Genomic DNA, 109,133 nt, shown 5'->3' on the forward strand with positions numbered 1-109,133 from the left:
GCTTCCAGCTTCCTTCAGATTCCAAATCACTTCGGACACCCTTGCCTTTAGCTAACAGTTCCTACTGCAAAGCCTGTAGTGGACTTTCACCACCAAGTTATAGCCCATGCTGGGCGCACAAGACTAACAGCGCACTATCAAAAGATAGTACGCTGTTTTTTTTGCTTCTATTTAAATAAATAATCATTCTGTATCGTATGCTCTACTGCTATTCGATAGATAATTCCTATCCCAAGCATCATGGACATAACTGAGCTTCCCCCATAACTAATTAAGGGCAGTGGAATCCCTGTTACTGGCATAATTCCAATTGTCATTCCAATATTTTGGAAAGCATGAACGAATATTAAACTTAGGAACCCTAAACAAAAATAGGTTGCAAATGGCATGTATTGATAAATATTTAAAGCTAAAGTTACTAGCTTATAAAGTAATAAGAAAAATAATAGGATTACTAATGCTCCACCTACAAATCCAAACGTTTCTCCTATTACAGAGAAAATAAAGTCAGTTTGGGCTTCGGGATAGTAAACCTCAATCTCCCCTGTACCTTTACCAAATAACTGCCCGGACCCGAGTCCCATTAACGCACGTTCAAAATGCCAGTTTGCAGTCTCTGTCGATTGTGCTGGGTCGAACCAAGTTAAGATTCTATTTATCTGGTAAACCCTCGAGCTACCTACAATTTCTCTCGCTAAGCCCGGGAAGTTTATAATGAAGGCTAGAATCGAACCTAATACTGCCGCTACAACTGTAATAAGACTAAGGATGATTTTCCAGTTAATCCCCGAAAAGATAATCATCATGCCTAGTATAAATAAGTAAACAACAGCCGTCCCGAAGTCTGGTTGAAGCATAATTAGAAATACAGGTATCGCTGTGATCACTATTAATTTAGCCAATAACATGAGATCGCTTTTGAAATTAGCATTTTCAAACTTCTGTTTATGTCTACTTATAATTGCCGACAGATAAAGTATCGTTGTTATTTTCACAAATTCAGCCGGTTGAATGGATATCGGTGCTGGTATACCACCTATTCTGTTAAACCAACTTTTCGCACCATTCACGGGTGAAGCAATACTTGTCGGACTTAAATATAACAAGATAAGCATGAGGATACCTGCTAAATAAATATAAATACTCGCCTTATATAACTGTTCCATATCAATGAGTTGAATAGACGCAGCAAAAATAATACCGATTATAAAAAAGGCAATTTGTCTTATCACAAAGTTTTGACCTTCATATTGATCAAGCTGTTGTGCACTATAAATAGACACTAAGCTCGTAGCGAAAAATAACACCAACAATATAAGTAGGTCACTTTGTATATAATATGACTGTTTCTTTGACATAGCTGTATCACCAAGCTTCTTTTCTAAAATAAATATTAGTTTCTATAAATCTTATCCACATCTTGACTATCCACAGGCTCGAACAGTGAAAACAGCTATATTTATAGTTGCTAACAAAGTTACACACATTATCCACAGATTTTTACTTATACCTATACAAAATCTATCCACATAACTAGTATTGTTTTAACAATGTTTACTATATTTACCCACATATCTGTGAGTAACTTGTGGTTAAGTTAGATTTCAACTTACTACCTAATTATAATTCAAGAGATGGGTTGGCGTTTAAGTCAAGATTAGCAAATTTTTCTTGTTCAAAAGAAATAGTGCCTGCTGCAGCGATCATCGCAGCGTTATCTGTACAAAGATGTAACGGAGGAATAAGTAACGGAATATTCGCTTCTGAAAACTTCCTCTGCAACTCATTCCGCAATCCACGATTTGCAGCGACTCCCCCAGCTACTATTACTTGTTTCACATTATATTCTTGTGCAGCTCGTAACGTCTTTGTAGTTACAACATCTACAACACTTGCTTGAAAGCTTGCCGCAATATCTTCATCTTTTAATTCTTCATTTCGCTGTTTTGCATTATGAATTTTATTAATAACAGCAGATTTCAACCCACTAAAACTAAAATCATAGCTATCTTCTTCTAACCAAGCTCTTGGAAATTCAATCGTTTCCTCACCTTGCGCAGCTAATCGATCAATTTCAGGTCCACCTGGATAAGGTAAATTTAACATTCTCGCTACTTTATCGTAAGCTTCCCCTGCTGCATCGTCACGTGTTTCACCAATTAACTCAAAGTGACCATGTTCCTTCATTAAAATAAGCTCCGTATGTCCTCCTGAGACAATTAAAGCTAGTAATGGAAACTGGAATTCACTTTCAAAACGATTGGCATAAATATGACCAGCAATATGTTGAACACCAATTAATGGTTTGTTTTTAGCGAATGCTAATGCTTTTGCTGCATTAACACCAATTAATAAAGCACCAACTAAGCCTGGCCCTTCGGTTACAGCAATTCCATCAATATCTTCCCAGTCTGTATTCGCTTTTGCAAGTGCCTCTTCAAGCACTAACGTCATCTGCTCGACATGGTGACGGGACGCAATCTCTGGTACGACTCCACCAAAACGTTTATGACTCTCAATTTGAGAAGCGACAACGTTTGAAAGGATTTGATTGCCATTTTTTACAACAGCCGCCGCAGTCTCATCACAGCTCGTTTCAATTCCTAGTATAATTTTATCTTTATTCATCAAAATTCACCCACATCACGATGGCATCTTCCTGATTATCTGTGTAATAGTTTTTACGAATTCCACCAGGAACAAGCCCAAATTTAGCGTACATTTTCTGTGCAACTGTATTTGATTTCCGAACTTCTAAAGAAAGCTGCTTTGTACCATGTGCTATTGCAGTTGTAAGCATATGCTGGAATAACCTGTTGCCAAGTTTTTTCCCACGGTATTCAGGTAGAATCACAATATTTGTTATCTGTGTTTCGTCGATAACTATCCACATCCCTGCATAACCAACAACTTCACCTTCCCACTCGATTACATAATAGTAGGCATAGTGATTTTCGATTAACTCATGATAAAAAATATCAAAAGTCCACGGCGTTGCGAATGAAACCTTCTCGATTTCTACAACCCGTTCCACATCTGTTATTTGCATTTTGCGTATTGAAACATTATCCATTCTTTTCGGTTTCCTTTTGTTGTTTTAACCAGTTTGCTTCAGCTTCCGCCATTCTCAAATAACTCGGTATCAGATGATGTGTTTCATCTGCATCATAATTTAAGCTAGCAAGTCCAAGGTGGCTCGGCTGTGCAATATGAAAAGGTCCAGCAGGAATAATCGCCTTTTCTTCTAATTTATTTTTTATTTCTTCTTCAAATGATAGGATATCAGGACTCAAGAAGAGAATTTTTTTATTTTCCAAGCTAAGATTCTCCAAGAGTGTCTCCATCATCATATTTTTATCTTCCATAATAGAAACAAGCTGGTTATTTTCAAATTTATATAATCCTGAATAAACCAAACCTCTTCTCGCATCGAAAAATGGACAGATGTATCCATCAAAAAATCTGCCCTGATAAGCTAATACTTCCAAGCTTGAGACACCAACAATGGGAATATTTAATGCCCAAGCAAGTGTTTTAGCAGTCGTTAACCCTATACGCACGCCTGTATAAGATCCCGGACCTTTAGCGATTGCAATTTTCTCAAGATCTTCCGCTTTCACACCAACTTCACCCATTAATTTATGAATGGCTGGCATCAAACGAACGGAATGATTTTTATTTAAATTCGTAACTAATTCACCAATAATCTGGTCATCCTCCATAATAGCGATGCCCAGAACATTATTTGATGTATCGATTGCAAGCAGCTTCATAGAAACTAACTCCTAACTTTCAAGTTCATTTAATATTTTTTCATAATGTTCCCCAATTGCATTTAATTGGATCTTTCTTGAGTTCTCGTCTATATATTCAATAGTGATTTCTAGTCGTTCTTCAGGCAAATATATTTCTATAAATTGGGCCCATTCAATAACCGATACACCCTCACCATTAAAATACTCTGAAAAGCCAATATCTTCATCGGAGTTCTCTAAACGGTAGACATCCATATGATACAAAGGCATGTTTCCTTTGTATTCCTTTACAATCGTAAAAGTTGGACTGTTTACGTTTCTCTTTACACCTAAACCTTTAGCAAGACCTTTGGTAAAAGCTGTTTTCCCTGCACCTAGGTTTCCTTCAAGTGTAAGAACTGACCCAGGTTGAAGTAATTTCGCTAGATTTTCAGCAACTTCTTGTGTTTCTTCTACACTTGCTGTTGTAAATTTTTTCGTGAACAATATCTCACCTACTTTAAATGCGTGTAGCCAGCTTTTGCTAAAGCTTTTACACTTCCATCGTTCTCTATATATACAAAATGTTCCTTTTTATCTTTTACATATCCAACTTCAGTTACTTGGACATTCCATTTTTCTGCGACATCTTTTATAGAGGACCAATTTTCTTTTGCTGTTGTCCCCAACAGTTCAAAGTCTTCTCCACCAAATAACTTCCATTTGTCTTGTTGATCTCGTGAAAAATCTTCTAGACCTTTATGAATCGGAATTGCTTTATCTTCTAGAATTATCGATACTCCTGAAGCTTCAGCTATTTCATGTGCTTCACTCGCTATACCATCACTTATATCATTTAAAGAAACTCTCTCTAATTGCTGTAGTGCCCTAGCAAATTCGATACGTGGGGTTGGCATTTGGTGCCTTGATATAAAGTAATCTTGATCTGGATGTTCTACTTCATGTTGTAATAAATAAAGCCCAGCCCGAGAATCGCCTAGAGTACCTGTAACAAAAACAATGTCACCAACCCTAGCATCCCTTCGATACCTTGCTTTATTCGCTGGTACTTTTCCAATAATCGTAATGGATAGAACGAGTTGATCTCCCGAAACAGTGTCTCCACCTAATAAATCTACGTGATATTTATTAGCAAGTTTCTTCATACCTGCAAATATCTCTGTGAGCTCATTTTCACTCCAAGTTTTTGGCACTGTAATGGATACGAGATAGTACATTGGTGTTGCACCCATTGCAGCGATATCACTAAGATTCGCAGCTAAACCGCGGTACCCAACTTGAATGGGGCTCATTGTATCTTTGGTGAAATGTACACCTTCTACAAAGGTATCCACTGCTGTCACAAGATCATTTGCAGTCTCTCTAAAAACAGCAGCATCATCACCTATCCCCATTAAAAGCGAGGATTGTTTATAATTTGTTTGTTTAATTTTATTTATCAATGAAAATTCATCCATTATATTCACCTATTCATTGTATAGATACATGTCTATGATAGCAAAATCTATAATAAATTGAAATGAACAAAGGAAACTAATGCTTAATGACTTTATTAAAGCCCAATGTTGATTAGAGGAAAAACCCGCTTCGGAAATATACTACGCTTTTCGCGGATGGCTTCATATATTTCCGAAGCTCAATTTTTTTATTTCTTTATGGATGAAGCCTCAACATTAATTTATAAAATAGCTTATAAAATAAAAAAACAAGATTTCTTTAACGAAATCCTGTGATTGTACGTATATTTATAATGGCGGTCCGGACGGGACTCGAACCCGCGACCTCCTGCGTGACAGGCAGGCATTCTAACCAACTGAACTACCGGACCATAAAATAAATACTGGACTCCAGTATTATTTAAAGTAATTTAAATTTTGTTTTTCTAAGTACTAGTTACATCAACTGTCAATAAAATAAATTGGTTGCGGGGACAGGATTTGAACCTGCGACCTTTGGGTTATGAGCCCAACGAGCTACCGGACTGCTCCACCCCGCGATAATATGAATATGCACGTTAAGATCATGCATAATAGTTAAACAATGTTCGTTATATTTCGGAGGTTACTCTCCTTAAAACGAAGACAAGTTTTATTATATAGGAAGTTTCCTACAAATGCAATCTATTTCTTTTAAGAAAAAGATATGGGCCTGAGTGGACTCGAACCACCGACCTCACGCTTATCAGGCGTGCGCTCTAACCAGCTGAGCTACAGGCCCAAAAATAAATTTGGAGCGGGTGAAGGGAATCGAACCCTCATCATCAGCTTGGAAGGCTGAGGTTTTACCACTAAACTACACCCGCATATAAAATATAATGGTCGGGAAGACAGGATTCGAACCTGCGGCCCCTTGGTCCCAAACCAAGTGCTCTACCAAGCTGAGCTACTTCCCGGGGACTATTATCAAAGTTTAGACGTCATCGCTCAATCGCTTAGCTAAGAATGAGAAGTGCGGTCGAGAGGACTTGAACCTCCACGGGATTAACTCCCACTAGGCCCTCAACCTAGCGCGTCTGCCATTCCGCCACGACCGCATACTAGTCTGAAACAATCCAATATGAGGAATAAAAAAATACTATTTCTAATAAATAGTATAAACCAATTTCAATCTTTCTGTGTATACATTAAGATGTATGAAAGAAAAAATGGCTGGGCTACTAGGATTCGAACCTAGGGAATGACGGGACCAAAACCCGTTGCCTTACCGCTTGGCTATAGCCCAATTAGAATGGCGGTCCGGACGGGACTCGAACCCGCGACCTCCTGCGTGACAGGCAGGCATTCTAACCAACTGAACTACCGGACCTACAATTAAAGAAATTTTAAAGATAATGACCCGTACGGGATTCGAACCCGTGATACCGCCGTGAAAGGGCGGTGTCTTAACCGCTTGACCAACGGGCCATAAAAATATGGCGGAGAAGGAGGGATTTGAACCCTCGCGCCGGCAGAACCGACCTACACCCTTAGCAGGGGCGCCTCTTCAGCCACTTGAGTACTTCCCCATATAATGGCTCCACAGGTAGGATTCGAACCTACGACCGATCGGTTAACAGCCGATTGCTCTACCACTGAGCTACTGTGGAATAAAATTACATCAACGAGAAATATATTACCTTATTTTCATTTTATTGTCAACACCCTTATTTACAGCGAGAATGACAACTGAAAAAGATTTAGCTAATATAATTTAACATGGTTCCACATTTTCGTCAACGATAATTTACATTGAATCAACAATTTATGTGGGTCTTGTTAATAAAACCCGTAAATAATGACTTCTTCACAGATATCTTAATCACTCAGAACTCACGAAGTAACTGTTTCCTTCATTAACTTTAATTTCCCCTGACATTTTCCGCATCGGAATTTTTTAATATCCACTCGTCGTTTTCTCTTATATTTTTCTTTACAGTCTAAACATGCATAAAGATATTTATATGTCGTAGCCTGTGATGGGAGAGGTTTACAGAATCTTGGTGAATTCGTTGCTTTTAATAAATTCTTAAAATCCGCATCACCATGCTTATAGCCTCTTCCTTCTATATGAAGGTGATAATGACATAACTCATGTTTAATAATTCCTCGAAACTCTTCTATATCCGTTTCTAATAAGTATTTGGGGTTCAATTCTATTAATCTCTTTGCTGGAATATATCTGCCTCCAGTGGTTCGTAGTCTTGGATTAAATCGAACATCGTCGATAAAAGGTTTATGAAAATACTCCTTAGAAATTTCATCAACAATCTTTTGTAATTCTACTTGGCTCATAAGTTCCATCAACATCAAACACCCTTTTCTAGTTCTACACCTAGTTTAACATACATCTTATTTCTTTTTAATTCTCAATTAATTATTTCAAATGAGAATAACTAAAAATTTATTTTGTTAAAATTATGTAATTATAATAGGAACTCTTTATATGGGAGATACGAATTTAATCGCGCAGACAATGGATTTCACTTTTTTGTCAAACCTATTACTTTATTAAGCTATATCCTTAGTAATCTGCTAATGATTGTGTTATTATAATTATTGTATTTAAAACATTGGGAGGTAATTTTTAATATGGATAGCAAAAGCAAAAAAATGAAAATGACTACTGCTTTCGGTGCTCCAGTTCCTAACGACTTCGATTCAAAAACTGCAGGCCCACGTGGTCCTCTATTAATGGAAGACTTTTGGTTCTTAGAGAAGTTAGCACATTTTGATAGAGAAGTAATTCCTGAGCGTCGTATGCATGCTAAAGGTGCGGGAGCTTATGGTACTTTAACAGTTACAAATGACATTACGAAATATACAAAAGCAAAACTTTTCTCAGAAGTTGGTAAGAAAACAGATATGTTCGTCCGTTTCTCAACTGTAGCTGGTGAACGTGGTGCAGGAGATGCAGACCGTGATATCCGTGGAACAGCTATGAAATTCTACACAGAAGAAGGTAACTGGGATCTAGTTGGTAACAACACACCTGTATTCTTCTTCAGAGATCCTAAGCGTTTCCCTGACTTGAACCACGTAGTTAAGAAAGACCCTGTAACAAACATGCATAACCCACAAGCAAACTGGGATTTCTGGACAAGTATTCCTGAATCATTGCATCAAGTTACAATCGTCATGTCTGACCGGGGAATTCCAAAAACATTAAGACATATGAATATGTTCGGAAGCCACACTTACAGTATGTATAATGAAGCTAACGAGCGTCATTGGATTAAATTCCATTTCTACACAGAACAAGGAATTGAAAACCTAACGAAAGAAGAAGCTAAAGCTGTTCAAGCTGAAGACCTTGATTCACATACAAGAGACCTGCGTGCAGCAATTGACCGCGGTGAAAACCCTAAATGGAAAATGTATATCCAAGTAATGACAGACGAGCAAGCAAAAAATCATTCAGACAATCCATTTGATTTAACAAAAGTATGGTACAAAGATGAATACCCACTAATTGAAGTTGGTGAGGTAGAACTTAACCGTAATCCAGAAAACTACTTTGAAGAAGTTGAACAAGCGGCATTCGCTCCAACAAACATTGTACCTGGTATTGGATTCTCACCAGATAGAATGCTTCAAGGAAGATTATTCTCTTACGGTGATGCACAACGCTACCGTCTAGGAGTTAACCACTGGCAAATTCCAGTTAACTATCCGAAGAACGTTGAAAACTTCCACCCATACCACCGTGATGGTGCTATGCGTATTAAACCTTACCAAGGCGGACATGTTTCATACAATCCGAATAGCTATGGTGAGTGGGAAGATAGTCCAGAACATCAAGAGCCAGCATTAGAGCTTGGTGGGGACGCAAACTACTGGGATTTCGATGAGCAAGATACAAACTTCTTCGAGCAACCTGGTAAGTTATTCCGTCTTCAGTCTCCTGAAGCACAACAAAGATTATTTGAAAACACAGCTGCAGAAATGCAAGGTACTTCTAAAGAAGTTCAACTGCGCCACATCAACCATTGCTACAAAGCAGATCCAGCATATGGTGAAGGTGTTGCTAAAGCTCTAGGAATCTCTATGAGTGAAGTTGAAGCTGCAACTGAATTAAAATAATAATTCTAAAGCGGAAGCGTCCGTTTAGCAACGCACAAACTGGAGCACTTCGTAATGAGATAAAGGAAACACGATGAACGTAGTGAATCGATGTTGACTTATCGATTGAAGGAGTGCGAAGTTTGATAGTTGCTGGACGCTGTAGCTGGATGTGGCTAATTCTCTCATGTAATTAGCTATAAAGTTTAAACAATAGAAATTTCGACAATAAATAAACTGCCACTGTCATAAGACGGTGGCAGTTTTTTATTGAAAATTTTATTCTTGAACCATCGACAAAGCTATTCTTCCTTTTGCTTCATCAACACTTTCCACCCAAACAGTTACAACATCACCAACTGATGCAATATCCATTGGATGCTTTACAAATTTCTTGGCCATCTTAGAAATGTGGACAAGACCATCTTGCTTCACTCCGATATCTACAAAGACTCCGAAGTCTACAACGTTTCTTACAGTACCTTGCATTTCCATACCTGGTTTTAAGTCATCAAGAGATAAAACATTACTCTTTAATAATGGTTGTGGGAAATCATCTCTTGGATCTCGCTCAGGCCTACTTAATGCCTCGATAATATCGATTAGCGTTGGTTCACCAATTTCAAGTTCTTCAGCAATCTGTTTATGATTAATCGTTGCAAACTTTTCGCGAAGTTCTTCTGTACCAATTGCATCAAGATTACTATCAAGCAACGCTAAAAGTTGCTCAGTTTTCTTATAACTTTCAGGGTGGATTGGTGTACGATCAAGCGGATGTTTTCCATCTATAATTCTTAAGAATCCGATTGCTTGCTCGTATGTTTTCGCACCAAGTCTAGGGATTTTCTTTAATTGGCTACGATTTGAAAACTTACCTTCTTCATTTCGCTGCTTTACAATATTATTTGCTACGGTTTTACTTAACCCAGAGACATATTGTAATAGTGAAGTCGAAGCTGTATTCACATTAACTCCAACTTGGTTTACTGCAGTCTCAACTACAAATGATAAAGATTCTGTTAAAGATTTCTGACTAACATCATGTTGGTACTGCCCAACTCCAATTGATTTCGGATCGATTTTCACCAATTCTGCAAGCGGATCTTGCACGCGTCTAGCAATTGAAGCTGCACTTCTTTCCTCTACTTGTAGATCTGGGAATTCCTCACGAGCAAGTTCAGATGCGGAATATACACTTGCACCTGCTTCATTCACAATAATATATGGAATAGATAAATTGTTATTGCTTATTACATCAGAAATAAATTGTTCTGTCTCACGTGATGCAGTACCATTTCCAATAGCGATAAGCTCGACATTGTATTTATTGATAAATTCTAGTACCTTTTTTTCTGAACCTTTGATATCTAGCCTCGGAGCGGTTGGGTAAATCACAGAAACATCATGTACCTTTCCTGTCTCGTCAACCAACGCAAGTTTACAACCCGTACGAAATGCTGGATCGACACCTAAAATTGTTCTCCCTTTTAAAGGCGGTTGAAGTAAGAGATTCTTTAGGTTCACTGCGAAAACATCTATCGCTTGTGTTTCAGCCTTTTCGGTTAAATTATTTCTAATTTCCCTTTCAATAGACGGCTGAATTAATCGCTTATAACTATCTTCAATCGCAGCTTTTAAGAATTCTTTCGTGTTTCCTGTAGTAGAATTTTTAAGGTTTTTTCTTTCTAGATAGCTTATAAGTCTATCGATTGGCGGCTCAACCGTTACCTTTAAAATCTCTTCTTTTTCTCCACGGTTTAATGCAAGGATTCTATGAGATACAAGGGATCGAACCTGTTCGTTATAATCGTAATACATTTCATAGACATTTTTTTCGTCCAATTCTTTTGATTTCACTTCAGATATTACCTTGCCATGTTTGAACGTTTCTTCGCGGATGTATTCGCGATACTCCGGATTATCAGAGATCCATTCCGCGATAATATCATTGACACCTTCGAGTACTTCTTCAATTGACTGAAGTTCATGCTCCTCTGAAAGGTACTTCTCAGCTTCTGTATGTAAATCAAATGGCCCTTGATTCCAAATTAATTCCGCTAATGGTTCAAGTCCCTTTTCCTTCGCTTTTGTTGCTCTCGTTCTTCGTTTTTGTTTATAAGGTCGGTAAAGATCTTCCACACGTTGTAACTGTCCGGCAGATTTAATTTCTTTCTCGAGTTCTTCGGTTAATTTTCCTTGCTCTTCTATAATTCGTAGAACTTCTTCTTTTCTTTGGGATAGATTTAAAGCGTATCCCCATTTGTCCTGAATGAGCTTAATATCAACTTCATCTAAGCCACCAGTTAATTCTTTTCTGTATCTTGCAATAAATGGGACTGTATTCCCCTCATCAAATAAAGCAATGACTTTTTCAATTGTTGCTTCTTTCATATCTGTTTCTTTTGCTACAAGTTTTAATAATTCTTTATCTATTACATTCGTCGCCACAGTACGTCCTCCTTCGTTCACATACTCATTTTACCAAACTCTCGATTAAATGCATAATCGACAAGCGAAGAAAGCATTGCTTATCAAAATCTCAAACCGTTTTTATTTTAAATTAGATATAAAAAAGTCAGCACATCACGTTGTGCTGACTTCGATGTTGATTTATTCATAGCGCATAGCAATAAGCGTTGTGTCGTCTTCTCTAATTGCGCTAGTTGTTTGTTCATACGACTTTGTAATTTGTGTAACATCATCTTGCAGGAAATAGTATTGCGACAACTCTTTGTCCTCAACACCATCTGAAAACAAAATAAAGTTAGTCCCTTTTTCTAATTTCTGGTTTACAACTTTAATCTTTCGAATATATCCTGCTAGATATCCGGAGTTCGGGATATTACGAGATTTCTTCTTATCCTTTGTTATCTTTATCATGCCAATATTTCCTATCGAGGAAAAGGAATAAGCTTCTGCTTTGAAATCCAACTTGAGTATTCCTAAAACAACCCCACGCTTACCCGTTAAAGCCTCGTTTACTAGCTTAACAAGCTCTTCAACAGACGCGTAAATGTTTTCTGCTATGATATCGATAACAGCTTCAGACGACTCTGAAGCGAATTCACCACTACCCAAACCATCTGCTATTGCACAAACAAATAGTTCATCTGTTTCGGTGTAGAAGTAACTATCTCCGCAATATGCATTCCCTTTCTTTGGCTTTTGAAAAACTGAAACAAGTACCTTTTCTTGCTTCATATTAATCAAAAACCTCAGACTGATCCGACTGAATCGCTTCTCTTAGTTTTAATAAAGATTTACGTAACAATCTGGATACATGCATTTGGGAAATCCCTAATATTTCTCCAGTTTCTTTTTGGCTCTTTCCTTCGAAGTAAGTGTACTTCAAGATTAACTGTTCTCTTTCAGATAAAATCGGTAATATTTTTTCTAAAAGCATTTGTTGGTCAATATTTGTATATCCATCATCTTCATTACCAACTAAGTCTAGAATTGCCACTGTACTACCTTCTGAATCTGCTTCCACTTTACGATCAACAGAAAGTGCTTTGTAGCTTTTACCCATCTCCATCGTTTCTAGAACTTCTTCTTCACTTACCTCAAGATATTCTGCAATTTCTTGTACAGTTGGTGATACTTGGTTTGCTGTCGTTAATTCGTCAACAGCTTTTTTAATTCTCGGTCCAAGCTCTTTAATTCTTCTCGGCACATGGACACTCCATGTTTTGTCACGTAAAAATCGTTTTATTTCACCAATAATTGTGGGAACTGCAAAGGATTCGAAGGACTTACCGAATGAATCATCGTACCTTCTCACAGCAGCGAGTAAGCCGATCATACCTACTTGGACTAGATCTTCATAGATCATGCTATTACGAGAGTATTTCCTTGCAATAGATCCTACTAAATCCTTGTAACGAAGAACAATTTTTTCTTGTGTTTCTTCATCTGTAGGGTTGTCTTGTAGGATTTCAATCCACTGGTAAACCTCATCTCTTCCTTTATAATTTGGTTGAGACTTGGTCGTCATCTAGTCCCACCCCTGTTTCATTTTTATATTTTGTCATTACAATTATTACGCCACTCTTATCGTGAATCTCTACTTTATCCATTAGTGTATTGATGAGAAATAATCCAAATCCTCCCTCACGTGCAGTCTCAAGGGGCTCATCATGTTTATATGGTCCGATTTCTTGACGTACTTCTTCTAAATTAAAGCTCACGCCACGATCTGCAACCATCACTTCTAAACGATCTTCATAAATTCCAAAACCGAGTTTAATTTCTTCCTGCTCACCTGCTTCATATGCATGTGTTACTGCATTTGTAATTGCCTCAGAAACAGCTACTTTCAAATCCTCAATATCTTCATAAGAAAAAGCCATTCGGTTTGCAATTCCAGATAAGCTTAAACGAACAACTCCAATATATTCTGCTTTTGCGGGTATCGTCATCTCAATAAAATCAAATTTTTTCATACCTTATTTCCACCTTGAATAATTGCTTTTAAATTCATGATTTCTTCTAACCCTGTAATGTGGAATAGGCGATAGACTCGTTCTTGAATATTAATTAATTCTAAAGAGCTGCCTTTTTCTTTTGCAGATTTTAATACTCCAATAAACACACCTAACCCCGTACTGTCCATATAAGAAACTTTTTCTAAGTCTACAATTATTTCTTGATTTTCTTCCTCCAACATCGGTTGGAAAGCTTGCTTTAGTTTTGGCGCTGTATAAGCATCAATCTCACCAGACACAGTTAAGACAGTCTGGTTGTCAGTAGTTTTTGTATTTAAATCTAGATTCACTAGTGCTCCCCCTTATAATGACTGAAGAATATCCTTCTTTAAATCAGTCGATAATAATTAGTCGATATTTATTGGCTACCCTTTATTTATCTTGGCTAAACTGTTTTCTAAGAATTAATAAACTAAAATCATCCTTTAAATGAAAATCCTGTAGCTTTTCAAAATGTTTAAAGACTGCTTCAACTATTTCTTGTGCTGGTAGGTGAACATATTTCCTTATCACATCAAGCACTTCATCAATTTCAATAAATCGGTCACCATCTCTACATTCTGTAACACCATCTGTTAAGAAAATAACCAAATCATTTTTATTTATTGTTAATCTACGTTCTTCATACTCTACTTCTTCCATGACACCAAGTACTAAGCCTTTTGATGTAATTTCTGAGAACGTATCCTTGCTTGCATCATAATAAAAACCTGGCTCATGTCCTGCAGATGAAAACAGCAGTTCACAGGTTTCTGGATAGTAATGTGCATAAACCATTGTAATAAACATACTCGCATCTACGTTTTTTTCGACCACGCGATTAAGGTTTCGAAGAATTGCTCGAGGACTTAATGACTCTTCAAGCATACTATCCATCGAATATTTAATCATCGACATGCAAAGGGCTGCCGGGACGCCTTTCCCAATAACATCTGCCATCGCAAGTCCAAGAGACCCATCATTATTTTTGATGAAGTGGTGATAATCTCCATTTAATTGGTTTGCTGGCACACTTATAATACCGATATCTAATCCTTCGATATCTGGTTTTTGCGTTCTTAATATTGTTTCTTGCATTTCAGCGGCTAAAGCCATTTCTGATTTAAGTGCAATTTGTTCTTCTTTTAGATTTTGAATTTCTTGATGTGCGAGCCCATAGGAAATCATCGCTTCTAGGAGGAAATCCATAGAAACTTCAAATTCCTCAAATACATTCGGATGCAATTCTTTAAGTGCTCCAATATGAAGATTAACAATTTCTTCTGGTAAAATATTTTGTTTGATGAAGGCCTTACTCACTTGTTCTACTCCATAAAGTGATTCTTCATCTTGAGATTCTAAGTATCTAGCTAATAATCTTTTATATTCTTCAGCATTCCTTTTTATAAAGTTTTCCATCGTTCTCCCCCTAAGTTACATCAAAGCTTACTGTAACCCAAGCTTTCTCTACTTGGAAAATAAGACAAGTGATAGACACACTTGTCCTAATTCCTAAAATTATCTTAACCACTTTGTCGTAGTTATTGTTGTTCCTACATCTATTTTTGTTTCTAAATCAAAATCATCCATTAATCGTTTAACTCCAGGCAATCCAGCTCCGAGTCCCCCAGATGTTGTAAAGCCATCCTGCATAACCTGTCCGATATCAGGGATGCCAGGGCCTCTATCCTCAACAGTTAAACACAGTCCTGCTTTATTCTCTGGTGAATAAATAACTTTATAACTGATACTGCCTTCTTCAGCATATAAATATATATTTCTAGCAAGTTCAGATATTGCCGTTGCAATTCGCGCTTGATCAACCGTGCTGAAACCTAGCTCTTTTGCCATTTCTCTGCCAAGTTGTCTGGCAGCAACAATATCCCACTCTTTTTTAATTTTAAGACAGGACTGAGGCTCCATCATTATACCCCCAATTCCTTGTGGAGTTTAATTAGACCTTGTTCCAAATCTAATGCAGTTGGAACATCCTTCATATGGATCCCCAGGTCAATTAACGTCATTGCTACTGCTGGTTGAATACCTGTTAATACTACTCTCGCCCCCATTAGTCCCGACATGGTTACGACATCACCTAGTACCTTTGCAATAAATGAGTCGATAATTTCTACAGAAGTTAAATCTATAACGACACCTGACGAACCAGTTTGATATATTTGATCTAGTAAATCTTCTTGAAACTGAATTGCTGTGTTATCATCTATCTCCGTCTGAATAGAAACTAACAAATAGTTGTTAAGTTTTAATATAGGTATGCGCAACGGTCTCACTCCCCTCTAACAGAATTAATAATATTTTGAAGCTGATCTTCATTTGTTTGACCTTCAATAGGCACAACTTTACGATTAGTGTATGCGAGAGCGGAAGTAAACCCTTTTCGTAACGAACTTTTTGTCGAAAAGTCGCTTAAATCAATACCTAAATTCACAATCGTTTGAGCAATTTCTGGTCTAATTCCTACTAAAATACATTCAGCACCTATCAAGTGTACTGCTTCTACAGCTTGTATAATATGGTGAGCAACCATCGTATCTACAACAGGGACACCCGTAATATCAATAAGTACTACTTCGGAATTATGATTAATTGTTCCTTGTAATAAGTTCTCCATAATTAATTTAGCACGTTCCGTATCAATCGTTCCTATTAAAGGCATAATTGTAATGCCATCCATTACTGGAATTAAAGGTGCTGACAACTCTTGCAGTGCCATGCGTTGTAAGGAAACGATTTGTTCCCAACTACCTGTATATTCGTTGACTAATTGATGGATGATCGGCTCTACCCAATCATCTACACTTCTAAATAAAACTGATATATATTCGGTATCTATTTTATCTTCTGAACTTGATAAAATAAAGTCAATTGTCACACGTCTAAAGAGTTGAAGACCATCTGTAATATAACTTAATGGCCAACCTAAGCTTACAACTTTTTCCGAAAAAGCTTCAACTTCTTCTATAGACCCCTGATTTTCTATACTTTTGAAAATGACGTTTACAAACTCACGATTCGTAGTTTCATATATTTCATCAGCTATATTTATGGTCTTTTTTTCATTTTTCATTTCTACAAGTTTTTCTAACCACATTTCTACGATTTTATCACTGTTTTGAATAACAAGAGTTCGAAACCTATTATGCATTCTCCAATACCTCCACATGTTTTCTTTTCTAGTAAAACTATTTCATAAGTCAGCGATTCCTGCAAGTGTTAAGCTGATAAATATGTATATAAAACTGGTCTTTGTTTAAAAATATTTTTTTGCAATTTATTAATATTGTTTCTTTCTGAATTTTACCACAAATACAATAGGTTTAAAAGTTGAATTTCTTGGTTAAATAACAAATACCAACAAAAAATACCCCTCAAGATTTTCTTGAAAGGTATTTTTAATGATCATACATATCTTTAAGACCTAAGCTAATTTCAATTGCGTGATCGATTTTCTTCATCATTTCTTTATCTAGTTTCGTTATACGGTCCGTTAATCGCTGCTTATCCAATGTTCGAATCTGTTCTAATAAGATAACAGAATTTCGATCAAAGCCGTATTTCTTTGCGTCGATTTCAACATGGGTTGGCAGCTTAGCCTTTTGGATTTGTGCAGTAATAGCTGCAACAATCACCGTAGGACTAAATCGATTCCCGATATCATTCTGGATAATTAATACCGGTCGAACCCCTCCCTGTTCAGATCCAACTACAGGAGATAAGTCAGCGAAGTATACTTCGCCTCTTTGCACGATCAAATTATTACACCCCGATCACAGTGCGCTCTAAGGTGTTGTCAGCCTCCTCTTCAGCCTGAAAAGCTTCTGAAGCTATATTAAGATTGATGCGACCCATTTCTTCATATCCACGTTGCATTGTTTCTACAAATGTCTTTACATGCTCTTCTTTCTTATGCTGTAAATAATTTTTGGTAGCTTGACATATGAAATCACTTAAATCACTATTATCATATTTCATTAACCCATCCACCTCATTTAGTAGGTTTTTTGGTAATTTCACCATTACTTCCTGCAAACTCTCTGACAAAATGATGCACCCCCGCCAACTGATGTACAATATAAAATTATAATAACAACTTTATATTAACACTGAACACGCCCATTTGCAAAGAGGTTTTGGGTTTTTTTATAAATTAGCTATGATTTTGTCGTATTATAGGAAAATATCATAAAATGATAGTGATTTTTGATGATTTTATTCAATATTCGCTTATTTTACTCCTTGTCCTTGGACAGATTGAGCAACTTCAATTAACTCTTCTTTTGTGAGTGTGTCGCTCGCAAGTGTATATTCTACTCCATTTAAAACCCATTCTAGTGTCTGGTCTGATAATGCTCCTACTGCAAAGCCTAAATTCACAATCTCGCCTTCAACAGCTTGAGGGGTCTGCAATGCTGGAAGATCGATATGTTTTTCCTGAATAAGTGTAAAACTCTTTTCCCCGCCATACGTCAGGATTACCCGACTTCCATTTTCAATATCTATATCTTTTCTTCCCACAGGTTCTGCTCCAGCTGTGAATAATGGATGGTACACTGGGAATGAGTCATCTTGAAGCATATTAGCCGTTTCAATATCTTTCTGGCCTGTCTCCATGTTTTTCTCCATTGCAAAGTCATCGGCTTCAAATGTTGCATTAAAGTCAAATGCTGTAAACTGCACTTCAACCAATGCTTGATTATCTTTATCTAACACACGTACAGAGGATGGCATATATGTTTTCTTATCAAACACAATTTCTTGATATGGTAAATTACTATTTGCATGATAATTTGTTTTTGTCCTAAAAATATAATGGTCATCACTCATTGTGAAAGTAGCTTCTTCATCATTCAATACATCTCTTACTAAAGATTGATACAAATAAGGTTGGCTACTATTTTCTGGCCATTCTGTTTGGAAACGAAAACTCTTTTCAAGTGTTGGTGTAAGTACAAAAACGCCATCTTCATTCTTTAGGATAATTTGACTTTCCTTTTCGGCGTCCGAATGTCCTAGTTTTACTCTGTAAAAATCATCTTTTTGATGCCAAATATTTACTGAAAAACGTTGTTCCTCTTGCCCAGTATTCATCATCATTTCTGCTTCAGCTTTATAACCTTCAAGATTCTCCACTGTTTCTCTTAGCTCTGACACAACATCCTCTTGAGATTTGTCTCCACAAGCTGCAAGAATAAATAGGAAGCTACATAAGATGAGCACTAACTTAAGATTGTAATTCTTCATAAACATATCTCCCTTGTCTCAATTAACAAAGGGAACGAATGCCACTTACAGAAAAAAGTCATATCACTCGCTCGAACTACTTTTCGCGTATCCCTTACACTCTTTGGTCAGACCTCCTTATCATTTTTTGCCAAAAAAGCTATTGGCATTTATTTGTAAGGGCATAACACTACTTTTCATCCCGAGAAGAGTGATCTTTTTACCGCAGCAAAATAGTTCTTGTTCCCTCCTACCCGCATTTAAATTCTATGAGACAAGTCATGTGATTATGCAATTCTTTCATCTTTCTAAGCTATTGAATTAGCACCTGTGCTACGGCGTACTCCTTACTGTGACTAATGGAAAGCAGAAATGTATCTTTTTCATATCCTTGAACTTCAAGGATTGGTGCTCCTGATTCTAGATTTGATACCTGAATATGTTGAAAGCTTAAACGGCCTATCCCAGTACCCAATGCTTTTGCACATGCTTCCTTTGCTGCAAAACGGCCTGCAATGAATTCGATTCTTCTTCTTTGATTATTCAGTTCAAAAAAACGTTCTTTTTCTTTTTGTGTTAAGATACGGTTGATGAAACGTTCACCTTTCGATAAACTTTCTTCGATTCGGTAGAGTTCAACAATATCAATCCCAATACCTTTTACCATTTTATAAAACCTCACATCGTTTTTAGTGGTTATATTGCTATGAATTATTTATTATAGTTATTGTAACCGAAATAAATTGCAAACTAAACTTTTAGGGGGATCCCTCGTATGTTTATTCGTCACGAAAGAAGTATTAAAGAATTTATAAAATCATACCCAATTGTTTCGACAATTATTATTATCAATCTTTTTCTTTGGTTAATTATTGATTTTCTACAACTAGGGATTGGTCAAGAGATCAAATTCTTCGGCCTTGGCGTGAACTTTCTAGTTGCTGAAGGAGAATATTGGCGTCTCGTCACACCAATTTTTCTTCATGGAGGTTTGATGCATGCGTTGTTCAATTCTTTTGCACTCGTGTTATTTGGACCAGCGCTTGAACAGATGGTAGGAAAGCTTAAATTTATTCTTTTCTATCTAGGAGCAGGAATTATTGGAAATATCGGTACCTTTATAATAGAAGATTTAGGATATGTTCATCTAGGTGCTTCTGGTGCAGTGTATGGCCTGTTTGGGATATATATCTTTATGGGCTTGTTCCGAAAACATTTGATTGACCAAGATAGTTCGCAGATGATTATGGTTATCTTTGGTGTTGGTGTGCTGATGTCAATTATGGGACCAAATATCAACATTGTCGCTCACTTAGCAGGTTTTGCAGGAGGTTTCCTACTCGCACCACTCATTTTAATCAATGCTACTGCTTATAATCCATTCCGTTCGTTCGAAACAAGAAGTTATCCCGATAACAATGGTGAAATTGAATTTGACCCGAATCGGTGGAATAAAAAACGAAGAATTCCTAACAAAATAAGAGACAACTGGCTTTGGATTATAATTGGTATCCTTGCTGTACTTGGCTTAATCAGCAGATTTTAGAAATACCCCCAAGAAACTTAGATGCGTTTTCTTGGGGGTATTATTATTTCACACGATTCCAATCTGTCGTTAACGCTTTTTGTGATGTCGGTTTCTTAGAATAATAAAGATCATTGAGATCATCTATCTCTGCTTCATTCAGATCTCTTATTCGATAATGCTTTCCACCAATACTACTAATAATAGATATCCTCATCGTAGATAATTTATCTCTCCGCTGTAATCGATGTTGCGCTTGTTCAAATGCTTGAATCCGTTTTGGATAAAGCAAAACAGTGACCCTTTTCAACACTCGATAACGTAATAGCAATCTGTTTTCAGCAACATCGAAGCCCGCATCTTGATAACTCATCCATCCCCTATAGAGTGCAAGAGCAAAGATTAATAACCCAGCCCAGCTAAATGCAGGTAGAAAATAAAACAAAGCAATACTTAAAACGAGGAAAAGAAACCCTGAACGTAAGATATAAAATTTTAAAGCTTTTTTAGGTGGCTTCTTCCAATTACTCTCTTCTATATCCCAACTAAAACTTGGGACAAATTCGTTTAAAAATTCTTGGACTTTATTTTTTTCCATTATAGGAAAAAGAATGACAGAAGCGTCTGTCTGTTTGTCTGTTGACCCACCTGCAATTTCAGCAACAATAGATACATAGCTAAATGGTTGCCGCAAGATATTTTCTTCTATTCCAATTGCCTGTATGCGGTGCATCGGAATTGTCAGTTGTTTTCTCTCTAATAATCCTCTCGTTACTAATAGCTCGTCATCGACCCGGCTGATCGTAAAATTCCCATACCGAATCAGCGTCCATCCAACACTAAGCATCCAAACAAATACGAGAATAACTAGAATTAATAATAAAGCAGTTATGATGCTTGTTGAAAGGAACCATTCAAAGGTCACATCGTAAATAGATTCTGGAATGAATTCTTCTAATTCGGATAAACCTACAAGCAGAAAACTAAGAATTATTCCTACTCCACCAGAAGTGACTCCTGCTAAGAGTAAGTGATTGAAGGATATCTGCTTTTTTACTTCTTCATTTTCTTCCTCTGCTTCAGTTTCATCTTCTTCAACAGTTTTTCTATATTTTAACTGCTCTCTTAGTTCTATTCCTTTTGCATAAGTAACAGCTGCAAGCGCCGCTTCTGCTTTAAGCCCTGTACTCGCTGTTTCGATTTGAACTTTTGTGAGTTTAAATAGTCGGTGAATTATATTCTGCGTAAGGTCAATCGATTGGATACGGTTTTTAGAAATGGTTCGTTTTGTTCTTCTAAAAACTCCATATTCCATATGAAGAGCATCCTCATCCACCCAATAGCTATAACGGTACCAAGAGATTGCTCCAATGACTACCATTAATAATATGTATAGACTACCAACAATCACGAACGTTAATAGTTCAAATGTAACAAATGCAATAACTAGTAGAAAAAGAGAGTCTTTTAAAAAACGAAAGACATTTAAAATAATTGTAGCTGGGTGTAGGCGTTCTGCGTTATACATCGTCTTCATCCACCCTTGCTAACTCAGATATCCGATCCCTTAAATCAGAAGCATCTTCTTCTGATAACGCTGGGATAATATGCTTTGTCGCAGCAGTCGAAATAGATACACTCGCAACATTATAAATTCTCATTATTGGACCTTGTTCTGTATCTACATGTTGCACACGAATCATCGGAATAATCGTTCGCGTTTTAATTAGTATTCCATATTGAATATAGATTTCTTGCTCAAATACTTCGTAACGCCAACGTCTATAGCGTAGTTTTGGTAGGATAAAAATAAAAACAATAGTGAAAATCAAATTAATTCCTGCTGCAATGCCACTAATCCAGAAAGACCAATCTTGGAAGTGGGAAACTAATGTAAAAACAATAATTATTAACCATAAAACACCAACATTTATCATTGCACTAATCTTCCAGACCTGAAGTGCACGAGCATCAATTAAATGTTTTGGAGGTTGCCTCATTTTCCATCACCTTTCTAAAGTTCTCTTATCTAGTGTACGATATTACTTCTGGTAAGTTTCACTTTTTGGTGTTTTTTGGGTCGGATGTTGATTTAAGACGGTGAATCCCGATATGGACACAGAATAACCCGAAGTCGTCACAATTTATCCCGAAGTGGACACAATTTCCACCGAAGTCGCCACACAATATCCCGAAGTTCACAATTGAGTGGACGTAGCTCAGCTACAGAGTAATTTATGTTTTTTATTTTTGGTAAAAGTGTTAATTTGAGTTTAAATTCCGAAGAAGACACAACATCCGCCACCTGCCAGCACCCTAAACCAAACAAAAATCCCGATCAGCTACATGAGCGATCGGGATTTGAATTATTTATTGATCACGGCCACGACGTTTTTGGAAGTTGCCTTTACGACTACGGTTCCCGCCTTGTCCGCCACCAGCGCTTGCGCCGCCACGGCTTCCTTGGCTTCTTCCGCCATAAAATCGTTTGTTTTTCGAACGATTTCCACCGCCGCCACTACCACCTCTAGAGTGATGTGCTTTTTTCACGCTGATTGGTGCTGCTGAAGAAATACGAACTGGTGTATCTCTTCTTTCTTTCGTTAGCATGCTTAAAGCTGCAGCAATTACTGTTACAGAGTCATTGTCTTCTAAAAGTTCTTTTGCAGCCTCTTTGTATGCACTAAGATCTTTTTCATCAATGGTTTTCTGTAGTTTTTCCATTGTTACTTGCTGTTGTCCACGTCTTGCATCTTGATTTGTTGGTGGAGTCAAGCGTTTCATTTTACTCTTCGTTGTTCTCTCAATTAGATTCAGATGAGCCATTTCTCTTGGTGTTACAAAAGATATTGCTTCCCCTGTTCTTCCTGCACGGCCTGTACGACCAATACGGTGTACATAGCTTTCAGGATCTTGAGGAATATCAAAGTTATAAACATGAGTAACACCAGAAATATCAAGACCACGCGCTGCAACGTCTGTAGCTACAAGTACGTCAATACGGCCACTCTTAAACTTGCTAAGAACTGACATACGTTTACCTTGCGTTAAATCACCATGGATTCCTTCCGCACGGTAGCCTCTTGCTTGTAAGCCTTCTGTAACTTCGTCTACACGTTTTTTCGTTCTAGCAAAAACAATCGCTAATTCAGGTGAATGAATATCCATGTGATTGTTTAGTGTATCAAATTTGAATTTCTCTGGAATTTCAATAAAGAATTGATCAATATTTTCAACTGTCATTTCTTTTGCTTTTACTTTAACTTCTTTTGGATCTTTCATTAAAGTTGTTGCGATATTACGAATTTCTTTAGGCATTGTTGCAGAGAAAAGTAATGTTTGACGTTCCTCTGGCATTCCTTTAAGGATATCGCGAATATCATCGATAAAGCCCATGTTTAACATTTCGTCAGCTTCATCTAAAACTGCTACTCGAATGTCATCCATGCGAATCGTTTTTCTACGCATATGGTCGAGCAATCTACCTGGAGTTGCTACAACGATTTGCGGTCCATCTTTTAAAGCACGGATTTGGCGATCCATTGGAGAACCACCGTAAATTGCTAGAGCACGCATGCCTACAAATTTGGCAATACGATTTATCTCTTCTGCAACCTGAATTGCTAATTCTCTAGTCGGTGCAACAACTAACCCCTGCACCTTTCTTTGTTTCTTGTCGATTTTTTCAATCATTGGAATACCAAATGCTGCTGTTTTACCTGTACCTGTTTGTGCTTGACCAATTACATCGTTCCCAGCAAGTGCTAGAGGAATCGTTTCTGCTTGAATTGGTGTCGCTTCTTCAAACCCCATTTTTTCTACTGCTTTCATAATTGGATCTGAGATGTTTAATTCGTTAAATTTTGTCACCTAATAGTCTACTCCTTTATAAAATTTATTTAGCTTAAAAAGAGGCCAAAAGCTTCTATACTTTATTTAGAAAAATCATTTCTACCATTATTCTCAGTGAAACACATGGATGGTTCAACTTTTTAGAATAGGCTTTTTTTCGAGCGGATAGAATACATCGTAATATTTAAGGGTAATTGTAATTGAACTTACCTGTTCACATTTATCATTGTAAAGTATTAAAAGGCTTCCCTAATAAACAATGATGAGGGGCCTCTAACTATATGCTTGTCTTATAATAACACAAATGTGTTATAATTATCTACTTGTGTATCTTAATAATCGACTTATTTGGTGATTTTTTTCCTATTTCATGATAATATTGATAGATATTATTATCAGATAACATAGAAGTTGGACGTTGAATTTGAAGGAGTTTTTGTATGCGTCTTCCTGCATTTAATCCAAAAGCAGCTTTAGTTATTGGTGTCATTGGAATTTCAACCTCTGCAGTATTAGTTAGACTTGCTGAGGATGCACCAGCAGCAATTATCGCTTTCTACCGTTTATTTTTTGCCGTGCTTATTATGGCACCATTCGTTGTAGCAAAGTATCGAGATGAATTACGTAAAATAACTAAAAGAAACTGGATTATTTCTATTTTCTCCGGAATTTTTTTAGCCATGCACTTTATTCTTTGGTTTGAGTCCTTGAATTATACATCTGTAGCTAGTTCTGTCGTATTTGTATCTACTCAACCATTATTTGCCTTCATAGGTACCTATCTTCTGTTTCGAGAACGGTTTTCCTATGGTGCAATTATAAGTATGGTGATAACTATATTTGGTAGTTTTATCATCGGTTGGGGTGATTTCCAAATTGGCGGTTCAGCTCTCTTTGGTGATATGCTTGCAATACTCGGAGCAATTGCCATCACTGGTTATTTTCTCATTGGCCAATCGGTTAGAAAAAGTTTAACACTCATGAGTTATACGTTTATTGTATACGGTGTTGCTTCCATTACCTTATTAATTTACAATCTATTCCTGCAAAACTCATTTATAGGCTACAGCTCAACACAATGGTGGATTTTTCTATCACTAGCAATAATCCCTACCTTCTTTGGTCACTCACTATTTAATTGGAGTCTAAAGTGGTTAAGTACATCAACTGTAACGATGGCTGGATTATTTGAACCAATAGGGGCTGCGATTTTAGCTTATTTCTTCCTAAACGAAATGATTACTTGGTCGCAATTCTTAGGAGGAACGATTGTTATCTTTGGTTTATATTTATTTACTGTAAGTACTTCTAAAAAAAGAAGTGTTACCATATCTCAAAAAACAAATAACAGGTAGGTGTTGTAGATGCAAATTCAAATAATGGCAGATGGTGGAGCAGATATACCTCAAGAACTTGTTAAAGCTTATGATATTAAAGTCGTATCTCTGTATCTGCACTTTACGGATGGACAGTACAAAACAGGTGTTACAATTGATCTTCCACGATTTCACGATAAGGTAAAAGAACTGAATGAAGTACCTAAATCATCAGCTCCAAGCCCAAATGATTTCTACGAAGCATATAAAAGTGTGCCTGCTGACAAACCATTATTAATGCTCGCCATTTCTAAAGAGCTTAGTAGCACATATGAAAATGCGGTAATAGCGATGAACATGTTACTTGATGAAGAACCAGAACGTAAAATTGCCGTTATCAATACAAAATCTGCTTCTTGTGCAGTTGCGTTACTTGCTCATGAAATAAAAAATAAACTTGACTCTGGCATGAATTTCGAAGAGTTAGTAAAGCATGTTGAGGAATGTGTAGAGAAAACAATGACACTTTTCGTACTTAGTACACTTGATAATCTTGTTCGTGGTGGACGAGTATCAAAAGTTACTGGAAGAATTGCTAAGACGTTAAACATCAAGTTACTGATGCGTGCGAGCGCTGAGGGAGCAATTGAAGTTTCTGAAAAAGTTCGTGGTGAGAAGAAATCGCTTGCTAGGTTTATTAACCAAATCGGCGAATATACAAAGAACTTTGAAAATAAATCCATGTTCATGACACATTATAATGACGAGTCACGAGCAAAGAAAATATTACAGGATATTAAAACTAAGTATTCCTTTAAAGAAACTTTCCTTTCCGATGTTGGACCTATCATCGCTACTCATGGTGGAGAAGGTACAATTGTAATAGCCTTTTTCGGAGACTAATAAATTATAATATATAGAAGATAATAAAAGTCCGCGGTTTGAATAACTTCAAACCACGGACTTTTTAATTTTTATTATTCGCCGACAGCGGCGTTATCTAAAAAATCATATACCATTGTATTTACTGTGTCTTTATCGTCACCTAAACATAATAAATGTCTTGAGCGATCTAGTAGAACGATTTCTTTGTGCTCGGAATGGATTTCCTTGTCTAAATAATAAGCTGTTTTATAAGGCACAACTCCATCTTGTTGTCCGTGTGCGATCAGTACTGGCGCATCTATTTCTTTTAGATAAGGTCTTGTGAAGTTAACAAGCTTTAGAAATTCAAAGTTGGCTTTCAACGGTACTTGTCCAAGCTTCTTTTTATAATGATTATAAATCATATTATTTTCTAGTTCTCCACGTACACTATCTTTAATTACTTCGTGGATATCTAGACGTATCTGCTTGAAATCGAGATACTTTCCTGCAGTTGCTAGTAGAACAAGTTTTGTCACATTATATTTAGCTGCAAGATAAGCAGCAATCATCCCGCCCATTGAAAATCCTACAATATAAATTGTGTCGTATGTTTTCGTTAGCTTCTCTAAAGCATTTTCGGCAGCTTTAATCCAGTCTTCAAAGGAAACGTCTTTTAGATCTAATTCTTTTCCATGTCCAGGTAATGTTGGTACTTCGATTTGCCAATCTGTCTGTTCATCCAGATATTCTGCTAAAGGTCCAATTTCATAAGGACCACCTGTATATCCATGAATTAATAAACATCCAATCATAAAATCTCCTCTTTCGTCTATAAACAAATTTAAACCTATTATCTGTTCATCTCTATATATTATACAGTCTAAGGATGTTTCTCACTGCATTAATGTCTTTGTTTTGTAAGGCTTTAAGCGATAAGTTACAAAACAATGGCAATTATCTCATCAGTTTTATAAGTGATCCTAATTGTTTAACTATAGGGCTTACTTGATGGTAGGTACTTGCTAGCTGTCCAATTGATGCTAAAAGCTTGTCAAAATCTATTTGCTCCGTATTATCTGGCATTGAATTGGGAGCTCCGCCCGCCTGTTGATTAAGATTCTGCTGTGATGTTAATGTTTCAAAGTTAGACTGAAAAAAATCTATTGGTTGAATTGGTTTTGCAAAATATTCGTATGGGGTTACATGAGTAGATTGTGTTTGCATTGACTGGTAGGAAGAATATTGCATCGGATGAGTTTGATATTGATGCCAAACACGTTGATTGTACGGTTGTTGCTGAAAGTATCTTCCATTCACAGTAAAACACCTCTTTATGCAATGTATTAATATAGTTTATGCATGATTGTTGTGAATGGTTATCATAAGCTTTATAAATCACGTATTGCATCTAAGATTTTTTGTTTTTGAAAACCTAAAATCGTCTGTTTTTTACCTTTTATATAAATGGCTGGTGTGCCATAAATACCGTCTTGTTGTAATTCTCGCATATAATCACTATTGTCTGTCACATTTTTCACTTGATAAGAAACATTTTCATTTTCGAATAACTGGATAACCTTTTTGCAGTGTTGATTATCTTTGCTTATATAAACAACTACATGTTGCCTGTCTTGGTGTTCCATATACAATTCCTCCAATATTAATATTTCCAATAGATATAAACTTACATAGGTTCTCTATTCCCATATCTATGATTTATAAAACGCATATTTCGACATAATACGCTTTTAAGACTAAATAAAAAATTGGGTGCATTTATCTATATCCTTTTTCCTCTCTTAGGAAACATTTTCCCTTGATATATTATGAAACTATTAATTAGTTTAAGACACTATTAATTATTTAAAAAAGACTTGATTTTAATAGGGAAATGGTATTAAATTAATGCGTAAGTTATCTTTCAACTACATAGGGAGGTTTACCATGAAGAAGTTATACAGTCTTTTGCTAATCTTAGCTTTAATGCTTGTTTTAGCAGCATGTGGAAGTTCTGACGATGAGGGTGCAACAGAAACAGACACGGATACAGATACAACAAGTGGTGAGGAAAGTGAAGGAATGATTCCAGATACATTAGTTATCGGTTTTGTACCATCACAGGATTCAGATACAATTGCTGATACAATTGAACCACTTGCAGAACGTCTTGGTGAAGAACTAGGAATTGAAGTACAAGGTAATGTAATGACGAACTACAACGCACTTGTTGAAGCAATGGGTTCAAACCAAGTACATGTTGGATTCATTCCTGCATTTGGTTATGTTCTTGCTAACGAGCAATATGATGTAGAAGTTATTCTAAAGTCTATTCGTTACGGATCAGGAACTTATAAAGCACAGTATGTTGTACGTGCAGATTCTGGAATTGAGACGCTAGCTGACCTAGAAGGCAAAATCTGGGCTTATGGTGACCAAGGTTCAACATCTGGATACCTATTCCCAGCAAGTCAACTAATGGAAGAGTTCGGTTACGAAACTGCAGCTGAATTAGAAAGTGATTTCTTTAGTGGTACAACTCAAACTGGTGGACATGACAACTCAGCAATCGCTGTACTTGAAGGTGACGCTGATGTTGCAACAACTTTTGACGATGTTCGTACAGAGTTAGAAGAAGAGTATCCTACAGTTATGGATGATTTAAAAATCTTAGGATATACAGATGATATTCCTAACGATACAATTTCAGTAACAAAAGAACTTGATAAAGATTTCGTACAAAAAATCAAAGATACATTCCTATCATTTAACGAAGACGAAGAAATGATTCAAATTATGAATGATGTTTACAACTGGGATGAAATCGATGAAGCTACTGACGAAGAATATCAAGTTGTAAAAGATACTTACCAAAAATTCAAAGATAATATCGAGCTTTAATTCACATTTAATTAGAACTAGATAAAAAGGGGAGTATCTACTCCCCTTTTTTTACTAATTTATATAGAATCTCTACTAATGGAGGAACAAAATGATACAGTTTAAAGATATTGGTCTTGTGTATCCAAATGGAACAGTTGGACTTAAAAATGTAAATGTTACGATTAATGATGGGGAGTTTGTGGTTATTGTTGGGTTATCAGGAGCAGGAAAATCTACTTTTATTCGCAGTATCAATCGTTTAGTTACCCCAACTTCAGGATCGCTTCTAGTAGATGATGAAGATATTCTTAAATATCAAGGTCGCAATCTACGTAAACTACGTACAAAAACAGGTATGATTTTTCAAAGCTATAATCTAGTTAAGCGATCTAGCGTACTAAAAAACGTACTTGCAGGAAGATTAGGCCACACCGGTACCATTCGCTCCATTTTAAATACATATAAAAAAGCAGATGTTGGACTTGCTTATGAAAGTCTACAACGTGTAAATATCGCAGACAAAATTTATAACCGTGCGGATGAATTAAGTGGTGGACAGCAGCAACGTGTTAGTATTGCGAGAGTTCTTACGCAACAACCAAGGTATATTCTAGCAGATGAACCTGTTGCATCTCTTGACCCTCCAACTTCGCATCAGGTAATGACTTACTTAAAGAAAATCAATAAAGAAGATAATATCACGACGATTGTAAACTTACATTTCATTGATATGGCAATGGAGTATGCAGATCGTATTATTGGAATGCGTGCAGGTGAAGTTGTTTTCGACGGACCTGTTTCGGAAGTAACTGAAAGTACATTTGAAGAAATATATGGTCGTACGATACGTGAGGATGACTTGCGTGGGGGGGCAGATGAATCGTGACAAACGAACAAAAAAATGTAACTCCAAAAGAAGTCCCATCGATATATCCCGTTAAAACAAAGGTGCAGATTACAGTTATATTTGCCGTCGTCTTAGGGATTTATCTCACAAGTATGATTTGGACACAATCTCAAATGGCGGGCGGATTTTCTGGTGCATTTAGTAATATGTTCACAGTAATTTCAAAGTTCTTCCCTCCAAACACGGCTGTCATACCAGCAATTTGGGGACCAATGGTTGAGACCGTTCAAATGGCGATTATTGCTACTACAGTTGCTGCAATTTTAACTGTGCCATTAGCTTTACTAGCAGCTGAAAACGTTACAACCTTCAAGCCGTTATATTATGTAACTCGTACTTTTCTAAATATCTTGCGTACAATTCCTGACCTTGTATTAGCAGTAATTTTCGTTGGATTATTCGGTATTGGATTATTTCCTGGTATTTTAGCATTAATTATTTTTTCATTAGGTATTCTTGCCAAATTAATTAGTGAAACAATTGAATCTGTAGATATGAACCCTTTAGAAGCAATGCGAGCTTCAGGTGCAAATGTTTTCCAAATGATTTGGTACGCACTTATTCCACAAGTTTTACCACAATTCACATCACTCGTACTTTATGTATTCGAAATTAACATTCGCGCATCTGTCGTTCTAGGACTTGTGGGTGCTGGTGGAATTGGTTTGATCCTGAATCAGCAATTAGGTTTCTATAATTATCCGAATGCCATGATGATTATTGTACTTATTTTTGTTGTAGTAATCGTTATTGAATATATCAGTACGAAAATAAGGGAGGCGCTTATTTAATGGAAAATTTCACCTTACCTCCTAAACCAAAAGGCTCTAAAATTAAATTAGTACGCAATATTATTATTGCTATTGCTATCATTGCAATGTATGTTTGGACATTTACGAGTATCAATATTGACTGGGGCCGTGCGATTGAACGTGCAATCAATAACTTTGAACGTGTCATTCCACGACTATTTAGTCCAGATTGGTCAGCAATTGGAAAAGTTTCTGAAAGTATGCTTGAGACAGTATTTATTGCCTTTGCCGGTTCATTAATGGCAGCTATCCTTGCGGTTCCACTAGCATTCTTAGCAGCTAGAAATATGATGGGTGGAGTCATTCTTTCTACAATTGGAAAGTGGATTTTATCTGCAGTACGTGCTTTCCCAGATATTATCTTAGCGATTCTGTTTGTTGTAGCAGTTGGACCAAACGCATTCGCTGGGGTGCTTGCAATTGCCATTGGATCTACTGGAATGCTTGGAAAGATGTTCGCCGAAATCATTGAATCGATTGATATGAATGTCATTGAAGCAATGGAAGCCAGTGGGGCAAATAAAATTCAAATATTATTTTATGGGGTAATGCCTCAAATTACGCCAGAGTTTCTATCTTATGCAATCTATCGCTTTGAAGTAGATATCCGTGCCTCTTCCATTCTTGGTATTGTAGGTGCTGGTGGTATTGGTACAATGATTATCTTTGCTGCTAACAATCGTAACTGGAACGAAATGGGTATGATTTTACTAGCAATTATTATCGTTGTAACTGTAATTGACTTTGCTTCTGCGAGAATCAGACGTAAAATCGTCTAATATATGTTAATGATTTGTTATAATATCCTACAGGGAGTTTTAGTAACTTTCTGTAGGATTTTTCAATGAAAGGTTGTGTTTTTTTGAAAGAAGAATTAACGATTATTTATACTAGTGATATTCATGGACATGCCATGCCAATTAATTACGGAACAAACAATAATGAAGATATTGGGCTTGCAAAGTATGCTACTGCTGTAAAAGAAGCCCGGCGGACGAAAGAAAACCTACTACTCATAGATAATGGCGATTTAATTCAAGGGACTCCACTCATGACAAACTACGTGAAGAATCATACGGATCTGGATAATCCTATGGTGGCGATTATGAATCAATTAGAAATTGATGCTGGTGTGCTTGGAAACCATGAATTTAACTATGGGCATTTAATTTTAAACCAAGCAGTTCAACAAGCGAATTTCCCTGTTCTCTCTGCAAATATCCTAAATAAAAAAACGGGAAAACCTCAATATGGCGAAGCATATATTATGAAAACAATTGGTGATAATGTAAAAGTCGCTATTGTTGGTGTCACGACTCACTACATCCCTAATTGGGAGTCAGCTGAGCATATTGAAGGGCTAGAATTTGCTGATGCCTTTGAAACACTTAAAAAATGGGTGAAGTATATTAAAGAAAACGAACATCCTGATGTTATTATCGCTTCCTATCACGGTGGTTTTGAAGCAGACATACATACTGGGGCGCCTACTGAAGATTATACAGGCGAAAACCAAGGCTATAAGATTTGTCAGGAAATAGAAGGTATTGATGTTCTTCTAACAGGCCACCAACATCGAGAACTTACCGGAGTTATCAATGATGTATTAGTCATACAACCTGGTAAAAATGGTTTAAAATATGGTGAAGTTACGCTTGAACTTTCTAAAGACAATAATGGAATATGGAATGTTTCAGGTAAAACTGCGGAAATTCAGACCTTTGAGGACCTATCTGCTGATCAAGAAACACTTGAGTTCTTAAAACCGTATGAAGAATCTACACAGGAATGGCTCGGTCAACCAATCGGATTCATTAAAGGTGATATGACAATTGATGACCCTTTTCAAGTTCGTTTGAAAAAACATCCTTTTATTCAATTTATTCAAGATGTACAAATGGAACTTAGTGGTGCTACGATTTCTGTCACTTCACTTTTAAACAATGAATCTACAGGCTTCTCGTCTTCTGTAACAATGCGAGAAATTGTTTCTAATTATATGTATCCTAATACATTAATGGTACTCGAAATAACTGGCGCAGATATCAAAGCGGCATTGGAACAAACTGCAAAATATTTTACTTTAAATAATGAAAATGAGATCGAAGTTGAGCCTACTTTTGTAGAACCCAAGCCACAACATTACAACTATGATATGTGGGAAGGAATTGAGTATACATTAAACATCTCTAGACCTGTCGGTGAACGAGTTGAAGCTGTAACTTATAAAGGCAACCCAGTATCGCCTACAGCAACCTATCAAGTGGTAGTTAATAATTACAGGGCTGCTGGCGGAGGTAATTATGAAATGTTTAAAGGGAAAAAGGTAATCAGAGAAATTCAAAAAGATGCCGTTACAATGATCCAAGAGTATTTTGAAAAACATCCAACTGTTGAAGCTTATGTAAATGAAAACTTTAAAATAACGAAGCGATGAGCCTGTGCTCATTGCTTCGTTATTTTGGTAAACAATATTATCAATCTTCTTCTAAATCGATATCAACTACTAATACAGCTCCAGTATAAGCATCAATTTCAATTTCTGCTTCATCCCCACGGTCGTTCTCAATTTCGATTTCATAAATTAACCGGCCATCATCATCGTCTAATTCTACATCTTCTACTTTTCCAGAGAATTGTTTTAGAGCAATATTAACTGCCTGTTCTTGAGTAATAATGGATTTCTTTTCTTTCTTTGTTTCTTTTTTAGGTTCTTGTTTCTTTTCTGCAGGTTTTTTAGCTTGTTCTTTTTGTTGTGCTTTAGGTTTCTCTGTTTGTTTAGATTCGGTTTTAGCTTGTTTTTCTGTATTCTTAGGTGCTGTCACAGTTGCCTTTTTACTTTCTGAAGCTTCTTTATCGGCTTTAGCTTTCTCTTCTGCCTTTTCTTCAGTTTCTTTTTCTTTAATTTCTATTGCTTCTTTTTCTCTTTTTTCAGTTTCTACCTTATTTGGAGTAGCTTTCTCTGCTTCTGTTTTTACAACTAATTTCTCATCTAGTCTTAATACTTCACCAGTGTTGCCATCAATTACTAGCTCGTATTCTTTTCCTTCAATTTCTAGTTCAACTTCGTATACTGGAATTTTTCCTTCTGTATCTAAATCAATTTCTGTAATCTCACCTGGATACTGCGCTCTAACTTTTTCTTCTATATCCTCTCTTGTTAAATCTGGATCAGCTGATACTGAAATATTTTGAGAGAAAATAAGTCCGATTACAGCGGCAATGGATAACGCAGCAATAGTCATTATGATTTTCTTATTCATATGGTACACCTCTATTTATGTTTTTTAATCTACTTTTAGTTTATATCAACGAAATGAAAGCTTACTGTGAATTAGATTAGAATTTGATGAGAATCATCTTTCATTTTAATCTTCATGTTCGATTTCAAATTCGATAATTTCACCTGTCGTTGCATCAATTTCAAATTCTGCATCTTTGTTTCCGTCTTTAACCTTAATTTCATATTCCCATCTATTATCATCACGGTCTAATTCTATTTCTTTAATCATTCCAGAAAATTCATTGAGAGCAATAGCCTCTGCTTCTTCCATCGTAATTAAATCTGCTTCCATGATTGCCGAATACTTTCCATCCGATTTACGTTCTTCTTCGTACTTAATAATTTCGCCCGTTTCTACATCCATCTCAAACTCATGCTTAACATTTTCACCCTTGATTTCCATTTCGTAAAGCAATCTACCATCATCGTAATCAAGTTCAAATTCAGTTACGAAACCTGGATATTCGGCTAAAGCGATTTGACGAGCTTCCTCATTTGTTAGCTTTTCACTATTTTTATTGTCAGCTACTTCACTTGTTGTTTTTTCAACCACTGCTTCTGAAGCATTATTTTCCTGAACCTCTTTAAAAAGACTCTCGTTTGAATCTGCATTTGATGCGTATACACTTAATCCAATTACAGCTGATATTGCTAATACACCTGTAGTTGCTAATATTTTTTTCTTCATTTTTAATTTCCTCCTCCATTACTTTCTAATTACATCTTATCTAAGCAGAATGAAAAGAGGCTGAGAGCTAGATTAGAATTTGATTAGAAAGTAGTGAGGGATTGATAAATATGAATCATTACATAAATAATAAAAGCTGCCTACAATAGACAGCTTCTACTATTCTTCATTTTTATGCACTGGTAATGCAAGCGTAAATGTCGACCCTGTACCAATTTCACTCTCGAGCGTCAGCCTTCCTTCATGCTCTTCAACAATCGCTTTAGCAATCGCAAGTCCAAGTCCAGTTCCACCTGTCCCTCTGCTTCTTGCTTTATCTACACGGTAAAACCTTTCAAAGATGCGTTCTTGATCTTCGGCAGATATTCCATTGCCAAAATCTTTTACGCTAAAGATTACTTGTCCGTCGAAAGTGAATAGGCTAACAATTATTTTGTCGTCACTATATTTCAATGCGTTATCAATTAAAATGTAAATAATTTGCTCTAACTGGTCACTATTTCCCCAGACCGAAACCTCTTCTACATTTCTTATAAATTCAATTTCTCGGTCGTACGCTTGTTTGAATGTAGAAACAGATTGGTCTACCAACTGGATAAATTTCACTTCTTCATATGGTACATCATTCTTAGTTTTCGCCAATGCTAAAAGCTGTTCAACAAGTTTCTTCATGCGATCGGCTTCAGAGTCGATTGCTTCAATTGATTCTGCTATAAGCTCTGGGTTATCGGCGCCCCGCCTTTCCATTAATTGCGCATAGCTTTTGACAATTTGAATCGGGGTTTTCAATTCATGGGAAGCATTGGAAACAAAGTCCTCTTGTTTCTCATAATTATCTCGTAATTGATCAATCATATCATTGAAGGTTGCTTCCATTTTATACAATTCATCTTCTGAACGATTCGTGTGATCAATTTTATTCCATTTACCTTCTTGCATATTTTCTTGCATCGTCTTGGTAAGTTTGTTAATCGGATTTAGTAAGAATCGACTAAGTATGTCCCCACCAATTACCGTTGGCACAAGAATAATGATAGATACAATTAATAAAACATAAAAGAGTATCCTTAATGTGTCCGTCACTTCAATAAGATTATCAGAGAATTGCAGAGTAACGACACTACCATCATGCCAAATAATTGGTTTTGTTATAACGGCAATATTCACGCCTCTCTCTGGCCGTACAATGACTTGAGACTCCTCTGTTTGAAATCCCCCCTCAAGTGTTGTATAAGCTCCGTCACGATATTTAAACTCTAGCGAACGCTCTTCACTCGAAAAAACTTTCGCCATCCCATTTACTGGTAGATAAGCATTAATAATCTCACTATACTCCGCAGCCTCTGTAGCCGTCGCCAAACTTTCGATTAATACATCTGTTTGAGTAGCAAGCTGCTCCAACTGACTTTCTGTAGCATTATTATAAAAAAGAAAATACACGGTTGTATTGACAACAAGCATTAAAAGCAGAATCATTATACTTGAATAAAGTTGAATTTTTGTTTTCAGCTTCATTTTTCAATATCCTTTATCGTATAACCTACCCCACGTACGGTTTGAACATATGCTTCAGCAAAGTCATTATCTACTTTTTGTCTCAAGTAACGAATATAAACATCCACGACATTTGTATCTCCGTAATAATCAAAGCCCCATACCTGCTCAATCAATTGCTCTCGAGTCAGAACGATATTCTTATTTTTCAACAAACAAACGAGTAAATCGAATTCTCGTGGTGTTAAGTCAATTTGCTTATCTTCACGCTTTACCTCTCGAGCATTCAGATTTACAGTTAAATCGCCAACCGTGAGAATATCTTCACTTTGTTTGATTTTCTTTGGTTTACGTAAATGCACCCGAATTCTTGCGAGTAACTCTTCGATTTGGAATGGTTTTGTAATATAATCATCTGCTCCTAAATCGAGGCCACTCACTTTATCATAAACTTCATCTCTAGCAGTCAGTAAAATAATCGGCGTACTTTCATCAAAACGACGTACTTTACGCAATACCTCAAGCCCACTCATTTCTGGAATCATAATGTCTAATAAAATAAGATCCCAATTGCCTGCTTCTATGAGTCGAAGCGCATCTTTTCCATTATCAATTACTTCTGTCTCGTAATTTTCATACGTTAATTCCAATTCTAGTACTCTACTTATTTTTTGTTCGTCTTCAACAATTAATATTCTTGCCTGTGACAAAGCCTTCACCTGCTTATATAATCTATTTTCTTTTCATTATACTAATAAAAGTCTAAGATTGCGATAAGGATTAGGATTCAATTAAGGAGGAGATTGTATGTTGGAAATAGACCATATTGTCATTGCTTCAAAGAATCCCGAAGCTGATGCTGCTAAATTTGGTGAAATGTTTAGTCTCGATATCGTTCCTGGTGGGAGACATACCAATTGGGGAACGTATAACTATCTCGCTTTCTTTGAAAATAACAGCTATATCGAATGGATTGGAGTATTTGACGAAACATTAGCAAGAACGAGCGATAACCCACTTATTCAACAGCTTATAGAAAAAGTTGATCTTAACGAGTACGGCCCCTTCACTTTTGCACTTCGGACAAATAAAATGGATGCTTCCATGGATCACTTTGGTAAAAATAATTTTTCTTACGAAGGTCCTTTCCCAGGAAGTAGAAAAAGGGTAGATGGATCCACTCTAAGTTGGCGCATGCTTTTTCCGACTGAAAAGAAAATGATGCCGTTTCTTATAGAATGGGGAGAACAAATAAATCAACCGGAAGACAAAAGTAAAATAAATAATAAACAAATCGCATCAATAATTATTCCACACACACTGAATATAGACGAAGATGTTTATCAACTATCTCGACAAGGCGACATGAGCGTGCTTGGCAATGGAACACTAGAATTTACCGAAGAGGCAGCACTTGATTTTGTCATCTCCTCGAGTGAAGAAAAAAATACCTTCTCTGATGAAACCAAATAGAATATGGTTCGTCTAATTCGTTAACGAGGAGGATGAACATGAAAAAAATATTTATTTTATCAACGTTCTTCATTCTTTTGCTTGCCGCTTGCGGTACTAGCGAGAATGGAACGGGGCAGAACTTTGATCAGTCAACAGACCAAAAAGATATCCCAACATTAACAGAGGCAAATAACAAATTAGCATTCGATTTAATGGATAACGTAGAAGCTGATGAGTCAGGAAATATATTCCTTTCCCCTACAAGTCTTTACTTCGCCCTATCATTAGCATATAACGGTGCTGATGGTGAAACGAAACAAGAGATGGATGAACTACTAGGCTTTGGTGAAGCAAGTAAAGAAGTACTTAACGAATCGAATCACGCACTACTACAATTATTAACTGAGGAAAAAAGTGATATCGAACTTCATATTGCAAATTCTCTCTGGCTGGATGAAAATTATCAGTTTGAGGATGCATTTACAAAGAGTGTCGAAGATTATTATCAGGCAGAGATTGCGGAAATTGATATCCTAGATGATAAGAGTGTTGATACAATTAATCAATGGGTAGAAAATCAAACGAATAATCGAATAAAAGATATCGTTGAAGGTCCGCTTGATCCAAATCTTGTTTCATTATTGATTAACACAATCTACTTTGATGGGAATTGGAAATATCCTTTTGACCCTGAGTTAACAATGCAAGAACAGTTTTATCTTGAGAATGGTTCTACAAAAGAAGTAGATATGATGATGCTCTCAGATGAACTCGAGTATTTTGAAACAGAAAGCTTCCAAGCTGTTTCCCTACCTTATGGAGACGGAGAAATGAGTATGCAGCTCTTTTTACCAAACGAAGGGATAATTTTTAATGAAGAATTAACCTTAGAAAATTGGAGTGCATGGCAAGAAGCATTTCAAGAGCAAGATGGCATGGTAAAGCTACCATCCTTTGAACTTGAATATGATACGTCATTAGTTGAAGCTCTCCAGTCATTAGGAATGTCTCAAGCTTTTAGCGAACAAGACGCTGATTTCTCACAAATGGTATCAGATACAGATGACCTTTACATTAGTGATGTCATTCAAAAGACTTTCCTTCTTGTCGATGAAGAAGGAACGGAAGCAGCTGCGGCTACATCCGTAGAAATGCAGACAACTTCAGTTGGAATTGATGAACCATTCATGATTGAATTTAATCGTCCATTCTTCTTGTTTATTAAAGATAATGAATCGGATTTGATTTTATTTATAGGTAAGATTGCTACACCATATTCTGAGTAAAAATGAATAATCATGCTGGGACTCCATCCCTAATTTTTATATGAAAATTCTATGAAGTATAATTCTTTTTTACTTCCTCACCAATAGTGTTGTAACGTACCGAACGATCCTCTACTTTTGTTCTTATATAAACTAGTATTTTATATAATTCATAAATATAAGATAATAGATACTACTAATATGGTTGCAGGAGACCTGCATTTAGTTTGGCATTCTCAATAATTTCATCTTTAGTTAAAATTGAAGTAAACAAAGGTGATACTGTAAAGTTCAATTCGCGAATCTTTGAGTGTAATAAAATGATTTACACTCATAGATTAAAATTCATCAAATATATTTCTTATAACAAGAAAATCTATAATAAAAAACAGTGATTAAAGAGCATTTATTGCATCCAATTTCCCAAGTTAAAAATAAAGGAAATTATATTTATTTGTAGAATATAGAAAATTATAGAATTATAGAATCTAAAAGGAGGGTAAAATAAAAGTGTTAAATATAAATAATATTTCGGAGGTAAAATTGCAATGAAATTTTCAAATCGATTATTAACAGTATTAACATTTATCGTTGTGTCAATAACTACATTCGTGGTGTTTAATTCAGTCTCAGCGAATCCAATCGATTGTAGACCTTTCTTTGTTGAACCTACTTATTTAAATAACAACGATAATACAGGTTTAGATTCTAATTCAGATTATACAATACAATGTGCTGGTGGGCCGCAAATTTTTTGGGGGGGATACGCTCCTCTGCCAAATCCGTTCTAGCCAAGGGAAATATATATCAATTTGAAAAATCTGGAGGATCTGCTGCTGCTCGGAGAGATTTTCAAAAAATGCCTGGAAAAGAACAATCTGTTGGATCAGGAGCATATATTAAAACGGATGGTGGCAAGACTGTAACTTACTATAAAGCAACATCTGAAGGTTATGGTTGGACACTACGCTATCCATATTTAAGTAACTCTAAAGTAGACAAAATTAGATACTTAGGAAATTAAAATTGAAGCATCTAAATTTTATTCAATTAACAATTCTTACAAGTATTATTTTTAAATTACATTGACTTGATATAAAGCGATATTCAATTATACTCGATTTAACTCAATAATACTGAATTATCTGTCAGACGTATCTTCATTAAACAGATACGTCTTTTCTATATTAGGAAGAATAGCTTACAATCAAAATTAAATAATATTAGATAAGTATGCTATAAGTTTATTAACTGTATTTTCAAATATGGAAGTTGAGACCTTTATGTGAAAGTATACCTATATTTTATATAATTATATTCTTTTTATATAAGCTTCCGAATGAAGGTTACTTACAGTAATTTCAAAGTTATAGAATGTTCAGGTTTAAATAATTAGACTTACTAGAGTAATTGGTATAATTAAATAGATAATTTTAATTAGGTGTTGTAATTTTTACCTAACAACAGCTCAAATAATTTTAAAAAGACGACCATCTAGAGAAAACTATTTAAAGGAGATAAAAATTATGATAGACTTGAATTTTCTCAAATCAATTAAAGGAAAGATTTTTGGAGGCATTTACGGGAAAATACTTCATATCCACAATCATAAAGACGAACTAGTTATTCATTGTTCAAACCCACTTATTAGTTTTCATTCTTCTCAAGGAAGCATGGATGATAGATTTTGGTCGTTCGATTGGGATGAATCAAAAACAGGAGAAGATATGCTTCTAGTAAATGAACATAAAACGCCCGAACCACTGGACTATGAAGTTATTGAAAGTCCTAATCAGAAATATGTCATTTCTGCCTCAAGTTACTATCCAAGTAGGGAGAACTTAATACAAGAAGTATTGGGCTATGGCTTTTTAGAATCGGATGAAGAAATATTAACCACAGTTGTAATCAAATTAGAAGACTCATTTATTCTTCTAGTAGCATCTCCAGCTATTGAAATCAAAATAACTGATGAAAAACCTGTTATTGAAGAGAATTTAAGTCTAATCGTATCATCGTAAAAAGAATTAGTAAAATGAGAAATCCGAACAAGTTTGAGTTCTATTTAAAGAAGATCAAAATATTGTTCGGATTTTACTTTTATTAGGCTCTTTTGTTCGAGCCTCTTTATTTTAACCTAATTGCTGCTGCAAAAACGCCGTTACTTCTTCTGGTGATTTTGTATAAGCACTATGTTGATGTGCAAGTTTCTCTCCATTTTGGAAGATAAGTACACTCGGAATGCCCATTACATCGTACTTTTGTGCAATTCCCTCAACTTGGTCGGTATTCACTTCATACCATTTATAATTATTGTATTTTTCCATGATACTTCCAGAGAACATATCGAATACTTTACAATCTGGACACCACTCTGCAAAAAACTTCACTATAATTGGTTCCTTACTTTGAATAATTTCATCAAACTTTTCTTGTGTTTGGATTAATTCCATTTTAACCCCTCCTATTATCGTTTAGTTTAACTTGTTAAGCTTTACTTGTCTGCTAAATTGCTTTTATTTATATTCTAATCTGCCCAATAATAATGCTGAAACTAATCCTGTTAAGAACATTAGAATGCTTGCAATGAGTACACCTGTTGACGCTGGCCAACCTGGGAAGACAACAAACATTGATCCGAGTACTAAACCAGTTGTCGCAGCGAAAGTTAATGTGAAATGATTTTTTAAAAAGTACCCAACAACTCTGCTCATCGCAACAAACCCAATTGCAATTCCCGCTCCCGTTACAAGAATAACATCGAACTGAAAATTACTCACTGCGGCAATAACCGTTGGGAACACTCCTAGAATTAAAAGCATGAATGCACCACTAATACCTGGCAAAATCAGAGCACTACTTGCAATGATTCCAGACACAAATAATAATAAATAAGTAGAACCCGAAATGTTTGAAATTACTTTACCCTCATCTGGTGTAAAGAATCCCATCGTTGATACAAGTGCAACACCTATTATCAATAAAAAGATATGTTTCATTTTAAATTTATTTTTTGCATCCGCCTTATGTAATAAAAATGGTAAAACACCAATAATTAATCCCATAAAGAAAAATTGTGTTGGCATAGGATGACGTTCAAATAACCATTCAATTGCCCTTGCTAACACAAAAATCGATGCAACCATTCCAACTCCTAAAGGAATTAAAAATCCGAGATGTTTTTTCCAATCTCTACTGAAGAACCCATTAATTGCAGCAATCAATCTTTCATATATTCCTAACATAATCGCAATTGTTCCCCCACTGATTCCAGGGATTACTTCGATTGCTCCCATTAACAATCCACGATATAGATTTTTCCATTCCATTAGTAGTCTAGCTCCTTGCTCACCTTTGAATTTACTTCCAAAGTCCATCATACCAAAAATATCTTGCAATTAATATTATAAAATGTATAATTAAATTAGCTACTTTGCGATACAAGGTAGCGATTCTTAGCGACACTATATTGTTATACAAGGTAGGTGGGTGAATTGTCGCAACGTAGTCAATTATTAAAAGGCATTTTAGAAGGTTGTATTTTAGCAATTATTGACCAAGAACCTACGTATGGCTATGAACTGTCTGTTAAGCTGCAAGGATTTGGACTTGATGACGTAAGTGAAGGGTCGATCTATCCAATATTACTACGTCTGCAACGAGAGGAAAAAATTGTTGGTGAAATGCGGAAATCTGATTCAGGGCCGAGAAGAAAATATTATAAGTTAACAACAGAAGGCATCGCATCCTTAGAAGAATTTACAACACAATGGGAATCATTAAAAATACCAGTTGATCAAATGTTAAATAAAAGGAGGTAAAAGCATGCATGCGAAAGATTTAATAAAGGAAAATAATGAGAAACGAGAACTTTTAAATGAAGAGAACCAAGAAGATTACGAGGAAATGCTTGTTTATATTCGGATGCACAATAAATCTGAACAACAATCCGAAGAAATCCTTATGGAATTGCTCGATCATTTACTAGAAGCTCAAGCAAACGGTAAAACCGCGAAAGATATTTTTGGCGAAGATTTAAAAGCCTACAGTGAGGATTTAATTAATGAATTGCCAAGGGAAACGAAGAAGGACCAGTTAATTTTGCTTTTGTATCTCGGGTTAAATCTTTTAGGAATTGTTGCGATATTTACGGGCATTGCTAATTACCTCGCTTATAAAATTTTCGGCTTGGGCACGGCAACCTTTGACTTTTATTTAGGTACGGGAATTTCGATAGTGATAATTGATTTAATCTTACTTGCTGGATTTGTCTATATCGTAATTTTATGGATTAATGGTAGTGTCTTTAAAAAGAAGCCTACTAAAAAGTGGATGGAGTTCTTACAAGTATGGGTAATTGCAATGGTTTTTATCGGTTTGACCTTACTCGTATTTATGTTCATGCCTACATTTGGTAGCCTTATCAGCACTTCACATCTTCTCATTGTCGGTGTTGGGTTGATTTTATATCTCGCTTCTGTAGTAATGAATAAGCGACTTCGGATTACTAAATAGATTTTGTTTTTAGAGATAAAACTTATTACGGCAGATAAAAGTGTTTTCTTTGATTATCTGCCGTAATAAAGCTAAATTGGATTTCAATCGGTCGACAATTTTGTTAATGCTGAGTTTGGTGACCGATAGATTGCTTCTATCAGTCAACAATTTTGTTAATACGGATTTTGATGGCCGATAGATCACTTCTATCGGTCGACAATTTCGTTAATGCGGATTTTGATAGCCGATAGATTGCTTATATCGGTCAACAATTTCGCTAATACTGAGTTTGATGGCCGATAGATCGCTTCTATCGGTCGACAATTTTGCTAATGCTGATTTTGATGGCCGATAGAACACTTCTATCGGTCAACAATTTCGCTAATACTGAGTTTGATGGCCGATAGATCGCTTCTATCGGTCGACAATTTTGCTAATACTGAGTTTGATGGCCGATAGATCACTTCTATCGGTCAACAATTTCGCTAATACTGAGTTTGATGGCCGATAGATCGCTTTTATCGGTCAACAATTTCGCTAATACTGATTTTGATGGCCGATAGATCGCTTTTATCGGTCGACAATTTCGTAAATGTTGATTTTGATGGCCGATAGCAAGGCAGATAAAAGCTATTCTTCAAAAATATCTACCTAGATACCCCTCTTCACATCCCCCACGTCAAAAAAATTCAAACCATCCCATGCTATCAATCCTCAGGAAACAACAATTCAGGCATCCACTGCGACATATGTGCTTTGATTTCTGTATAATGTGCCGAAGCTCCCGCTAAATCACTATCCGCTAACTGATGCATTGGAACAATTTCATAGTTTGACCAACTAGGATCAAACTTTGCGTATGTCGGTAACAAACTTGGGGAATGCAAACGCACCGTCGTCTCATCTCGATAAGTTGTTTTTTCCACGGTGAAAGTGAATACCCCACCTATCCGTTGATAAAGCTCCTGCTGATTAGAAAGGAAATTTCCCAGACTATAAATAACAAGCGTTTCATTTCCTTCTTCTCCATTTAGCCATTCTACAGGTTGAAGAACGTGTGGGTGGTGACCAATCACAGCATGCACACCGAGATCAGCTGCAAACTGAGCAAGTTCCTTTTGTTCTGCTGTCGGGGTACGTTCATACTCATTTCCGAAATGTAGTTGCAAAACAATAGCGTCCGCCAAATCCTTGGCACGGTCTACTTCTTCAGCAATTTTTTCGCGATTAATTAAATTCACAAGATACTCTTTCCCTTGAGGAACTGGAACACCATTCGTTCCGTAAGTATAGGATAATAAAGCAACTGAAATATCTTCATCTGTTTCAATTATTCTAAGATCACTTTGATCCTCAAAATCGCTATATGCGCCAGCATAAATCATATTCAACGTTTTCCAATGCTGAAGGGCACTCTGTACAACAGCTTCTCCTCTGTCTAACGTATGATTATTTGCCAAAACAACTGCATCTACCCCAACTGCTTTCAATGCGTCACCAACTTCTTGTGGGCTATTGAAGGATGGATAGGAGGATAAACCATGTGCAATCCCACCTATCATCGATTCTTGATTAGCAATTGTAATTGTTGATTTTGATAAATATGGTTTCATTTTCTCCAACATTGGATAAAAGTCATATATAGCACCATTCCATGCGTCAAGAGCTACTGGTCGGTGAATCAAAACGTCACCAATAGAAGAAATAGTAATTTCATTCGTTATCTTTACTGGAAAGTAATCTTTTTCTATCGACTCATATTGCCTTTCACTTATTTCTTTATCAGAACCTATTACACTTATTTCAGCATTTCCACAACCAGTTATTAATAATAACAATAGAACCACTGGTAACAGATATGATTTTACTTTCATATGCCTACTCCATTCTTTCCATTTATATAATATATTGCTATTATTATTTTACTATACGTTAACAATTAAACCCTCTATACTTCATGTCGATTTTGTGTTATTTCTGGAGCAGGTGGTATGATTATAGTATAATAAATTGACAAAAATAAATTAACTTCTGTTCTTTAACAATGGTAAGAAACAATGGAGGAGTTATTGTGAAACGCTATTTAACTGCGATTTTCATTGGATTAAGCGCTATTGTTATCATACTTGGAATTAATCTCGATTTATATTGGAGTGGTATGGTGGCCTGGGGGACTGCAATAATACTATTGTTACTAGCAATTTACTGCATAAAGTTCATACCCAATGAAAGAAAAAAACAAAGCAAGTGATTTCACATCGTAGAGAAGAGGTCGTAAAATGAAAAATACAACAACATTATCCATTCAATGCCATACCGAATATGACAATTTGGAGCATGTTCTAGTAGCTCCGCCGACAAATATGGCAATTACTGAAATTATTAACGAAACACAAAGAAACTATGCAAATGAAAATATTGATATTGATATTGCGGTGGAACAACACGAAAACTTTGTCAATGTACTTAGAAAAGAAAATATCAATGTTCATGAATTAGATACTAAGAAAGAATTAAATGAACAAGTTTTCACACGTGATATTGGCTTTACTATCGGTGATAAACTATTTATTTCTCATATGGACCGAGATATTCGTAAAAAAGAAATACCTGTGCTAACAGATTGGTTAGATAACCACAAGTTGAACTTCACCCTATCAGAAACGCATTCAATTGAGGGTGGCGATGTTATCGTCCATCATAAAGATATTTGGATTGGTGTTAGTGGTCGAACAACTAATGCAGCTATTGACGAACTTGAAGCAGAACTTCCTGGCTATAATATACACCGACTAAAATTAAGAGAAGATATTTTACATCTTGACTGTGCGTTTAATATTATCGATGATCATACTGGTTTAGTATATGCAGACGCATTTAATGATACGGACCTACAAACTTTAAGAAAAAAATACACACTCATCGATGTTTCTTCAGACGAACAGTTTGCTATGGGGCCAAACGTCCTTGCAATTGGTGAAAGAAAAATCATTAGCCTTCCAGAAAATAAAAGAATTAATCAACTATTAGTAGAAGCAGATTTTAATGTTATTGAAGTTCCATTTTCTGAAATCATTAAATCTGGCGGTTCCTATCGCTGTTGTACATTACCATTACTGCGTAAATAAAAAAACTGAGAGAGCAAAAGCTTTCTCAGTTTTTTAAATTAATCTTTTGATTTTTTCGCTGCTTTTTCGCGTTCGTTCTTGTTAAGGATTTTCTTTCTAATACGAATGGACTCTGGAGTAACTTCACAGAATTCATCTTCATTTATATATTGTAATGCTTCTTCTAGAGACATCGTTCTTGTTTTTCGAATCGAAGACGTTTGGTCTTTGTTCGCTGAACGGACGTTCGTTAATTGTTTTTCTTTTGTAAGGTTAACCGTTAAATCATTCTCACGATTATGTTCCCCGACAATCATACCTTCATAAACTTCTAATCCAGGATGAGCAAAGATTGTTCCTCTGTCTTCAAGGTGCATAATTCCATAAGTTGTAGCTTTTCCTTTTTCTAAGGCTACAAGAACACCTTGACGACGTCCACCTACTTGACCTTTGACAACTGGCTCATAAGCTTCAAATGTATGGTTGATAATACCATAACCACTTGTTTGTGACATAAATTCTGTCGTATATCCTAGTAACCCACGAGAAGGTACTTTAAATTCGATACGAACTTGGCCGTTACCATAGTTAATCATATCGAGCATTTCGCCTTTACGTTCACCTAAAGATTCCATAACAGCTCCAGTGTATGCTTCTGGAACGTCGATTTGCACTCTTTCCATCGGCTCACATTTTACGCCATCAATTTCTTTAATAATTACTTCTGGTTTTGAAAGTTGTAGCTCAAAACCTTCGCGGCGCATGTTTTCAATAAGAATCGATAAGTGTAATTCTCCACGTCCTGAAACAACCCAGGCATCTGGAGAGCTTGTTGGTTCTACACGTAAACTCACATCTGTTTCTAGTTGTTTTAACAAACGCTCTTCAATCTTTCTAGACGTAATGAATTTCCCTTCTTTACCTGCAAATGGACTGTTGTTAACAAGGAATGTCATTTGTAGAGTCGGTTCGTCAATACGTAACCATGGTAGTGGATCTGGATGTTCCACTGGAGTAACTGTTTCACCAATATTTAGATCTTCTAGACCAGATACAGCTACAATTTCACCAGCGTTTGCTTCTTTAATCTCAATTCGTTGTAAACCAAGAAAACCAAATAATTTTGAAATTCGGAAGTTCTTTTTCGAACCATCTTTTTTAATAACAACAACCTGTTGTCCTACATGAATCTTACCTCTAGATACGCGGCCAACACCAATTCTTCCAACATAATCATTATAATCGAGCAATGTTACTTGGAATTGTAATGGCTCATCTCTGTTATCTACTGGGCTTGGAATATGGCTCATAATTGTTTCAAAAACTGGATCCATTGTTTCTTCTTGGTCTTCTGGACTCAATCCAGAAGTTCCATTTAATGCTGATGCATAAACAACTGGGAATTCTAATTGTTCATCACTTGCTCCAAGTTCAATAAATAAGTCAAGAACTTCATCGACTACTTCTTCAGGTCTTGCGTTTGGTCTGTCTACTTTATTCAGAACTACCATCGGGCGTAGTCCTTGTTCTAATGCTTTTTTCAATACAAAACGTGTTTGTGGCATTGTGCCTTCATATGCATCAACGACTAGTGCTACACCATCAACCATCTTCATGATACGTTCAACTTCTCCACCGAAGTCTGCGTGTCCTGGTGTATCTAAAATATTTATAGTTGCATCTTTATATTTAACGGCAGTGTTTTTTGCTAAAATAGTAATTCCGCGTTCGCGTTCGATATCTCCCGAATCCATCAAACGGTCTTCAACTTGTTCATTATCCCGAAATGTTCCTGAGTATTTTAGTAACTGATCAACTAAAGTTGTCTTTCCATGGTCAACGTGTGCAATTATTGCGATATTACGAATGTCTTCTCTTTGTAGCATTAATGTACGCTCCTCTATTTTTACCGGTCTTTTAAAACTAGGTAATTATACCATATATATTAAAAATCGTATATAACTTTTTAATTCTGCTTTTTATTTGGTGAACGTGGTAGGGTTATTATAAACCTCGCGCCACCTAAAGTATTTGATTTTTCCACACTTATTTTACCTTCTGTTTGTTCTATAATTGTTCTGGCAATGGCTAATCCTAATCCAGTCTCTCCCCCACTACCTTTAACGAAACGATGGAAAATATACGGAATCAAGTCCTCTTTAATCCCATCTCCATCATCTTCAATTGTAAAGATAATCTCCTTTTGTTCTTTATAAGCTGTAATAAACACTTTGCCTTTCGCATGCCTTATAGCATTAATAATTACATTAGAGAAAGCTCTTAGTAACTTTTCTTGATCAGCATAAAGATAAATATCTTTATCAACTTTCTTTTCTAATTTTACATCATGCTCATTAAGTAACGGAATCACACGGTCAATGACAGACTCGATAAAGACATCTCCTATTATATTTTCAGGTTTATATGTTTTTTCTGTATCCAGCTTTGCAAGTAAGATCATTTCATTAATGATAACCTTCAATCGTTTTACTTCCTCAACCATCATTTCTAAACCTTTTTCTTTATCTTCCCCTTGAAAAATTCCATCCTTTATTCCTTCTGCATATCCCTGAATCGTCATTAAGGGGGTTTTTAATTCATGGCTCGCATTTTGGAAAAATACTTGCTGTGATTTCATGTAGCGCTCCAATTCTGTTGCCATATCATAAATACTTTGCTCAACTTCTTTAATTTCTCCTGTAGCTACCACCCTATCAATATCATCAAATTGACGCTTTTCTATTTTCTTCAATTGTAGTTGCAGCATCGATAATGGTGTGATTAATTTATTTGTTAAAAAGTAGCTTAACCAAACAGCCAAAAATGCTCCAACTAAGAAAATAACAAATAAACGAGAAAAGAAGTTCTGTTGAATGGCATGCAAATCCGTCATCGGCGTTAATAAAATTAATTCTCTACCTATATCAGGTGAGATTAGAATCCGTGAATTTACAAAGTGATCGTTTCCTAATTGCCACATATGCTCGCCACGGTTAGCAAAATTATTCTCATATAAAAAGCCTGCAACGACAACGTTTGGCATCGTGGAGAACAAGACAGAATCCTCATTACGATCATATATAAATAGGTGCAGCTCTTGATCCTGTAGCAATTGATTAAATTGCTGGATATCATCTGCCGTTCCATATCTTTCGGACAAGATGCTTACAAGAAGTTCACCCGTTTCTTCCAATTGGCGCTTTTCATTCTGAACCAATATGTCCAAAATCAAGGAGTAGATAAGATAACCAGTAACTGCTAGTACAACAATTAATAAGCTTGTAAAAGCATATGTTAGCTGTGACCGTAATCTCATAAGTTACTCCTCATCTTTTCTAAGGCGATATCCAAAGCCCCAGACCGTTTCGAGTGGAACATCTGGCAGTTTTTTCCTGATGCGTTTTACTAAGTCGTCTACTGCGCGATCACTACCAAAATAATCATTCCCCCAGATTTTAATTAGTAATTCTTCCCTGGAAAATGCACGATTTGGGTTTTCTACAAATAATAAAAGCATCTCATATTCTTTTGTAGTCACTTCAAATTCATTACCTTCCCAGAAAATCCTCCGTTCATCAAGTGAGATATGAAGATCCCCTGCACGTAATTGATTATCGGCTTGCTTTGGTTCATCGATTGTCACAGAACTTCTTTTAAATAGTCGTTTTACGCGTGCTACAAGTTCTCTTGGGCTAAATGGTTTTGTTAAATAATCATCTCCACCTAGTTCTAAGCCTAATATTTTATCAATCTCATCATCTTTTGCTGAAATAATAATTATCGGAACTTCACTCTCTAAGCGAATTTTTTTACAAAATTCATAACCATCCATTCCCGGTAGCATAATATCGAGAACCCACATGTCTGGAGGAGTTTTTTCCCATACTTCCCACGCTTCTTCTGCTGATCCTGCAACTGTAACTTCATAGCCTTCCTTTTTTAGGTATGCAGAGACTATATTTTGAATGTTTTTATCATCTTCCACTATTCCAATATGGTTACGCATCATCTTTCACCTTTTTCTTCTATAAATGATGTACCCTTTGTCTTTTATTATTATACCTATTTTCCCATAGAATGAACGATAATTACACTAAAAGCTATTAAGATGAATGGTTTTGAACCGTTTTTGGGATAATATTTACCTAAAGAAGTAAAACTTCAGTAGATACCACATTTTTTCCACACTTATACCAAACCTATTCCTTTTTCATTGAATACAATGTAGTTAAGGAAGTTCAGTTGGGAATACCTCTCTTTTCCCAATTGATTAAAGCAAATTTTAACTCATCCCAAAAATTGCTAGTAACCAATTTTCTTCCTTGTTAACTTCCCCCCCTTACGGAAAATTTTCAGGGTAGAATTTGCAGCTGCGTTTTCTACTTAAAACCTGAATAGAAAAGCTGCTGTTAATTAACAGCAGCTTTTCTATTTTTAAAATTATAGTGAAGTATATTGTAAAAGCATCTTTATTTAAAAACAGGCAATATTAAAGTCAATTTTATTAAGTGGATAGACCCGCTTCGGAAATATACTTCATATACCTTAATGAGTCGATATTCAACAATAAACTTTAACAAATCTAAATAATTTACAGGAAAGGATGTTTGTAATATGGATGAATATAATAAAAATCCGAATACAGGTCAGGATAGAGAAATTGAACCTGAAGATACTTATGAACCAGAATCAACGGACTCTACAGAGGTTCAGGAAGAAAGCAAACCAATAACGAACAAAAGAGAAAATATAAGTAAGAAAAGTCGGATTGGAATTAGTGCACTCGCAGGTGGTTTAGTTGGTGGTATCGTATCTGCAATCATCGTTGCTTTACTATTCACTTCTAATATAATTCCTATAAATAATAATGCTGAGAATGATGCGATTGAAACAACTGCCTCGGCAAATTTCATTCAAAACTTATCCAATGAGGACGCCCATGTTTCAACTAATATTGAAGAGGTTGCAGAAGCTGTTGTTGGTGTAGTAAATATGCAACAACATAGCATTTGGACTGGCAACCAAGAAGCTGGTACAGGGTCAGGAATTATTTACAAAAAGGAAGATGGAAAAGCATATATTGTTACGAATCAGCACGTTGTAGAAAATGCTGAAAATGTGGAAATTGTTCTTAGTAATGATGAAAGAATTCCTGCGAGAGTACTTGGAGAAGATGCATTGACTGACCTAGCAGTTCTCGAAGTAGACGGCGATAAGATTAATACTGTGGCAAAAATCGGTAACTCAGAAGATATTGTAATCGGAGAAACGGTTTTAGCAATCGGTAATCCACTTGGTTTAGAATTTGCGAATACAGTTACAAAAGGTATTATTAGTGGTCTAAACCGCTCCATTGAAGTAGATACTAACCGTGATGGCCAAGCAGACTGGATTACAGAAGTTATTCAAACAGATGCTGCGATAAACCCAGGGAATAGTGGTGGTGCGTTGATTAATGCAGATGGTGAAGTAATCGGCATTAATTCAATGAAAATTGCTCAAAGCGCAGTTGAAGGAATTGGATTTGCCATTCCTGTTGATACAGCACTTCCGATTATGGAGCAGTTAGAAATTGAAGGCGAAATCACACGTCCATTAATTGGAATTAGTACTGCAGCATTATATCAAGTTCCACCACAATACAGATACGAAATAAATTTACCAGATGATGTTAAAGGCGGAATGGTTGTAGCAAATGTTGAACCAGGCTCACCTGCTGAAGAAGCTGGCTTACAACAATTTGACGTCATAACAAAAATAAATGATGAAGAAGTGACTTCTATTATAGAACTAAGAAAACATCTATATTCAGAAGCAAATGTTGGTGAAGCCATCAAAATTGAATTTATTCGGGATGGAAAAGTCGAAACAACTGATATTGTACTTGAACAAATAGAAGACGCTGCCTAATCTGCCTAAACAAAACTGCTCACTCTTAACATATTGAAAAGAGTGAGCAGTTTTTTATTCTTTATTTTTATTACGACTATAGTTTAAAGTATTCTCGTTATACTTTCCTTCTTCATCAGATGATACATAGTTTTCAATGTCCTCTGTTCCACTACTTTGATTGTCAGCATTTGGATACATTTCATTATATGTTTCAGGATCACCCATCAAATCTGAAGGTGAATCAGATGTTCCATAGCGGCTTACCTCTTGCCATGCATCCTCTTCATCGTAAGCATTTTGCTCTTCATCACCATCTCTACTATGGGTAATATTAGGATTTAATACCTCTTCTTCCACAGGTCGATCACGAGTATCACCATTTTTTTCTGTATGTTCCACGCATCGATCTGTAGTAGGTACGACTTCCAATCTTTCATATGGAATGTCCTTACCACACTCTGAACAAATTCCATAAGAACCTTCCTCAATAGCATGAAGCGCTTCATTGATGTCCTCTAATTCTTTTTCTGCATGTTCATTTAAAGCCAAGTCCTTACTTCGTTCAAATAATTCTGTTCCTAAATCACCCGGGTGATTATCATAATTCGAAAGCTCTCCACTGACTTCTTTGGAAAATTCATATTTCTGACCGAAATGATCTTTTAATTGGTTCATTAATTCCGTTTCTCTTTGTTTCAATTGCTTTTCAAGACTTGTTATTTCAGTTTTTGACAACATATTTCTATCCCTCACTTTTTGAATTCTCTTATTTATCAACCCTTTTGAAAATACTATCTGATATAATAATGATTGACCTTACTATGCGCAAAGCTATAGTTATTGATTCAGATTAAAACACTCCCAATTGATGGAAAAGGAGATAAGACGATGATAGTAGAGAAAAGTAAAATTGGATTTATTGGTACAGGAGTAATGGGAAAGAGCATGGTTAATAATTTATTAAAAGCAGGCTTTCCTGTTAGTATTTATACCCGTACAAAATCGAAAGCAAACGAACTTCTTTTGAACGGGGCAATATGGAAAGACACTGTAGCAGAATTAGCAGCGGAAGTTGATATTTTAATTACGATGGTTGGTTATCCAGCAGATGTTGAAGGTATCTATTTTGGAGAAGCTGGCATCTTAGAAAACACACGGGAAAATACATATGTCATTGATATGACAACATCAAAGCCATCACTTGCAAAAGATATTTATCATCAAGCAAAACAAAGAAATATTCATGCATTAGATGCACCTGTTTCTGGTGGCGATATCGGAGCCAAAAGTGGTAAGCTCGCAATCATGGTCGGCGGAGATGAAGAAGCTTTTCATAGCGTTTTACCAGTGTTTCAAGCGCTAGGAGAAAATATTATTTTTCAAGGAAGTGCTGGTGCAGGACAGCATACAAAATTAGCGAATCAAATTACGATTGCTTCTACTATGATTGGTGTTGCTGAAGCAATTACTTATGCTAAAAAAGCTGGACTCAATCCAGAAAAGGTTCTTGAAAGTATAACTACTGGAGCGGCGGGAAGTTTTTCTCTCTCTGTTTTAGGTCCACGGATGCTAAAAGGCGATTTTGCTCCTGGTTTCTATGTAAAACATTTCATTAAAGATATGACAATCGCGATTGAATCTGCTCAAGAACTTGGAATTTCCACCCCTGGTCTCGAACTTTCTTTAAAACTTTACAAAGAGCTTGCTGAAAAAGGTGAAAATGACAGTGGAACGCAGGCGATTATTAAATTATTTAAATGATTTTATAGCTAAACCATTCTTATTCATCATACAAAAGCCAAAAAAAGCTTACCTCCATTAGGAAGTAAGCTTTTTGTCTTTTTTTAAATTATAGTGGTGTAACGTTTGCAGCTTGTGGGCCACGGTTACCTTCAACGATTTCAAATTCAACTTCTTGGCCTTCTTCTAAAGTCTTGAAGCCTTCTGATTGAATTGCTGAGAAGTGTACGAATACATCGTCTCCACCTTCAACTTCGATGAAACCGAAACCTTTTTCTGCGTTAAACCATTTTACTTTACCAGTCATTTATATGACCTCCTTATACAATATCGTGCAAAGTAATTGAAACTAATACCTTTACACCACTTGAAAAAGAGATCGTAAAGTATTATTCTAAGTCCAATTTCCTTTTGCACCTCTACTTTACCTTGAACTTTTAAAAAAATCAAGTATTTCTCACATATTTCCTCTAAAAATCTGGACTATTCACATTATTTTATTTAATTATAATAATTTATGTGAAATTCATGGTAAAATAACATCATGAATTGTCATTCAAACAATAGTCCCTAGGTTATTATTATTTCCTCAAAGCATTGAAAAATAAACATAAAAATTTAAAGTTTTTATTTCTCATTGTCCTCGAGGTTTTTATAATATTTCTCAACAATTGGATAGACGTTTGGATTCGAATCATAGTAGGTGTCACCAATTTTGTTCAGGGTAAACGAGAATTCCTTATTACCATCAAAAAGTGTCACATTATATAACCAGCCATCCCGATTCTCTTGATTTTTTTGTGGAGTAAATACGATATCATTCGTGAGAGACAAGAATTCACTAATTTGCTCTTGCTTAGTTATCACTTTGGAAAAACCAGTTGAGCCATCTACAAAGATAATTTTATCTACATTTTCCATACTTGCACGCTCATAAAAACTCTCCAATGTTTGACTTTTATCATTTGTACAAGCAAAAAGAAAAAGGAAGCAAAATAGCGTCATCAAAACCAAAATATTCTTCATATAATCGTCTCCATTTTCATTTTATAAATGGTTAGTCGTTATGAATGATATAAAGTTACATGATAGAAGATTGGAAAATTTCCCTTATAAAAAAACTGGAGGAATGATTATGAAAGCTTTATTAGTAATTGACGTACAAAATGTTATTGTTGAATTTAAAGATTTCCAAAGTGAATTAGATAATATGGAGAAAGTCATTCGTGATTTTAAAAATAATGGGGATCCAGTTATATTTATTCGTAATGTAGAAGATGATCCGTCAAGTGACTTTAATAAAGCGTCCCTTGGATCAGAATTACATCATTCTCTAGAAAATTATGCAGATGTTGTCATAGAGAAAAAGACACCGAGCGCATTTTATCAAACGGAACTTAATGAAAAATTAGAGGAAATGAATGTAAATCACCTATTTATAACTGGCTTCAATACAGAATTCTGTTGTCAATTCACTGCAATTGCTGCATATGATCGAGGGTATCAAGTAACCTTTATTGAAGATGCAACAGGAACTGTGAATGATGAAAATGCATATGAAATGACCGGCTTAGATATTAGAGATTTCGTCGGATCTGTTCTCCATTGGTCTGGTGTAATTGAAGTTCTTGATATGGAAGAATATATCGAAGAGTACAGGTCCCGCCCTGTAAAATAGATATTTAAATGATGAAGATAGCAGAAAACGAGAAAATTCTATAACAGACAGCTTACGAACGTCTGGTATAAAGTTCTCTCGTTTTTTCTATAAATTAATTAGGTTCAACTTAAATAATTCTAGGATAGTCCAGTCTTCCTTGCCAGTTGCTGAATTGGATCCCATACTCCGTTATATGGTGGTGCATAACTTAAATCAAGATCAATCAATTGAGGAACAGTTAATTTTGCGTAGAGAGCCGTTGCTAGGAGGTCTATTCGTTTGTCTACTCCCTCTTTCCCGATTACTTGTCCACCAAGCACTTCGTTTGTTTTCTTGTGATATAGAAGCTTAAGATGTAGTTTTTCCCAACCTGGATAATAATTTGCATGTGAAATAGATTGACTTGATATCGTTTCATAAGGCAAACCTATTCTTCTTGCCTCTTTTTCAGAAAGCCCTGTCCGACCTAAAGCTAGGTCAAAAAACTTGAGTATGGACGTACCTACAACACCATTAAAAGTAATTGGGTTTCCTGCCATGTTCGCACCTGCGATTCTACCTTGTTTATTAGCTGTCGTTCCAAGTGGAATATAATCATATTTCTTTTTAATACGATGATAATGAGCAGCACAATCACCTGCTGCATAAATGTTTTTAATGGAAGTTTCCATATATGGATTTACTAAAAGTGCGCCATTTTCTAATGTATGAATTCCTGTACTATTGAGAAATTCTGTATTTGGTTGGACACCAATCGCAATCAAAACAAGATCAGTGTTGTATTCATTTTTATCTGTGATTACCTTATCTACACGTGCCTCACCTGAAAAGCTTTGGACAGATTCTTCTAAGACGACTTTTACTCCTTGCTTTCTTGCTTCTTCCTCTATATAGAGAGCCATTTCTTTATCAAATATACTAGCTAAGTGTTGCCCTCGTTGTATTAAAGTTACGTTACGTCCACTCGTTTGGAAGCTCTCCGCCATCTCCAGTCCGATATAGCCACCACCAACAACTGTTACCTCTTTGATATCATCCTTTAGATCTCTCATTAGCCTTTCCGTATCTGTAGTAGTTTTTAGAAAATGAATTCCCTCTAAATCTATCCCTTCCCATATCGGCTTTACCGGATCAGCTCCTGTAGCAATAAGAAGACGATCATAGGAAACTTGAAACGATTCATTCGTTTTTCTATTTACTGCTGATACTTCTTGTTTTTCCACATTTATTCCGGTCACAACTGTATTTATTTTTGCGTCCATTCCGTATTTTTCTTTGTATGTTGTAACAGTTCGTGCGATGACATCCTCTACATCAGGAATGACCTTATTAATAACATAGGGCAAACCACATTGGCCATACGAATAATCTTCGCCCCGTTCAAGTACAGTAATTTTCGCGGATGCATCTGTCCGATATATTTCCATTGCTGCACTCATTCCAGCAGCTACCCCACCGATAATGACATATTGCAATTGAATAACCTCCCTCAAATAGCTGAAAAAACATTTTTAAATATATTCTTAAACTCATATACAGTATAGCTTACCCTGTATATTTTAGTACCTTTCGTTCATCGAAAGCTTTTCTTTTAATATCTTGATGTGTGTCAATTACACTTCTTCGTTTTCCCTATATTATGAAGACATAAGATAAAACATTAAACACAATAAATATAAAAAGAAAATGAAAAGGAGTCGATGAATTATGTTTATTAAATGGATAAATAAGCGTAAAAAACAAATCACATTTCTAACGGGTGCTCTACTCATCCTAGCACTCATACTCAATTTCTCAGGTTTTTATGATTTAAGGCAAATCGTTTTGGTTGTCGCAACTGTAATTGCTGGAGTACCAATTTTCATCAAAGCATACCAATCAGCTCGAATGAAAGCATTTAGTATTGAGTTATTAGTAACAATTGCTGTAATTGGTGCGCTCTTCATCGGAGAGTATGTCGAATCAGCAGTTGTAACCTTCCTATTCTTATTCGGAGATTATTTAGAAGCACGTACATTAGAAAAAACACGCAGATCATTAAAAGATTTAGTTGATATGGCACCACAGGAAGCAGAAGTTATTCGAAATGGCGAAACAGAAGTTATTCCTGTAGAAGAAGTTATCGAAGGCGATCGTATCATCATTCGTTCAGGTGGAAAGGTTCCTGTCGATGGGAGTATTATTTCTGGTCAAGCTTCTCTAAATGAAGCAGCAGTAACTGGCGAATCTGTTCCAGTATCAAAAACTTTAGAAGATAAATTATTTAGTGGAACGATTGTGGATAATGGTTATGTGGAAATGATTGCGGAAAAAGTTGGCGATGACACTACTTTTGCAAAAATAATTGAACTTGTTGAAGAAGCACAAGAATCAAAATCGAAAACACAAAAATTCCTAGATAGATTTGCAAATATTTATACACCAGCAGTCGTTGTTTTATCTGTACTCGTTTATGTCATAACAAATAACCTGCACTTAGCAATTACCTTCCTTGTTGTCGCATGTCCTGGTGCTCTAGTGATTGGTGCTCCAGTATCTAACGTAGCAGGGATTGGGAATGGCGCAAAAAACGGTGTACTTGTTAAAGGTGGAGAAGTGATGGATAACTTCTCTAAGGTAGACACATTAGTTTTTGATAAAACTGGTACCTTAACAAAAGGGAAACCTGAAGTTACAAATATTAAAACATATAATAATTATAATGAGGATGAACTTTTACAAATAGTTGCAGAAGCAGAAACCATCTCAGAGCACCACTTGGGACAAACAATTGTTAAAGAAGCAAAAGCTAGAAACATGGAATTGGTACAAGAACCAGAAGAAAGTGAAGTAATTAAAGGAAATGGAATTAAAGTAACACTTGCAGGCCAAGTCCTTGCAATTGGAAATCGTAAATTAATGAATGCAGAGGGTATCACTATCCCTGAAGATGTTGGTACGTACCAAATTGATCGGGAAAAAGAAGGTAATACCGCTATATTTGCAGCAGTCGATGGTAAAATTGCAGGTATCTTCTCCATTGCAGACCAAATTAGGGAAGACGCAAAAGATGCTTTAGCAAACATGAGACAAAATGGAATTAAAAAGATTATTATGCTTACAGGAGATAACAGACATACAGCAGAACTTGTATCAAAGCAATTAGGTATTGATGAATTTTATGCTGAGCTTCTTCCAGAAGATAAAGTTAAATATGTAAAAGAACTAAAGGAATCTGGTCATGTCGTTGCAATGGCAGGAGATGGCATTAACGATGCTCCGGCAATCGCCACTGCTGACATTGGAATCGCAATGGGTGAAGGTGGAACAGACATTTCAATGGAAACAGCTGACGTTGTATTAATGGCAGATAAATTATCTCAATATGCTCATGCTTACTCTCTATCCAAATCAACTGTTCGAAACATGAAGCAAAACACATTTATTGCAGTAGGTGTCGTAGCAGTCTTACTTGCAGGCGTACTAGGCGGAGTCGTCAACCTCGCATCAGGAATGTTGATTCACGAAGCTAGTGTGCTAGCAGTTATTTTAAACGCAATGCGACTCATTCGTTTTAATCAAAAGAATGATTTAAACCAAAAAGCAAAGCTTAGCGTAAAGCCAGCTTAAAAAAATAAGTAACCAAAACGATTCAATTTCCTAGAATCGTTTTGGTTACTTTTATTATCGTATTAAGCATGGACTTCTTCAATTGCTTGAAGACGCTCTGCTACTTCTTCTTCTGTTAAATTATGCTCCTGCACATAAAGGTTACGAGGACTTACGCGACATTCATGTGAACAGCTACGCATATATTTATATTCGTTCTCTTCAGATGAAAGGTATTGACGATTACATTCAGGATTCGCACAGTTCACATAACGCTCACATGGCGTGCCATCAAAGTAATCTTTCCCTACTACTACATGTTCTTTTTGATTAATAGGAACTGAAATTCTTTCATCAAAGACATACATTTTTCCATCCCAAAGATCACCTTGTACTTCAGGATCCTTACTGTACATTGCAATTCCGCCATGTAATTGGGCAACGTCTTCAAAGCCTTCCCTTACTAACCATCCAGAGAATTTTTCACAACGAATACCACCTGTACAGTACGTTAGAATCTTTTTGCCTTCAAACATTTCCTTGTTTTCACGAACCCAATCTGGTAAGTCCCGGAATGTTTCAATATCCGGACGAATCGCTCCACGGAAATGACCAAGGTCATATTCATAGTCGTTACGTGCGTCAAGCACAATAACATCTTCATCTTGAAGAGCTTTGTGGAATTCTTTTGGCTCTAAATATTCTCCAGTCAATTCTAATGGATTAATATCATCTTCAAGTCGTAGAGTAACTAGCTCATTTCTTGGGCGAACATGCATTTTCTTAAACGCATGCCCTTCATGCTCATCAATCTTGAATATCATGTCAGCAAATCTTTCGTCTGCATGCATCATATCCATGTATTTTTGTGTTTGTTCAACAGTACCTGAAACTGTACCGTTTATTCCTTCTTCTGCAACTAAAATACGACCTTTTAAACCTACTTCTTTACAGAATTTTAAATGGTCAGCTGCAAAAGTTTCTGGGTCTTCAATGTGTACATAATTATAGTACAACAAGACCTGATACTTTTCTTTCTCCATTATTCATTACCACCTGTCATTTATATTTGCAAGATACAAATGTTTGGCGTTTTTCTTCACTTTATAATCTTGCACAAAGGATATTATAACAAATATGTCCGAAAATAAAAAGTTACGAATTAGTGGCAAAATAACGAACATAGATTTTGACAGCAATCTCTTTGGTTGCTATGCTTTTTATAAGGAGGCTGATTGAATGAGCGTACATGATTTCAGTGCAACAACAATTAAAGGCGAAGAGAAATCTCTCGCAGATTATGATGGTAAAGTATTGCTTATCGTAAATACGGCTAGTAAATGTGGACTAACTCCACAGTATGAGGGACTTCAAAAGATTTATGATGAAATTGGGAATGATAAATTCGAAATTCTAGGATTCCCTTGTAATCAGTTCGCTGGTCAAGAGCCAGGAGATGAGGAAGATATCGCTAGCTTCTGTTCTGCAAATTACGGAGTATCTTTTCCGATGTTTAGTAAAGTAGATGTAAATGGTGAAAATGCACATCCACTCTATAAATATTTAACAAAAGAACAAAAAGGATTTTTATCAGAAGGTATAAAATGGAACTTCACAAAGTTCTTAGTGGATAAAGATGGGAATGTCATTGATCGCTTCGCACCACAAACAGAACCTGAGAAGATTAAGAAAGATATTGAAAAATTAATTGAAGCTTAAAAATATCCAGCCATGTGTTTATCATGTGGCTGGGTTTATTTTTTACTTCACTTCTTTTCAATATGTAATAATTTTATTAACTCGATAACTTCATCGTCATTTCCTGGTTCAATGGGCACTTGCTCTGTATTTTCGATAATATCTATATAAAATTCCTCACCTGCTGGATAAACCCCATCCCAGCGTAGCGGAACATTATATACATTAATCGTACCATCACCATTTCCGCTGTATGTAATTGACCCATCAACTAAACGAGTACCTGATAGTTGTATCACATCTTCCGGATAACCCTCGCTCGTCTCGTCGTCAGGATTAAGTGCCGTATTTGCAGGGATATGTTTAGCGTATAGCTCGTCCAATTCTTGATTTGGTCCAAGCTGTAACCAAACTCTAGCATATTCAATTTCTTCGGCAGAATAGTTTGCTAGTGTATCCATATTTTCATTTGATTCTTTATCGTTATTATTTGTCGTTGAATTTTCCTCTGGATCAGCTTCTTCCCCGGATTTATTTTCACTAGCCGATTCTTCCTCGCTAGATTCTATATCCGAATTTGCGTTTGAAGCTTCAGTTGTAGGTTCTTCAACTGTTTTATCAGTACATCCCATTAACATCACTAATGCAAAAACTAAATAAATAAAACTTCTATACATTTTCATTCCTTAAGCCCTTCCTTTTCTTTCTTAGAACTCTGTATTTTTGTTTAATAACGCTTCTGTTAAACACCCTATGAACTTGTGTATGTACTCTTAAATTAGAGGGTGATATAATGAAAAAAACTCTCCGAGGAGGGCAGAAGCAATGCAAACTACCCTAATAAAGCAAGGTAACAGTTCAGCTGTCATTATTCGAAGTGAATGGAAAAAAGCCCTAGACATTGACAATGGGTCACCTCTAGAAGTGACTATTGACTATGAAAACCAAAGATTAATCCTGACACCAATAAGACTCATCAGAAAAAAATATTCACTGGACAAGCTTGTCGCAGAGGCTAAGACGCAATATTCTCCTACAGAAGTTAAAACTGACAGAATAGGAGACGAATAATTTTAACATGGTTGTCTCTTTAAAACAGGGTGATTGTTATTATATGCAATTTTGAAGCAAAAAGCAGGCTTTTTTTGTTGAGCTGCCTAAAGACATGAAAACAAAAGGTGAAGTCAGTTCCCAATAAACACTGTTACTTGAGAACTGACTCTTTTCTTAAATATCGATAGAGTCAAAGAGTACAATATAAGCCGTTTTCAATGAAGATGCCCCTTTAACTATAGGTGACGAACACTCTCTCAAAACTCCATAACATTACATCTTAAGGAAGTTCTTTTCCAGTCATTAATTCAAATAACTCTTCAGAGTCCTTTGCTGACAATCTAACATAGTAGCTGTTATTGATATTTATTATTTCTAACCTGTCTCCCCTTGGTGTAATCCAAATATGATAATCTGTAGCTAATTTATAATCGGGTTCGGGCATATTATACTCTGTATGTGTTTCCCACTTGATTTCTTGAAATATCTCTACAATTTCTTGAATGGTGTCTTTATCGCTAATTTCATTGATAACCTCGAAACTACTGGAAGATTCATTTCCAAAACGCTTTTCAACAACCAAGGTAGAACTTCCTTCAAAAATAACTTCATCTTTTTGACTACAGCCAACAATGAAAAACAAAAGAATCATGAGCAGGATATATTTTTTCACTAAACCTAACCCCTTCTATGATTTATTCCGTTGCGACCATTCCTCTCTTGTTAATACCATATTCAAAGAATCGATCCATTCCCCTTCAAATTTTAAATCATTTTTATCTATACTTTCTACAGTAAAACCCAACTTTTCATATACTCTTTTTGCCCTTGGATTAAAATCAAATACACTTAATGTAATTTGTTCAAGATCGGTAGAAGCGAATACATAACTCAACATCGATTGAGTTGCCTCTGTCCCAAGACCACGATTTCGCCCCCTAGGCCCGATGAGTATTCTAAAATTCATGCTATGATTTTTCTCATCATATAAATTTATCACTGCCTCTCCTACAACTACTTTTAAAGTCTTATCGACAATCGCTAGGTCCAATCGGTCTGTTTGTTCATTTCTTGTGTTGTACCAATGCAGTGTTTTTTCCCTATCGAAATCTGAAGTGCTGCCTGTAAGTTTTATAACTTCTGGGTCTTTTAAGCACTCCTCAATATAATTAAAATCAGATGGCTGGAAAGGTCTAAGAATAAGCTTATCCCCTTCTAACGTTGGTTTATCTGTTAAATCTATCATCACTATCACTCCTGAATATCATTTCTTTTATAAATATATTGGTATAGCAAATTGAAAATTATTATAGCAATCGTCGCGATTATTAGAGGAGTAACATATAGAGTAATCAGAACAACCGAAGATTTAAAAGAAGAGGGATCATGTCTAAAATAGAGGATTAATGAGCTAGAAAGTGAAAATAAAGGAATGTAATAAATATAGACCCCGCGCATTATAAGTCATCTTTGTATAAATAAATGATGTAAAATACAAGTGGAATCATGATGAGTGGCTGAAAGAAACCGGCAGGACCATAGAGGTCATAAAGAACAACGGGCGTAAGAAAGAAACTGATTCCGACTGTTACTAATAAAGTCATCACTTGGGTATCTCCTTTTAAAAAGAAGATAGCGAAAACAGCTGGTGTCCAAAAAAGAGTATTAAGAATGTGAAGCCAACCTTCATCCAAAGCAAAGAAAGTAGTTATGTACATTTGAACAATTAAAATTTTAATTATAATATAAGCTACTTTCACAATATATTCCCCCTACATTTGTAAAAAGAATCTTTCTTTTTTCTTTTTACCAAGTAAGTTTAGTGTACCATTCAATGTCAGAATAATCATTTAAAAATTAAAAAAGAGACATAAAATCATGGAGATTTTATGTCTCTTTTCATATGTTTTAAAATTTAGTGTTTCTCAGAAGAGCCGCTAATTTAATCAAAAAATATATTTAACGATACTTTTATGATTAATAAGCCTTTGCCCAAATAACTAATTCTTTAGCTGGCTTACCACAGCATACACATGTATCGGCTAATTTTTCTTGTTCATTTGGAATACAACGTGATGTTGCAGTTGTTTTTTCTTGAATTTTCTCTTCACAAGCTTCTTCTCCACACCACATTGCTTTTAAGAAGCCACCTTTTGATTCCAGTACTTCTTCAAACTCTTCCATTGTTGTTACAGAAGTAGTTTTTTCATTACGATGTGCTAAAGCTTTATCATATAGATTTTGTTGTACTTCATCTAATAATTCTGGTAGACGTTTCTCTAAATCAGCTAATGGAACAAATTCCTTTTCGCCTGTGTCACGACGTGCAAGCACAACCTGATCTTTTTCAATGTCTTTCGGTCCCATTTCAATTCTTACTGGGATTCCTTTCATTTCGTACTCGTTAAATTTCCAACCTGGCATCTTATCACTTGCATCAATATCAACACGTGCAATGCCTTTTAATTTATCAAGTAAATCATAAGCCTTATCTAAAACGCCTTCTTTATGCTGCGCAATTGGAATAATCATCGCTTGTGTTGGTGCAATTTTTGGTGGGACAACTAATCCACGGTTGTCACCATGTACCATAATTAATGCACCCATAATTCTTGTTGAAAGTCCCCAAGATGTTTGATATACATGCTGGCTCTTTCCTTCTTTATCTAAATATGTGATGTCAAATGCTTCTGCAAATCCTGAACCAAAGTGATGACTTGTTCCTGATTGAAGCGCTTTTCCATCATGCATTAACGCTTCAATTGTTAAGGTATATTCAGCACCTGCAAATTTCTCACTTGCTGTTTTCCTCCCTTTATAAACTGGAACTGCTAAATAATTTTCAACTAAATCAGCATACACATTTAACATTTTTTCTGTTTCTTCTGCTGCATCCTCATAAGTTGCATGTGCTGTATGCCCTTCTTGCCAATGGAATTCCGAAGAACGTAGGAATGGACGAGTTGTCTTTTCCCAACGAACAACGTTTGCCCACTGATTGTATAGTTTAGGCAAATCACGATAAGAGTTAATATGCTTTGAGAAATAATCACAGAATAACGCTTCTGAAGTTGGACGAACAGCAATTCTTTCTTGTAATTCATTGTCGCCACCATGTGTAACCCATGCAACTTCAGGCGCAAATCCTTCCACATGATCTGCTTCTTTTTGTAAAAGAGCTTCCGGAATAAAAACAGGGAAAGCCACGTTTGAGTGTCCCGTTTCTTTAATCATGCGATCTAATTCATCTTTGATATTCTCCCAAATCGCAAAACCGTATGGACGAATAATCATTGTTCCTCTTACCTGACCATAGTCCACAAGCTCGGCTTGCTTAACAACGTCGGTATACCACTGAGCAAAGTCATCCTCCATCGCAGTGATTTTCTCTACGAAATCTTTATTCTTCTTTGACATTGACTAACACCTCATTTTATATTTTCTTTATTTTTTGCACAAAAAAATCCTCCATCCTTAAAATAAGGGACCGAGGTTTGGTGGTACCACCCTTGTTTGCATAAGTTGCCTCATGCACACTTGATTAGATAACGGATTTTCACCGCGCATATCTTAAAGAACTTGTCTGTCGATAGCGAACTCAGGCGGCAGGTTCTAATTACGTCTTTCGGAAATTCACACCATCCATTTCCTCTCTTTAGAAAGACTAATAATTATACTAATCCCCATCAGCGTTTCGTATATACACTCAATATATAGAGAAAACAGGGCAAAGTCAAGCTAAGCCCTGCTATATCACCTTTGCTCCTAAAGTGTTTGTGAAGTGTTCAAGTGCCCATTCATGACCAGCCGGATTAAAACTCGCAACCGCATCTTTATGAATAACAATTTTAAATCCTTTATTGTAAGCATCTACTGCGGTGTGTAATACACAAATATCTGTACAAACACCAACGATATGAATTTCTTCTATTCCACGTTCACGAAGTTTGATTTCGAGATCTGTTCCAGCAAAAGCACTGTAACGTGTCTTATCATAGTAATATACATTATCTCTATCTTTATTCGCTTCATAAAGAGGAGCCAAGCTACCATATAAATCGCGACCTTTTGTTCCAATTATATTATGCGCTGGAAAAAGTGCTGACTCTGGATGTAGCTCGTCCCCTGCTTCATGTGCATCAATAGCAAAAACAACGTAATCATTTGCTTCAATAAATTTCTTTGTAAGTGAAACAATTTTCCCCTCAATTGCTTGAGCAGGTTCACCAGCTGTTAAAGTACCTTTATCATCCACAAAATCATATGTATAATCCACATTAATTAGCGCTCGCTTTGTCATTGTAGATCCCCCTATTTGATTTTCTCTACTTTAATTTCAAATGCATCTCCAAATTTTCTTTCAGCAGCATGATAAGTTGGTCCGACCATTTCTGTATAAGAAAAACCATGTTGAATGGCAGTTGTTACAAATCTCTTCGCGTGTTCAACAGCATATTCAACTGACTCACCCTTCGCAAGAAATGCGGTAATTGCAGCGGAATAACTACAGCCTGCTCCACTCGTATTCACCGTATCAATACGAGGAGCTGTAAATAATGTTAATGTCTCCCCATCATATAATACGTCGACTGCTGGTCCTGAAAGACGTCCACCTTTTACTAAAACATACTTCGAACCAAGCTCGTACAAGTCAATAGCTGCCTGCTTCAAATCTTCCACATTTGTTATTTTTCTATCGTCTAATAGAAAAGATGCTTCAGGAATATTTGGCGTAATAATCGTTGCTAGTGGAAGCAACTTCTCTTTCATCGCTTCAATTGCATCGTCTTTTAGTAGTTTTGAATCAAGTTTTCCAACCATCACTGGATCAATCACGATGGAAGGAATCTCAGATTCTCTAATTAATTCAGCAGTTCGCTCAATAACTTCTTTTGAAAAAAGCATCCCAGTCTTTATCGCTTCTGTGCCAACTTGGCGCATTGCTGTATCAAATTGCGCTTCAATTGCTTCTATTGTTTGTGGATGGACATTTTTATCCGTTTCGGGATGTCTCCCCACAATTGCTGTAATAACCGTCATTCCATAGACATCTAATTCTTGGAATGTTTTTAAATCTGCTTGTATCCCTGCACTTCCACCAGCTGCTGCACCCGCAATCGTTAAAACTCTAGCAGGATAGTTCATAAGCCAAAACTCCTTTTAAAATCAAGATTCGTTCGTTAAAAAATTACTGCAAGTATAAACCATACAATCATTATAAGTTGTAGAATAACCTTTGCAATAGAGCCACCTAAAAATCCAATTAAAGAACCAATAGAAGCCCGAAAAGCTTCCTTAACTGTTCTCTTAATAATCATTTCTACAATAAAAACGACGATAAAGGGAACATAGATAATTCCAAAAGGCGGTGTGATAAAAGAACCAACAATTACAGCAACAGCTGCTGCACGTTCTCCTGCTTTACTTCCACCGAACTTCCTAACAAAATAACTATTTGCAACAATATCTGCACTGATTAATAGTACAGTAAATAATATCATTGCTAGCCAAAAGATAGTATGAAGTTCACTTCCATCAATTCCAAACTGATAAATAATAAACCCTACCCAAATAAGTAATACCGATGGAATAATGGGAAAAACAATACCTAAGAAGCTACCAATAAATAGAATGACGATTAAAATCCATAATATAATTTCCATTTCGTTATACTCCATTCCGGATTAGAATCTTTAGCTTACCTTCTTCTTAATAAGAGAAGAAAGTTTGGTTTCTTCTTTATTAATAATACGCTTATAATTTTCTAAATGCTTCCACACACTTAGTAGAGATAAGAAAACAACAATCCATGTTGGACCTGGTCCAAAAAAGATATACGTGGTAATTAGAAAAGAGATATACATAAATAGCACGCCGATTACTAGATAATCTGTAGCAAATGTAAAGACTAAAAGGATACCAATGCCTATTAATGCAATCCTCCAATCGATAATCAGAAGAACACCTACTAAAGATGCTGTCCCTTTTCCACCTTTAAAACCCATTGTTATGGGATAATTATGCCCTATTATAGCAAATAAAGCCGTGATATAAATATATAGAATTTGTGTATCTCCAGTTATTCCATTTTCACGTAAGATAAATAATACTAATAGAATTGCAAGCGTCGCTTTGAAGATATCTATCAAAGCAACAAGAATACCAGATTTCCAACCTAATAGAATGGTTGCATTAGAGGCTCCAGCATTTTTAACCCCTTGGCTTCTTATATCAATATCTTTAATCTTTCCAATAATTTGCGACCCATGGAGGCAACCAAAAATATATCCAATCAGACCTGCTATGATAAACAACATCTCTCAACTTCCTTTCTTTTTTCCCAAGAAGTGAAAACAATGATGAATGCTAGCTAGGGTTGTTATTCTTTTGTTCTCTATTTAACTCTTCCTTAATTTCTTCATCTGGATGCGGATCAATCTTATGTTTATAGCCATAACCTTTACTTATAGTAGCTAAAGAGAGGACTACGACTAGTCCAATAAAGACTAAAGACAATCCCACCACCGCAGCAACAGCTCCCATTTTTACCCCTCACTTTTTAATAATTATATTCAAATATAATACTAAAGATATTTTAGTCTTCTGTCTACACCTGAGTTTTTAGTGAATTTGGGGCATTCGAAAGGAAACGCTACCATTTCATAGGATGTTTTTGGATGAGTGAAACAAATTCATCTATCAAAAGAATATGAAGAAATATCACGTTTTATCCAAGTTTAAACGATTTGAAGCAAAAATGAAAAATCTATAACATTAATATTGCAGAAAAGATACGGGACTTTTAAATTACTAAATTTCTTAAGAGAAAGAAAAAACAGAGTTTCTCAGGGAAATAAAAAGGGGATAGTCTCATAATAAATCTAGGAGGTCATTAGGAGAATGAAAAGGTTAAGTTTATTACTTTTAGGTATTGCTCTTGTACTACTCGCAGCTTGTGGGTCAGATGATGGCGATACAGAAAACACGAATGGAGCAGCTGACGAAGGTTCTAGTGCTTTAGAAGCATTACAGGAGTCTGGTACAGTAACAGTTGGATTCTCTAACGAAGCACCATATGCATATGAAGAAGATGGAGAGCTTAAAGGAGCAGCTGTTGATATTGCAACTGCCGTATTTAATGAGCTAGGTGTAGAAAATGTAGAAGGACAACTTGCAGATTGGGCACAGCTTATTCCTGGTGTTCAAGCTGGACAGTTTGATGTAATTACAGCGGGAATGGCTATCTTACCAGATCGTTGTGAGAATGTATTATTCGGAGAACCTGAAATGCAATATGGTGAAGGTCTTGTTGTTGAAGCAGGAAATCCACTAGGAATTGAGAGCTATGCTGATATTGCAGCGAACCCAGATGTTACTGTCGTTGTAATGGAAGGAACGACTGAAATTGGATTCTTAGAACAAGAAGGTGTAGATCCAAGTCAGATTACAACTGCTCCAGATATTCCAGCAACACTTTCAGCAGTTCAAGCTGGAAGAGCTGACGTTACAACAGGAACTGAAATGACTGTAAGAATGGCATTTGATTCATTCGATTCAGATGATCTTGAATTAGTAGAGTCATTCATTCAGCCTGATGTAGATGGTGTACCAAGTTATGGTGCAGCAGCATTTAGCTTAGATAATGAAGAATTACGTGATGCTTATAATGAAAAACTTAATGAGTTAAAAGAAGATGGTACGGTTGATGAATTACTAGAAGCAAATGGATTTAGTGCGGAAAGTAACTCTGTACCAGTAGATGGGGTAACTACAGAGCAAGCATGTGCTGGCGAAGTATAAAGATTAGTAAATTATAATAAATGAATTGCATAGGGTCCACTCTTCCCTAGGAGTGGGCCCTATGTTTTGTTGTAAACAGTAAGGGTAATATGATAGATGAAATTCCTCGTAATATTGGTTTTCTTTCCTATGAAAAATTATGTTCCTTACGACACTAAGACAAATTAATAAGAGGTGATTCTAATTAGCACAATAATTGAAGTCATTCCACAAATTGCGAGAGGACTGCAAGTAACGATTTCCGTTCTAATTGTTTCGGCTTTGCTTTCATACATTATGGCTTTCGTTGCTGGTCTATGTCGACTTTCAAAGAATGTTATCATTCGCAAGCTGACTGGCTTTTACGTTGAAGTCTTTCGTGGTACTTCCCTCATTGTACAATTATTTTGGCTGTACTTTGCTATTCCAATGTTATTTAACATACAGCTAGGAAGCAATTGGTGGATCGGTGTTATTGCGATTGCACTTAACTATGGGGCGTATTTATCAGAGGTAGTAAGAAGTTCGATACTAGCAGTTGATAATGGACAATCAGAAGCGGCAACTGCGCTAAATATGTCAAGCTTCCAACGGATGCGATTAATTATTTTTCCACAAGCTTTACGAATGATGTTGCCTGAGTTCGGTAACTATACCATTCAAATTTTAAAAGGTACTTCACTGGTTTCTTTAATTGGGCTAAGAGATATTCTATATTATGGTGATATTATCCGGAGTACAAATGCATCCATTACCCCGGTAGTCTACTTAGTAGTACTTGTATTTTACTTCATTCTTGCATTACCACTCATTTGGTTATCGAGAAAAGGCGAGTCTATCGCTAAGAAAGGGGCGGCTAGCTAATGAGTAGCACATATTGGAGTTGGGAAACATTCTTTGATGCGCTCCCCTTTGTTTTAGATGGAATCTGGGTGACTATCACATTAACAATTACTAGTTTTCTTTTCGCATTAGTGTTTGGTTTTGTTTGGACATTTTTAAGAAGAGTGCCAAACCGACCTTTTCATTTTATTGTGACATGGATAATGGAATTCATTCGTACGACGCCACCCCTCGTTCAATTATTCTTTATTTATTACGCATGGCCAGTCATTCCTTATGTTGGTGCAACACTAAGTCCAATGACAAGCGCCATTTTAGGTTTAGGTATTCATTTCAGTACTTATATCGGTGAAATCTATCGTTCTGGAATTGAAAGTGTAGATAAAGGACAGTGGGAAGCTTCTACTGCATTGAACCTCAGCACCAGAGATAAATGGAAGAAAATTATTCTACCACAAGCTATTCCACCAACCATTCCAATGCTTGGGAACTATTTCATTATTATGTTTAAAGAAGTTCCACTCGCATCAACAATTAGTGTTGCCGGAATAATGTTGATGGCAAATACTTATGGTGCAAGAACGTACGCTTATCTTGAGCCAATTACAATCGTAGGTATCATTTTCCTTCTACTTAGCTATCCATCTGCTGTGTTAATTAAGAAATTGGAAGTTAAAATGAATACTAGATTCGACAAAAATGCAGTTGCTAAAAAATAGTTAAAGGAGTTGTGAATAAAATGGTAGAACCGATTGTTAAATATAGAGATGTTTATAAGTCATTTGGTGATGTCGAGGTTTTAAAGGGAATTAACCTAGATATTATGCCTGGCGAAAAAGTTGCGATAATTGGCCCTAGTGGATCAGGTAAAACAACGATTATTAGGATGTTAATGACTCTAGAGGAGCCAACTGCTGGAGATATAATTGTTCAAGATGTGAATCTATGGAAAATGAATAAGAACGGAAAAGAAGTTCGTGCAAACGAAAAACATTTACGCGAGGTCCGTGGAGATATTGGTATGGTGTTCCAACACTTTAACCTTTTCCCGCATATGACAATTCTCGAAAATTGTATGACTGCTCCAATTCATGTTAAAAAAGAAAATAAAGCAGAAGTAAAAGAAAGAGCTATACAAATGCTCGAACGTGTTGGTCTTGGAGATAAATTTGATAATTACCCCAGTCAGCTTTCAGGTGGGCAGAAACAACGTGTAGCTATGGCTCGCGCGCTTGTTATGCGACCGAAAATTATGCTATTTGATGAAGTAACTTCAGCACTTGACCCTGAATTAGTCGGGGAAGTTCTTGAAGTAATCAGAGACTTAGCACAGCATGAAGACATGGCAATGGTACTCGTTACACATGAAATGGACTTCGCTCTCGATATTGCTGATAAAGTACTTTTCCTTGATGAAGGAGTAATTGCTGAACAAGGGACAGCAGCCGAGGTAATCGAGCACTCTGAAAATGAGAGATTGCAATCATTCTTGAGTAGATTCAGAGGGTAAAATTTCATATAAAACTCCGCAGAAGGAAAAATATCTGCGGAGTTTTTTTATATGTTTACTTTTTTATATCTTCACCAATAATTCGTACTTCACGTTCTAATGGGACGCCAAACTTTTCCGCGACCGTTTCTTGCACAAATTCAATCAGTTCAATGTAGTCATCTGCTGTCGCTTCATCTACATTCACAATAAAGCCGGCATGCTTCGTAGAAACCTGTGCTCCACCAATTTGCTTTCCTTGAAGGTCACTATCTTGTATTAATTTTCCAGCGAAATAACCTGGTGGACGTTTAAATACGCTCCCACAAGAAGGATATTCTAAAGGCTGTTTTGATTCGCGTTTATATGTTAAATCATCCATCACAGCCTTGATTGCATCATACTCCCCAACCTTTAAATCAAAAGTCGCTTCAAGTACGATATAATCATTATCTGGAATATTACTTGTCCGATAATCTAAATCAAGCTCACTTGCTTGTAAGGTAACAAGCTCGCCTTCTTTTGTACAAACGAGTGTACTTCTTAAAACATCTTTCACTTCTCCGCCATATGCACCAGCATTCATATATAATGCTCCACCTACAGAACCTGGAATGCCACAAGCAAACTCAAGACCCGTTAAGTTTTTCTCTAATGCATATCTTGAAGCATCAATAATTCTAGCTCCACTTTGGGCAACAAGCTGCTCCCCATCTGTTTGAATATCAGCTAGTTTTTGCAAATTCAAAACGATCCCACGAATTCCTCCATCTTTTACAATAAGATTCGATCCGTTGCCTAATAAGGTGAATTCGACCGTTTCGCTGTTAGCTAAACGAACGATATTTTGTACTTCTTCATAGCTTTCAGGAGTAACATAATAATCGGCATTTCCACCGAGTTTAGTGTACGTATGTTGGTGTATAGGTTCATTGGTTAAAATATTTTCAGTTGCAGTAATCGCTGATAGTTTATTATATATATGTTGATTGATAGTCATGAGAATCCTTTCCTTTATCACAAAATTACTTTTGGTAAAGCTTTTATTTTCTTAATTTCCCTTCCCATTATAGCACAGCTTTTGCAATGAAATATTCAATCCTTTAAAAACTTGGTGAAGTTTTTTACTTTGCTTGTTAAGAGGATAAACCCGCTTCAGAAATATACTACGTTTCCGTGGGCGGCTAATGAGCTACCTCAGACGCAAGCGTCCTCGGCATCTCATTAAAGCCTTACCTCCCACAGGAGTCTTCGTATATTTCCAAAGCTGATTCTAGATTTCTATTTTTTATTGGTCAAATTTTCAACAATGACTTTTTACATAATCTTATTACTTTAGCATTTTATCGATTGTGTGAAAGGTTGGTTTACCGTTTGTAAAGCTGGCGATGTAATTAAATCCTGCTTCTTTTATTTGTTTGAGCCCATCTGTAAAATTATATGCAAGTGTTTCGGGAACGTGCGAGTCTGAACCTATTGTAATTATCTCTCCCCCAGATTCCTTATAAAGTTTAAGGATATCGAAGCTAGGGAGTCCTGTTCCAAGGCCGTAGCGTATACCTGATGTATTTAGTTCAATTCCTTTTCCTGCTGGAATGATTTCTTGGAAAATCTCTCGCATTATCTCATGGAAATTTTCTTTACTTTTTTCTTTCGTATAGCGTTTGACCAAGTCAAGATGTCCAAGCACACTAAACTCTTTAAAATCCCTCACACAACTTAAAAGCTCTCTATAATAAATTTCGTAAGCTTCTTCCACTGTTTTTCCCTCAAAAAATTCACCTGAATGAAGATCCTTTTTCTCTGTCGCATGCATGGAGCAAATGACAAAGTCAAAGCTCTCTTCCTTCATTAATTGCTCATATTTCTCTAACACATGAGGTTGAACACCGATTTCCACGCCTTTTTTTATACGTATTTTATCACGATATTTATCCTGAACTTCTTTTATTTTTCTATCGTATTGTTTTAAATTAAATTCAAAAACCCACTCTTTATCAGGATAATCATAATCAATATGATCAGTGAAGCAAATTTCCTCGAGTCCAAGTTCAATTGCTTTCTCTATTGTTGCTTCCATCTTTGTATCACAATCTGCCGAAAAGTTACTGTGCATATGGTAATCAAACATTCTAGTATTCTTCCTCTCTGTTTTATCTTTTCTCAATTGACATTTAATTTGTTACTGTTTATAATACTACATAACTTCACTTTGATAAAGTGATAAAGCGATAAAGCGTCGGAGGGGTATTTATGAAAAATGAAACAGAGGGTAATCTTAATCGTGCTGTGCTTGATTTTTACTATAGAGATCAGCTGGTTTCTATAATTAAAAAAAGATTTTCTACATATAGTTACCAACAAGTCCATACCTCAACTTTTGAAGATTATGACATGTATGCATCCATTAGAAACACGGTAAATAAGGATGAAATGATTAAGGTAATTGACCAAACAGGGAAAGTGCTCGTACTTAGACCAGATGGCACTATTCCAATCACTCGGATGACGGCTCAAAATACTGATATTAATACTAGTGAACAAAGACTTTTCTATGTGCTTGATGTCTTTAGACAGACCGAAGAAAACAGTACGGATAAAGAAAGCACGCAAGCTGGTGTCGAACTTATTGGTAATAAAACGCCAGAATCAGATGCTGAAGTTATTGCGCTTGCCATTCATTCTTTGAAAGATATCGGATTCAAAAACTTTAAAATTGAAATTGGTCATGCTGGTTTTGTTAAAGAGTTAATCAAGGAAGCAGCTCTATCTGCAGATGAACTTCAACAATTACAAGCATATATTCAATCGAAAAACATCGTAGAAATGCAACCATATTTACAAACTTTAAAAATTAGTCGTGAGCTACAAAATGCATTGTATGCAATCCCACTACTATACGGGGAGCCAGAAAACGTCCTCAAGAAAACGAAAGAAATTATAAGAAATAAAAACATGCAAACTATCTTGGATAATCTGCAAGATGTAATCGAGGTTCTGAAGGATTATGAGGTTATGAATCATATTACGTTAAATCTTGGACTCATAAATAATATGGATTACTATACAGATATTATTTTCCAAGGCTTTGTCGATGAAATTGGTAAACCGGTATTAATGGGTGGTCGTTATGACAATCTAGGAGCAGTTTTAGGTAAAGATCTAGCAGCAATTGGTTTTGCTTTTGAAGTAGATATATTACTCCAAGCAATGAAGCAAGCCCAATTAACTGCTAACTCAAAGTTACCCAATGCCTTATCTCTTCAATATGAACAAGCTACGAGGAAAGAAGCTCTAAAGCTCGCAAGTGAATTAAGAGATGCCGGGTTTAATATTAGAACAGTAGATACACTAATAGATGCTAATCTAGTAAATATTCAAGTTAAAAAGGATAATCATTTACTTCGCATCAATGGAAATCTCCAACCCTTTCACTCCTTTGAGGAATTAGTAGAAATGTTAAAAGTTCAAAAGGAGGATAATTAAATGGTGAAAATAACCCTTGCAGTTGCAAAAGGAAGGCCTGCAAATGAAACAATACGGCTATTAGAAGCTGGTGGGATTCACTTCGTTGATTTTCATGAGAAAAGCCGTAAGCTGGTTTTCTATAATGAGGATCAAACAATCAAGCTTCTATTCGTTAAAGCCGTCGACGTCCCTACTTATGTAGAACGTGGTGCCGCAGATATTGGGATTGTTGGCAAAGATAACATCCTCGAGTCACAAGCTGACTTTTATGAAATGCATGATTTAAAAGTTGGTAAATGTAAAATTTCTGTCGCAGGTTATCCTGATTTTGTGATTAACCCGAATCAGAAATTGATCGTCGCAACAAAGTATCCAAACATCACGAAAAAGTACTTCAGCCAAAAAGGACAACAGATCGAGACGGTTCTCTTGAATGGTTCGGTTGAACTTGCGCCACTTATTGGTTTAGCGGATGTAATTGTCGATATCGTTGAAACAGGAAATACCCTTAGAGAGAATGGTCTCTCTGTTTTGGAAGATATTGAATCCATCAGTACGAGACTAATTGTGAATAAAGCAAGCTTCGCAACCAAAGCAAACGAAGTGCAAGCATTTATCTTAAAAATAAATGAGATATTGGAGGGCTAAATTTGAGAATATTATCTGCAGAAGAATTTTATTATGAGTGGACAAATGGAACTGAAGCAACTGACAATAATGCACAATTAGATGAAGCTGTCTTAAATATTATTCAAAATGTCCGTAAAAATAAAGACGAAGCGCTATTAAAATATACGGAAGCTTTCGATGGAGTGAAATTGGATAGTCTGTTAGTTTCTTCCGAAGAGTTTAAAGATGCGAAAGAATTTGCTGATGAATCTTTTCTCGAAGCTCTAGACGCTTCAATTAAAAATATACGAGATTTTCATGACGCTCAAAAGGAAAAGTCTTGGATGCTTCCACAAAATGACGGTAGCATGCTAGGACAGATTATTCGACCGATTGAACGTGTTGGTGTTTATGTACCAGGTGGTAAAGCTGGTTACCCTTCTACAGTACTAATGACAGTAATTCCAGCACAAATTGCTGGGGTGGAGGACATTGTGATTACAAGTCCCACTGATACTAATGGAAAAGTTAATCCCTATGTCCTGCTTGCTGCACAGAAATTAGGTGTGACGAAGGTTTATAAGGTAGGTGGTGCACAGGCGATTGCTGCATTTGCCTATGGTACAGAATCCATCAAAAAGGTAGACAAAATCGCTGGACCAGGGAATGCATATGTTGCCCGTGCAAAAAAATGGGTGTACGGAGAAGTGGGCATTGATATGATCGCTGGGCCAAGTGAAATTTGTGTAATAGCTGACGAACGAGCAAATCCTGCATTTGTCGCAGCAGATTTACTATCTCAGGCAGAGCATGACGAATCAGCTAGAGCATTTTGTATTACGACTAGCGAATCTCTCGCAAAGCAAATTCAACAAGAGGTAGAACTTCAAGCAAAAACTTTAGATAGGCATATGATTATCGATGTATCTATTCAAAATAACGGAAAGATAATACTTGCTGAAAATCTAACAGAAGCAGTAGAAATCGCCAATATTATTGCACCAGAACATTTAGAATTAATGGTTGATAAGCCGATGGAAGTACTTCCACTTGTGAAACACGCTGGATCTATTTTCTTAGGAGATTATTCGCCAGAACCTTTAGGTGACTATTTCGCAGGACCGAACCATACGCTTCCAACAAATGGAACGGCAAGGTTTGCTTCCCCACTTGGAGTTTACGACTTTATTAAACGTTCAAGCATCATTAGTTATTCCGAGCAAAGCTTTAACCAAGCTGCAGATAAAATTATTACGCTTGCAAATACAGAAGGTTTAACAGCACATGCACATTCGATTCAGATTAGAAAGGAGCAGCCATAATGCGAAAATTTTCAATTTCACGTGATACAACAGAGACTAAAATAAAATTAGACTTTGCAATTGATGGAACTGGCGAAGGAGAGATTTCTACAGGGGTTGGCTTCTTTGATCATATGCTTACGTTACTGACGAAGCACGGTCTGTTCGATATAAACGTCAGCTGTGATGGCGACCTTGAGGTTGATCAGCATCATACCGTAGAAGATATCGGGATTGCGCTCGGTCAAGCATTCCATCAAGCACTCGGAACAAAGGAAGGTATTACGAGATACGCAACCGTCACAGTTCCAATGGATGAATCACTTGCAACAGTTTCTCTTGATATTAGTGGCCGCTCTTTTCTTGTGTTTAATGTTGAGGGTTTAAAAGATAAGGTCGGTAATTTTGATACGGAGCTTGTCGAAGAATTTTTCTTGGCCTTCACAAATAATGCAAAAATTAATTTACACATCAATTTAGAATACGGTAAGAATAGTCACCATATCATCGAAGCAATTTTCAAAGCCTTTGGCCGCGCACTTGACGAAGCAACACTGATTAATCCAAGGGTTAAGGGAATCCCATCAACAAAAGGTGTATTGTAAAACTCAAATTAAATGGAGCTGATTAAATATGATACTATTTCCAGCAATTGATATTCTTAATGGAAAATGCGTTCGCCTCACACAGGGCGATTATAATAAAGAAACAATTTACCATGAAAATCCCGTAGAAGTAGCGAAAGAATGGGAAAGAAAAGGAGCTGAATTTATACATATTGTCGATTTAAATGGCGCAAAAACTGGGCAATCTATTAATCAGAGTGTCATCACAGAAATCGCCAAGAATGTGTCAATCCCCATTCAAATCGGTGGTGGAATTCGCTCATTAGAAATTATTAAAACTTACCTCGAAGCTGGAGTAAATCGTGTCATTATCGGTACCGCTGCGATTACAGATAAAGAATTTTTACGTAAGGCTGTGGATGAATTCCAGAACAAAATCGCGGTTTCCATTGACGCAAGAAATGGTTATGTCGCTACAGACGGCTGGACAAAAGACAGTACTACAAAAGCACTCGATTTAGTAAAGGAACTTGAAGAAATTGGTGTTAAAACAATTGTTTATACAGATATTTTCAAAGATGGCATGCTCGAAGGACCAAACTTCACGGAATTGCAAACCATAAATGAAGCAACGACAATCGATGTCATCGCCTCAGGTGGTGTTACAACAGAGCAGGATGTTAAAAATCTAAGAAATCTAAAAATGTATGGTGCGATTATCGGAAAAGCACTCTATGATGGCAATTTAGATTTTACTCGACTTATAGAAGGTGAAGTAAAATGACAACGAAGCGAATAATACCCTGTCTCGATATCGATAAGGGGCGAGTCGTTAAAGGAACTAAATTTGAAGATATTAAAGAAGTCGCAGATCCAGTTGAGCTTGCAAAGTTTTATAATGACATTGGTGCTGATGAACTCGTATTTTATGATATTACGGCATCAACTGAAAACAGAGGGCTCTTCCTAGACCTTGTTAAGGCTGTAGCAGAAGTAACGACAATTCCATTAACGGTTGGTGGTGGTATTCGCACAACTAGTGATATTAAAGCCGTTTTAGATGCTGGTGCTGATAAAGTTTCTATAAATAGCGCAGCGATAGAAAATCCGAATTTCATTCAAGAAGCTTCTGAAGTCTTTGGTAGTGACATTATTGTGTTTGCGATGGATGTAAAAGAAATATCGACAGGGAAATGGACCGTCCATAAAAAAGGTGGTAGAGAAGATACTGGAATCGATGCATTGGAGTGGGCAAAAAAAGCTGAGATACTTGGTGCTGGTGAAATTGTTGTGAACGTGATTGATACGGACGGAGTAAAAGGTGGTTACCAACTTAGCATCACTAAGCAAATCGCTGATGCGGTTACTATTCCAGTTGTTGCAAGTGGTGGTGCTGGTATAATGGAACACTTTAAAGAAGTACTGCTAACTACTGGCGCTAACGCTGCACTCGCTGCTTCTGTTTTTCACTTTAACGAAATTAACATTCCTGATTTAAAAAATTACCTTGCCGAAGAAAACATCAATGTTAGGAGGAACCAATGATGACAAAAAATCTTGATGAATTAAAATTTGATGACAACGGACTTCTTCCTGTCATTGTTCAAGATGCTGACACTGGAAAGGTTCTTACACTTGCCTATATGAATAAAACTTCTCTAGAAAAAACAATTGAAACGAACGAAACATGGTTCTACTCTCGCTCTCGTCAGACCTTATGGAATAAAGGCGAAACATCTGGCAATAAACAGCTTGTTAAACAAATCTCTTATGATTGTGATCAAGATGCCCTTCTTGTTCAAGTTGAGCCACTCGGACCAGCTTGTCATAAGGGTGAGGATACTTGTTTCCATGAAGTTTTGCATACGAATGAAGTCCCTACACAAGAGATTCTCCCCCAACTTGTAGGCAAAATAAAAGATAGATATGAAAATCCAGAAGAAGGTACTTATACAACTTATCTCTTTGAAAAAGGCGTCGATAAAATCTTGAAAAAAGTTGGCGAAGAAAGCAGTGAAGTTATCATTGCAGCTAAAAATAATGACCATGAAGAGCTAACAGCAGAAATTGCAGATTTAACTTATCATGTGCTAGTGCTAATGCAGGAAATAGGTGTGTCGACGAAGGACATTAAGAAAGTACTGACAGAAAGACATCTCGAAAAGGAAGGTCAAAACCGTGAATAAATTTTGGACCAGCGCTGTTAAACGCAGTGATCCTTATGTTCCTGGTGAACAATTGAACCAAAAAAACATTATAAAATTAAATACAAATGAAAATCCGTACCCTCCCTCACCAAATGTAACTGATGCAATCAAAGCGGAGGTCGATCAGCATTTAAATTTATACCCATCACCAACAGCTGATAAATTAAGAGAAGACATTGGAACATATTATGGCCTTTCTGAGGAGAATGTTTTTGTTGGAAATGGTTCGGATGAAGTATTGGCCTTTTCTTTTATGGCATTCTTTGAGCCTGGAAGAGTGATTCGCTTTCCTGAAATTTCCTATAGTTTTTATCCAGTTTATGCTAAGTTATTTGACATCCCATATGAGACAATGGAATTGAGAAATGATTTCACGATACGCCCTGAAGATTATTTTCAATCCGAGGGTGGCGTTATTTTTCCAAATCCAAATGCGCCAACAAGTCTATATTTAGAATTAGAAGCAATTCGTGCAATACTAGAAAATAATTCTGATTTGGTTGTAATTGTTGATGAGGCATATATTGATTTCGCGGAGGAATCAGCAGTCAGTTTGCTTAGCGAATATCCTAACCTATTGATTATCCAGACCTTGTCAAAATCACGTTCCCTAGCTGGGCTAAGAGTTGGCTTTGCACTTGGTTCACCAGATTTAATTGAGGCACTCATTCGCATTAAAGACTCTATCAATTCCTATACGATTGATCGCTTAGCGCTTGCTGGGGCAAGTGCAGCGATCCTGGATGTTGATTATTTTAAAGAAACAACTGAGAAAGTAATTACAACAAGAAAATGGGTCGTTGAGGAATTAAACAAACGTTCTTTTGAAGTTCTCCCATCACAAACAAACTTTTTATTGATACGCCATGAAAATGTGGCTGCTGAAGAACTTTATTTGGAGCTAAAAAACAGAAATATTCTTACACGTCATTTTAAACAGCCAAAGATTAGTGATTTTCTACGAGTCACGATTGGAACGGACGAAGAAATGGAGCTTTTCTTGGAAGTTCTAGATTCTGTATTGTGAACTTCAGCGAGTGTCTTGTGAACTTGGGCGAGTTCAATGTGAACATCGGCGAGTTGGACAGACCTCTGTCAAGTGGACACATTAATTAATTCACACCCATTTTATTTTTTCCTTGAAACCACATGATGACTTTTCAATTCTAAGGTTGGTTTTGTCAAGGGTGTTCTTTCCCTTGACAAAACCAACCTTAGAATTATGCTCTTTGGGAGTGGTTCCAAGGAAAAATCATGCTACTTCTAGTTGAAACTTACTTAAGTATTGTTGTGGTGACATTCTGAGTTTTGTTACCACGCGTTCTTTGTTATAATAAGTGATATATTCTTCGATTGCTTGGCTCGTTTCTTCGAACGTCTTGTAAGAAAACATAATTGGCATTTCTTCCTTGATGATACTGAAGAAGCTCTCTATAGGGGCATTATCCCAACAGTTTCCCCTTCGCGACATCGAAGGGGTGATATTAGATTGACCAAGTAATTGAAAATAGTCTCGGTTAGTGAATTGAGCTCCCTGATCGCTATGCAGAATGGCTCCTTTCCCTAACCCTTTTTCTTTTAGTTTTTTTACCGTGTTTAACACTAATTGCGTATTTTGCTTATTACCAAAGGTAGAAGCCAAGACTTCGCCGTTATATAAATCCTTTACGGCACATAGATACGCCCACTTCCTGTATGGCTGCGTTATGCCTATATAAGTTATATCAATAGCTAACTTTATCCGTGGTTTAGTCGCTGTAAAGTTTTGTTCCAGTAAATTGGGTGCGACTATGGCTGGATTATTATAATTTCTATATTTTCGACGAATGACGCAGTATAACCCATACTTCCTCATCACTCTAGCTACTTGTTTCTTACCAACCTTTATATTTTCTTCGTTCTCTAATATGATGCTTAACCGCTCTGCGCCAACCATTTTATAATGTTTTTCAAAGTGTTTATTTATAATTTCGAACAGCTTTTCATCCTTTACATCTTTTTGATATACGCCATCTCTTTTTTTCCACGCGTAATATCCTGAACGTGATACGCGAAATAAGCTACATAGTGTCTTGATAGGGTAATCATTGGCTAGTTTATGGATAGTTTCAAAAGCTAATTGTTTTACACGTTTCCCCCCTTCCTTAACAGCAAAAGCTTTTTTAGATACGCATTCTCCACCTTTAATAACTCATATTCCTCTTCCAGTGTGGTTTTATTAGGTCTACCTGTATTATTTTTTCGTTGATCGGAAAGGGCATCAAAACCTTCTGCCTTTACAACGTTAATCCATTTATAGATCGAACGCCTTTGGTTAATTTCTAATTTCTCCATGATAGTAGGAACACTATGACCTTCAAAATATAATTCTACAGCTTGCCTTTTTGTTCGGTTATCGTATACTTTTCTTGCCATTAAAATCTCCCCCTTGATGATTATTCTATAATGAAATTTGTGAATAAATCAAAGTGTCCATTTTAATGGCAGTATACCAAGTTTATCGTGAACTTGAGCGAGTTCACTGTGAACATGGGCTTTTACCAATTTCAAGCTTCAAAAAAATGCAGTGCTCCACAAAAAGAGCACTGCATTTCTATTTTAAATTAATGTTTCTACTTCTGCTACTTCTCTTAACTCATTCACACGTGTTTCTAGCATTTCACGTTGTTTTTCATCATTAATATTCTGTCTGATAACCTCTTCGTACTCCTCGAATTCACCGAGTTCTTCATTTTCTTCTTTTAGCAAATCATATTGCTCTTGGACTTCTTCATCCGTAACTTCTACATCAAATTCAGTTTCGATATACTTTAATGTAACTAAATCATTCGTTAACTGTTCTCTAAAGTCTTCTTCCGAAAGGTTATTTTGCTCAAGCATCGTTGCGAGTGCTTCTTCCCCATTTTCTTCAACGATTGTATCAATCTGTGCTTGCGTTTCTTCTTCAGTAACCTCGATACCTTGTTCTGTTGCATCTTGACGAATCAATTCTTGTTCAACTAAAATCGCAATCGTTTCACTCTTTAGCATTTCGAGATCGCTTGTATCTTGTCCATACATATGAAGCATTGTTTTTAATTGTTGGTAAATATTATTATATTTATCTCCAAGAATCTCCGTGCCATTTACACTAACGACAGCTGATTCTTCGTCGGCTTTTTCATCTTCTGTAATCTCAAATTCTGGTTGGGCTTGTTCTTCTCCCGCAACATTTTCATCTTCATTTACCTCATCTGCCTCATCATCACTACATGCAACTAAAAACAGAGCTAGAAGAATTACTGCGATAAGCATTAATTGCTTTTTCATTTCTAAGTTCCCTCATTTCTTTTCAATCTTTCTCTAGTTAAACACAAATTAGCCGTCTAATTCAACCTTGTGAGAATAATATCATGAATTTTGTGAGGAAATGTTAATAGATTGTGAAAAGGGGAACAAGGATTTTCTTGTCTCTACTTAGCCAAATTTAATTTTTATCTTCTATCTCTATTTTTAATAAAAAGACCATGCTATCTTGTTTAATCATTCTATTTACATCATCTTCATCTTGGTAATCAACCATACGCATGGAATTTCCTTCACTTTCTCTATATACTGCTAAAATTTTTGTTTCGCCTATCTCTAAATCTATTTTTTTATCACCAATAGCACTTTCCCAAGAGGCAAATCTATCTGTCTGTTCTGGCATGTCAATTGTTTTTGAATGCATACTTACACTTGGTCCATATAGGAAAACGGAAGCATTATCTGAATTTGGGTTAATTACCCCAAAACCTAAATTCCCCTTGTCAACTTCATCTGGGCTGTCCCCATAGTATAACCGTATTAATGGTTCAGAATCTTTTTCTCCATATACATATCTTTCCACCCAAAGGTTCACCCACTTCCTGTCGGCCTCTTGTAACATGAAATCAAAATCAAATAATATTCCTAATGCTAATTCGTCAAAGGTTTTTACATATTCTGAATCAGAATTGGCTGAAATAGTGGCTGGTTTATCGCTCGCGTTTGTACACCCAGCACTTAATATCAATGTTAAAATTAAAATAAACCAAACAATAAAGAAATTGTTTTTCAATAAATTCACCCCTTTACATATATCAATTCAATAAGAATGAGTGCTAATCTTTTCTAGGTAAGGATTCATACTCTTAAGCAAAATCATTAACAATCTTCAATAGTCGCTCAGAACTCTCCGTTGAAACTGCCTCAGCTAATCTGGCTCCAGCAATAATCGGAGCCCACTGAAATACATCAGATTTTGATAGCCCACTCTTCTCACAATAAATTCGTAAGTATGTTTCAGCTAATTCAAATGATATTTGGGAATACAAAAGATAAGTTCGATAAACATCAGCACGAATATCTCCTGCACTTGCGTCTACCCAATCTATTATTACCACATGGTTATCAGTCCTAATTAAGTTGAATAAATGAAAATCGCCATGACAGAGCCTATAATCATAACTCATAGAATTCATTTTATTTATTAGATTAGCTTTTTGTTTATAATCTAATTGAGTGCTATTCTCTATTTGTCGCGATAGCTTTTCAACCATTGATTCCATTTCTCGGGTATTAGGCATAATACGATGAATCTTCATTTGCACATCGACAGATATATCTAAGTAATATTCAGCTTTTTCTTTATCCTTGAGCATTAATTCTCCCAATGTTTCTCCCTGGATATATTCCATTATAATCGCTTGCTCTCCATCTATCTTAGTGACATCAAAGACTTTAGGTACTGGAAGTCCACTTGCATAGGCATATCTTTGCTTGTTTGCCTCATATTCAGATTCTGTATCAGGTAAGTAATCGTTAAAAACTTTGATTATTTTATTGTCAGAAAGATAGATAGTTGCTGTATTTCCTTTTGCTATAAGATGATTTAAATTCATCATACCCTCCATGATTATTAAATATATTCTTCCTAAATATTAAATTAAAAGCTTGTCAGTTACTCTTCCCTTTTGTAAAAAGATGCTGATAAAAATATAGATATTCCTATCAAAGTAAATGCAATTGATTGGGAAAGATCTTTAAAGGAAAAACCTGTTGAAAGTTCTTCTATAAAAAAGTAAATCCCTAATAATATTAAAAAACTTCCTAGGACAATATTAATCTTCCTAATAAAATATAATTTTTCCACTATATCACGCCTTTACTCTCCAATAAATATCTTAATCTCATCTTGATTCTCCCGAACTAACTCATTCAAATGTTTATTTGCTTGTTCATCAAATTCTTCAACGTTCTCAATCGGGACATCTATGACTTCTTGGATATAAGCATTTATATATGCGCCTGTTTCAGAAGTTAATTCAATGTACTTTTGATGAAATTCTTCTGGTGACATACCGAGCTTTTTAGCTTGTGATTCAGCAAATTCACTGGTCGATATTGCAGACTGACTTTCTATATCTTTAGAAGGATAGACACCTAATGTAAAAGCCATTTCCTCAATCTCTTCAGAAACATCAATATTCATTTTCTTTGCTTCTTGAACGACTAGTTTTGCTTTTACAGTTCCGTCAATCATATTCAGTACTTCTTCATCTGGGTATAATAGGCGCAATTCACCAATTGTTATCTCCTCTCCCCTAACAATTGCAGCAGTATCTTCATCATCATATTTAGATAAATCGGAGCATCCCGTTAAAAGGAATAAAATCATAACTATCATAGAAAATAATAATCTATTCAACAATCTTACATCCTTTCTGTTTACTAAACTACCTAAATTCACTATCTATATACTTCAATAAAAAGGGTGCGTTCTCCTTCTTAAGAAGGGTAATATATAACTTAGGATGTTGACTATACGATAATTTTTTAGAAAACATGTCGAGTTTTATTAATTTTATTTTGCTATTATGAATGCATGAAAGGAGGGATATATTGCTAAAGGAATTGAACGAAGTAATTGAGTTTATTGAAGCAAATTTAGCGGACGATCTATCTCTTCAAAAAATCTCTGATTATGCTGGGGTTTCTGATTATCATTTAAGAACCGTATTTTTTCATCTTTCAGGGATGACTTTAAATGAATATGTGAAAAACAGAAAATTGTCAGAAGCAAACAAGGATTTATTGAACGGAGAAAAAGTAACAGAGGTTGCTTTTAAATATGGCTATCAATCGTTAGATGGTTTTACGAGAGCATTTAAAAAATGGAGCGGCTTCTTGCCATCAGAAGTAACAAAAACAGGTATCAGCAAAACATTTCCAAAGCTGACCTTTGTCATAACAGTTAAAGGAGGAACAACAATGGAATTTAGAATCGAAGAAAAACCAACATTTCATTTAGTCGGTGTTAGTAAACGGGTACCAATGCAATTTGAAGGTGTAAATAACGAAATTGTAGCGCTTGCTAAAAGTATCACGGAAGAACAAAGAAAAGAAATGCGCGCTATTCAAAACTTAGAACCAAAGCAAATCGTAAATGCTTCTTATAATGCTGATGCAGGTTTCCTAAAAGAAGAGGGAAATTTAACTCACATGATAGGTGTATTAACGACAGAAGATCAGATTAGTGATTCATTAGATAAAGTGTCAGTCGAAGCAGGTACTTGGGCAGTTTTCCCAAATAAAGGGCCATTCCCGACTACACTACAAGACACAATGGCGCGGACTTATTCTGAATGGCTTCCTGCTTCCGATTACGAAATCATTACAGCTCCAACATTTTCATTCACAAAAATGGATGAAAATAAAGACGGCTATGCTTATAGTGAGATTTGGATTCCTGTACGAAAAAAATAATTAACAAAACGCATAGCTATCCGTGTCATTTTGTACAGGTAGCTATGGGTTTCATTACACTACTTAACAAAGACAGCTTTAAATAAATAAACGACATCATATTCTTCCAACTTATCTATATTAGCTTCTGGATCGTCATAGAAGTCAGTTGAAAGGGACGACATCCTCCCATACTCATCTTGGGTATAACAAATATGGGCTAACAGCAATTCATCATCATCTATAGAAAGCTCACCAGGGAAATTCCCCCACACACTTGCCATATTACTCAATTCAATTGAATTTGTATCATAATTACTTAATGATCCTGTGGTACCATTACTACCTACTCCAATATTAAATGTATGTTGTTTACCTGTATTCATGGTTTTAGGTATAGTAATAATAATGGAACCATTTTCATCTATCTGCGATGTTAGTTCATTTAATAGCTCATCAATTAATTCACCAGATTCATATTTCTCAATCCACACCGATACTATTTCATATTCCCCGTCTGTCTCAAAATCAAATATAAATGCTTTATCCGTAGTAGTTGAAAGTATAGAGTCTTCTCTGTCTGTTAATTCAGCAAGAGAAATAGTATTGTTACTTGAATTGTTAGTACAAGCACTTAAAACAATTAAAAATAAAACTAATAATATATTTACGAATATTTTATTCACTTTTTTTACTCCTCAACATTTTCTTGATGTGCTCATTTAAAGTATATGAATTACTTATGATCAACAAGAGTAAGTGGTTATACTTATTTTAAAATATCTCGTTTTTACTTTTTACACTCTTAAATTCACTCTAAAATCTCGTTTCCAAATCCACTTCAATACACTCAAATTCATTACTTGAAAAGAGTGCATCCATTAACGCTTTGTTTCCACCCACAATGGTAAAATCCGCATCATAATTTGTATACAAGCACCAACTCTTATCTTCTGACCACCAATACGTTGGAGAGCCAATTTCATAATGATCCCCTATATCATACATAGATAATACATCATCAAGTTTCCCGTAGTATAAAAGTCCATGTTCGTACTCTAGAAAGTCAGGAAACTGATCGATAATTTTTAAAAATTCGTATTGGAAATAGCATTGTTCATGATTAGTAAATGACTTTAATAAAGACACCAATTCACGAAGGGTGTTTTTATCTGTACTACCTTCCTCGCCTAAAATGAGATAGCGTGGGTATCCTCCTATAGCTTTTGCAAGTGTTAAACTACTTATTTCTTTTGTATAATCTAAGTTATACTTTTCAGCTAATGATTTAAAAGTTAATCTCTCTCCATGATTAAAAACTATATGATTATCATTCGTAGGAAGCCCAATTTGACTATATAAAATCGATTCATCTTTAATATTTTTATCACGATAAATAGGGTGTAAAATTTTACAATAGAAATCATATCTATTAGGTAAGTGGTTTGAAACTTTATAACTGCCTTCATGATTTAAATCAAAAGATACGGTCTCTTCTTTAATCCAATTGAATTCACTCATATTTTCTAGCCTTATCAATTTTCTCACACACCTTTCCAACGATTACGTAGATTAAAAAGAGTAATTACTTCTCAAAAAAATATATCTCTAGTTTACTATTCGTGTATCTTACCTACTCCATGACTTTCTGAAATAATTACCTAAATAAAATGCAACAACCATAAGTAATAAAGCTAGTAAGCACATTAACCATAAACCTTTAGTTGTAAATATGAATATTGAAATCAATGAATGAGCTAAACCAATCATTGGCATAAAATAAAATTGTGTCGCAACTCCTAACAAATTTGACCAATATCCTCCCACGATCATTTCTTGATACATCAGCAGTACGAACATTGCTATAGCTGGTAAATGTACAATCAAGAATGATTTTAATTGTGACTTTTCGAATGTGAAGCTAATGAAACCTACCACTATCCATAAAACAAGAAAAATTATTCCTATAAGATTAGAAGGTAAAACACTATCTGGATTATCGATTATCCATGAATTCATTAGAAAACCTATAATTAAAGGAATAAACCCTAATAACAGCAATATCATTTTTTTGATGGTAATAACCCCCATAAGTGTTAACTGAATTAAATCAACTGCCATTACAACATATTCGACATTTAGGCGTATTAATCCTTTTTAAACTAGATTAAACTCTACCTTAAGTAAATGAATTCAAATTACATATTCAGGATAACTTCCTCCATTCTTGCACAAACTGTTGGTAGAAAGGAGTTTTTTTAGATGAGAGAAGAAAAGAAGAAATACAGTGATGTTGAGAGTGTGAGAAGAATTAAAAACCAAATTATTCCTGAGGAGTTTCCTGAAGGGTCTTATGGTTCAGCAATTAATAAATATGAAGCACCTGAAGGCAAATCTACCCCTTGGCTCCCTGGACAGTATCGGGAAAGTGCTTTTGTATTCCCTGATAAATCCCAGCATGCAAACTTGCCGAGACAAGCAGATGGCGCTCACCCTACACATAGTGAAAATGAAGAACATTCTACTGAAAATTAAAAAGCAGCATGGAATCGGAATTGTAGTTGATTTCATGCTGCTAATATTTTTTATGCAATTAGACTTTAAAGTATTAGTCTATGAGATAAGTTTTAATCCGATTCCAGAAGCTAATATTAACGTTATGAAGAACATTCTCTTCCAACTTTTTGATTCTCCATAAAAAAACATCCCAACTAAAGCACTGCCAACAACACTTATACCTGTCCAAATAGCATATCCTGTGCCCATTGGAATTGTTTGTAATGAATAACTTAGAAGACCAAGTGCTGATCCAAGCCCGATGATTATTAAAAAAACGGTCTGCCAATTTGGTTTTCTTGATAATTGATTAATCATTGCAACCGCAAAGGTCTCAAACAAGCCAGCTATAATTAAAATAAACCAAGCCATTAAGATCTGTCTCCTTTCTCAATATCATCAATTTCATTATCTGTGACCATTTTCAAACCAATAACCCCTGATAAGAGGACTGCAATAAGAAAAACTTTCTCCCATCTGAAAGCTTCTCCAAAAAATAAAATTTCTGCAACAACAGTACCACCTGCACCTAACCCAACAAAAACAGCGTAGACTGTTCCAGCAGGAAGTACTTGTGCAACACTTATCATTAAATAATTACTTACTATAATCAAAATGATTGTGGCAGTCCAAGTCCAAAAATCATATGCATGGGCCAATCCAATTACCCAAAAAACTTCTAAAAAGGCTGCAAGAAATAATATAAGCCAGTTTTTATTCATCTGAAATTACCTCCATTTTTAGTAGTATGAACATATATACAAAATAAAAAAGCCTGAGAGAAACTGTTTAACAGTTATCTCCCAGGCTTTTATCCTTCCGTGGCACAGCATTAGCTATGAGTTTTCTCTCGGACCAGACCAACTATAAGTTTGCGGAACCCTAGAAAACATTTATTTATTCAATTTTTTGTTACTCAATACTTTCATCAATCTGTTTTACCATTTCAGCTACTGAAACTAGACCGCCACCTGATAAATACCAGTATTCAGGGTTTAGGTAAAAGATTTTATCATTTTTATATGCATCTGTATTCTCTACTAGTTGGTTTTCAACAAGCTGTTGTGCAGCTCCCGATGCTTCACCACTAGTTACTACTGCAGCACGATCAACGACATAAAGAATATCAGGATTTTGTTCCATTACATATTCAAAAGTTACGTTCATCCCATGAGTTGATGCTTCAATCCCTTCATCGATAGGATCTACACCAAAAACATCATGAATAATTCCAAAGCGTGAGTTTTTACCATATGCACTAATTTTATCATCATTCGCTAAAATAATGAGCGCTTTTTCATCTGTTGCTTCTGCTCTCTCTTTTAAATCAGCAATCATTTCATCAATTGCTTCTAGCTCAGATTCGATCTCAGATTCTTTTTCAAAAACTTGACCTAATACAGTCATATTTTCTTTGAAAGAATCCATATATCTCGTCGTATCAACACCTAGATGAATGGTTGGTGCCAATTCTGATAATTGATCATATATTGCCGCTTGACGTCCTGAAATAATAATCAAATCAGGATCGATTTCAGAAATCTTTTCAAAATCGGGTTCTTTTAAACTACCGATATTTTCATAAGCGTCACCTTCGTATTTTTCTAAATAGGAAGGGATAGTGCCTGACTTAGCAAGTGCTGTAACCGAATCAACACCTAATTTATCTAGTGAATCTAGAATTCCAAAATCGAATACAATAACTTTCTCTGGATTCACAGGTACCTCTGTTGTATCTAACTCATGTTCTACAGTAACTGTACCTGCGTTTGTCTCTGTATCTCCCGCTGCATTATTCGACTCATTATTATCATCATCTGAGCCACAAGCTGCTAATACTAAAATAAGGAATGATGCGAGTAATATAAGTGTAAACTTCTTCATAAAAATAAAACTCCCTTTTATTCAATTGTATTGTTGGCTAGAATTCTAGCCTATATTAAAACTAAGCAAAGCATTTATCTGTCGCAAGTAGACTCATGTGATTTTATTTTATAATGGAACTCCTCGTTTACTTTCGCAATTCCAAGATAAACAGTACTGCAGTTGCTTCTAATACTCCTTTTATTATATTTGTACTGTATCTTCGTAAAGTGTCGCGATTTTTAAGTCAAACTGGAGTAATTGATATTTTAATAATACTAATGAAGCATTTATGTTTACCTAGCTTCTATTATAAGTTAATATAAAGGTAGTGAATTTCCCTTGTTCTGAATTTAGGTTGCCGCCTATCAGGACGGGGATTTTTTTATGGTCACATTTCGTCTAACTCACTAAAAGAAATGATTTGATTAGTAATAAACACAAATTCGTTGGTTATTAATTTCTTGAATCTCGATATCCATATCGTAAATCTCTTTAAGGACACATGTATCAATAACATCACACGCGCGTCCTTGTTTAACAATCTTCCCATCTTTTAATGCGACAATTTGGTCAGAGTAACAAGATGCAAAGTTAATATCATGGATAACAATTACAATCGTTTTACCCATATCGTCCACTAGACGACGAAGTGTTTTCATAATTTGTGTCGCATGACGCATATCCAAGTTGTTTAATGGTTCATCTAGTAAAATATATTCTGTATCCTGTGCCACTACCATCGCAATATGTGCACGCTGTCGTTGACCACCTGATAGTTGATCTAAATATTTATGTTGGATTTCTTCAAGCTCTAAGTATGAAATTGCTTCATCTACTTTGTCCCAGTCCTCTTTGTTTAATTTTCCTTGAGAATAAGGGAAACGTCCAAATGATACGAGTTCACGAACGGTTAGCTTTAAATTCACAGCATTTGATTGCTTAAGAATTGAAATTTTCTTTGCCAGCTCATTGTTTTTTGTTTTTAAAACATCATGGCCGTCGATAGTAATGTCCCCTTGATCTCTTGTAATCAATCGGCTAATCATTGAAATCAACGTACTCTTCCCTGCACCGTTTGGACCAATGAATGACGTAATCGTACCTTTTTCTATTTTAAGAGAAACATCCTCTATAATTGGCTTGCTCCCATATGATTTAAAAACATTCTTCAAATCTACCATGATTTATTCTCCTTTAATAAAAGATATATAAAGTAAACTCCACCAATGAAATTAATAATTACACTTACTGTTGTGTTGAAGGTGAATACCTTTTCTACGAGGAACTGCCCTCCAAGTAAAGCGATAATACTTACAAATATTGAACTTAGGATGATATAAAAATGACGGTAAGTCTTCATCATTTCATATGCAACGTTTACAACGAGAAGTCCTAAGAAAGTAATTGGTCCAATTAATGCCGTTGCTACAGAGATTAGAACTGCGACGATAATTAGAAGTCTTTTAACGACAAAGTCATATGGGACACCTAAATTAATCGCATCATCTTTACCCAAAGCAAGGACATCTAAATACTTATAAAACCTTAGAAAATAAAGCGTTACAACCGCAATTATCACTACTGATATATATACTAAATCCGTATTGACATTATTAATACTTGCAAACATTCGGTCTTGCGCAACACTGAATTCATTCGGATCGATTAACACTTGCATGAAGTCTGTAAAACTCCCAAAGAACGATCCTAAAATCATACCGATAAGTAGTAAGAAATAAATATTGTTTTTCTCACCTTTGAATAAAAACTGGTAAAGCACAAGTGAGAATAATACCATTCCCGCAATGGAGATAAGATAATTAACACCGCTGTTCATCATTACAAGCGAATTCGCACCAAATAAAAATATAATTACGGTTTGAATTAGCATATAAAGGGAATCTAAACCTAAAACACTTGGTGTTAATATTCGGTTATTCGTAATTGTCATAAAGACTACAGTTGAGAAAGCGATTGCTCCGCCAGTTAAGATTATCGTAAATACACGAATAACTCTTCGCGGCAAAACATAATCGATATTCCCAGTTAAATCATAAAATATATAAAGTAGCGCTAGGAAAAGTGCAACAACGGCAAGGATAACTGTTTTCTTCTTATAACCCATACTTTTTTCTCCTTAATAATAAGTAGATGAATATTCCACTACCTATCACACCAACTGTTAAGCTGATTGGAATTTCATATGGATAAATAATCACCCTGCCGATAATATCACAAAATAGAACAAATACTGCACCTAGCAATGCTGTATGTATTAATGTGTTTTTCAAATGATCACCTTGATAAATGGTGACGATGTTCGGAATAATTAATCCTAGAAAAGGAATTACTCCGACAGATAGAACGACGGACGCGGTTACTAACGCACTAATTATCAATCCGATATTGACAACCTGACGATATTTCAGTCCTAGACTTTTTGAGAAGTCTTCGCCCATACCTGCAATCGTAAATTTATTAGCGTACAGATAAGCTACGATTAATAATGGAATACTTACAAACATCAGTTCATAATTTCCACTCATAATCATGGAAAAGTCACCCTGCATCCAGGACGACATATTTTGAATCAAATCATTTTGATAAGCAAAAAATGTGGATATAGAACTAATAATGTTTCCAAGCATTAAACCAACTAATGGAATAAAGACAGCATCCTTGAACTTTATTCTATTTAAAATTTGCATAAAGATCAGTGTGCCTAGCAAGGCGAACACGAAGGATACTAACATTTGTTGGATTGCTGTAGCGGATGAGAACATCATCATCGAGACGAGTATCCCAAGCCTTGCAGAATCTAAAGTACCTGCAGTCGTTGGTGATACGAATTTATTTCTGCTCAGCTGCTGCATAATTAGTCCAATAATACTCATGCTCATACCTGCAATGACGATACTAAGCAATCTTGGTATTCTACTAACCATCAACACCTGTTTCTGTGTGTCTGATAAGTCGAAGATATCAAGTGGAGTAACACTAGTTACACCAATAAACACAGATAGTATGGAAAAAATAATTAATAATATAATTAAGTACCTTATCTTCATAGACTGCCCTTCTCTTTGAAAAGCACATCTAGCCAAGCCTCGCGCTTTTCCTATTCCCTTTGAATTACGTTCTATATTCTTCTATAAATAATAATAATTATTACCTGCAAACTATTCTAATTAAGAATGAGATTCATTATCAATTAGCTGATAATTTTAGTATATCAGATTTATACTCATAGTCAATAATAATTGCTCCGCTTGTTAGTCGATTTGTAAGCGATCTATCAACGAGAAAAACACACTACATATTATTGCAGTGTGTTTCCATTTTAATACTCTTCACAACTCTCACCTGTACAATAGGAAGTTTTTGCTTTTGTTTTTCCTTGAAGGACTGGTTCTTTTTGTTGCTCTTCCCATACCTTAGAGAGAATATCAGTGAAAATATCGCTTGATTTGACACCAGAAATTCCATACTTTTCATTGAAAACATAGAACGGAACCCCTTGAATGCCAATTTCTGCGGCAACACTAATATCTTCCGCAACTTTAATTTTAAATCGTTCCGAATGGATGACTTCATTAACATCTAAAGAATCCAAGCCAACTTCATTCGTTAGTTTGATTAATGTATGCTCATCATTCAATAATGCAGCATCTGTAAAGTATGCATGCATAAACTTTTCAACAAGCTCAGGACCTTTCCCTTTAGATATTGCATACTGTAAAACTCGGTGTGCAATGAACGTATTCGTATATTTTATTTCCTCAAAATTAAAATCTAATCCTACATCCAGCGCTTGCCTTCTTACTTGTTCATTCATTTCTATTGTTTGATCCAAGGGGATGCCTTTTAATTCAGATAGAGTTTCATGAAAGTCTTTGTCTGGGATGTATTCGGCCGTTGGATCAAGCTGATAGCTTCTATATTCAATTTTTATTTGATCTTTATTAGGAAAATCTGCAAGAGCATCATGCAATTTTCTAATACCGATATAACAAAACGGACATACAAAATCCGACCAAATCTCAATTTTCATCTTACTAAGATCCCCTTTTTGATTCTTTATCTCACATTATATTTTTTGTGTATATTAATTGTTATCCATTAATGATGTTCCCATGATATTCACACGGTTGGTATTTTTCAGTTCAGATAAATTCTTAACTCCGATACCAAACATCACCATTTTTAATTCTAATTCAATTTGTTCCATTACTTCTAACACTGCTTCTTCTGATTCAGTTGCTGCTTTTAATAAATGACGGGCAAATCCAATAATATCTGCTCCGATTGTTATCGCCTTTGCAGCATCAACGCCAGTACTCATCCCACCACTTGCAACAAGCGGTGCCTCAGGTAATTTACTACGTACGGAAACAATGCAATCTTTCGTTGGGATTCCCCAGTTATTAAATGCTTCTGCTGCAGCTTGCTTCATCTTATCTCGAGTTCTAAGTTTTTCAACTTGACTCCAAGAAGTGCCTCCTGCTCCAGCAACATCAATATAAGAAATTCCTGCATTATATAATTTTTCTGCTACGCTACCATCAATTCCAAATCCAACTTCCTTAACACCAACTGGAACGTCGAGTGTTTTACATACTTCTTCAATCTTAGGTAGAAGATTTTCAAAGTTAAGATCTCCACCGTCTTGAACAATTTCTTGCATGCTATTTAAATGAAGAACGATAGAATCCGCTTCTGTTTTATCAATAATTCGCTGGCATTCTTCAGGCCCATAACCATAATTAAACTGAACCGCTCCAATATTTACGATGACTGGTGCAGTCGGTGCCTGTTTACGAACCATGAAAGAATCTTTATATTGATCACTTTCTAAAAGTGCTCTTGTTGAACCAATCGCCATTACCCAACCTTTTGCTTCTGCAGCGAGGGCGAGATTATGATTGATTTCAGTTGCGAGCTTTGAACCACCTGTCATTGAGCTGACTAGGAATGGGGCTTTCAACTGTTTTCCTAAGAAGGATGTGTCAATTTTAATATCATCAAAGTTTATTTCGGGTAACGCATTATGAATGAAATGTATTCCCTCAAGTCCTGTAGTTTTATTAACGCCTTCTACCCTATCTGTCAGGCATAAACGAATATGTTCTGTTTTTCTTTGGTTAATCCCAGTTTCCATTAATACTACCTCCGTACATCTATTCATTATCTTGTTCCTATTTTACTTCTTTCTTCTATTAAATGAAAGAAGAAGGATTATGGAGAGTGATTTATGTGGAAAATCCTATGTTTTTGGGCGGTGCGAAGGTGGCAATTGTGAACTTCGGTGAGTTACATGTGAACATTGGGTAACTGGACAGACCTCTGTCAAGTGGACACATTAATTAATTCACACCCATTTTATTTTTTCCTTGAAACCACATGATGACTTTTCAATTCTAAGGTTGGTTTTGTCAAGGGTGTTCTTTCCCTTGACAAAACCAACCTTAGAATTATGCTCTTTGGGAGTGGTTCCAAGGAAAAATCATGCTACTTCTAGTTGAAACTTACTTAAGTATTGTTGTGGTGACATTCTGAGTTTTGTTACCACGCGTTCTTTGTTATAATAAGTGATATATTCTTCGATTGCTTGGCTCGTTTCTTCGAACGTCTTGTAAGAAAACATAATTGGCATTTCTTCCTTGATGATACTGAAGAAGCTCTCTATAGGGGCATTATCCCAACAGTTTCCCCTTCGCGACATCGAAGGGGTGATATTAGATTGACCAAGTAATTGAAAATAGTCTCGGTTAGTGAATTGAGCTCCCTGATCGCTATGCAGAATGGCTCCTTTCCCTAACCCTTTTTCTTTTAGTTTTTTTACCGTGTTTAACACTAATTGCGTATTTTGCTTATTACCAAAGGTAGAAGCCAAGACTTCGCCGTTATATAAATCCTTTACGGCACATAGATACGCCCACTTCCTGTATGGCTGCGTTATGCCTATATAAGTTATATCAATAGCTAACTTTATCCGTGGTTTAGTCGCTGTAAAGTTTTGTTCCAGTAAATTGGGTGCGACTATGGCTGGATTATTATAATTTCTATATTTTCGACGAATGACGCAGTATAACCCATACTTCCTCATCACTCTAGCTACTTGTTTCTTACCAACCTTTATATTTTCTTCGTTCTCTAATATGATGCTTAACCGCTCTGCGCCAACCATTTTATAATGTTTTTCAAAGTGTTTATTTATAATTTCGAACAGCTTTTCATCCTTTACATCTTTTTGATATACGCCATCTCTTTTTTTCCACGCGTAATATCCTGAACGTGATACGCGAAATAAGCTACATAGTGTCTTGATAGGGTAATCATTGGCTAGTTTATGGATAGTTTCAAAAGCTAATTGTTTTACACGTTTCCCCCCTTCCTTAACAGCAAAAGCTTTTTTAGATACGCATTCTCCACCTTTAATAACTCATATTCCTCTTCCAGTGTGGTTTTATTAGGTCTACCTGTATTATTTTTTCGTTGATCGGAAAGGGCATCAAAACCTTCTGCCTTTACAACGTTAATCCATTTATAGATCGAACGCCTTTGGTTAATTTCTAATTTCTCCATGATAGTAGGAACACTATGACCTTCAAAATATAATTCTACAGCTTGCCTTTTTGTTCGGTTATCGTATACTTTTCTTGCCATTAAAATCTCCCCCTTGATGATTATTCTATAATGAAATTTGTGAATAAATCAAAGTGTCCATTTTAATGGCAGTATACCAACTTCTCTGTGAACTTCAGTTTTTACGCTTAAATTAACACTATTCGCCGTATCTGAGAACGGAAACTAGTATTTAGCTGAAGCTACGTTGGCGTCAATTGCGAACAGCAGAATATTCCGTGTCCACTTCAGCATTCCTACTACATAAGAAGCACTATCATTTAAATTAGTACTTAACTGGAAGTTTAATAATCCTTTTTTCCTATAATAATAGATACCTTTCTACTCATATATCATGTATAATAAAATGAAGTAATATAATTAGTCATGAAATTATGACTATTTACAAGACTTTTCACAGGGGGAAATTAAACAAATGAAAGTGAAAGAGAAAAAGAAAGTACAGAGAATAAAGAACAAAAAGCCAATAAAGAAACGCTCCTTCAAGTTTAGCAATCTAAAAATTGGACCCAAATACATAAGCGTGTTCATGGTAACAGTATTCATATTTTTATTATCAGGATTTCTTGTTTATCTACAGCTGAATATTGCTGATGAGAATGCAAATGACTTAGAAAAATATAGTCACCAAGTGAATGATATGTCTGAGCTGACTGCAATCATCCAAGCTAAAGATGTACAGATCTCTGACTTTTTATTAACTGAAGACAATACATATGTTGATAATTTCACGGAATACGAAGCTCAACTTGATACTTTATTAGAAAGAATCGAATCACAGTTACATACAGAGGAAGAAATTGAATTAATAACGAACCTTAAAAGAAATGATAGCAGTATTAATAATACATTCCACACAAATATTGTTTCTTCCATAGAGAATAACAATTCAATAATGGCGAGAAGCATGCGAGAAACTACATACCGTTTCCGAACAGAGAATATTGAGTTCGTTAATCAATTATTAGCGATTAACACAGAAAGACAGGAAGCTGCAGTTGCAGAAGTAAAAAGTAGTATGGCAGATAGCCGTGCAGTTCTATCAATCGCAAATATAGCTTCTGTGATAATAGGAATTTTACTTATTATTTTAGTGAGCAGAAAAATCTCTAAAGAATTAAATCGCGTTGTGAATACAACAATAGAAGTTGCCAAGGGAAATCTACGCGTTAAAACGATTGACTATGAAGGTAAAGATGAAATTGGACAGCTTGCTTCAGCAGTAAATCTATTAAAAGTAAATATTCAAAGTATATTGACGAATATTTCTAAAGCAAGCGAAAGCCTAACGAGTCAGAGTGAGGAATTAAATCAATCCGCAAATGAAGTACGAGAAGGTAATATTCAAGTCGCCGTTACAATGGAAGAGTTATCTACTGGGGCAGAAACCCAAGCAAATAGTGCATCAAATCTTGCTGAAAAGATGAATGACTTCTCTCAAATGGTAAAAGAATCTGAGCAGAATGGCACCGAAGTTTCAACTAGATCAGAACACGTTCTTAGTTTAACAAATGAGGGGCGAAAACTAATGACCTCTTCTGTAGATCAAATGAAGAATATTGATCAAATTGTGGAAGAAGCTGTTGAAAAGGTGAAAAGTCTCGATAAACAATCAGAAGCTATTTCAAATCTTGTAACAGTAATTGAGGGCATTGCAAATCAAACAAACCTTCTTTCTCTAAATGCGGCAATTGAAGCTGCAAGAGCTGGAGAACATGGAAAAGGTTTTGCAGTTGTAGCTGATGAAGTAAGGAAATTATCTGAACAAGTTTCAACATCAGTGGCGGAAATTACAACAATCGTAACTAATATCCAATCTGAAACTGAAGCAGTTGTAGATTCATTATCTAAAGGCTATGCTGAGGTGCAAACAGGTACAGAACAAATCGAAACAACTGGAAAGAACTTTGACACCATCCAACAAGCCGTTACAGAAATGACTGAAAACATCACACTGATTTCAACGAATTTAAACCGAATTTCTCAAACTACTGGTGAGATGAATAACCTTATTGAAGAGGTTGCATCCGTGTCAGAAGAGTCAGCTGCCGGAGTAGAAGAAGCTGCTGCATCCTCTGAACAAACAGCAAGTTCAATGGAAGAGGTTTCTGGTAGCGCTGATGAACTTGCACGACTTGCAGAAAATCTTAATGAGGAAATAAGAGTGTTTAAACTATAATTTTAAAGCTAAGAGATCATTTCTCTTAGCTTTTTTTATCCAACGAATTTTTCTCACCTGAAACTATATGAATATTATTCTAAAGAAAGGGAAGTATACCTCTGTACCCAGAATTAAAATTTTCTAAGAGGTGATATGAATGTCTAATAGAATTAAACAAGAAGAAATGGAAACATTAAGAGATTTAATTAAAGATGTAGATGTAGCTATGCTAACTACAGTTACACCAGAAGGACTTGTCTCGCGTCCGATGAAAACACAGGAAGTAGAATTCGATGGTGATTTATGGTTCTTCACTAAAAAAGAAACAGATAAATATAAAGAAATCTTGCACGGCCAGGATGTGAATGTTGCCTATGCAGGTAAATCTTACGTGTCTATCCGAGGACAAGCTGAAATTGTCGAGGACGTTAGTAAAAAAGAAGAATTGTGGAATAAAGCCTATGAGAAGTTTATGCAGACTACTGTGGACGATCCTAACTTAGTCTTAATCAAGGTGAAAGCAGAAGCTGCAGAGTATTGGGAGTCTGGTAGCATTACAAAAAGAATTGCTTTTTTCTACAAACGTATGACAGGGCAAGATTCCGAATCAAGTGAAGTGAATGAGACAATTGAATTAGATAAGTAAATTGGAAATGGGTTGTCTCGTGATGAGGCAACCCATATTCACTGTCTCAAAAAGTTTATAACAACATCTGTTCCAAACGAACCAAGTTTTCCTCAAGAAATAGAGCATGCTTCTCCATTCCCCTTCTTTTACACCAACCAATACTATTAAAAGCATCGGTAAATTGATAAAAAGGTAGGACCGCGTCTAAATCAATTAAGGACCTAACACTTTTATAACCTTCTTGATATGCCAAGTAAAAAGCTTGATTAAAGCTTAAAAAGTCACGATGTAGCTTCGTAAAGTCTACTTCTGTTGAACCGAAACGAACACTTTCAAAATCAATTACTCCTGAAACTTGAGTGCCAGCAATTATTATATTCGCCGGACGAAAATCCATGTGAATGAAACTTGGCCCATCAGGGGAAGGCAGTTGGCTTTTCATATCTTCATATTTAACGATAGCTTTATCGTATAGTTCCTTATTTAAGACCCCTTTAACATCTTCGGCAAAGCTATAGAATTGTTTTTCAACAAAAGTTGACCAATTTACAAACTCATTCTTGATACCTGTTAAAACTTCTACGTTCCTAGGTGCAACATTATGTATTGATGCATGAAGTATACCTACTTCATATGCTACTTCGGGTGAAACATTTGTTGATAAAGGCTCGCCTTTTAATTCAGATAACAGAAATGCACCTGGACAACTTGAATCGCCTGCCCAATAATCTATTAGACGAGGAATAGCAACTTTTCCGCGCAAAATCTCATAAGCTTCTAACTCTCGATGATACTTCAATTTTGTATAAGGAATCTTTATAAACACGCAATCTCCGCTTTGTAAATGACATTTATAAACAGTGGAACTATGCGAATCTTCAACCGGCGTTATTGCTTGAACCTGCAGTTTAAAATTCGAAATGATTTGCTCTAGCAATTCATCATCTCCATTCTAAAGAAATTGTTTCAAAAGTAGAACCATTCAATTGTGATGAGATGATAAATGCCTCTACCTGTTAAAACTTTATCGCTCTCGTGGCAATAAAGGTCTTAATATAGTTATCTATTATTCGCGTTCCACCGAAGTCATCCTCATAAAAACCAGTTAGAACTAATCCTGCATTCATTTGCCCTTGGATTTGGTCTTCTAAAGTATGTGCGTATTCGATTGTCTCATTAGAATTGATATAATCTTCAACTTCATTCTTTGGTAAATAATCTAATGTAGACGAAGGAATTGCGTGTTTCACATCTAGAATTCCTTTTCTCTCTTGTTCATCATCAAAAATCCATAATAAAGGATTTGTAAATCCAACAATTAGGATTCCCTTTGTTTTTAGTACTCTCGAAATCTCATCCCAAACAGGTTGGACTTCTTTTACAAATAAATTAGAAACAGGCTGAACAACCATATCAAAGGATTCATCCTCCAACTGGCTAAGATCTGTCATGTCACCTTGTATCGTTTTCAAAGTTAATCCTTCTCGTTTTGCAACCATCTCATCTTGCTCTAATTGCTTTTTAGATATATCGACAACTGTTACATTCGCTCCTGCTGCAGCTAATACTGGTGCTTGTTGCCCTCCACCAGACGCCAAGCAAAGTATCTTCAAGCCCTTTATGGAAGTAGGAAACCACTCTCTCGGAACTGACTTTTCAGTTGTTACAGTTATTTTCCACTCTCCTGCTATACTCTTTTGAATTTCTTCGCTACTCACAGGTTGTGTATACCTGGAGCCCTCTTCAACTTTCTTATCCCATGCATTGCTATTTTGTTGTATCGTATCCATTTTCCCTCTCCCAATATATTTTTATAAAATTTATTGAATCGATTACCCTTGAAAATGATAAGGTGACGAAGCTGTCAGTAATCGCTCCACTCCACCACGATGATAGGGCATTAATTCATTAGCTTTTTCTATGTCTACCCATTCTATTTCAGCTATTTCATCTTTGAAATTAATGGCAATTTCTCCATCGGTAACTTTGGCTCTAAAAGTTATAAATAGCGCATGATTTTCTTTTTCGATAAACTTTGCTTCATTTACAGCTATAACTTCGCCTACTTCGATTGTTAAATTTGTTTCTTCTTTAACTTCACGAATAATTGCATTTTCAAAAGTTTCACCTTTTCCACTGCTCCGCCTGGAAGTGTCCAGCGACCACCAATGTTATTTACCATTAAAATCTTCCCCACATCTTCTCTATAAATAAGGGCGTATACGACATCTACTCGAATCATTGTTTTACCTCTCTAATTAAAAATTCGCAGTGCATTCTATCATGAATTTCACTGCGATTTCATTTATTTAAAATCATTAAAAAGACTTCTTATGAAGAAAACAATCGACAACATGATCATTTACCATTCCGGTTGCTTGCATAAATGCGTAGCAAATTGTTGGTCCGACAAAGTTGAATCCGCGCTTTTTTAAGTCCTTGCTCATCATTGTCGATTCCGTTGTACTTGCAGGTACTTCAGCTGAGGACTTCCACTTATTAATCAGTGGTTTCCCGCCAATAAACTGCCAAATGTACGTATCGAAACTACCAAACTCTTTCTGGATTTCTAGAAATACCTTTGCATTGCGTATGACCGATTCAATTTTGCGCCGATTACGGATAATACCTTCATTCTGCATTAACTCTTCTATCTTTTCGTCATTATAGGTGCTGATTAGGTGTGCATCAAACTGATCGAATGCTTTTCGATAATTTTCACGTCGCTTTAATATTGTAATCCAGCTTAAACCTGCTTGGGCTCCTTCTAAAGAAAGCATTTCAAATAAATGCTGGTCATCATGCACAGGGCGTCCCCACTCCTCATCATGGTAAGAAATATAGACTGGATCATCTGTTACCCATGCACAACGGTGAACATCCATTACTTATCTTCTCCAAGTTCAATGTCATTTTCCGGATAAGAAATCCAATCACTAAAGCTTCCTGGATAAAGTTTTACATTTTTATAACCTGCTGCTTTAAGTGCGAGGATATTTATACAGGCCGATACGCCAGAACCGCAAGATACGATAATTTCCTCTTCTTGATTCAAATCTGAGAAATGTTGTTTGAGGCCTTCCCCTTTTAACCATTTTCCATCGTCAGATAACACCGTTTTCCATGAGTAATTTTTCGCACCTGGGATATGTCCTGCTTTACTATAAAGTGGTTCAAAATCACCTAAGTATCTATCCTCTGTTCTGGAATCAATAAGTGTCGTGCCTTCTGCAACTTTTTCCTTTACTGCGTCAATATCAACAATCTTTTCTTCATTAAATGTTGCTTTATATTCTTTCGGCGTCAAGCTTGGGATATCAGAGGTTACCTTATTTCCAGATGCAACCCAATGCTTGAAACCTCCTTCTAAGATATAAACTTTCGTATGGCCAATTGCTTCTAGCAACCACCAAAGCCTAGCTGCGAACATATCATTACCTTCATCATAAATAACGACTGTTGTTTCTTCATCAACACCAATATTTCCAAGTTTTTTTATAAAGGTTTTAAAATCTGGGAGTGGATGTGAACCGCCATGCTTCTCTACTCTTCCAGACAAATCCTTATTTAAATCGAGGTACACGGCTCCAGGGATGTGACTTTCAAGATAAAGTTTTCTCCCAGCATTCTCATCAGTTAATTTAAATCTTACATCAATTATTCTTGTATTATCTAGTTGATTTTCTAGTCGATGATTTAATCGTTCTACACTAATTAAATTCGTCATGCAAGATCCCTCCATTCTCTTCTATTGTAAACCTTTCTACTGTAAGAATAAAGTGAAACTTCAGAAAGACTTAGATAATATTTCGAGTTCCGTAATTTATATGCTAAAATAATTGTTATATATCATTTAAGGAGAGATTGTAAAATGAAAGAGGAACTAATTGAACGACTTACCACCTACGCGAAAATCGATACACAATCAAATGAGGATTCAGAAACGACTCCTTCTACACCCGGACAATTTGATTTAGTAGAAGTTTTAACAAAAGAATTAAAAGAAATTGGGATGGAAGATGTTGAATCAGATGATAATGGTTATTTAATGGCGACATTACCAGCTAATACAGACAAGGATATACCTACGATTGGGTTCCTTGCACATCTTGATACAGCAACTGACTTTACGGGTAAAAATGTGAATCCACAAGTAATTGAAAACTTTGATGGAAATGATATTACATTAAATGAAGCGTTAAATATTGTCCTGTCGAAAGAAGAATTCCCAGAGTTACCGAGTTATAAAGGACATACGCTAATTACGACAGATGGAACAACTTTATTAGGTGCAGACAACAAAGCTGGAATTGCTGAAATTATGACCGCAATGAATTACCTTATTCAACATCCTGAAATTGAACATGGACGAATTCGTGTAGCTTTCACACCAGATGAAGAAATTGGTCGTGGTCCACATAAATTTGACGTCAAACGCTTTGATGCAAGGTATGCATACACCATAGATGGTGGGCCACTTGGTGAATTACAATATGAAAGTTTTAATGCCGCTGCTGCAAAGATAACTTTCAAAGGTAATAGCGTGCATCCTGGTACAGCGAAAAATAAAATGGTGAACTCTGGTAAACTAGCTGCCGAGTTTGTTAATAAATTTCCTGAAGAAGAATCTCCTGAGCATACAGAGGGTTATGAAGGATTCTACCACCTAATTTCCATAACTGGTGATGTAGAATCTACGCAAGTTTATTATATTATTCGCGATCATGACAAAGAGAAATTTGAAAATAAGAAAGCGACATTAAAGAGTTTCGTTGAAGAAATGCAAGAAAAGCATGGAGAAGAAAACGTTGAACTTGAAATGAAAGATCAGTATTATAATATGCGTGAAAAAATTGAGCCAGAAATGCATATTGTTGATATCGCACAGCAAGCAATGGAGAGCTTAGGGATCAAACCTGTTATCGAACCGGTACGTGGTGGAACAGATGGCTCTCAACTTTCATTCATGGGCCTTCCTACTCCGAATATTTTCACAGGTGGAGAGAACTTCCATGGCAAGTTTGAATATGTTTCCGTAGATAATATGCAGAAAGCTACAGAAGTTATTGTAGAGATTGCTCAATTATTTGCAAAAAACAAGTAAAAAAATAAGGCATTCCCTTCTTATGGGAGTGCCTTTCATTTTTTGTTCATATAAGATTGGGAAAAGTTGCGTCGTCTAAACTAAATTCGTTCCACCTAGCCATGCAATTTGCATGCACTAGAAGTTACATTCAAAGCTTATGAGGAAGCTTTTTCTCTAAAGAAAAGACTTATCTTGCAAGTGAGCGGATTAAATCGTAGTTTACTGAGATTCTTTCGCGATGCAATTGTTCTTCGTTCATCTTGTATAAATAATCACGGGAGTTACTTTTTGACTTTTTACATTTGAAAAATGATAACATATATTTCGCCTCCTTTTAAATTAAAATGACTGGTCAGTTTATTTGTTCCATGTAATCTATATGAATTTCTTTGTTCCTAAGTTAAATATGCAAGCATTGCTTTTTCCATCTCTACAATTCGTGCTTCAATCTTTTCTTCATCATAACCAATTGATGCATGAAGCCAAATTCCATCGTGTAAAGACCAAAACATTGCAGCTGCTGCATTCGTATCAATATCTTTTTTAATTTCTCCAATTTCTTGCCCTTGGGAAATGATTTCTTCTGTCATACCGAAAAGAATATCAAAGTTCTTTTTCAGTACCTCCTTCACATGCGGAGCGTCTGAAGCGTATAACCACGACTCAATGTGGACATGCATAAATTTTCTTTTATTAATATCATACGGCAAATCTGTTCGAATCCAGTATTTCAATTTTTCAACTGGACTATCAATTCTCGCAAGATTAACTCTCAAGTTCTCAAATACTGCTTCACTTCTCTGATTCAAAAGACTAAGAAATATTTCTTCTTTACTCTTAAAGTAATTATAAACCGATCCTTTGCTCAGTTCGGAATACTTTACAATATCGTCTACAGTGGATGCCGAATAGCCCTTTTTTGAAAAACATTCTAGTGCAGCATCTAATATTTTAATTTTTCTTTCCTCTTTTGCTTCATCAGATATTTTTGGCATATTCTCCACCTACCTCTATTTAAAACTGACTGGACAGTTTATATATAAATTGTAGTCTATTTTGACACAATTTACAACCCTTCTGCTCAAGATAACTATGTCTAATTTGTTAATCTTTCTTTACAAACCAACTTTATATAAACAGATTATTCCAGTATTACCCATAGCTATTGCTTAATACGCTCTCGATGTGAGAAAATAGGAAGGATATTTATTAAAGGATAGAATGTAGGGATACAATGAAAGTGAAAATATTAGGCATACTTGCTACTGTCTTGCTCATGTCAGCATGTATGGAACAAGTTGACCAGAAACCAGTTCCAAGGGATGAAAATCAAGAGCATATAGGAAAAACAAATGATAAAGAAAATAACAAGAAACCTTTAGAAATTGCATTCGAGCTTCCGAACGCTCCTTTACAGAAAAAAGATACTGGAGATAACGTAGAAAATCTCCAAGTTGCTTTAGAAAAAATTGGTTACACCCTCCCCATTAATGGTGAATATGAAGAAGTAACTACTTGGGCTATTACAGATTTTCAATTACAAAATGATGAGCTATCAGTAACTGGAATATATGACGAAGAAACGAAAATCACAATAGAAGAGCTTATAAAAACTAATGAAACAATCGAGGCTGGCACTGGACTTCCACCGATTGCTGATCCAGTTGTAACAAATGCTGGAAGCGAGGTACTAGGGAATCCTTACGAAGTCCTTGCGATTATTAATAAGCAAAATGCGTTGCCATCTGATTACGAACCGCATGACCTTGTTGTACCTGATGTTGCCTTTCCATTTACAGAAGATTTACCAAAGAAACAGCTCCGTGAACCCGCTGCAAAAGCATTAGAAGAATTATTTGCAGCTGCTGAAGATGCAGGACATCAGCTCTATGCCCAATCCGGGTATAGATCCTATGAGCGACAAGTAAATCTTTTCGCTTCCTATGCGATGGCACATGGAGAAGACGCTGCGAATCAATTCAGTGCACGCGCAGGCGAATCAGAACATCAATCTGGTTTATCCATGGACATAACAAGTAGTGCTGTTAATTATTTATTAACTACTGACTTTGGAAGCACACCAGAAGGCCAATGGGTTAAGGAAAATGCTGCCCAGTTTGGTTTTATTATTCGCTACCCAAAGGAGAAAGAGGATATAACGCTTTACCAATTTGAACCATGGCACTTGCGCTATGTCGGTATCAAAGCAGCTGAAGAAATTGCTGCGAATGATTGGACCTTAGAAGAGTATCTTTCCGAAGAAAACTAAATGGAGAATAAGGCATACGGCTTATTTATTATTAAGTGCCTTTTCGCTTAAAATACACTTAATTATTACTAAGTCGTATATCAAATCCAGGATCTCAAATTTCATAATAAATAGAGCAGCGATAAAAAAGCACAACGCTGTTTTATTTATTTTTTTATGTTATATTCAGAATGTTTGTGTTACGATGAAATGAGATATTGTGAAGAAATGTACTTAAACTAACGGGGCAGGATAGTTGAATAAGAAAAACCAGAGTAAAGGAGAAAAATATATAATGACTGTTAATTTGGAACCAACAAAAGAACAAGTTAGGAATTGGATAGAAAGTTTTGTTCCCAAAA

At 35.8% G+C, this 109,133-nt stretch carries 118 protein-coding genes, 11 tRNA genes, 1 pseudogene, 1 riboswitch and 1 other annotated feature; of the genes and pseudogenes, 40 read left to right on the forward strand and 90 right to left on the reverse strand.

All coding sequences use genetic code 11. From position 1 onward, the window contains the following. Positions 1-167 precede the first annotated feature (167 nt). The 18 genes from ACXYMZ_RS13770 to ACXYMZ_RS13855 all read right to left on the reverse strand — a co-directional run bounded on the left by ACXYMZ_RS13770 (position 168) and on the right by ACXYMZ_RS13855 (position 7,534). Positions 168-1,358, reverse strand: a complete 1,191-nt coding sequence (locus ACXYMZ_RS13770; RefSeq protein WP_458948994.1) for an FtsW/RodA/SpoVE family cell cycle protein — start codon at positions 1,356-1,358, stop codon at positions 168-170. 262 nt (positions 1,359-1,620) lie between these two features. Then, the gene (gene tsaD, locus ACXYMZ_RS13775) at positions 1,621-2,628 is read right to left on the reverse strand and encodes a tRNA (adenosine(37)-N6)-threonylcarbamoyltransferase complex transferase subunit TsaD (RefSeq protein ID WP_458948995.1); all 1,008 of its coding nucleotides are present in this window, start codon (positions 2,626-2,628) and stop codon (positions 1,621-1,623) included. Beyond that, positions 2,621-3,073 (reverse strand): ribosomal protein S18-alanine N-acetyltransferase, encoded by a 453-nt coding sequence (gene rimI / locus ACXYMZ_RS13780; protein WP_458948996.1) that lies wholly within the window; start codon positions 3,071-3,073, stop codon positions 2,621-2,623. The genes tsaD and rimI overlap by 8 nt, the downstream gene beginning before the upstream one ends. Continuing rightward, a complete protein-coding gene (gene tsaB / locus ACXYMZ_RS13785) occupies positions 3,066-3,773 on the reverse strand; it encodes a tRNA (adenosine(37)-N6)-threonylcarbamoyltransferase complex dimerization subunit type 1 TsaB (RefSeq protein WP_458948997.1) in 708 nt (235 codons plus the stop codon). Before tsaB ends, rimI begins: the two co-directional genes overlap by 8 nt. A 12-nt stretch (positions 3,774-3,785) precedes the next feature. Further along, positions 3,786-4,244, reverse strand: a complete 459-nt coding sequence (gene tsaE / locus ACXYMZ_RS13790; RefSeq protein WP_458949106.1) for a tRNA (adenosine(37)-N6)-threonylcarbamoyltransferase complex ATPase subunit type 1 TsaE — start codon at positions 4,242-4,244, stop codon at positions 3,786-3,788. A gap of 5 nt (positions 4,245-4,249) precedes the next feature. Further along, positions 4,250-5,212, reverse strand: a complete 963-nt coding sequence (gene thiL / locus ACXYMZ_RS13795) for a thiamine-phosphate kinase (RefSeq protein WP_458948998.1) — start codon at positions 5,210-5,212, stop codon at positions 4,250-4,252. A gap of 294 nt (positions 5,213-5,506) precedes the next feature. Next, a tRNA-Asp gene (locus tag ACXYMZ_RS13800) sits at positions 5,507-5,583 on the reverse strand. Positions 5,584-5,674: 91 nt separating this feature from the next. Beyond that, positions 5,675-5,751 (reverse strand) — tRNA-Met (locus tag ACXYMZ_RS13805). 147 nt (positions 5,752-5,898) lie between these two features. Continuing rightward, positions 5,899-5,972: transfer RNA gene (locus tag ACXYMZ_RS13810), tRNA-Ile, on the reverse strand. Between the two features lie 11 nt (positions 5,973-5,983). After that, positions 5,984-6,057, reverse strand: a tRNA-Gly gene (locus tag ACXYMZ_RS13815). A 13-nt stretch (positions 6,058-6,070) separates the two neighbouring features. Beyond that, positions 6,071-6,147: transfer RNA gene (locus tag ACXYMZ_RS13820), tRNA-Pro, on the reverse strand. Between the two features lie 57 nt (positions 6,148-6,204). Beyond that, positions 6,205-6,288 (reverse strand) — tRNA-Leu (locus ACXYMZ_RS13825). 112 nt (positions 6,289-6,400) lie between these two features. After that, positions 6,401-6,476: transfer RNA gene (locus ACXYMZ_RS13830), tRNA-Gln, on the reverse strand. A 7-nt stretch (positions 6,477-6,483) separates the two neighbouring features. Then, a tRNA-Asp gene (locus ACXYMZ_RS13835) sits at positions 6,484-6,560 on the reverse strand. A gap of 26 nt (positions 6,561-6,586) precedes the next feature. Further along, a tRNA-Glu gene (locus tag ACXYMZ_RS13840) sits at positions 6,587-6,658 on the reverse strand. A 9-nt stretch (positions 6,659-6,667) separates the two neighbouring features. Beyond that, positions 6,668-6,759: transfer RNA gene (locus ACXYMZ_RS13845), tRNA-Ser, on the reverse strand. Positions 6,760-6,765: 6 nt separating this feature from the next. Beyond that, positions 6,766-6,840 (reverse strand) — tRNA-Asn (locus ACXYMZ_RS13850). A gap of 223 nt (positions 6,841-7,063) precedes the next feature. After that, positions 7,064-7,534: a SprT family protein gene (locus ACXYMZ_RS13855; protein WP_458949107.1), complete on the reverse strand. Its 471-nt coding sequence runs from the start codon at positions 7,532-7,534 to the stop codon at positions 7,064-7,066. A gap of 288 nt (positions 7,535-7,822) precedes the next feature. Between ACXYMZ_RS13855 and ACXYMZ_RS13860 the strand changes: the two genes are divergently transcribed. Continuing rightward, positions 7,823-9,313, forward strand: coding sequence for a catalase (locus ACXYMZ_RS13860; RefSeq protein ID WP_458948999.1), 1,491 nt, complete (start codon positions 7,823-7,825; stop codon positions 9,311-9,313). 258 nt (positions 9,314-9,571) lie between these two features. Here ACXYMZ_RS13860 and ACXYMZ_RS13865 read toward each other — a convergent pair whose 3' ends face one another. From ACXYMZ_RS13865 to acpS, 13 genes are all read right to left on the reverse strand, one after another. After that, complete coding sequence (locus ACXYMZ_RS13865) at positions 9,572-11,683, reverse strand: Tex family protein (RefSeq protein WP_458949108.1); 2,112 nt, start codon at positions 11,681-11,683, stop codon at positions 9,572-9,574. A gap of 219 nt (positions 11,684-11,902) precedes the next feature. Beyond that, positions 11,903-12,493, reverse strand: coding sequence for a SpoIIE family protein phosphatase (locus ACXYMZ_RS13870; protein ID WP_458949000.1), 591 nt, complete (start codon positions 12,491-12,493; stop codon positions 11,903-11,905). A gap of 1 nt (position 12,494) precedes the next feature. Beyond that, on the reverse strand, positions 12,495-13,286 hold the full coding sequence (gene sigB / locus ACXYMZ_RS13875; protein WP_458949001.1) for an RNA polymerase sigma factor SigB: 792 nt from the start codon (positions 13,284-13,286) through the stop codon (positions 12,495-12,497). Further along, positions 13,258-13,734 (reverse strand): anti-sigma B factor RsbW, encoded by a 477-nt coding sequence (gene rsbW / locus ACXYMZ_RS13880; RefSeq protein ID WP_458949002.1) that lies wholly within the window; start codon positions 13,732-13,734, stop codon positions 13,258-13,260. The genes sigB and rsbW overlap by 29 nt, the downstream gene beginning before the upstream one ends. After that, on the reverse strand, positions 13,731-14,066 hold the full coding sequence (locus ACXYMZ_RS13885) for an STAS domain-containing protein (protein ID WP_458949003.1): 336 nt from the start codon (positions 14,064-14,066) through the stop codon (positions 13,731-13,733). Before ACXYMZ_RS13885 ends, rsbW begins: the two co-directional genes overlap by 4 nt. Positions 14,067-14,148: 82 nt before the next feature. Further along, positions 14,149-15,174: a PP2C family protein-serine/threonine phosphatase gene (locus ACXYMZ_RS13890; RefSeq protein WP_458949004.1), complete on the reverse strand. Its 1,026-nt coding sequence runs from the start codon at positions 15,172-15,174 to the stop codon at positions 14,149-14,151. Positions 15,175-15,273: 99 nt separating this feature from the next. Continuing rightward, positions 15,274-15,678, reverse strand: a complete 405-nt coding sequence (locus ACXYMZ_RS13895; protein WP_458949005.1) for an anti-sigma regulatory factor — start codon at positions 15,676-15,678, stop codon at positions 15,274-15,276. A gap of 2 nt (positions 15,679-15,680) precedes the next feature. Beyond that, positions 15,681-16,037, reverse strand: coding sequence for an STAS domain-containing protein (locus ACXYMZ_RS13900; RefSeq protein WP_458949006.1), 357 nt, complete (start codon positions 16,035-16,037; stop codon positions 15,681-15,683). A 5-nt stretch (positions 16,038-16,042) separates the two neighbouring features. After that, positions 16,043-16,921 carry an RsbT co-antagonist protein RsbRA gene (locus ACXYMZ_RS13905; protein ID WP_458949007.1) on the reverse strand — a complete coding sequence of 293 codons (879 nt, stop codon included), beginning with the start codon at positions 16,919-16,921 and terminating at the stop codon, positions 16,043-16,045. A gap of 247 nt (positions 16,922-17,168) precedes the next feature. Next, positions 17,169-17,528: a type II toxin-antitoxin system PemK/MazF family toxin gene (locus tag ACXYMZ_RS13910; protein ID WP_458949008.1), complete on the reverse strand. Its 360-nt coding sequence runs from the start codon at positions 17,526-17,528 to the stop codon at positions 17,169-17,171. Positions 17,529-17,532: 4 nt separating this feature from the next. Continuing rightward, positions 17,533-17,817 (reverse strand): CopG family ribbon-helix-helix protein, encoded by a 285-nt coding sequence (locus tag ACXYMZ_RS13915; protein WP_458949009.1) that lies wholly within the window; start codon positions 17,815-17,817, stop codon positions 17,533-17,535. 183 nt (positions 17,818-18,000) lie between these two features. Beyond that, complete coding sequence (locus ACXYMZ_RS13920) at positions 18,001-19,017, reverse strand: LolA family protein (RefSeq protein WP_458949011.1); 1,017 nt, start codon at positions 19,015-19,017, stop codon at positions 18,001-18,003. Between the two features lie 292 nt (positions 19,018-19,309). Further along, a complete protein-coding gene (gene acpS / locus ACXYMZ_RS13925; protein ID WP_458949012.1) occupies positions 19,310-19,663 on the reverse strand; it encodes a holo-ACP synthase in 354 nt (117 codons plus the stop codon). Between the two features lie 108 nt (positions 19,664-19,771). On the opposite strand from acpS, the gene ACXYMZ_RS13930 reads away from it, so the two are divergent. Next, the gene (locus ACXYMZ_RS13930; RefSeq protein WP_458949013.1) at positions 19,772-20,542 is read left to right on the forward strand and encodes a rhomboid family intramembrane serine protease; all 771 of its coding nucleotides are present in this window, start codon (positions 19,772-19,774) and stop codon (positions 20,540-20,542) included. A 43-nt stretch (positions 20,543-20,585) separates the two neighbouring features. Here ACXYMZ_RS13930 and ACXYMZ_RS13935 read toward each other — a convergent pair whose 3' ends face one another. The 3 genes from ACXYMZ_RS13935 to ACXYMZ_RS13945 all read right to left on the reverse strand — a co-directional run bounded on the left by ACXYMZ_RS13935 (position 20,586) and on the right by ACXYMZ_RS13945 (position 24,391). Further along, positions 20,586-22,049 (reverse strand): PH domain-containing protein, encoded by a 1,464-nt coding sequence (locus ACXYMZ_RS13935; RefSeq protein ID WP_458949014.1) that lies wholly within the window; start codon positions 22,047-22,049, stop codon positions 20,586-20,588. Beyond that, complete coding sequence (locus ACXYMZ_RS13940) at positions 22,042-22,521, reverse strand: PH domain-containing protein (RefSeq protein WP_458949015.1); 480 nt, start codon at positions 22,519-22,521, stop codon at positions 22,042-22,044. Before ACXYMZ_RS13940 ends, ACXYMZ_RS13935 begins: the two co-directional genes overlap by 8 nt. Before the next feature lie 370 nt (positions 22,522-22,891). Continuing rightward, entirely contained in the window at positions 22,892-24,391 is a 1,500-nt protein-coding gene (locus ACXYMZ_RS13945) for a DEAD/DEAH box helicase (protein WP_458949016.1), read from the reverse strand. A 422-nt stretch (positions 24,392-24,813) separates the two neighbouring features. On the opposite strand from ACXYMZ_RS13945, the gene ACXYMZ_RS13950 reads away from it, so the two are divergent. Further along, a complete protein-coding gene (locus tag ACXYMZ_RS13950) occupies positions 24,814-25,728 on the forward strand; it encodes a DMT family transporter (RefSeq protein ID WP_458949017.1) in 915 nt (304 codons plus the stop codon). A gap of 9 nt (positions 25,729-25,737) precedes the next feature. Further along, positions 25,738-26,592, forward strand: a complete 855-nt coding sequence (locus ACXYMZ_RS13955) for a DegV family protein (RefSeq protein ID WP_458949018.1) — start codon at positions 25,738-25,740, stop codon at positions 26,590-26,592. A gap of 74 nt (positions 26,593-26,666) precedes the next feature. Here ACXYMZ_RS13955 and ACXYMZ_RS13960 read toward each other — a convergent pair whose 3' ends face one another. The 3 genes from ACXYMZ_RS13960 to ACXYMZ_RS13970 all read right to left on the reverse strand — a co-directional run bounded on the left by ACXYMZ_RS13960 (position 26,667) and on the right by ACXYMZ_RS13970 (position 28,199). Continuing rightward, a complete protein-coding gene (locus tag ACXYMZ_RS13960; protein ID WP_458949019.1) occupies positions 26,667-27,368 on the reverse strand; it encodes an alpha/beta hydrolase in 702 nt (233 codons plus the stop codon). Positions 27,369-27,510: 142 nt separating this feature from the next. Further along, positions 27,511-27,873, reverse strand: a complete 363-nt coding sequence (locus ACXYMZ_RS13965) for a YppG family protein (RefSeq protein WP_458949020.1) — start codon at positions 27,871-27,873, stop codon at positions 27,511-27,513. 71 nt (positions 27,874-27,944) lie between these two features. Beyond that, the gene (locus ACXYMZ_RS13970; RefSeq protein WP_458949021.1) at positions 27,945-28,199 is read right to left on the reverse strand and encodes a glutaredoxin family protein; all 255 of its coding nucleotides are present in this window, start codon (positions 28,197-28,199) and stop codon (positions 27,945-27,947) included. 301 nt (positions 28,200-28,500) lie between these two features. Between ACXYMZ_RS13970 and ACXYMZ_RS13975 the strand changes: the two genes are divergently transcribed. The 5 genes from ACXYMZ_RS13975 (at position 28,501) to ACXYMZ_RS13995 (ending at position 33,592) form a co-directional block, all read left to right on the forward strand. Further along, a complete protein-coding gene (locus tag ACXYMZ_RS13975) occupies positions 28,501-29,454 on the forward strand; it encodes a phosphate/phosphite/phosphonate ABC transporter substrate-binding protein (RefSeq protein WP_458949022.1) in 954 nt (317 codons plus the stop codon). 91 nt (positions 29,455-29,545) lie between these two features. Beyond that, entirely contained in the window at positions 29,546-30,322 is a 777-nt protein-coding gene (gene phnC, locus ACXYMZ_RS13980; RefSeq protein ID WP_458949023.1) for a phosphonate ABC transporter ATP-binding protein, read from the forward strand. Beyond that, the gene (phnE, locus tag ACXYMZ_RS13985; protein ID WP_458949024.1) at positions 30,319-31,134 is read left to right on the forward strand and encodes a phosphonate ABC transporter, permease protein PhnE; all 816 of its coding nucleotides are present in this window, start codon (positions 30,319-30,321) and stop codon (positions 31,132-31,134) included. Before phnC ends, phnE (ACXYMZ_RS13985) begins: the two co-directional genes overlap by 4 nt. Next, positions 31,134-31,934, forward strand: a complete 801-nt coding sequence (gene phnE, locus ACXYMZ_RS13990; protein WP_458949025.1) for a phosphonate ABC transporter, permease protein PhnE — start codon at positions 31,134-31,136, stop codon at positions 31,932-31,934. Before phnE (ACXYMZ_RS13985) ends, phnE (ACXYMZ_RS13990) begins: the two co-directional genes overlap by 1 nt. A gap of 65 nt (positions 31,935-31,999) precedes the next feature. Next, positions 32,000-33,592 (forward strand): bifunctional metallophosphatase/5'-nucleotidase, encoded by a 1,593-nt coding sequence (locus tag ACXYMZ_RS13995; RefSeq protein ID WP_458949026.1) that lies wholly within the window; start codon positions 32,000-32,002, stop codon positions 33,590-33,592. A gap of 40 nt (positions 33,593-33,632) precedes the next feature. Here the strand turns inward: ACXYMZ_RS13995 and ACXYMZ_RS14000 are convergent, their stop codons facing one another. The 4 genes from ACXYMZ_RS14000 to ACXYMZ_RS14015 form a co-directional block, all read right to left on the reverse strand. Then, positions 33,633-34,418, reverse strand: coding sequence for a PepSY domain-containing protein (locus ACXYMZ_RS14000; protein ID WP_458949027.1), 786 nt, complete (start codon positions 34,416-34,418; stop codon positions 33,633-33,635). 105 nt (positions 34,419-34,523) lie between these two features. Beyond that, positions 34,524-35,126, reverse strand: a complete 603-nt coding sequence (locus ACXYMZ_RS14005; RefSeq protein ID WP_458949028.1) for a PepSY domain-containing protein — start codon at positions 35,124-35,126, stop codon at positions 34,524-34,526. A 159-nt stretch (positions 35,127-35,285) separates the two neighbouring features. Further along, positions 35,286-36,641, reverse strand: a complete 1,356-nt coding sequence (locus tag ACXYMZ_RS14010) for a sensor histidine kinase (RefSeq protein WP_458949029.1) — start codon at positions 36,639-36,641, stop codon at positions 35,286-35,288. Then, a complete protein-coding gene (locus ACXYMZ_RS14015) occupies positions 36,638-37,330 on the reverse strand; it encodes a response regulator transcription factor (RefSeq protein WP_458949030.1) in 693 nt (230 codons plus the stop codon). Before ACXYMZ_RS14015 ends, ACXYMZ_RS14010 begins: the two co-directional genes overlap by 4 nt. A 97-nt stretch (positions 37,331-37,427) precedes the next feature. Between ACXYMZ_RS14015 and ACXYMZ_RS14020 the strand changes: the two genes are divergently transcribed. The 4 genes from ACXYMZ_RS14020 (at position 37,428) to ACXYMZ_RS14035 (ending at position 41,361) form a co-directional block, all read left to right on the forward strand. Beyond that, on the forward strand, positions 37,428-38,093 hold the full coding sequence (locus tag ACXYMZ_RS14020) for a VOC family protein (protein WP_458949031.1): 666 nt from the start codon (positions 37,428-37,430) through the stop codon (positions 38,091-38,093). A 38-nt stretch (positions 38,094-38,131) separates the two neighbouring features. Then, a complete protein-coding gene (locus tag ACXYMZ_RS14025) occupies positions 38,132-39,361 on the forward strand; it encodes a serpin family protein (protein ID WP_458949032.1) in 1,230 nt (409 codons plus the stop codon). 733 nt (positions 39,362-40,094) lie between these two features. After that, entirely contained in the window at positions 40,095-40,364 is a 270-nt protein-coding gene (locus ACXYMZ_RS14030; protein WP_458949033.1) for a hypothetical protein, read from the forward strand. Between the two features lie 502 nt (positions 40,365-40,866). Continuing rightward, positions 40,867-41,361, forward strand: coding sequence for a hypothetical protein (locus ACXYMZ_RS14035; protein ID WP_458949034.1), 495 nt, complete (start codon positions 40,867-40,869; stop codon positions 41,359-41,361). A 111-nt stretch (positions 41,362-41,472) separates the two neighbouring features. On the opposite strand, the gene ACXYMZ_RS14040 is transcribed toward ACXYMZ_RS14035, so the two are convergent. Together ACXYMZ_RS14040 and ACXYMZ_RS14045 are read right to left on the reverse strand one after the other, a co-directional pair. Continuing rightward, positions 41,473-41,793, reverse strand: coding sequence for a thioredoxin family protein (locus ACXYMZ_RS14040; RefSeq protein ID WP_458949035.1), 321 nt, complete (start codon positions 41,791-41,793; stop codon positions 41,473-41,475). A gap of 63 nt (positions 41,794-41,856) precedes the next feature. After that, positions 41,857-42,738, reverse strand: coding sequence for a DUF368 domain-containing protein (locus tag ACXYMZ_RS14045; protein WP_458949036.1), 882 nt, complete (start codon positions 42,736-42,738; stop codon positions 41,857-41,859). 96 nt (positions 42,739-42,834) lie between these two features. On the opposite strand from ACXYMZ_RS14045, the gene ACXYMZ_RS14050 reads away from it, so the two are divergent. Next, the gene (locus tag ACXYMZ_RS14050; protein ID WP_458949037.1) at positions 42,835-43,161 is read left to right on the forward strand and encodes a PadR family transcriptional regulator; all 327 of its coding nucleotides are present in this window, start codon (positions 42,835-42,837) and stop codon (positions 43,159-43,161) included. Between the two features lie 4 nt (positions 43,162-43,165). Then, positions 43,166-43,855, forward strand: coding sequence for a DUF1129 family protein (locus ACXYMZ_RS14055; protein ID WP_458949038.1), 690 nt, complete (start codon positions 43,166-43,168; stop codon positions 43,853-43,855). A gap of 689 nt (positions 43,856-44,544) precedes the next feature. On the opposite strand, the gene ACXYMZ_RS14060 is transcribed toward ACXYMZ_RS14055, so the two are convergent. After that, positions 44,545-45,711 carry a CapA family protein gene (locus tag ACXYMZ_RS14060; RefSeq protein ID WP_458949039.1) on the reverse strand — a complete coding sequence of 389 codons (1,167 nt, stop codon included), beginning with the start codon at positions 45,709-45,711 and terminating at the stop codon, positions 44,545-44,547. 405 nt (positions 45,712-46,116) lie between these two features. Between ACXYMZ_RS14060 and ACXYMZ_RS14065 the strand changes: the two genes are divergently transcribed. Beyond that, positions 46,117-46,965, forward strand: coding sequence for a dimethylarginine dimethylaminohydrolase family protein (locus ACXYMZ_RS14065; protein ID WP_458949040.1), 849 nt, complete (start codon positions 46,117-46,119; stop codon positions 46,963-46,965). Between the two features lie 38 nt (positions 46,966-47,003). Here ACXYMZ_RS14065 and typA read toward each other — a convergent pair whose 3' ends face one another. The 3 genes from typA to ACXYMZ_RS14080 all read right to left on the reverse strand — a co-directional run bounded on the left by typA (position 47,004) and on the right by ACXYMZ_RS14080 (position 50,950). Next, on the reverse strand, positions 47,004-48,830 hold the full coding sequence (gene typA / locus ACXYMZ_RS14070) for a translational GTPase TypA (protein ID WP_458949041.1): 1,827 nt from the start codon (positions 48,828-48,830) through the stop codon (positions 47,004-47,006). Between the two features lie 80 nt (positions 48,831-48,910). Next, complete coding sequence (locus ACXYMZ_RS14075; RefSeq protein ID WP_458949042.1) at positions 48,911-50,260, reverse strand: sensor histidine kinase; 1,350 nt, start codon at positions 50,258-50,260, stop codon at positions 48,911-48,913. Between the two features lie 3 nt (positions 50,261-50,263). Next, positions 50,264-50,950 carry a response regulator transcription factor gene (locus ACXYMZ_RS14080; protein ID WP_458949043.1) on the reverse strand — a complete coding sequence of 229 codons (687 nt, stop codon included), beginning with the start codon at positions 50,948-50,950 and terminating at the stop codon, positions 50,264-50,266. Positions 50,951-51,558: 608 nt separating this feature from the next. On the opposite strand from ACXYMZ_RS14080, the gene ACXYMZ_RS14085 reads away from it, so the two are divergent. After that, positions 51,559-52,854 carry a S1C family serine protease gene (locus ACXYMZ_RS14085; protein WP_458949044.1) on the forward strand — a complete coding sequence of 432 codons (1,296 nt, stop codon included), beginning with the start codon at positions 51,559-51,561 and terminating at the stop codon, positions 52,852-52,854. 54 nt (positions 52,855-52,908) lie between these two features. Here ACXYMZ_RS14085 and ACXYMZ_RS14090 read toward each other — a convergent pair whose 3' ends face one another. Then, entirely contained in the window at positions 52,909-53,574 is a 666-nt protein-coding gene (locus ACXYMZ_RS14090; protein WP_458949045.1) for a TraR/DksA C4-type zinc finger protein, read from the reverse strand. A 150-nt stretch (positions 53,575-53,724) separates the two neighbouring features. Between ACXYMZ_RS14090 and ACXYMZ_RS14095 the strand changes: the two genes are divergently transcribed. Then, positions 53,725-54,597 (forward strand): NAD(P)-dependent oxidoreductase, encoded by an 873-nt coding sequence (locus tag ACXYMZ_RS14095; protein WP_458949046.1) that lies wholly within the window; start codon positions 53,725-53,727, stop codon positions 54,595-54,597. An 88-nt stretch (positions 54,598-54,685) separates the two neighbouring features. Here ACXYMZ_RS14095 and cspD read toward each other — a convergent pair whose 3' ends face one another. Both cspD and ACXYMZ_RS14105 read right to left on the reverse strand, forming a co-directional pair. Further along, the gene (gene cspD, locus ACXYMZ_RS14100) at positions 54,686-54,883 is read right to left on the reverse strand and encodes a cold-shock protein CspD (protein ID WP_458949047.1); all 198 of its coding nucleotides are present in this window, start codon (positions 54,881-54,883) and stop codon (positions 54,686-54,688) included. Between the two features lie 320 nt (positions 54,884-55,203). Further along, positions 55,204-55,602, reverse strand: coding sequence for a hypothetical protein (locus ACXYMZ_RS14105; protein WP_458949048.1), 399 nt, complete (start codon positions 55,600-55,602; stop codon positions 55,204-55,206). 109 nt (positions 55,603-55,711) lie between these two features. Between ACXYMZ_RS14105 and ACXYMZ_RS14110 the strand changes: the two genes are divergently transcribed. Next, on the forward strand, positions 55,712-56,254 hold the full coding sequence (locus tag ACXYMZ_RS14110) for a cysteine hydrolase family protein (protein ID WP_458949049.1): 543 nt from the start codon (positions 55,712-55,714) through the stop codon (positions 56,252-56,254). A gap of 119 nt (positions 56,255-56,373) precedes the next feature. On the opposite strand, the gene ACXYMZ_RS14115 is transcribed toward ACXYMZ_RS14110, so the two are convergent. Further along, a complete protein-coding gene (locus ACXYMZ_RS14115; protein WP_458949050.1) occupies positions 56,374-57,711 on the reverse strand; it encodes a CoA-disulfide reductase in 1,338 nt (445 codons plus the stop codon). A 232-nt stretch (positions 57,712-57,943) separates the two neighbouring features. Here ACXYMZ_RS14115 and ACXYMZ_RS14120 point away from each other — a divergent pair, with 232 nt between their 5' ends. Beyond that, a complete protein-coding gene (locus ACXYMZ_RS14120) occupies positions 57,944-59,845 on the forward strand; it encodes a heavy metal translocating P-type ATPase (RefSeq protein ID WP_458949051.1) in 1,902 nt (633 codons plus the stop codon). A 62-nt stretch (positions 59,846-59,907) separates the two neighbouring features. Here ACXYMZ_RS14120 and trhO read toward each other — a convergent pair whose 3' ends face one another. Next, positions 59,908-60,867 (reverse strand): oxygen-dependent tRNA uridine(34) hydroxylase TrhO, encoded by a 960-nt coding sequence (gene trhO, locus ACXYMZ_RS14125; RefSeq protein WP_458949052.1) that lies wholly within the window; start codon positions 60,865-60,867, stop codon positions 59,908-59,910. Between the two features lie 196 nt (positions 60,868-61,063). Here trhO and ACXYMZ_RS14130 point away from each other — a divergent pair, with 196 nt between their 5' ends. Next, positions 61,064-61,543, forward strand: a complete 480-nt coding sequence (locus tag ACXYMZ_RS14130) for a glutathione peroxidase (RefSeq protein ID WP_458949053.1) — start codon at positions 61,064-61,066, stop codon at positions 61,541-61,543. 47 nt (positions 61,544-61,590) lie between these two features. Here the strand turns inward: ACXYMZ_RS14130 and ACXYMZ_RS14135 are convergent, their stop codons facing one another. Beyond that, positions 61,591-62,199, reverse strand: coding sequence for a hypothetical protein (locus ACXYMZ_RS14135; RefSeq protein ID WP_458949054.1), 609 nt, complete (start codon positions 62,197-62,199; stop codon positions 61,591-61,593). A gap of 148 nt (positions 62,200-62,347) precedes the next feature. Here ACXYMZ_RS14135 and ACXYMZ_RS14140 point away from each other — a divergent pair, with 148 nt between their 5' ends. Continuing rightward, positions 62,348-62,593 (forward strand): AbrB/MazE/SpoVT family DNA-binding domain-containing protein, encoded by a 246-nt coding sequence (locus ACXYMZ_RS14140; protein WP_458949055.1) that lies wholly within the window; start codon positions 62,348-62,350, stop codon positions 62,591-62,593. 262 nt (positions 62,594-62,855) lie between these two features. On the opposite strand, the gene ACXYMZ_RS14145 is transcribed toward ACXYMZ_RS14140, so the two are convergent. The 9 genes from ACXYMZ_RS14145 to ytzI form a co-directional block, all read right to left on the reverse strand. Continuing rightward, positions 62,856-63,248 carry a hypothetical protein gene (locus tag ACXYMZ_RS14145; protein ID WP_458949056.1) on the reverse strand — a complete coding sequence of 131 codons (393 nt, stop codon included), beginning with the start codon at positions 63,246-63,248 and terminating at the stop codon, positions 62,856-62,858. A 15-nt stretch (positions 63,249-63,263) separates the two neighbouring features. Further along, the gene (locus ACXYMZ_RS14150) at positions 63,264-63,821 is read right to left on the reverse strand and encodes a GNAT family N-acetyltransferase (protein WP_458949057.1); all 558 of its coding nucleotides are present in this window, start codon (positions 63,819-63,821) and stop codon (positions 63,264-63,266) included. A gap of 211 nt (positions 63,822-64,032) precedes the next feature. After that, on the reverse strand, positions 64,033-64,335 hold the full coding sequence (locus tag ACXYMZ_RS14155) for a hypothetical protein (RefSeq protein ID WP_458949058.1): 303 nt from the start codon (positions 64,333-64,335) through the stop codon (positions 64,033-64,035). A 217-nt stretch (positions 64,336-64,552) separates the two neighbouring features. After that, positions 64,553-65,992: a proline--tRNA ligase gene (proS, locus tag ACXYMZ_RS14160; RefSeq protein ID WP_458949059.1), complete on the reverse strand. Its 1,440-nt coding sequence runs from the start codon at positions 65,990-65,992 to the stop codon at positions 64,553-64,555. Positions 65,993-66,054: 62 nt separating this feature from the next. Then, positions 66,055-66,274: a binding site (T-box leader), on the reverse strand. A 49-nt stretch (positions 66,275-66,323) separates the two neighbouring features. Then, on the reverse strand, positions 66,324-66,875 hold the full coding sequence (locus tag ACXYMZ_RS14165; protein ID WP_458949060.1) for a cysteine hydrolase family protein: 552 nt from the start codon (positions 66,873-66,875) through the stop codon (positions 66,324-66,326). A gap of 11 nt (positions 66,876-66,886) precedes the next feature. After that, positions 66,887-67,720, reverse strand: coding sequence for a bifunctional hydroxymethylpyrimidine kinase/phosphomethylpyrimidine kinase (thiD, locus tag ACXYMZ_RS14170; protein WP_458949061.1), 834 nt, complete (start codon positions 67,718-67,720; stop codon positions 66,887-66,889). A gap of 35 nt (positions 67,721-67,755) precedes the next feature. Then, a complete protein-coding gene (locus ACXYMZ_RS14175) occupies positions 67,756-68,238 on the reverse strand; it encodes a DUF456 domain-containing protein (protein ID WP_458949062.1) in 483 nt (160 codons plus the stop codon). 30 nt (positions 68,239-68,268) lie between these two features. Then, positions 68,269-68,892: a glycerol-3-phosphate acyltransferase gene (locus tag ACXYMZ_RS14180; RefSeq protein WP_458949063.1), complete on the reverse strand. Its 624-nt coding sequence runs from the start codon at positions 68,890-68,892 to the stop codon at positions 68,269-68,271. A gap of 49 nt (positions 68,893-68,941) precedes the next feature. After that, positions 68,942-69,091, reverse strand: coding sequence for a YtzI protein (gene ytzI / locus ACXYMZ_RS14185; protein WP_458949064.1), 150 nt, complete (start codon positions 69,089-69,091; stop codon positions 68,942-68,944). Between the two features lie 384 nt (positions 69,092-69,475). On the opposite strand from ytzI, the gene ehuB reads away from it, so the two are divergent. The 4 genes from ehuB (at position 69,476) to ehuA (ending at position 72,707) form a co-directional block, all read left to right on the forward strand. After that, a complete protein-coding gene (ehuB, locus tag ACXYMZ_RS14190) occupies positions 69,476-70,375 on the forward strand; it encodes an ectoine/hydroxyectoine ABC transporter substrate-binding protein EhuB (RefSeq protein ID WP_458949065.1) in 900 nt (299 codons plus the stop codon). A 183-nt stretch (positions 70,376-70,558) separates the two neighbouring features. After that, on the forward strand, positions 70,559-71,218 hold the full coding sequence (locus ACXYMZ_RS14195; protein ID WP_458949109.1) for an amino acid ABC transporter permease: 660 nt from the start codon (positions 70,559-70,561) through the stop codon (positions 71,216-71,218). Beyond that, complete coding sequence (gene ehuD / locus ACXYMZ_RS14200; protein WP_458949066.1) at positions 71,218-71,916, forward strand: ectoine/hydroxyectoine ABC transporter permease subunit EhuD; 699 nt, start codon at positions 71,218-71,220, stop codon at positions 71,914-71,916. Before ACXYMZ_RS14195 ends, ehuD begins: the two co-directional genes overlap by 1 nt. Before the next feature lie 20 nt (positions 71,917-71,936). After that, positions 71,937-72,707, forward strand: coding sequence for an ectoine/hydroxyectoine ABC transporter ATP-binding protein EhuA (gene ehuA / locus ACXYMZ_RS14205; RefSeq protein WP_458949067.1), 771 nt, complete (start codon positions 71,937-71,939; stop codon positions 72,705-72,707). Positions 72,708-72,762: 55 nt separating this feature from the next. On the opposite strand, the gene murB is transcribed toward ehuA, so the two are convergent. Both murB and ACXYMZ_RS14215 read right to left on the reverse strand, forming a co-directional pair. Beyond that, on the reverse strand, positions 72,763-73,686 hold the full coding sequence (gene murB / locus ACXYMZ_RS14210) for a UDP-N-acetylmuramate dehydrogenase (RefSeq protein ID WP_458949068.1): 924 nt from the start codon (positions 73,684-73,686) through the stop codon (positions 72,763-72,765). 330 nt (positions 73,687-74,016) lie between these two features. Beyond that, the gene (locus ACXYMZ_RS14215; protein WP_458949069.1) at positions 74,017-74,817 is read right to left on the reverse strand and encodes a histidinol-phosphatase HisJ family protein; all 801 of its coding nucleotides are present in this window, start codon (positions 74,815-74,817) and stop codon (positions 74,017-74,019) included. 122 nt (positions 74,818-74,939) lie between these two features. On the opposite strand from ACXYMZ_RS14215, the gene hisZ reads away from it, so the two are divergent. Genes hisZ through hisC form a run of 8 tightly spaced genes read left to right on the forward strand, consistent with a single transcriptional unit; the run spans position 74,940 to position 81,864 of the window. Next, complete coding sequence (gene hisZ, locus ACXYMZ_RS14220) at positions 74,940-76,172, forward strand: ATP phosphoribosyltransferase regulatory subunit (protein WP_458949070.1); 1,233 nt, start codon at positions 74,940-74,942, stop codon at positions 76,170-76,172. After that, positions 76,173-76,802 (forward strand): ATP phosphoribosyltransferase, encoded by a 630-nt coding sequence (gene hisG, locus ACXYMZ_RS14225; protein ID WP_458949071.1) that lies wholly within the window; start codon positions 76,173-76,175, stop codon positions 76,800-76,802. It begins immediately after the preceding gene. Positions 76,803-76,804: 2 nt separating this feature from the next. After that, positions 76,805-78,085, forward strand: coding sequence for a histidinol dehydrogenase (gene hisD, locus ACXYMZ_RS14230; protein ID WP_458949072.1), 1,281 nt, complete (start codon positions 76,805-76,807; stop codon positions 78,083-78,085). Continuing rightward, positions 78,085-78,669: an imidazoleglycerol-phosphate dehydratase HisB gene (gene hisB, locus ACXYMZ_RS14235; protein ID WP_458949073.1), complete on the forward strand. Its 585-nt coding sequence runs from the start codon at positions 78,085-78,087 to the stop codon at positions 78,667-78,669. Before hisD ends, hisB begins: the two co-directional genes overlap by 1 nt. A gap of 28 nt (positions 78,670-78,697) precedes the next feature. Then, positions 78,698-79,414, forward strand: coding sequence for a 1-(5-phosphoribosyl)-5-[(5-phosphoribosylamino)methylideneamino]imidazole-4-carboxamide isomerase (hisA, locus tag ACXYMZ_RS14240; RefSeq protein WP_458949074.1), 717 nt, complete (start codon positions 78,698-78,700; stop codon positions 79,412-79,414). Beyond that, positions 79,411-80,175: an imidazole glycerol phosphate synthase subunit HisF gene (gene hisF / locus ACXYMZ_RS14245; RefSeq protein WP_458949075.1), complete on the forward strand. Its 765-nt coding sequence runs from the start codon at positions 79,411-79,413 to the stop codon at positions 80,173-80,175. The genes hisA and hisF overlap by 4 nt, the downstream gene beginning before the upstream one ends. After that, positions 80,175-80,816: a bifunctional phosphoribosyl-AMP cyclohydrolase/phosphoribosyl-ATP diphosphatase HisIE gene (gene hisIE / locus ACXYMZ_RS14250; protein ID WP_458949076.1), complete on the forward strand. Its 642-nt coding sequence runs from the start codon at positions 80,175-80,177 to the stop codon at positions 80,814-80,816. Before hisF ends, hisIE begins: the two co-directional genes overlap by 1 nt. Continuing rightward, positions 80,809-81,864 carry a histidinol-phosphate transaminase gene (gene hisC, locus ACXYMZ_RS14255; protein ID WP_458949077.1) on the forward strand — a complete coding sequence of 352 codons (1,056 nt, stop codon included), beginning with the start codon at positions 80,809-80,811 and terminating at the stop codon, positions 81,862-81,864. The genes hisIE and hisC overlap by 8 nt, the downstream gene beginning before the upstream one ends. 225 nt (positions 81,865-82,089) lie before the next feature. On the opposite strand, the gene ACXYMZ_RS14260 is transcribed toward hisC, so the two are convergent. From ACXYMZ_RS14260 to ACXYMZ_RS14285, 6 genes are all read right to left on the reverse strand, one after another. Then, the gene (locus ACXYMZ_RS14260; RefSeq protein ID WP_458949110.1) at positions 82,090-83,025 is read right to left on the reverse strand and encodes an IS3 family transposase; all 936 of its coding nucleotides are present in this window, start codon (positions 83,023-83,025) and stop codon (positions 82,090-82,092) included. Further along, complete coding sequence (locus ACXYMZ_RS14265) at positions 82,962-83,252, reverse strand: helix-turn-helix domain-containing protein (protein ID WP_458949078.1); 291 nt, start codon at positions 83,250-83,252, stop codon at positions 82,962-82,964. Before ACXYMZ_RS14265 ends, ACXYMZ_RS14260 begins: the two co-directional genes overlap by 64 nt. 183 nt (positions 83,253-83,435) lie before the next feature. After that, the gene (locus tag ACXYMZ_RS14270) at positions 83,436-84,146 is read right to left on the reverse strand and encodes a SurA N-terminal domain-containing protein (RefSeq protein ID WP_458949079.1); all 711 of its coding nucleotides are present in this window, start codon (positions 84,144-84,146) and stop codon (positions 83,436-83,438) included. A 157-nt stretch (positions 84,147-84,303) separates the two neighbouring features. Further along, entirely contained in the window at positions 84,304-84,915 is a 612-nt protein-coding gene (locus ACXYMZ_RS14275) for a hypothetical protein (RefSeq protein WP_458949080.1), read from the reverse strand. A gap of 73 nt (positions 84,916-84,988) precedes the next feature. Next, the gene (locus tag ACXYMZ_RS14280; RefSeq protein ID WP_458949111.1) at positions 84,989-85,738 is read right to left on the reverse strand and encodes an aminoglycoside phosphotransferase family protein; all 750 of its coding nucleotides are present in this window, start codon (positions 85,736-85,738) and stop codon (positions 84,989-84,991) included. 263 nt (positions 85,739-86,001) lie between these two features. Next, a complete protein-coding gene (locus ACXYMZ_RS14285) occupies positions 86,002-86,523 on the reverse strand; it encodes a hypothetical protein (RefSeq protein ID WP_458949081.1) in 522 nt (173 codons plus the stop codon). A 215-nt stretch (positions 86,524-86,738) separates the two neighbouring features. On the opposite strand from ACXYMZ_RS14285, the gene ACXYMZ_RS14290 reads away from it, so the two are divergent. Continuing rightward, complete coding sequence (locus ACXYMZ_RS14290; protein WP_458949082.1) at positions 86,739-87,602, forward strand: AraC family transcriptional regulator; 864 nt, start codon at positions 86,739-86,741, stop codon at positions 87,600-87,602. Positions 87,603-87,661: 59 nt separating this feature from the next. Here ACXYMZ_RS14290 and ACXYMZ_RS14295 read toward each other — a convergent pair whose 3' ends face one another. From ACXYMZ_RS14295 to ACXYMZ_RS14305, 3 genes are all read right to left on the reverse strand, one after another. Further along, positions 87,662-88,267 carry a hypothetical protein gene (locus ACXYMZ_RS14295; RefSeq protein WP_458949083.1) on the reverse strand — a complete coding sequence of 202 codons (606 nt, stop codon included), beginning with the start codon at positions 88,265-88,267 and terminating at the stop codon, positions 87,662-87,664. 130 nt (positions 88,268-88,397) lie between these two features. Then, the gene (locus tag ACXYMZ_RS14300; RefSeq protein ID WP_458949084.1) at positions 88,398-89,102 is read right to left on the reverse strand and encodes a hypothetical protein; all 705 of its coding nucleotides are present in this window, start codon (positions 89,100-89,102) and stop codon (positions 88,398-88,400) included. Positions 89,103-89,210: 108 nt separating this feature from the next. Further along, on the reverse strand, positions 89,211-89,702 hold the full coding sequence (locus ACXYMZ_RS14305; RefSeq protein WP_458949085.1) for a hypothetical protein: 492 nt from the start codon (positions 89,700-89,702) through the stop codon (positions 89,211-89,213). A 141-nt stretch (positions 89,703-89,843) separates the two neighbouring features. On the opposite strand from ACXYMZ_RS14305, the gene ACXYMZ_RS14310 reads away from it, so the two are divergent. Beyond that, positions 89,844-90,116 (forward strand): hypothetical protein, encoded by a 273-nt coding sequence (locus ACXYMZ_RS14310; protein ID WP_458949086.1) that lies wholly within the window; start codon positions 89,844-89,846, stop codon positions 90,114-90,116. Between the two features lie 78 nt (positions 90,117-90,194). On the opposite strand, the gene ACXYMZ_RS14315 is transcribed toward ACXYMZ_RS14310, so the two are convergent. From ACXYMZ_RS14315 to ACXYMZ_RS14360, 10 genes are all read right to left on the reverse strand, one after another. Further along, on the reverse strand, positions 90,195-90,509 hold the full coding sequence (locus ACXYMZ_RS14315) for a DMT family transporter (RefSeq protein WP_458949087.1): 315 nt from the start codon (positions 90,507-90,509) through the stop codon (positions 90,195-90,197). Further along, on the reverse strand, positions 90,509-90,859 hold the full coding sequence (locus ACXYMZ_RS14320; protein WP_458949088.1) for a DMT family transporter: 351 nt from the start codon (positions 90,857-90,859) through the stop codon (positions 90,509-90,511). Before ACXYMZ_RS14320 ends, ACXYMZ_RS14315 begins: the two co-directional genes overlap by 1 nt. 76 nt (positions 90,860-90,935) lie before the next feature. Further along, a riboswitch (guanidine-I (ykkC/yxkD leader) is annotated at positions 90,936-91,034 on the reverse strand. Between the two features lie 15 nt (positions 91,035-91,049). Then, entirely contained in the window at positions 91,050-92,021 is a 972-nt protein-coding gene (locus ACXYMZ_RS14325) for a siderophore ABC transporter substrate-binding protein (RefSeq protein ID WP_458949089.1), read from the reverse strand. A gap of 407 nt (positions 92,022-92,428) precedes the next feature. After that, positions 92,429-93,184, reverse strand: a complete 756-nt coding sequence (locus ACXYMZ_RS14330; RefSeq protein ID WP_458949090.1) for an iron ABC transporter ATP-binding protein — start codon at positions 93,182-93,184, stop codon at positions 92,429-92,431. After that, on the reverse strand, positions 93,178-94,128 hold the full coding sequence (locus ACXYMZ_RS14335; protein WP_458949091.1) for an iron chelate uptake ABC transporter family permease subunit: 951 nt from the start codon (positions 94,126-94,128) through the stop codon (positions 93,178-93,180). The genes ACXYMZ_RS14330 and ACXYMZ_RS14335 overlap by 7 nt, the downstream gene beginning before the upstream one ends. Beyond that, complete coding sequence (locus tag ACXYMZ_RS14340; RefSeq protein WP_458949092.1) at positions 94,118-95,071, reverse strand: ABC transporter permease; 954 nt, start codon at positions 95,069-95,071, stop codon at positions 94,118-94,120. Before ACXYMZ_RS14340 ends, ACXYMZ_RS14335 begins: the two co-directional genes overlap by 11 nt. A 272-nt stretch (positions 95,072-95,343) precedes the next feature. After that, entirely contained in the window at positions 95,344-96,054 is a 711-nt protein-coding gene (locus tag ACXYMZ_RS14345) for a DsbA family oxidoreductase (protein ID WP_458949093.1), read from the reverse strand. A 54-nt stretch (positions 96,055-96,108) separates the two neighbouring features. Then, positions 96,109-97,161, reverse strand: coding sequence for a type 2 isopentenyl-diphosphate Delta-isomerase (gene fni / locus ACXYMZ_RS14350; protein ID WP_458949094.1), 1,053 nt, complete (start codon positions 97,159-97,161; stop codon positions 96,109-96,111). A gap of 345 nt (positions 97,162-97,506) precedes the next feature. Then, the gene (locus tag ACXYMZ_RS14355; protein ID WP_458949110.1) at positions 97,507-98,442 is read right to left on the reverse strand and encodes an IS3 family transposase; all 936 of its coding nucleotides are present in this window, start codon (positions 98,440-98,442) and stop codon (positions 97,507-97,509) included. Continuing rightward, positions 98,379-98,669: a helix-turn-helix domain-containing protein gene (locus tag ACXYMZ_RS14360; RefSeq protein WP_458949078.1), complete on the reverse strand. Its 291-nt coding sequence runs from the start codon at positions 98,667-98,669 to the stop codon at positions 98,379-98,381. The genes ACXYMZ_RS14355 and ACXYMZ_RS14360 overlap by 64 nt, the downstream gene beginning before the upstream one ends. 394 nt (positions 98,670-99,063) lie before the next feature. Between ACXYMZ_RS14360 and ACXYMZ_RS14365 the strand changes: the two genes are divergently transcribed. Both ACXYMZ_RS14365 and ACXYMZ_RS14370 read left to right on the forward strand, forming a co-directional pair. Beyond that, positions 99,064-100,827, forward strand: a complete 1,764-nt coding sequence (locus tag ACXYMZ_RS14365; protein ID WP_458949095.1) for a methyl-accepting chemotaxis protein — start codon at positions 99,064-99,066, stop codon at positions 100,825-100,827. A 139-nt stretch (positions 100,828-100,966) separates the two neighbouring features. Next, positions 100,967-101,455: a pyridoxamine 5'-phosphate oxidase family protein gene (locus tag ACXYMZ_RS14370; protein ID WP_458949096.1), complete on the forward strand. Its 489-nt coding sequence runs from the start codon at positions 100,967-100,969 to the stop codon at positions 101,453-101,455. A gap of 55 nt (positions 101,456-101,510) precedes the next feature. Here the strand turns inward: ACXYMZ_RS14370 and ACXYMZ_RS14375 are convergent, their stop codons facing one another. From ACXYMZ_RS14375 to ACXYMZ_RS14395, 5 genes and pseudogenes are all read right to left on the reverse strand, one after another. Beyond that, positions 101,511-102,374, reverse strand: coding sequence for an aminoglycoside phosphotransferase family protein (locus ACXYMZ_RS14375; protein ID WP_458949097.1), 864 nt, complete (start codon positions 102,372-102,374; stop codon positions 101,511-101,513). A gap of 79 nt (positions 102,375-102,453) precedes the next feature. After that, positions 102,454-103,227 (reverse strand): class I SAM-dependent methyltransferase, encoded by a 774-nt coding sequence (locus tag ACXYMZ_RS14380; RefSeq protein WP_458949098.1) that lies wholly within the window; start codon positions 103,225-103,227, stop codon positions 102,454-102,456. A 42-nt stretch (positions 103,228-103,269) separates the two neighbouring features. Continuing rightward, positions 103,270-103,679: pseudogene (locus ACXYMZ_RS14385) on the reverse strand (NUDIX hydrolase). 76 nt (positions 103,680-103,755) lie between these two features. Beyond that, entirely contained in the window at positions 103,756-104,322 is a 567-nt protein-coding gene (locus ACXYMZ_RS14390) for a DNA-3-methyladenine glycosylase I (RefSeq protein ID WP_458949099.1), read from the reverse strand. Then, positions 104,322-105,164, reverse strand: coding sequence for a sulfurtransferase (locus tag ACXYMZ_RS14395; RefSeq protein WP_458949100.1), 843 nt, complete (start codon positions 105,162-105,164; stop codon positions 104,322-104,324). The genes ACXYMZ_RS14390 and ACXYMZ_RS14395 overlap by 1 nt, the downstream gene beginning before the upstream one ends. 144 nt (positions 105,165-105,308) lie before the next feature. Between ACXYMZ_RS14395 and pepT the strand changes: the two genes are divergently transcribed. Continuing rightward, positions 105,309-106,541, forward strand: a complete 1,233-nt coding sequence (gene pepT / locus ACXYMZ_RS14400; RefSeq protein WP_458949101.1) for a peptidase T — start codon at positions 105,309-105,311, stop codon at positions 106,539-106,541. Positions 106,542-106,710: 169 nt separating this feature from the next. On the opposite strand, the gene ACXYMZ_RS14405 is transcribed toward pepT, so the two are convergent. After that, complete coding sequence (locus ACXYMZ_RS14405) at positions 106,711-106,842, reverse strand: hypothetical protein (protein ID WP_458949103.1); 132 nt, start codon at positions 106,840-106,842, stop codon at positions 106,711-106,713. A gap of 76 nt (positions 106,843-106,918) precedes the next feature. Further along, complete coding sequence (locus ACXYMZ_RS14410; RefSeq protein ID WP_458949104.1) at positions 106,919-107,518, reverse strand: TetR/AcrR family transcriptional regulator; 600 nt, start codon at positions 107,516-107,518, stop codon at positions 106,919-106,921. 239 nt (positions 107,519-107,757) lie between these two features. Between ACXYMZ_RS14410 and ACXYMZ_RS14415 the strand changes: the two genes are divergently transcribed. After that, positions 107,758-108,792 carry a D-alanyl-D-alanine carboxypeptidase family protein gene (locus ACXYMZ_RS14415; RefSeq protein ID WP_458949105.1) on the forward strand — a complete coding sequence of 345 codons (1,035 nt, stop codon included), beginning with the start codon at positions 107,758-107,760 and terminating at the stop codon, positions 108,790-108,792. Positions 108,793-109,133 lie beyond the last annotated feature (341 nt).

It is taken from the genome of Oceanobacillus sp. CAU 1775, from assembly GCF_054482815.1.

What these genes read in the sequence shown, in the direction of transcription:
- ACXYMZ_RS14330 (WP_458949090.1), bottom strand. Translation starts at nt 93,184, where the DNA reads ATGGTAGATTTGAAGAATGTTTTTAAATCATATGGGAGCAAGCCAATT.
- proS (WP_458949059.1), bottom strand. Translation starts at nt 65,992, where the DNA reads ATGTCAAAGAAGAATAAAGATTTCGTAGAGAAAATCACTGCGATGGAG.
- ACXYMZ_RS13935 (WP_458949014.1), bottom strand. Translation starts at nt 22,049, where the DNA reads ATGTATAACGCAGAACGCCTACACCCAGCTACAATTATTTTAAATGTC.
- hisG (WP_458949071.1), top strand. Translation starts at nt 76,173, where the DNA reads ATGGTGAAAATAACCCTTGCAGTTGCAAAAGGAAGGCCTGCAAATGAA.
- ACXYMZ_RS14075 (WP_458949042.1), bottom strand. Translation starts at nt 50,260, where the DNA reads ATGAGATTACGGTCACAGCTAACATATGCTTTTACAAGCTTATTAATT.
- ACXYMZ_RS13860 (WP_458948999.1), top strand. Translation starts at nt 7,823, where the DNA reads ATGGATAGCAAAAGCAAAAAAATGAAAATGACTACTGCTTTCGGTGCT.
- ACXYMZ_RS14180 (WP_458949063.1), bottom strand. Translation starts at nt 68,892, where the DNA reads ATGTTGTTTATCATAGCAGGTCTGATTGGATATATTTTTGGTTGCCTC.
- ACXYMZ_RS14060 (WP_458949039.1), bottom strand. Translation starts at nt 45,711, where the DNA reads ATGAAAGTAAAATCATATCTGTTACCAGTGGTTCTATTGTTATTATTA.
- thiD (WP_458949061.1), bottom strand. Translation starts at nt 67,720, where the DNA reads ATGAACTATCCTGCTAGAGTTTTAACGATTGCGGGTGCAGCAGCTGGT.
- phnC (WP_458949023.1), top strand. Translation starts at nt 29,546, where the DNA reads ATGATACAGTTTAAAGATATTGGTCTTGTGTATCCAAATGGAACAGTT.
- hisF (WP_458949075.1), top strand. Translation starts at nt 79,411, where the DNA reads ATGACAACGAAGCGAATAATACCCTGTCTCGATATCGATAAGGGGCGA.
- ACXYMZ_RS14215 (WP_458949069.1), bottom strand. Translation starts at nt 74,817, where the DNA reads ATGTTTGATTACCATATGCACAGTAACTTTTCGGCAGATTGTGATACA.
- ACXYMZ_RS13855 (WP_458949107.1), bottom strand. Translation starts at nt 7,534, where the DNA reads ATGGAACTTATGAGCCAAGTAGAATTACAAAAGATTGTTGATGAAATT.
- ACXYMZ_RS14040 (WP_458949035.1), bottom strand. Translation starts at nt 41,793, where the DNA reads ATGGAATTAATCCAAACACAAGAAAAGTTTGATGAAATTATTCAAAGT.
- ACXYMZ_RS14130 (WP_458949053.1), top strand. Translation starts at nt 61,064, where the DNA reads ATGAGCGTACATGATTTCAGTGCAACAACAATTAAAGGCGAAGAGAAA.
- ACXYMZ_RS14025 (WP_458949032.1), top strand. Translation starts at nt 38,132, where the DNA reads ATGAAAAAAATATTTATTTTATCAACGTTCTTCATTCTTTTGCTTGCC.
- ACXYMZ_RS13950 (WP_458949017.1), top strand. Translation starts at nt 24,814, where the DNA reads ATGCGTCTTCCTGCATTTAATCCAAAAGCAGCTTTAGTTATTGGTGTC.
- ACXYMZ_RS14140 (WP_458949055.1), top strand. Translation starts at nt 62,348, where the DNA reads ATGCAAACTACCCTAATAAAGCAAGGTAACAGTTCAGCTGTCATTATT.
- ACXYMZ_RS14035 (WP_458949034.1), top strand. Translation starts at nt 40,867, where the DNA reads ATGATAGACTTGAATTTTCTCAAATCAATTAAAGGAAAGATTTTTGGA.
- ACXYMZ_RS14300 (WP_458949084.1), bottom strand. Translation starts at nt 89,102, where the DNA reads ATGAGTGAATTCAATTGGATTAAAGAAGAGACCGTATCTTTTGATTTA.
- ehuD (WP_458949066.1), top strand. Translation starts at nt 71,218, where the DNA reads ATGAGTAGCACATATTGGAGTTGGGAAACATTCTTTGATGCGCTCCCC.
- pepT (WP_458949101.1), top strand. Translation starts at nt 105,309, where the DNA reads ATGAAAGAGGAACTAATTGAACGACTTACCACCTACGCGAAAATCGAT.
- rimI (WP_458948996.1), bottom strand. Translation starts at nt 3,073, where the DNA reads ATGGATAATGTTTCAATACGCAAAATGCAAATAACAGATGTGGAACGG.
- trhO (WP_458949052.1), bottom strand. Translation starts at nt 60,867, where the DNA reads ATGGAGAAAGAAAAGTATCAGGTCTTGTTGTACTATAATTATGTACAC.
- ACXYMZ_RS14315 (WP_458949087.1), bottom strand. Translation starts at nt 90,509, where the DNA reads ATGGCTTGGTTTATTTTAATTATAGCTGGCTTGTTTGAGACCTTTGCG.
- rsbW (WP_458949002.1), bottom strand. Translation starts at nt 13,734, where the DNA reads ATGAAAAAATTTGATTTTATTGAGATGACGATACCCGCAAAAGCAGAA.
- hisA (WP_458949074.1), top strand. Translation starts at nt 78,698, where the DNA reads ATGATACTATTTCCAGCAATTGATATTCTTAATGGAAAATGCGTTCGC.
- ACXYMZ_RS13905 (WP_458949007.1), bottom strand. Translation starts at nt 16,921, where the DNA reads ATGCATAATAGGTTTCGAACTCTTGTTATTCAAAACAGTGATAAAATC.
- ACXYMZ_RS14310 (WP_458949086.1), top strand. Translation starts at nt 89,844, where the DNA reads ATGAGAGAAGAAAAGAAGAAATACAGTGATGTTGAGAGTGTGAGAAGA.
- cspD (WP_458949047.1), bottom strand. Translation starts at nt 54,883, where the DNA reads ATGACTGGTAAAGTAAAATGGTTTAACGCAGAAAAAGGTTTCGGTTTC.
- ACXYMZ_RS13975 (WP_458949022.1), top strand. Translation starts at nt 28,501, where the DNA reads ATGAAGAAGTTATACAGTCTTTTGCTAATCTTAGCTTTAATGCTTGTT.
- ACXYMZ_RS14105 (WP_458949048.1), bottom strand. Translation starts at nt 55,602, where the DNA reads ATGAAGAATATTTTGGTTTTGATGACGCTATTTTGCTTCCTTTTTCTT.
- ACXYMZ_RS13890 (WP_458949004.1), bottom strand. Translation starts at nt 15,174, where the DNA reads ATGGAAAACTTTATAAAAAGGAATGCTGAAGAATATAAAAGATTATTA.
- acpS (WP_458949012.1), bottom strand. Translation starts at nt 19,663, where the DNA reads ATGGTAAAAGGTATTGGGATTGATATTGTTGAACTCTACCGAATCGAA.
- ACXYMZ_RS14080 (WP_458949043.1), bottom strand. Translation starts at nt 50,950, where the DNA reads ATGCGTAACCATATTGGAATAGTGGAAGATGATAAAAACATTCAAAAT.
- ehuB (WP_458949065.1), top strand. Translation starts at nt 69,476, where the DNA reads ATGAAAAGGTTAAGTTTATTACTTTTAGGTATTGCTCTTGTACTACTC.
- ACXYMZ_RS14365 (WP_458949095.1), top strand. Translation starts at nt 99,064, where the DNA reads ATGAAAGTGAAAGAGAAAAAGAAAGTACAGAGAATAAAGAACAAAAAG.
- ACXYMZ_RS13770 (WP_458948994.1), bottom strand. Translation starts at nt 1,358, where the DNA reads ATGTCAAAGAAACAGTCATATTATATACAAAGTGACCTACTTATATTG.
- ACXYMZ_RS14265 (WP_458949078.1), bottom strand. Translation starts at nt 83,252, where the DNA reads ATGGCAAGAAAAGTATACGATAACCGAACAAAAAGGCAAGCTGTAGAA.
- hisB (WP_458949073.1), top strand. Translation starts at nt 78,085, where the DNA reads ATGCGAAAATTTTCAATTTCACGTGATACAACAGAGACTAAAATAAAA.
- ACXYMZ_RS14415 (WP_458949105.1), top strand. Translation starts at nt 107,758, where the DNA reads ATGAAAGTGAAAATATTAGGCATACTTGCTACTGTCTTGCTCATGTCA.
- ACXYMZ_RS14305 (WP_458949085.1), bottom strand. Translation starts at nt 89,702, where the DNA reads ATGGCAGTTGATTTAATTCAGTTAACACTTATGGGGGTTATTACCATC.
- ACXYMZ_RS14395 (WP_458949100.1), bottom strand. Translation starts at nt 105,164, where the DNA reads ATGACGAATTTAATTAGTGTAGAACGATTAAATCATCGACTAGAAAAT.
- ACXYMZ_RS13995 (WP_458949026.1), top strand. Translation starts at nt 32,000, where the DNA reads ATGAAAGGTTGTGTTTTTTTGAAAGAAGAATTAACGATTATTTATACT.
- ACXYMZ_RS14055 (WP_458949038.1), top strand. Translation starts at nt 43,166, where the DNA reads ATGCATGCGAAAGATTTAATAAAGGAAAATAATGAGAAACGAGAACTT.
- ehuA (WP_458949067.1), top strand. Translation starts at nt 71,937, where the DNA reads ATGGTAGAACCGATTGTTAAATATAGAGATGTTTATAAGTCATTTGGT.
- fni (WP_458949094.1), bottom strand. Translation starts at nt 97,161, where the DNA reads ATGGAAACTGGGATTAACCAAAGAAAAACAGAACATATTCGTTTATGC.
- ACXYMZ_RS14285 (WP_458949081.1), bottom strand. Translation starts at nt 86,523, where the DNA reads ATGATAGTTATGATTTTATTCCTTTTAACGGGATGCTCCGATTTATCT.
- ACXYMZ_RS14270 (WP_458949079.1), bottom strand. Translation starts at nt 84,146, where the DNA reads ATGAAAAAGCAATTAATGCTTATCGCAGTAATTCTTCTAGCTCTGTTT.
- ACXYMZ_RS13970 (WP_458949021.1), bottom strand. Translation starts at nt 28,199, where the DNA reads ATGGAACACCAAGACAGGCAACATGTAGTTGTTTATATAAGCAAAGAT.
- ACXYMZ_RS14095 (WP_458949046.1), top strand. Translation starts at nt 53,725, where the DNA reads ATGATAGTAGAGAAAAGTAAAATTGGATTTATTGGTACAGGAGTAATG.
- typA (WP_458949041.1), bottom strand. Translation starts at nt 48,830, where the DNA reads ATGCTACAAAGAGAAGACATTCGTAATATCGCAATAATTGCACACGTT.
- ACXYMZ_RS14360 (WP_458949078.1), bottom strand. Translation starts at nt 98,669, where the DNA reads ATGGCAAGAAAAGTATACGATAACCGAACAAAAAGGCAAGCTGTAGAA.
- hisIE (WP_458949076.1), top strand. Translation starts at nt 80,175, where the DNA reads ATGACAAAAAATCTTGATGAATTAAAATTTGATGACAACGGACTTCTT.
- ACXYMZ_RS14335 (WP_458949091.1), bottom strand. Translation starts at nt 94,128, where the DNA reads ATGGGTTATAAGAAGAAAACAGTTATCCTTGCCGTTGTTGCACTTTTC.
- ACXYMZ_RS13955 (WP_458949018.1), top strand. Translation starts at nt 25,738, where the DNA reads ATGCAAATTCAAATAATGGCAGATGGTGGAGCAGATATACCTCAAGAA.
- ACXYMZ_RS14110 (WP_458949049.1), top strand. Translation starts at nt 55,712, where the DNA reads ATGAAAGCTTTATTAGTAATTGACGTACAAAATGTTATTGTTGAATTT.
- ACXYMZ_RS14020 (WP_458949031.1), top strand. Translation starts at nt 37,428, where the DNA reads ATGTTGGAAATAGACCATATTGTCATTGCTTCAAAGAATCCCGAAGCT.
- ACXYMZ_RS14090 (WP_458949045.1), bottom strand. Translation starts at nt 53,574, where the DNA reads ATGTTGTCAAAAACTGAAATAACAAGTCTTGAAAAGCAATTGAAACAA.
- ACXYMZ_RS13960 (WP_458949019.1), bottom strand. Translation starts at nt 27,368, where the DNA reads ATGATTGGATGTTTATTAATTCATGGATATACAGGTGGTCCTTATGAA.
- murB (WP_458949068.1), bottom strand. Translation starts at nt 73,686, where the DNA reads ATGACTATCAATCAACATATATATAATAAACTATCAGCGATTACTGCA.
- ACXYMZ_RS14410 (WP_458949104.1), bottom strand. Translation starts at nt 107,518, where the DNA reads ATGCCAAAAATATCTGATGAAGCAAAAGAGGAAAGAAAAATTAAAATA.
- sigB (WP_458949001.1), bottom strand. Translation starts at nt 13,286, where the DNA reads ATGACGACCAAGTCTCAACCAAATTATAAAGGAAGAGATGAGGTTTAC.
- ACXYMZ_RS14085 (WP_458949044.1), top strand. Translation starts at nt 51,559, where the DNA reads ATGGATGAATATAATAAAAATCCGAATACAGGTCAGGATAGAGAAATT.
- hisZ (WP_458949070.1), top strand. Translation starts at nt 74,940, where the DNA reads ATGAAAAATGAAACAGAGGGTAATCTTAATCGTGCTGTGCTTGATTTT.
- ACXYMZ_RS14370 (WP_458949096.1), top strand. Translation starts at nt 100,967, where the DNA reads ATGTCTAATAGAATTAAACAAGAAGAAATGGAAACATTAAGAGATTTA.
- ACXYMZ_RS14175 (WP_458949062.1), bottom strand. Translation starts at nt 68,238, where the DNA reads ATGGAAATTATATTATGGATTTTAATCGTCATTCTATTTATTGGTAGC.
- thiL (WP_458948998.1), bottom strand. Translation starts at nt 5,212, where the DNA reads ATGGATGAATTTTCATTGATAAATAAAATTAAACAAACAAATTATAAA.
- ACXYMZ_RS14165 (WP_458949060.1), bottom strand. Translation starts at nt 66,875, where the DNA reads ATGACAAAGCGAGCGCTAATTAATGTGGATTATACATATGATTTTGTG.
- ACXYMZ_RS14390 (WP_458949099.1), bottom strand. Translation starts at nt 104,322, where the DNA reads ATGGATGTTCACCGTTGTGCATGGGTAACAGATGATCCAGTCTATATT.
- ACXYMZ_RS14000 (WP_458949027.1), bottom strand. Translation starts at nt 34,418, where the DNA reads ATGAATAAGAAAATCATAATGACTATTGCTGCGTTATCCATTGCCGCT.
- ACXYMZ_RS14010 (WP_458949029.1), bottom strand. Translation starts at nt 36,641, where the DNA reads ATGAAGCTGAAAACAAAAATTCAACTTTATTCAAGTATAATGATTCTG.
- ACXYMZ_RS14320 (WP_458949088.1), bottom strand. Translation starts at nt 90,859, where the DNA reads ATGAATAAAAACTGGCTTATATTATTTCTTGCAGCCTTTTTAGAAGTT.
- ACXYMZ_RS13895 (WP_458949005.1), bottom strand. Translation starts at nt 15,678, where the DNA reads ATGGAGCCTCAGTCCTGTCTTAAAATTAAAAAAGAGTGGGATATTGTT.
- ACXYMZ_RS13940 (WP_458949015.1), bottom strand. Translation starts at nt 22,521, where the DNA reads ATGAGGCAACCTCCAAAACATTTAATTGATGCTCGTGCACTTCAGGTC.
- ACXYMZ_RS13865 (WP_458949108.1), bottom strand. Translation starts at nt 11,683, where the DNA reads ATGAAAGAAGCAACAATTGAAAAAGTCATTGCTTTATTTGATGAGGGG.
- ACXYMZ_RS13920 (WP_458949011.1), bottom strand. Translation starts at nt 19,017, where the DNA reads ATGAAGAATTACAATCTTAAGTTAGTGCTCATCTTATGTAGCTTCCTA.
- ACXYMZ_RS14345 (WP_458949093.1), bottom strand. Translation starts at nt 96,054, where the DNA reads ATGAAAATTGAGATTTGGTCGGATTTTGTATGTCCGTTTTGTTATATC.
- ACXYMZ_RS14065 (WP_458949040.1), top strand. Translation starts at nt 46,117, where the DNA reads ATGAAAAATACAACAACATTATCCATTCAATGCCATACCGAATATGAC.
- ACXYMZ_RS14280 (WP_458949111.1), bottom strand. Translation starts at nt 85,738, where the DNA reads ATGAATTTAAATCATCTTATAGCAAAAGGAAATACAGCAACTATCTAT.
- ACXYMZ_RS13930 (WP_458949013.1), top strand. Translation starts at nt 19,772, where the DNA reads ATGTTTATTCGTCACGAAAGAAGTATTAAAGAATTTATAAAATCATAC.
- ACXYMZ_RS13870 (WP_458949000.1), bottom strand. Translation starts at nt 12,493, where the DNA reads ATGAAGCAAGAAAAGGTACTTGTTTCAGTTTTTCAAAAGCCAAAGAAA.
- tsaD (WP_458948995.1), bottom strand. Translation starts at nt 2,628, where the DNA reads ATGAATAAAGATAAAATTATACTAGGAATTGAAACGAGCTGTGATGAG.
- ACXYMZ_RS14380 (WP_458949098.1), bottom strand. Translation starts at nt 103,227, where the DNA reads ATGGATACGATACAACAAAATAGCAATGCATGGGATAAGAAAGTTGAA.
- ACXYMZ_RS14405 (WP_458949103.1), bottom strand. Translation starts at nt 106,842, where the DNA reads ATGTTATCATTTTTCAAATGTAAAAAGTCAAAAAGTAACTCCCGTGAT.
- ACXYMZ_RS14005 (WP_458949028.1), bottom strand. Translation starts at nt 35,126, where the DNA reads ATGAAGAAAAAAATATTAGCAACTACAGGTGTATTAGCAATATCAGCT.
- ACXYMZ_RS14135 (WP_458949054.1), bottom strand. Translation starts at nt 62,199, where the DNA reads ATGTATAGAAGTTTTATTTATTTAGTTTTTGCATTAGTGATGTTAATG.
- phnE (WP_458949025.1), top strand. Translation starts at nt 31,134, where the DNA reads ATGGAAAATTTCACCTTACCTCCTAAACCAAAAGGCTCTAAAATTAAA.
- tsaB (WP_458948997.1), bottom strand. Translation starts at nt 3,773, where the DNA reads ATGAAGCTGCTTGCAATCGATACATCAAATAATGTTCTGGGCATCGCT.
- ACXYMZ_RS14340 (WP_458949092.1), bottom strand. Translation starts at nt 95,071, where the DNA reads ATGAAGATAAGGTACTTAATTATATTATTAATTATTTTTTCCATACTA.
- ACXYMZ_RS14120 (WP_458949051.1), top strand. Translation starts at nt 57,944, where the DNA reads ATGTTTATTAAATGGATAAATAAGCGTAAAAAACAAATCACATTTCTA.
- ACXYMZ_RS14150 (WP_458949057.1), bottom strand. Translation starts at nt 63,821, where the DNA reads ATGATAGATTTAACAGATAAACCAACGTTAGAAGGGGATAAGCTTATT.
- ACXYMZ_RS14325 (WP_458949089.1), bottom strand. Translation starts at nt 92,021, where the DNA reads ATGAAGAAGTTTACACTTATATTACTCGCATCATTCCTTATTTTAGTA.